This is a genomic window from Photobacterium lutimaris, from assembly GCF_003025555.1.
Lineage (GTDB): Bacteria > Pseudomonadota > Gammaproteobacteria > Enterobacterales > Vibrionaceae > Photobacterium > Photobacterium lutimaris.
Window position 1 is genome coordinate 1 of sequence record NZ_PYMH01000011.1, and the last position, 115,343, is coordinate 115,343.

The window sequence follows — 115,343 nt, forward strand, 5'->3', positions numbered from 1 at the left end:
AAACAAAGCATAAATAGTAAGACTTTGTTTGGCACACAGAATAGTGTGGAGCGGTAGTTCAGTTGGTTAGAATACCGGCCTGTCACGCCGGGGGTCGCGGGTTCGAGTCCCGTCCGCTCCGCCACTTATTAAGAAGCCTCGCTAGAAATAGCGGGGCTTTTTTGCATCTGACGGATAGGTTCGCCTTGCAGGCGAATGAGTCCCGCTGGAGCGCCAGCCCGGCCGCTCCGCCACTTTATTTACAAGGGTTCGCCCTTCGGTCGAATGAGTCCCGCTTGAACGCAAGCCCGGCCGTTCCGCCACTTATACTAAGCCCAAGCAGGACTAAGGCGTAAAGTCTCATTTCGGTGGGCTGTCTGGGGTTGGTACTCGCTGTCTTTTCCGATAACGGCTAAAATAGCCCTTTAGTTTAAACCCTCTTTGTAACAAAGGTATGGCCATGACAGCGCCCCAGAATGACACCTCCCACGTTGACAGCGACAAGCTTACCGAGATAGCCATCGCTTATTATCAGGATGGGGCAACGCAGGAAGAAATTTCCAAGATGTTCGGGATGTCGAGAGCCAAAGTCGGCCGCTTGCTCCGCCGTGCCAGGGATGAGGGAGTGGTAGAAATTACCGTGAAGTATCACCCTGTGTTCAGTGAGAAGCTGGAGCAGCAGCTGGTTGAGCGCTTCAACTTGAAGCGCGCGTTGATTGCCCTTGATCAGCCTGATGATGAAAGCCAGCGCCAGCAAGTGGCTAGCTTGGTATCGAGTTACCTGTCCTCGATATTGACCGATGATATGGTGGTGACCGTGGGGCAGGGGCGCAACATTGCCTCAATTGCGAGTCATGTGGGGGTGGTTCCCCACCGTAAGTGCCGCTTTGTTTCGGGTATTGGTGGTACCCATCGCTCAGGTAATGCGATTAATGCTGACCATATCTGCCGTTTGTTGGCAAAGAAGTACGATGGGATCAGTGAAACTCTCTATGCACCGGCTTACGTGGAAGATATTACGGTAAGGGAAGCCTTCATGAAAAATGGTACGGTGAAGGAGACCCTTGACCGCGCTCGCCGAGCTGATGTGGCCTTGGTCGGTGTCGGGGATATGAATGAAAACAGTCATATGGTTAAGCTTGGCTGGTTTACCCCGCAGGAAATTGTCGAGGCGAGGATCCGCAAAGGCGTGGTTGGCGATATAGCTGGCTACGACTTTTTCGATAGCCAAGGCCGACGTGCCGATACCATGATGAGCGACAGGGTGATTGGGCTCAGTATGGAGGAGCTCAGGCATATACCGACCGTGGTGGTAACGGCTGCGGAGAACAGCAAGGCGTTGGCTCTGCTCGGCGCATTGCGCTCTGGTGTTGTCGATGTGTTGGCAACCAGCGTCAGTAATGCCCTGACCATATTGAATTTGGATCAGCAAATGAAATAATGATCAAGCTGCCTGCGGGCAGCTTTTTTGTTGCTTGCTATGCTCAAAGGTATGTTGTTAAAAAAGTGACAAAAGGAGCAGGTAGGCATGAGGTGTTTTTTTGCCCTGTTGTTGGGGATGACATTGGGTATGCCGGTCGTTGCCAGTCCATGGGAAAAAGTGAAAGCACCGACATTGGGTCAGTCGGAGTCTATCGGTACTTACAATAATGGTTGTTTGGCTGGGGCTGAACCTCTGCCATTGGCGGGAGATGGCTATCAGGTGATGCGCTCCCAGCGGGGGCGGTTTTATGGTCATGAGTCGATGATCCGCTTCCTGCATGATCTGTCGAAGAGTGTCCATCAGCTAGAGCTTGGCCAATTGTTGGTCGGCGATATTGCGATGCCACGTGGCGGCCGTTTTTCGTCAGGCCATGCCAGTCACCAGACCGGGCTCGACGCGGATATTTGGCTCAAGCTCGGTGAGCGTCCGCTTAACGAGGCAGAGTTGATTGATGTCCAGCCGTTACCGATGGTGCACATCAAGCAGTACAAGATCAACAAGAAAAACTGGAGCGATAAGCAAGCGTTGATGGTGCAGTTGGCAGCCGCCGACAAGCGCGTCGCACGGATATTTGTCCATCCGGTGATCAAAGAGCAGTTATGCCAGCGGGAGTGGACCGACCGGGTATGGCTGCAAAAAGTCAGGCCGTGGTGGGGGCATTATTACCATTTCCATGTCCGGCTCCATTGCCCTGATGGTGACAGTAACTGCAAACCCCAATCTTCACCGCCGGCAGGAGATGGATGCGGCGCGGAGCTTGTTTCTTGGAAACCAAAGCCAAAGGGGAAGAAAGAAAAAGTCGCTAAGGTGAAGAAAAAACCTAAACCGAAGCTTGTCCCGCCGGCACAATGCTTGGCTTTACTGCGCACACCGGTTGAGACTAATTAGCCTGAATGCTGATACAAAAAAAAAGCGCCCTACGGCGCTTTTTTTGTTAAGCCAATCCCTGCAGGGTGACAAATTTCTCGAACAGAGCCTCGTCTGTTTCGACGTTGTCAGGATCGGTAATGATACAGTTGGTGATAGGACATACCGACTGGCAAGTTGGCTTGTCGTAGTGTCCTTTACACTCGGTGCATTTGTCCGGGTCGATTTCGTAGATTTCGGCCCCCATGACGATCGCCTCGTTTGGACACTCGGGATCACACATGTCACAGTTTATGCACTTTTTGGTGATCAATAACGCCATGGCGATTATTTACCGTCTTTAGGTGCGTGTGGGTTACGGGTGTTCTCACCTGAGTTTAGGTTACGCATTAGCAAACCGTACTCTAGATCCATGTCTTGCGGGACAGGGATGAACACGAAGTGGCCGTTACCTTTGGCATCGTCAATCACTTCAGACTTGCGGTTCTCCATCGCTTCAAGGGTGAAGATCACGTTGCCCTGCGGGGTCATGACTTCTAGGCTGTCACCAACGATGAATTTGTTCTTCACTTCGACTTCGGCCAAGTCACCACGGCGTTTGCCGGTGAATTCACCCACGAACTGTTGGCTGTCAGAAATTGAGTAGCCATAGTCATAGTTCTGGTAAGCATCGTGTGTGTGGCGGCGCAGGAAGCCTTCGGTGTAACCGCGGTGAGCCAGGCTCTCCAGGGTACCCATCAAGCTTTCGTCAAATGGCTTGCCGGCAACCGCGTCATCAATCGCTTTACGGTAAACCTGCGCAGTACGTGCACAGTAGTAGAATGATTTAGTACGGCCTTCGATTTTCAGTGAGTGAACACCCATCTTGGTCAAACGCTCAACGTGCTGGATCGCGCGCAGATCTTTCGAGTTCATGATGTAGGTGCCGTGCTCGTCTTCGAACGCTGCCATTTTTTCTTCTGGACGGTGCGCTTCACTTAACAGTACGACTTCGTCAGTAGGCTTGCCAAGACCAAGCGTATTGTCTGGGCGCTCTTCGGCTTCTTGTACTTGAACCGCGGCATTTTGTACTTCGACAATCTGACCGGCATCGTTTTCAGTAGCTTTCTCAGTCTTGTATTCCCAGCGGCAAGCATTGGTACACGTACCCTGGTTAGGGTCACGCTTGTTGATGTAGCCAGATAGCAAACAACGGCCAGAGTATGCCATGCATAGCGCGCCGTGAACGAAAATTTCCAGCTCGGTTTCCGGGCAGTGTTCACGGATCTCTTCGATTTCTTCTAGAGAAAGCTCACGAGAAAGGATGACACGCTCGACGCCTTGGGTTGACCAGAACTTCACCGTTGCCCAGTTAACAGCATTAGCCTGAACGGATAGGTGGATCGGCATCTCTGGGAAGTTTTCGCGAACCATCATGATAAGGCCAGGATCTGACATGATAAGTGCGTCAGGGCCCATTTCCACGATAGGTTTCAAATCGCGGATGAAGGTTTTCAGTTTGGAGTTATGTGGCTGAATGTTACATACCACGTAAAGCTTTTTGCCTTGAGCATGAGCTTCGTCGATACCGATTTTCAGGTTCTCGTGGTTGAACTCGTTGTTACGAACACGAAGGCTGTAACGTGGTTGGCCGGCATAGACAGCATCTGCACCATAGGCGAATGCGTAACGCATGTTCTTCAGGCTGCCCGCAGGCGATAACAATTCAGGTTTAAACATAGCTCTTATATTCCAGTGTCTGATTGCAAATCAGGCCGTATCGCAGGGGGATACGGAGTTGAGGCGGGATTTTACTGTGATCTACCCCTCAATAGCAATGCTAACCCTGTAAACAGGGGGAAGTATTCATTGTTTGCTGGTGTAAACAGGCAAGAAAAGAGAGAGCGTGACAAGCTGGAGGAAAGGTTAAGCACAGCAAAGGAAAAGGGTGGCACCAAGATGCTTAGTGCCACGATACTCAATACCGCCTGTTAGGCTTTGGCTTCAAGGCCGCCAAGCACTTCGAACAGGTTCGGTAGGAAAGCAGAAAATTCACCAGCCATCAGAGAAAGATCGGCATCAATACGCACAGCCATCTCGTCACGGTCGATGTCTTCATTTTGATCTTTCAGCTCGTCAGAGAACTTCAGGCGCTTTATCGACAGGTCGTCACCCAGGACGAAATCAATGCGGTCCTGCCAGTTGATAGACAACTTGGTCACCAGCTTATCGGCTTCGATGTGGGCCATGATTTCATCGCTCGACAAGTCCTGCTGCTTACAGCGGATCACTCCACCGTCTTCCAAAATTGCTTTTAGTTCGGCTTCCTCACCGATAGTGAAACCGTCTGGAGAAGTGTTTGAACGAACCCACTCGGTCATGGTCAGCTCTGCAGGCTTCTCTGGGGTTACCGGAATAACAGGCAGACTACCGATAGATTTACGCAGCAGTGCCAGCATATCCTCGGCTTTTTTGAAGCTACCTGCATCAACCAAGACATAGCCTTCTTTTGGCATAATCAGCGCGTAGGTTTGGCTCTTGCGGCTGAAGGCGCGAGGTAGCAGATCCATCACGATTTCATCTTTGATGGTGTCTTTTTCGCTTTTCTTCAGCTTGCGGCCTTGTTCAAGCTCTTGGGCTTCCACCTTCTCATTCAGTGTTTCTTTGATCACTGACGCTGGCAGCATTTTTTCTTCTTTTCGCGCACAAATCAGGATGTTGTCACCAATCACATGGGTGAACATATCGCCGTGCTTACCCAGAGCATGAACCCAACCAAATTTTTGCTGATCCTGGCTACCACAAGGGGTGAACCGGAATTCTTCAAGCTGCTTTTCCAGTTGGTCAGGATTGAGGTCGATCTCGCGGCTGAAGCGATAGGTAAGTACGTTTTTAAACCACATCATGGCTGTTACAAATCCTTGGTTGTGCATTTGGCTGTCAATCTTATTGCATTGGTTGGCTTTTGTCTTAAGTTTTCGTGCTCTGCTGCTTGGGCTAATCATAAAGTGCGGTACAATCTTGAACAGTTTTTCCAGAACGGCATATCGACAGCAATGAAGATCCTCCATACCTCCGATTGGCATCTGGGTCACCAGCTGCACGGCTACAACCGCGATTTTGAGCATCAGGCATTTCTTGACTGGTTGGCGCAAACCCTTGAGCAAGAGCAGGTCGATGCCCTGCTGGTTGCGGGTGATATTTTTGATACCGCCAACCCTCCGGCGAGTGCCTGGCGAATGCTGTACCGCTTCTTGGCACGGATGGCGAAAAGTATGCCAGCCTTGAACGTGGTGATGATTGGTGGCAACCACGACTCGCCAAGTAAACTCGATGCCCCGCATGAGCTACTTAAGGCGTTTGACTTACATATCGTGGGTGGTGTTCATCGCCTGCCTGATGGAGAGCTGGATACCGAGCGGATGCTGGTCCCGTTGACCAACAAGGCGGGTGAGCAAGCCGCGTGGGTGTTGGCGGTGCCTTTCTTGCGCAGTGCCGACCTTCGCACCGAAGAGTTGGATGAAGATGATGACCGCCTGATTAAAGGCGTCGAAACCCTGTATGGCGAGGTGAGCGATGCCGCACGTCGGTTACAGCAACCGGATCAAGCCTTGATCGGAATGGGTCACGCTTACATGGCATCGGGCAAATTGTCGGAGATGTCTGAACGCCGGGTACTCGGTGGTAACCAACATGCCTTGCCGGCCACTATTTTTGCCGACGATATTCACTATGTCGCGCTGGGGCATTTGCACCTGGCGCAGATGGTGACCAAACAGGACCACATTCGCTACAGCGGCTCGCCGTTACCGCTGTCGATGTCTGAACGCCGCTATAAGCACCAAGTCGTATTGGTTGACTTCGACGGTCAGCAGGTCACGTCAATTGAGCCGTTATTGATCCCCCGTGTGGTTGATATGCTCAAAGTGCCGGCTAAGCCTGCCTCGTTGGACGTGGTGTTGGCGGAACTTGAGGCGTTGGAAGTTGAAGACGTACCGCTTGAGCAGCAATCTTTCTTGGAAGTGCATGTGCTGCTTGATAAGCCTCAGGCGTTACTGCGTGAAAAAGTCATGCTGGCGATTGAAGGCAAAGCGGTACGCTTAGCCAAAATCACCCCGCACTATCAGCAGCAAGAGCAGCGGGATGGCTTGAACCACCGTCGTTTATCGGAGGTATCCCCTGAGCAAGTGTTTGCGCTGAGTTGGGCGAAAAAATATAACGGAGAGCCGGATGCGGCGATGGCAACGGCTTTTGAGCAGCTATTGATTCAGGTTGAGGATGAGGCGGGTAATGATCGTGATAGCGCGTCACGTGAGGGAGAAAAACAATGAAAATTCTAGCCTTACGTGGTGAAAACTTGGCGAGCCTGCAGAGCCATTTTGAGATTGATTTTGCGGGGGGACGGCTAGGTGAAGCTGGCCTGTTTGCCATTACCGGTAAAACCGGAGCCGGGAAATCGACCCTGCTTGATGCCATTTGCCTTGCCCTGTACGACCGTATACCCCGGTTGCAATCCAACAAGAAAAACGATGCCGAAATTGGCCGTGACGGTGACAGCAGCCGGATCAAAGCCAACGATGTGCGTAGCATTTTATCGCGCGGTAAAGCTGAGGCTTACACGGAAGTCGACTTTGTCGCCAATGACGGTAGCCATTGGCGGGCACATTGGCATGTCCGTCGTGCGCGGGGCCGGGCAGAAGGCCGCGTACAGGCTGCTGAGCAGTGGTTGGAAAATATTGATACCGGCCAACGTTTTGCAGGCAAAAAGCAAGAGCTTCAAGCCGAAATAGAGCGTTTGATTGGTTTGACCTTCGAGCAGTTTCGTCGTGCTGTCATGCTCCCGCAAGGAGAATTTGCGGCCTTCCTCAAAGCGGGCGCGGATGATCGTGCCGCTTTACTGGAGCGCATGACCGGAGGGGAAATTTACGGCCAACTCTCGGTTGCCGCGTATGAACGTGCCCGCGAAGAGAAGCTAGCCTTAACGCAGTTGCAAGACAAGCTGGGCGATATTGCGTTGCTCTCTGATGAAGAAAAGCATGCTTTGCTGAGCCAGGTGGCAACCTTGAAACAGCAGGTGGAGCGGCTCGATAGCCAGCTGCAAGCGTTCAAGCAGCATAAGCAGACATTGCAGACGGCGACCATGTTGGCGGCACGTGTCGAACAGGCGCAAAGCCAGTCTGCCGAAGCGAGCCAGCAAAAAGCCGAAGCGGCGCCACGTTATACGCAATTGACCCTGATTGAGCAGGTACAGCCCGCTCAGCGCGATTATTCATTGTTGAATCAAGCGCAGACACAGCTCAAAAAAGTCACTGATAGCTTAACGGCTGCGATAGCGGCATTGGCGACAAAAACCCAGGGCCATCAGATAGCTGAGCAGCAGATGGTGGCAGCGAGAAGTGCGCTCAAAGACGTGGAACAACAGTGGCAGGCTGTTGAGCCTAAGTTAAAAGATGCTGCCAAGTGGGACCAGAAAATATCGGGGTTACACGATCAGTGGCGTGAGCTCGACGGGCAATGCCAGCAGCATCGTCATACCCAGCAAGAACAGCAGCAGCTCGTGACGAAGCTGCAACACGCGCAACAGCGCTACCAGCAGCAAGTCGAACAGTTACAGGTCTATTTTACGCAGCATCCCGATGTAAAACGTTTGGCTGAGCAGGCCTCATCAGTCGAAGACAATGTGAAACGCTATCTTGCCGCGCACCGGACCAATGGTGATTTGCGTAAAGAGCAGCAACAGATCGGACATGAATTACAGGTTCATGCCCAGGCTAAAGTCACGCTGGATCAACAGGCTAAAGATCTGCAACAGCAGCTGCAGGCGTGCGAGGCACAACGCCAGAGTCTTGATGTCGTGGCCCTGGAAGTACAGCAGACCCAAGAGCGGGTACATTACGCAGACAAGCAACAGTGGCGTGATACCTTGCGCCAAGGCATCTCTGGTGCGAAAGAATGGCAATCGCTTCTGACTCAGCAAGGTAAGGCCCACAGGGAATGGCAAGACACCACCCAACGTGTTGCTGATGCTACGCAGCGTTTGGCTACCTTGGTACCACAGCTTGCAACCTTGTCGATACAGCACCAAGAAGCCGAAGGCATGCTGCAGCAAAGCCGTGCAGTGATGCAGCTTGACGACTACCGAGACGAATTAAAAGACGGCGAAGCCTGTCCATTGTGTGGCTCGCTTGAACACCCCTATGCCACCGACAATCCGGTGGTGGAAGGCCTGTTGCAGACCCAGCAAATGCGAGTGACAGAGTTAGCGGCGCAGAAGCAGGCAACGGAAGCACTCATTACCCAACTGCAGCAGCTTCAGACAACCGAGCAGCCTCGATTGTTAGCACTAGAAGCTGAGTGCCAGTCACTGGATCTGCAGATTGCGCAGCTCTACCAGCAATACGAGCCGGCCTTTGCCACCCTATGCCAGACCGTGGTTTCGGAGCAAACCGCTTCGGCGTTAACGGTTGAAGCGGATCTGGCTGAGTTGGCAGCGCTGCTGGAACAGTGGCAAGCGGATGTTGCACAGATGGATGTTGCCTTGAAGCAGCTGCAACAAGCCGGTGAAGATCGTCAGCGCCGTATTGATCAAGGGCGCCAGCTGGAGCGACAGTGGCAGCAGTTACAACAGGCCCAGAGCCAGCTTGCCGAACAGCTGCATGGCCATGTCCAAAAAACGACACAGTGGCAATCCCGCCAGCAGTCGCTAGAGCAGCAGCAAGCAACTCAAACGGAGATCTTGACGGCGCGCGCAGAGGCACTGAATGGCCAGTATGGTAATGATGCGTGGTTAGTGCAGCTGAAAAGTGTCGGGGAAGAAGCTTTCTTTACCCAGCTCCATACCCAGATCCAGCAGTTTTCGGCCAATCAAACCGCACTGGCTGAGGCAGAAAAACAGCTGGGGCTGTTGGCACCGCAACTGGCTGAAGCACAAACGGCGCTGCGTAATACGGAGCAGCGTAGTATCGAAATCACGGCGGCAATGACGTTGCTGACCAAGGAGAAAGCACAACTGTGGCAGCAACGTGTCGCCCTCATTGGCGAGCAGGATCTTCCGGCGGTTGAAAACCTGCATAAGCAGGCCATTCATAACCAGCAGCTAGCCTTGGATCATGCCCAGCAACAGCAGCGCCAATCGGGTGAAGCCATGGCGGCGGCAGATGCCGCCTTGAAAGCGATGCAACAACAGCATGGTGATGCCACGCAGGCGTTAATTGAGCAGCAAGCGCAGTGGACGCAATGGCTGACGCAGTTTGATCTGACCGATGAGGCACTGACAGCCTTACTGGCTCACAACGAAGGATGGCTAGCGCAAGAGCGTGAAGCCCTGAAGCAGCTGGAGCAAGCGCTGGCCGCGGCGAACACGGTATTGTCCGAGAGAGAGCTGGCTGTGGTCGAACATCACCCGGTGTTGGCTATCGCCCAGCAATGGCTGACTGCACATAGCATCGATATTGATGATTGCGGCATTCAACCAGATCAGAGTGACGTGGCAGAGCCTGTTGCCTCACCGATTGTTTCGGGGTGGGAAACGGAGAAGGCAGCGTTGGATGAGCAAATCTTCCAAGGCCGACAGCGTCTGGCGCAGGCTGAGCAAGCCGAGCAGCAGTCGGGGGCGCTGACCGAGCAACTCAAAGGCCAGCAAGCTACTACCGAGCTGTGGCTCCAGATGAATGAGCTGATCGGCTCGGCGACGGGCAATAAGTTTCGTACCTTGGCACAGGGGTTGACCCTGCAGCAACTGGTGGTGCTGGCCAATGAACATTTACATGATTTGGCACCGCGCTATGCCTTGCAACCTGTTCCGGGCAGCCCGTTGGCGCTCCAGGTAATTGACCATGATATGGGCGATGAAGTGCGTAGCGTGGAGTCGTTATCCGGCGGTGAAAGCTTCCTGGTGTCACTGGCTCTCGCACTGGCACTGGCGTCACTGGCGGCAGATACCCGCCAGCTTGGCTCGCTGTTTATTGATGAAGGGTTCGGTACCCTCGATCCTGATAGTCTGGAAATGGCACTGGCCTGCTTGGATGCCTTGCAGGCCGATGGGCGTCAGATCGGGGTTATTTCCCATGTCGGGACTCTGGTTGAACGTATTGGTGTACAGGTTGCTGTGGAGGCGCAAGGAGGAGGCCGGAGCCAGATCACAGTGAGGGGTTGATGCGTGGGCCGTTTGCTTATTGAACGTGAAGCAGTCCTAATCATGTTTTTTATCAATATGTTGCAGTTAGGTGCTACTAAGTGCTATATGACAGTATGATATACGTTCAGCTACGTATTTCTCCATGAAAGTCACAAAAGTGTCATACTAAACACACATAATGGCGCTCGAAAGACAGCAATTAATAGGTATTGACTACGATGGTAAGACGGATTCTTGTTGTAGAGGATGAAGCTCCAATTCGCGAGATGCTTTGCTTCGTTCTTGAGCAGAAGGGATATCAGGCTGTTGAAGCCGAAGATTATGACATGGCGCTTGAGAAACTGTGCGAACCTTATCCCGAGCTGATTTTGCTCGATTGGATGTTGCCAGGTGGTTCAGGAATTAATCTTATCAAGCACTTGAAGCGTGATGAAATGACTCGTCAGATCCCGGTTGTCATGTTGACAGCCCGTGGCGAGGAAGAAGATAAGGTACGTGGTCTGGAAGTAGGTGCGGATGATTACATCACCAAACCATTTTCACCCAAAGAGTTGATGGCACGCCTGAAGGCGGTAATGCGCCGCGTTTCACCGACATCTCTTGATGACGTGATTGACGTTCAGGGCCTGAAGCTTGACCCGGTATCCCACCGCGTGACCTCTAACGAACAGCCATTGGATATGGGGCCAACCGAGTTCAAGATGCTTCACTTCTTCATGACTCACCAAGAGCGTGTATACAGCCGCGAGCAGCTGCTGAACAACGTTTGGGGTACCAACGTGTATGTTGAAGACCGAACCGTTGATGTTCACATCCGTCGTTTGCGTAAGGCATTAGAGACTGGCGGTCACGATAAATTGGTTCAGACGGTGCGTGGAGCGGGTTACCGTTTCTCGACCCGAGTTTAGTTTTAGTCGTAACAATTAAGCAGGCGCACTGCGGGTAACGTGGTGACGGAGTTATAAATGGTAGAGCGGCTTTCGTGGAAAAAGTTAGTCTGGGAACTACTCTTTTTCTACTTGCCTTGGATCGCACTGGGGTGGGTATTTGGTTATATGCCCTGGTTTTTGCTGGTCGCAACATGGATCCAGTTGATTTGGCATTTTCATAATTTGCTGAAGATGTCCAACTGGTTATGGAAAGAGCGGAGTCTGACGCCTCCTTCGGGATCGGGCAGCTGGGAGCCTCTTTTCAATGGTATTTACCGTTTGCAGCAACGTAACCGGCGTCGTCGCAAAGAGCTGGCAACCTTGATCCGCCGCTTTAGAAACGGTGCGGAATCCCTTCCTGATGCTGTTGTTGTCTTTCGCAGCGAAGGGAACATTGTGTGGTGCAACAAGCTTGCCCAGCACCTGCTTGGTTTTCGTTGGCCGGATGATGCCGGCCAACCGATCAGTAACTTGCTCCGGAGCCCGGATTTCGTCCGTTACCTGAGCAAGCAATCTTTTGAGGTTCCGCTCGAAATTACATCGCCATTCAACTACGACCGTACTCTTGAACTACGGATCATGCACTACACCGAAGGGGAATACCTGATGGTGGTGCGGGATGTTTCTCAGGTGAAGCAGCTTGAAGGTATGCGCCGCAATTTCTTTGCTAACGTATCTCACGAGCTGAGAACACCAATGACCGTGCTACAAGGCTATCTGGAAATGTCGAAAGATCCAGACATGCTGGTGGGCCCGATGTGGGATAAAGCTCATGGGGTGATGACCGAGCAGCTGACCCGGATGAATTCCTTGGTTGAGCAGCTGTTGACCTTGTCGAAGATCGAGGCGGCACCGAACATCGAACTCGAAGAGACCATTGATGTTCCGGCAATGCTGGATGTATTGGAAAAAGAGGCCATTTCGCTCAGCGGCGGTAAAGAGCAGCTGTTTACCTTTGAAGTGGATCCTTCGCTCAAAGTCTTGGGTGATGAAGACCAACTGCGCAGTGCGATTTCCAACTTGGTCTACAATGCGGTTAAGCATACGCCGCCGGATGCGGAAGTGAAGGTGCGTTGGTTCCTGACGTCGGCAGGTCCGAGACTGGAAGTCACTGACCAAGGGCAGGGTATCGAGCCGCAGCATATACACCGTCTGACCGAGCGTTTCTACCGGGTTGATAAGGCACGGTCACGTGAAACCGGAGGAAGTGGATTAGGCTTGGCGATTGTTAAGCATGCCTTGAGCCACCATGATTCACACCTTGAGATCGAGAGTGAAGTGGATGTCGGCAGTACATTCGCATTTACTTTGCCACAGCGCTTGATTGCACACGCGGCATAAGTACAAAACACGCCGAATTGGCGGTGAAACATGATAAAGTATTCAGCGGCCTAAGGGCCGCTGTTGTCGTTTTATGGAGTTACAATAACCGAATGATTAACCGGATATGGCAAGCCATTAGCCGATGGCAGAAAATAGCAATCACTCTTGTTTTGTCTCTGTCTGCCCTTGTCGCAGCAGTCCCCGCTCATGCTGATCATAGCCCGTTGCCTCATTACGAAAAGGTGAAAGGGATCTCCGGTAATTTATCCTCGGTGGGTTCGGATACCTTTGCCAATTTGATGACCTACTGGTCGGAAGAATTCAAGCGCACCTATCCGAGTGTGAATATTCAGGTGCAGGCGGCAGGGTCGTCAACGGCACCGACTGCTTTGATTGAGGCAACCGCCCAGTTCGGGCCGATGAGCCGGCGGATGAAAGCGAGGGAAATCGCGGCCTTTGAACAGGAATACGGTTACAAGCCAACGGAGATCCGAGTTGCCATCGATGCGTTGGCAGTGTTTGTCAACGAGGATAATCCGTTGCAAGGACTCGACTTTACTCAACTTGATGCCATTTTTTCGCAAACCTTGCGCTGTGGCGGTAACCAATCGATCACCCGCTGGGGACAATTGGGGCTAACTGGCAGTTGGGAAACGCGGGGGATCCAGCTCTTCGGCCGAAACTCGGTCTCCGGCACCTATGGCTATTTCAAGCAAAAAGCCCTGTGCCAAGGGGACTTTCGCAATAACGTCAACGAGCAGCCGGGCTCGGCCTCGGTCGTACAGTCTGTATCGACATCGCTTAATTCTATCGGCTACTCAGGTGTGGGTTACCAGACCACCGGGATCCGTGCGCTACCCATCGCCCGCAAAGGGAGTGATTACATTGCCCCGACCATAGAGAACGCAGCCAGTGGCCGGTACCCATTAGCGCGTTATCTGTATGTCTATGTAAATAAACACCCAGAGCGGCCATTGCCGCCGCTTGAGAGTGAGTTTATTCGTTTTATTTTGTCGCACCAAGGTCAGGACTTGGTGAAGAAGGATGGTTATGTCCCCCTACCTGCCGAGGCCGTGCAGCAAACGCTGACTGAACTGGGGATGTAGTCGGTGTTTAATTGGGGCTAAGGTCTAACTCCCAACCTGCTTTACGCCAGTATTCCTGCTCTTGACGCAAGTCCGCCGCCAGTAAGCGGTTATTTTCTTCCCAACCCTCAGGAAGTGTCAGTTGCCACTTTTCCTTATCGGCATCGACCATAATCACCGGTAGTGGGTCATCACTGCGCTGGCCATTGAGAGCGACCGCTAACCGAAGGGTGCGGATCAGCGGGTAGAGGTGTTTACGCTTGTAAATGCTCAGCTCCGGCATTTCCTCTAGCTTTAAGCTCTTACGCTGGAAGCGGACCAACGTCGCCAGTACCGTTTGCTGCTCGAGGTTGAACCCCGGCATGGTACTGAAGCGCAGCAGGTAGGCGGAGTGGCGATGGAAGCCGGGATAACTGATGCTCAGGCCCACTTCGTGAAGTAATGCACCCCAACTGAGCAGGGTTGCCAATTCGACCTTGGTCAAGCCCGGTTGTGGTTCGACTTGATTGTAGAGCAGCTCGGCGGTTGTTTTGACCCGGTTGGCCTGGGCGATATCGACGTTATACTGTTTGGCCATAGACGTCGCGGTTCTTACCCTGATATCGCTATGGCGAAATCGCTCTTCCATTTCATACAGCAAGCCTTCTCGCAGGGCACCGTCTGAAAAAATCATCTCATCGATATTCAGCGAACTGAACACGGCATTGAGAATGGCGACCCCGGCAGCAAAGACCGGCTTGCGGTCATCGCTAAGGCCGACAAAATCAAGGTCATCTGAATTTTTGACTTTGAGGATGGCATCATAGAGCTGCTGCAGGCGCTTGGCGGTTATCACCCCATCGCTGTGTCCTTGGCCTATCAGCACTTCTCGGATCGCTTTGATGGTGCCCGAAGAGCCGATAGCTGTCTGCCAGCCTTTGCTGGTGTATTTGCTGGCGATGCTCTCGAGTTTTTGCTGGGCGGCAAGCTGTGCCGTTGCCATGTTCTTGCTGCTGATTTTACCTTTGGAAAAATAGTGCTTGTTGTAGCTGACACAGCCCATGTGTTTGCTATAGGCCAGCTGCGGTGTAAAGCCATCGCCAATGACCAGCTCGGTACTACCGCCCCCGATATCAACGATCAGCTTTTGTCCGCTGTCAGGCTGGGTGTGGGTAACACCCAGGTAAATCAGACGGGCTTCTTCAGTGCCGGGTATGATTTCTATCGGGTAGGGAATAAGGGCTTCGGCGCGCTTGAGAAAGACATGGGCGTTGTTCGCCTGGCGCAACGTGTACGTTGCGGCAATGCGAACATTTTCCGGTTCAAATCCTTGCAGGCGTTCAGCAAACATCGCCAAGCAATTCAAGCCACGTTGGATTGCGGCTTGATCGAGGTTTTGGTGCTCGTCCAGCCCGGAGGCCAGATGGACACGTTGTTTGTGACGGCTGATAATTTGTAGGCTTTGCCCTACGATGCGGGCAACCACCATATGGAAACTGTTCGAGCCAATATCTATCGCTGCGACTTCTCTTGGGCGTACAGGTTCTGTCATGTATTGCTTTCGCTCTTCATTTTTTTCTTAAGCTGTTTTTCTGATTGTTTGAGGTAGTCGTAGATCGCTAACTGGGAGCGGATCTTACGTTTATTACCTCTCGGAACGTATTTATTGGACATTTCTTTATCAATAATACGGGCCTTGACGGTATCAGAAAGCTGGATATCGAGTATGTCGATAATCTTTTCTTTCAGTTCCGGATCATAAATTGGGCAGCCAACCTCTATCCGGTTGTCGATGTTCCGTGTCATCCAGTCGGCAGAAGAAATGTATACATCATGCTCGCCGTTATTCTCAAAGACAACGACTCGTGGGTGCTCGAGGAAACGGTCGACGATACTGATCGCTGTGATGTTCTCGCTAATTCCCTTGATCCCCGGGATCAAAGTACACATGCCGCGGATAATGAGCTTGATTTTTACACCGGCATTACTGGCTTGGTAAAGCAGGTTAATCAGGCCTTTATCGACAAGGTTGTTCACCTTTAGTGTAATACCGGATGGTAAGTTTTGCTTGGCATGGGCAATTTCTCGGTCGATCGAGTCATAGAGACGCGAGCGGGAGTTGCGTGGTGAGACAATCAAGTGGTTGAATTTTACCGGCCGGTAGGGGTTCTGGATGTAGTTGAATACCATCCTGACTTCGTCGGTGATCTCCTTGCGGCAGGTCATCAGCGAGAAATCGGTATAGATCCGTGCTGTCTTCTCGTGGAAGTTACCGGTTCCGAGGTGGGCATAGCGCACCAGCTCATCACCTTCCTTGCGGGTTATCAGGCAAAGCTTGGAGTGGATCTTGAGTCCCGGCACGCCAAACAGCACCTGTACGCCGGCTTCAGTCAGGCGACGGGCCCACTCGATATTTGCTTCTTCGTCAAAACGGGCTTGGAGCTCGACCACGACCGTGACCTGTTTACCGTTGTTGGCGGCATCGATCATCGACTCGATGATCTGCGAGTTTTTGGCCACTCGGTAGATGTTGATTTTAATGCTGCGTACTTTCGGATCATAGGCGGCTTGGCGCACCAGTTCGGTCATATGGCCGAAGGTGTGGTACGGGTAGTAGAGCAGGATATCTTGCTTCTTGATCGCATCGAAGGCATTGCGGGCATGGATAAACTGGGTGCTTTCCAGTGGTGGCAGTTGTTTGTTCTCGAGGTAGTCCCGGCCAACATTCGGGAATCCAATGAAATCTTTGAAATTATGGTAGCGTCCGCCGGGGATGATACTGTCGTAGCTCGACACTTTCAGCAAGCTGCAGAGTACGTCGACCATGTCGGCAGGCATATCGCGCTGATAGACAAACCGGACCGGCATCGCGGTCAAGCGCTGGTCCAAACCTTCAGACATCTGTTCGAGCAGGCTATGCTCAACTTCCAGGTTCAGGTCGTACTCGGCATCGCGGGTCATCTTCATCGCATAGGCAGACAGTTCATCGTACTCGAACAGGCCACTGAAGATGTCATCAAGGCAGAAGCGGATGATGTTGTCGAGAAAGATGAGAGTTTTATGCCGCTTCCCCTTGGCTTCTGGGAGCTGGATAAAACGCGGTAATTGATCGGTTGGGATTTCAATCAGGGCGTAACGCTTGCTGTTGCCTTGACGCATTTCCACAGCCAGATACGAATATTCATCTTTGAGAAACTGCAGTAGATCGATGTCGTCGGTCAGCAAGATTGGGGTGACATGGGGCAAAATACGGCTGCGGAAATGCTTTCTTAGCCAGGTCTGCTGGTGGTCATCGAGTTGCTGCTCATTGACCAGAAAGATGTGGCGCCTTGCCATCTCGAGCAGGATTTCGTTATACAGGGTATCGAAATCCTGATTCAGCTTGAGCACCCGGCTTTGGATCTTACTCAAGAGATCCTTGGCCTGGTCATTACTGCCTTGCTCTTCGTTGATCAGGATACGGCGTTTGACATCCGCAAAGCGCACTTTATAGAACTCATCGGTATTGCTCGAGTAGATGCCGAGGAACCGGACCCGTTCAATCAGCGGCACAGACTTGTCCGCGGCTTCTTGCAGCACGCGTTCGTTAAAAGATAGCCAGCTCAGTTCTTTGTCGGTATAGAGTGGTTCTGCGCTCATTGTCATCCTACTTGCTAATGGGGCATGTGAGGGGTTAGTTCTCGTCGATATCTACGGTGAGATCATCGGCGATCTTCTCCAACTCTTCTTGGACGTAGTCAATACTCAAACTGCTAGGCAACTCCAGTTGGAAACGGGCAGAAAAGATCGGGTAGCCCCAGTTGGGGGCACTGTCAGAATGAGTTTTGAGTTTGTGAATATTTATTCCAAGTTGATTGAGCTTGGCCGTGACGTCTTTGACAATGCCTGAGCGGTCGTTACCCGTGACCAGCAGATGGTGCACAACGGATGTTGGCAGGGTCTTGCTCTCTTCTTCGACAACCTGGACCTGAAGGGCATCAAGCTGTTTGAGCGCATCGCTGAGCACGCCGACATATTGGTCGGCGACTTCGATTTGCAGGATGCCGGTAAACTGGCCGGCTAACTTGCTGAGGCTGCTTGAAAGCCAGTTGCCATGGTTTTGATAAACCGTGTCTGACAGCGTTTCTACCAGTCCAGGGCGATCTTGGCCGATAACAGTGATGATCAGATGCTTCATAACGATACCCTTATACCCAGAGGCGTCATTGCCTATTCTATATTGACTATTATGTGAGCATGTGAAGTGTGTGTCTAGGCCTGCAGACTGATCAAGATATTGAATTTTTTACGAAATCACAGAATTGAATAATAAATATTTTTTATTTCACTTTTATGTCATTTATGTCTATATGCCAGAGAGGGTGCCTTGTCATATAATTGTCATCTAAAGGAAATATTATTAGTAAGCGTGTAAATCTATTGAGGTAATGATGGCAAAGGCCGGTGCGATATTGATGGGAGAGAGTCCTGGCCGTAAGGTAAAAGATAAATTGGTGCGTTATGGTGTGACGGCCGGTGGGATCTTTGTTCTTGTTACCCTCATTCTGATTTTTTTCTACCTCCTTTATGTCATCCTGCCGATCTTCTCATCGGTCAAGGTGACCCCCCAGCAGCAATTTACCACCGCTTTTACCGATAAGACCGCTGATATCCGCCTCAGTGACAACAATGCATACCTGTTCCGTCTTGCTGCCAGCGGCTCACTCAGTGCGATAAGCTTTACCGGGGCTACTGCAGGAGAAATAGTGGGCACGCGTGCTCTTCTTGACGATGTGGCCAGTGTTGGCCACACCCTTCCCGCAGACAGGTTATACGCTTTGGGAGGAGAGGCTGGGGAGGTACTGCTCACCAAACCCTCTTTGACGGCGACCCAGGGTGATAACGCTCTGTCACTGGACTATCCATTCGGCCGTGAGCCGCTTCTGCTCGACCCTGAAGGCAAGCCGATTGTGAGTTTAGCGGCTTCAGTGCGTGGGCGGCGAGGGGTGATTATGGGGATCACCGCCGATGGCCGGGCTAGAGCGGCGTTATTTACTGAGACCAGTAATATGCTTGGAGGCGTTGGGGCTGATTGGCAATCCTCTTTCTTTGCGATCAGCGGACTACCAAGCAAGGTGAATGATATTGTCGTGACACCCGATGCCCGTACTGCCTATGTCCTCGCGGGTGATAAAGTATATGTTGTCGCGTTCGGCAGTTCGTCAGCCTGGGTGCGGGAGGTGGTTGAGGTTGAACCGACAGGCAGTCAGGCACAGCAACTGGCATTGCTCTCGGGCGCCAACTCCCTGCTTATCAGCCATGGTGACCAATCATTATCCCAGTGGTTTGAAACACGTAAAGACGGTAAGCGAACGCTGGTCAAAACCCGTGATTTTGTCGTTGGTGATAGCGCGGTAACCGCTTTGATCCCTGAATATACCCGCAAGGGCTTTTTTGCCCTGCAGCAGAACGGGCAATTATCAGCATTCTATACCACGGTAAAAGGGGCGATATACCGTGATCCGGTTTTTGCTGATGGCCTACCGCAGCAGATAGTGATTTCACCACGGGCAGATCGCTTGGTTGCGCTAAAGGACAATGATTGGCAGGTTTTTGATGTTGACAACCCCCACCCGGAAATTGGCATTGCGTCATTGTTGCAGAAGATTTGGTATGAGGGCTATCCGGAGCCTGATTATGTTTGGCAGTCGACATCTGCCAGTGATGAATTTGAACCCAAGCTAAGCTTGGTACCATTGATCTTTGGTACGCTGAAAGCCGCATTATATGGTTTGATGTTTGCCGTTCCGCTTGCGCTTTCTGGGGCGATCTATACCGCTTATTTTATGTCTTCACGCATGCGAGGCATCGTGAAGCCCACCGTGGAGTTGATGGAAGCGTTGCCGACCGTTATCCTCGGTTTTCTTGCCGGTATTTGGCTGGCACCGATAGTGGAATCCCATCTGGTCGGTATGGTTGCTTTGGTCGTGATGTTTCCGCTGGGTATGCTGTTGGCCGGTGTTGGTTGGTCTTTATTGCCGTACAGTTGGCGGAGTAGGGTCCCGAGTGGCTTTCATGTTCTCATACTGATGCCGGTGATCGTCTTGATAGCCTACGCCTGTTTTGATCTCAGTCCTTGGCTGGAGCAAATGTGGTTTGCTGGAGATGTCAGGGCATACCTGAGCGATGAATGGGGGATTGGCTACGATCAGCGCAATGCCTTGGTGGTTGGGATTGCAATGGGGATTGCGGTGGTACCGACCATTTTCTCCATTGCCGAAGACGCCATTTTTTCTGTTCCTGGCCATTTGACCAGCGGTTCATTGGCTCTGGGGGCGACGCACTGGCAGACTCTCACACGGGTGGTGCTGTTAACGGCCAGTCCGGGTATCTTCTCGGCCATTATGATGGGGCTAGGGCGAGCGATAGGTGAAACCATGATTGTGCTGATGGCCACCGGTAACACTCCGATCATGGATTGGAATATTCTTGAAGGTATGCGCACATTGTCTGCGACAATCGCCATTGAAATGCCGGAAAGCGAAGTCGGCAGTTCCCATTACCGGATAATGTTCTTGGCCGCTTTTGTGCTGTTCGTCTTTACGTTTATGTTTAATACCGTGGCTGAGTTAGTCCGCCAGCGCCTCCGTGAAAAATACAGCTCACTGTAATTTCTTGCTGAGTAGGCGCCGATGAATGATCTGGAAACATTACTAACAATGAATATCGAATTTAATGAATAGGTGGTTAAAATCAGGTGCACCTTGGATATGGTTAACCGCAGGCGCTGTTAGCCTGAGCTTGATCGTGGTGCTTGGCTTATTGCTATTGATTGGCTGGAAAGGACTTGGCTACTTCTGGCCTGCGCCTGTTTATCAATTTGAAATCGAGCAAAATGGTCATCAAAGTACGGTGATTGGTGAGGTCTATGAGCGTAAAACAGTCCCGGTTAAACAACTGACTGAGGCCGGTATCAATACCACAGGTTTTGATGGCGACCCTGTTTTCCGTTTCGTTATCAAAACCGGTAACCGGGATGTGCTGGGCAGTGATTTTGTAACCATACTGGGTCCGCATATTGTCAGCCAAGAGCCGGCAGCCGGTGTCGCCGTGATAGAGCGGCTGAAGAACGGTCGCTTCTATGGTTTTCCAATCCGGCTTATCGAAGATGGTGTAGAGATCCCGCTGGAAGAGCTTGAGCACAGCTTAGAGAAAGCAAATAGTGTCCGCGATTTAATTAGCCAGATTGAACAATCGGACCTGGTTGAATTGAACCAACAGTTTGAGCAGCTTAATGCCAAGGCTCTTCAGCATGAGGCTCCCTCGCAACTGATTGGTGAGCGGCAGTTGCTGGAGCAGCGGTTTGTCCACATTGAGCAACAACTTTTGACGCTACATCAGCAGCTCAGTCGTGACCGTTTGATTGTTCGGGAGATGACGGGGCAGGAAATAACGCTGCCGCTTGAGCAGATATTGGATCTCTGGTATCCCAATGACTTTACGACCGCAGGTAAACTTGGTCATTGGCTCAGTCAGCTTGGTCATTTTGTCAGTGATGATCCCCGAGAGGCCAATACCGAAGGTGGCGTATTCCCGGCGATTTTCGGCACCGTGTTCATGGTGTTGTTGATGAGTGTGATTGTGACACCGTTGGGGGTGATGGCGGCGGTCTACCTACATGAATATGCCGGAAAAAGTATTTTTACCAAGTTGATCAGGGTTGCCGTGATTAATCTTGCGGGGGTGCCATCGATTGTTTACGGTGTCTTCGGATTGGGCTTCTTTGTTTATATTGTCGGGGCACAAATCGATGACCTGTTCTTTGCTGATCAGTTACCTGCGCCGACATTTGGTACACCGGGCATTTTATGGTCGGCGTTGACCTTGGCCATTTTAACCCTGCCGGTAGTCATCGTCTCGACCGAAGAAGGCTTGGCCCGGATCCCTACCTCGATCCGCCATGGTTCTCTCGCGCTGGGCGCGACTCAGGCTGAAACCTTGTGGCGGACTGTGTTGCCAATGGCAAGCCCGGCGATTATGACCGGCTTGATCCTGGCGGTTGCCCGGGCAGCCGGTGAGGTTGCGCCTTTGATGCTGGTGGGGGTAGTGAAAATGGCACCGTCGTTACCGATCGACGGCCAATTCCCTTACCTGCATTTGGATCGAAAATTTATGCATCTCGGTTATCATATATATGATGTTGGTTTTCAGAGTCCGAATGTGGAAGCGGCACGACCGCTTGTGTATGCCACGTCATTTTTGTTGGTCACCGTTATTGTGGGATTGAACCTAACAGCCATTGGGATCCGTAACCACTTACGTGAAAAATTCCGCTCCTTGGAGCAATAGTGAGATTCAGGAAAGAGTATGTTTTCAATTAATTCCCCAATTGGCCTGTTTGAGCCTGTTGATTTGTCAGCGTTGCCGGAAGAGAAAACGGCGCTGTCAATCGAGGGGCTGGATCTCCATTACGGTGCCCATCAAGCCCTGTATGATATCAATATGCGCATTGCCAAAGGCCAGGTGACGGCATTTATCGGCCCGTCGGGCTGCGGTAAATCGACCCTGCTGCGTTGTATCAACCGAATGAACGAGCTGGTTGAAGGTTGCAAGGTTGACGGTAAGGTGATGCTGCATGGGCAAAATATCTATGATGGCAAAGTCGATGTTGCTTCGCTGCGCCGCCGAGTTGGTATGGTATTCCAGCGACCGAACCCATTCCCTAAATCTATCTACGAAAATGTGGTGTATGGTCTGAGGCTTCAGGGGATCAAGGATCGCCGGGTGCTCGATGATGCAGTGGAAAGCTCGCTCCGTGGTGCAGCCCTGTGGGACGAGGTTAAAGACCGCCTGCATGAAAATGCGTTTGGCCTTTCTGGTGGTCAGCAGCAGCGTTTGGTGATTGCCCGGGCGATAGCGATTGAGCCGGAGGTTCTATTGCTCGATGAGCCGACGTCGGCACTGGATCCGATATCAACGCTGACCATCGAAGAGCTGATTAACGATTTGAAAACCAAGTATACGGTGATCATCGTTACCCACAACATGCAGCAGGCCGCGCGGGTGTCCGATAACACCGCCTTTATGCACATGGGAGAGCTGGTGGAATACACCAGCACCAATGATATTTTTACCACCCCGAAAGAGAAACGTACCGAAGACTACATCACGGGTCGATACGGGTAAGGAGAGCGTAATGTTAGATAATTTGAGTCTTGGTCGTCATATTTCTGGTCAATTTAACGCTGAGCTAGAAAGCATTCGTACCCATGTCTTGGCAATGGGTGGCTTAGTCGAACAGCAACTGGCTGATGCGCTCAAGGCAATGCACAAGCAAGATATCGAACTGGCGCGTCGCGTTATCAAAGATGACCATAAGGTCAATGCGATGGAAGTCGCCATTGATGAAGCCTGTACCCGTATCATTGCCAAGCGTCAGCCGACGGCCAGTGATCTGCGTTTGGTGATTGCGATTATCAAGACGATCACCGATCTTGAGCGTATCGGTGATGTAGCCGAGAGCATTGCCAAGGTGGCACTGGAAAACTTCACCAACAAGCAATATAACTTGCTGGTCTCGCTGGAAGCCTTGGGGCAGAGCGCAGTGCGCATGCTGCACGAGGTGCTGGATGCCTTTGCCCGGATGGATGTCAAAGCGGCGATTGAAGTATATCAGGAAGATGACCGTATCGATCGTGAATATGAAGCGATTATTCGCCAGTTGATGACTTACATGATGGAAGATCCGCGCTCGATCCCGAATGTGTTGCAGGTGATGTGGTCAGCCCGTTCGATTGAGCGGGTGGGGGATCGCTGTCAGAACATCTGCGAATACATTATCTACTTCGTCAAAGGTAAGGATATCCGTCATACCAGCCAGGAAGAAATCGAAAATATTCTGAAGTAAAATTGTACCGTGGTTTGATTGGCTTGCCTTGCTGATATCAAGGCGAGCCCAAATAGCAGTAGAGTCAGAATCGGTAGTTTATTCCAAACCCGTAGCTACGGTAGTAATTGTCCTCACCAAACAAATCCGCTTTTTGGTAGTTGAAATAGCCGATAACATCGAGGTTGGCAGTGACTTCTCGCCCAGCCTCGAAACCATAAATACCCGTTGTGTCATGGTCGCGAACTTTATCCCCTTTTTTTCTCCGGCTTTCTTCCACCCGGCTCACCCCTATAACGGCTGCGACATAGACTGGCTGATGGTCGAGCGCCATAAAGTGGTATTTGGGCTTCAACCCGGCACTGTAGCTGTAGGTTTTGTAGTCGACCATAGTAAAGCGATCAAAAAAGATCCCATCACCTAACTCCATTGCGTTGAGTTCGATACCCAATGTTACCCTTGGGGTAACATCAACAGCATAGCCGGCAGTTAAACCATACTGGCCGGGAAGGGTTGATTTGCTGTAATCGGTAAACCCGAGTTTGAGCCCAACATATGGGCCTTCTACCGAGCTAGCAATAGCACCCGTGGATAGGAAAGTAGCAAGAAGTAATGCAATACGTGATTTCATCATGTTGGCTTTCTATGTTGGTGAACAAGAGGTGAGGGCGAACGGTTGAATAGGAATTAGAGCGCGTAGTTCGCACAGATAATCCTGCCATTCCGCTTCGATGGCAATAATATTAAATTGAACACCGTACACAATCTAATTACTTTGATTGATATCACTGATTAGCAGAGGTTATTGCGTGTTGGTCTCAAGGGTTAATTTTTTTATCAGGTCAAGTAACCATTGGGTTTGTTGGTCATTTTTTTTTGATTGGTGATAATAGCAAATAGTGGTGTGATCGATGGGAGAACCGTCAATGCGGGCTTTGATCTTGCGATAGTCAGGGTGATCATTCGGCACCATGATATCGAGGGTGGGAAATAAGAGATCAGACTGTTTTACCACTTGCAGGATCGACTCTGGTGAGCTGGAACGAAAACCGATGTTGGCACTAAGGTCATGTTGGGCATAGTACTGTTCTATATCGGTTAGCCGTTCATTCCGTTCAGGTACGATTAAGCAGGCCCATACCGCTTCTCGTGCATATTCATCAAGAATGCCGATTTCTGGTTTGGTGTACGGGTGTTCTCTTCGGGCGACAACAATTGGTTTACTGATGGGAATTGACTCGCGATGAAGCGCTTTGCTGGTATTGGCGATATCATAATTAAGAGCGATATGGGTATAGCCATTGAGCAACTCGTCAAACGTCGCCTCATTCCAGGTGAACACTTCGACTTGGCAGTTCGGGGCCTGCTGATGAATGGCAAGGTATAGTTTGCTACCCAAGGCATATATGTATTGGGGGGCCAGCGCAATGCGCAACTTGCCAGTGAGTTGTTGCGGGTCAAATTCCTGATTGGTGTTCACGGCCCGATAAAGCCCGTCAAGGGCTGGTGCTAATGCCTCACAGAGTTGTGTCGCATAGGGTGTCGGTGTTAGTCCCGTTCGGGTTTTGGTAAACAACTCATTATCGAAATGCAGTCGCAGTTTTTGCAGGGCATGGCTGACGGCGGGCTGGGTGACGAACAGGCGCTCTGCTGCCTTACGCAGGTTTTGCTCTTGGTCGATGACCAGCAGGGTCTTGATCAAGTTGAGATCGAGATTCGCGGATAAATCCTTGGCCATGAATGTAATTACTCCTTCATTTCTGACCGTAAACATAGTACCTGAACAATGGTGAAGGAAACACTGTTTTATTTTTGATGTCTATTCATCAGCAAACAAGTCGGGAACAAAGGTCTGATTTTCTTCCGGCACGCGGATGTAACCTTTTTTATTGACCTCCGGCAGCTCGATATCTGGGTAGTGGATATCCTGGTAGGGGATCTGGCTCAAGAGGTGGGAGATACAGTTGATCCTGGCTTTCTTTTTGGTATCGGCATCGACCACCCACCAAGGGCACTGCTTAGTATCGGTATAAGCGAACATCCGATCCTTGGCTGCTGAATAGGCGGCCCATTGACTGCGGGACTCCAAGTCCATCGGGCTGAATTTCCAACGCTTTATCGGGGTGTTGATGCGCTCGAGGAAGCGCTTTTCCTGTTCCTCGTCAGAGACCGAGAACCAGTATTTGAGCAAGATGATACCGGAGCGCTTGAGCATCCGCTCGAATTCGGGGCAGGAACGAAGAAACTCTTCATACTCATCATCGGTACAAAAACCCATCACATGCTCGACACCGGCCCGGTTGTACCAGCTGCGATCAAATAGCACCATTTCTCCTTCTGCCGGTAAATGGGCAACATAGCGTTGAAAGTACCACTGGGTGCGTTCTCTATCAGTGGGTTTAGCGAGAGCGACGATGCGGCTTATCCGCGGATTGAGCTTCTCGGTGATCCGTTTGATGACCCCGCCTTTCCCTGCGGCATCCCGCCCTTCGAAGACCACAACGACCTTAAGCCCTTCTTGCTTGATCCATTCCTGGAGTTTCACCAATTCAATTTGCAGTCGCTCTAATTCGGCGTCGTAATCACTTTTTTTAAGTTTTTTTTTCGGCGGGACAAAAGGCATAACGAGTCTCTACGTTGCTCTATTTGATAACAAAAGAGTAACTCGGAAACGACACTTTGACGAATAAGATACCTGATTGCTTGATGCGGCTTGCACTTTTAGGGCCGGTGGTTATACCCGCAGCGAGATCCCCAAGTAGCTTGATGTTACTTGGGGATCCGAGCTTAAAGCGCCTTTAGTGCCTCAATGACAGCGGCAATTTTCTCCGGTGCAGTGACCGGGATTGCGAAATCATCGACATCAGCATTGCCCATATGGGCTGAATTGGCATAGCTGCGCATCAGGGAAGGGCGGGTGGATTTACCCGATAAATGTACTTCACTGACACCGGATTGTTGGACAATTTGCGCGACATTGCCAGCATTGACCCCGGCCCCAGCCATAATCGCGACATGTTCACCACAGTACGTCACCATTTTGCGTAGCATGGGGATACCATCGAAGGCATTGGCCTCGAGTCCGGAAGTGAGTACGCGCTCGCAGTTATGCTTTATGATGATATCCAAGGCAGCCATCGGATCCAGGCACTGGTCTATTGCACGGTGGAAGGTCAGACCCATTCCGTTGGCTTGGCGACTGAGTTCTGCAAGGAAATCCTCATCAACGGTACTGTCGTTGTTAAGTGCACCGATCACCAGTCCGTCGAGTCCAGCCTGTTTTGCAAAATGGGCATCTGCCAGCATGATTTCCTTATCTTGGCTCGAGAACAAGAAGTCACCTTGGCGTGGGCGGATCATGGCATAAACGGGCACCTTGGCGTGTTTGGCGGCAAGGTGCATTAATCCAGCATTGGGCGTGAGTCCTCCTAATGCGAGTGAAGAGCAGAGTTCAATGCGGGTGGCACCGCCTTGTTGGGCAAGGAGGAGTGATTCAATGTTGTCGATACAAACTTCAATATGGTCAACGGTCATAACGGCGACTTTACAAAGGGTTGGGTGACAAGCAGTGTAGACGATATTGGGTTTTGAGACGATTGGTCAGATCAAAAATCGAATGGACGATGGACGATGGACGATGGACGATGAGATAGCCCAGATACAAAAAGGGCCCGGTGTGTCCGGGCCTCATTCTATTTTTGCCTATTGGCTGACTTTGGCTTTACGCTATTGCGTTTGTTGCCTTTCACACCGTGAGCGTGGTGTGAATGCTAAATTACTTAGCTAGGTCTGCAGTGTGCTCAGACAGGTAGTCAGCAACACCTTTTGGAGATGCGTCCATACCTGCTTTACCTTCTTCCCACTGTGCTGGGCAAACTTCACCGTTTTTCTGGTGGAAGTTTAGCGCGTCAACCATGCGTAGCATTTCATCGATGTTACGGCCTAGAGGTAGGTCGTTCACTACTTGGTGACGTACAAGACCGTCTTCGTCGATTAGGAAAGAACCACGGAAAGCAACGCCTGCTTCTGGGTGCTCAACGTCGTAAGCTTTACAGATTTCGTGCTTAACGTCAGCGATTAGTGGGTATTTAACTTGGCCGATACCGCCGTTCTCAACAGCAGTGTTACGCCATGCGTTGTGAGAGAACTGAGAGTCGATAGAAACACCGATTACTTCAACGCCTTTCGCTTGGAAGTCTTCAAAACGCTTGTCGAAAGCGATTAGTTCAGAAGGGCATACGAAAGTGAAGTCTAGTGGGTAGAAGAAAACAACCGCTTTCTTACCTTTAGTAAATTCTGCAAAGTTGAAGTTATCAACGATTTCGCCGTTACCTAGAACAGCTGCAGCAGTAAAATCTGGTGCTTGACGACCTACTAGTACCATTTTGGTGCTCCTAAAAATTCGTTTTGTCGCCTACCTTTCCGGTCGGCTCTCTGTTTGGACGAGACAAACTATAACGAAACTGGTAAATTCAAAAAAGCGGAATAAATAGATTGATGTAATCGAAATTTACGATGAACAAGTTTCCTTCTCTAAAACAATTGCACTATTTAGTGACTTTATTTGAAACCCGACACTTCGGTGAAGCGGCCAAGCGTTGCTTTGTCAGCCAGTCGACTTTGAGCTCTGGGGTGCAGAACCTCGAAGAGCTGATAGGTTGCCAGTTGATTGAAAGGGACAATAAGAATAAGTCTTTGGTCTTTACCTCGACCGGCGAAGATGTCATTGCTCGTAGCCGGGAGCTGCTAGCCAGGAGCCAAGATTTGATGGAGCTATCAAATTGCATGGGAGATGGTATGGAAGGCCAATTGCGGGTGGGATGTATCCCGACGATTGCGCCTTTCCTGCTGTGTGATTTGGTGCAGGAGGTAAACCGGTTACACCCAAACCTCAATTTGTTGTTACGTGAAGATACCACGACCAACTTGCTGGCTGCCCTGCGCAGCGGCGAGATGGATGTATTGATCTTGGCATTGCCGGTCGAAATTAAGGGCATGCATAGCCAAGTGGTCGGTCGTGATGCGTTCAAGATGGTCATCAGCCGCAATCAGGCCGAACAAGTCACCACTCCCTTACGCTATGCTGATTTACCCGACGAGTCGGTGTTCCTGCTCGAAAAAGAACATTGCTTGACTGACCATGCCGTTTCGGCCTGTAAACTCACGAGTAAAGAGAAGATCAACCCGTTCACCGCGACCAGCCTTCATACTCTGGTGCAAATGGTTGCCAATGGCTTGGGCACAACCTTTATTCCGCAGATGGCCATTGATCATGGCTTGCTGCATAACCAAAACCTGGTCGTGGTTGAACCTCCGGGCCAGGAAGCGTACCGTGAGATTGGTTTGGTATGGCGACCGACGTCCAGCCGGACTCGCACCTTCCATCAGCTTGCGGATATTGTTCAAGAATTACTGTAAGCACTTCATTCTGTCGTCATTTTTAGTGTAGAGCCGCAAGTTTTGCGGCTCCTTTGTCTTATTTCCCTTCTGTAAATTAAGTGCTTGGATAAAACCGCCTATCTCAGCACAAAATGCTAATTTCTTATTCCTCGCTGGTATTTTCCAATAATCCGATCTGATGAAACTGCCTTTAATTTGTAGGATTATTATGTTTCGCTCTAAAAATAAATGAAACATGTTGATTAAGGGTCTATGCTTGCTGTGTATAAAAAGTAGACTAAATAGTGCATTTAATGATTATTTTTTAAGCGCATAAGGGCTTTTGAAAAAATCACGTATGTTTGAAACGCAGATCGAGACAAGTGTTTGAATTATCGTTTTGTGTAATTTAATTACGTAAGTGGTTACGAAATGGCGGGAATTAAGATCCAGTGATGAAAACCGAATTTTTGCCTAAAATTTGTTTCAATTCAGTGTTTTGAGTTATTGCTCTACTTTTTGTAAGCTGTTGTTTTTTCAGGGCGTGAGTGAGCTATTACTAGCGAGCTCCAATTGCCATGTCTTGCAATTGGGCGTATGTTACGGCAACGTAAATAGGGCGTTAAGGTCAAGTTTGTTTGCGTGTAGACGAAAGCGTACTTGGTTTGGGTGGTGATTAAGTTACATTCGTAAGGGAGCGTGAGGAATGGAAAACGATATGTCTACTAACCATGAAGTGAAGCTATCGCTACAGACACCTTTATCGGCAGAGCAGGCTGAGATCCTCAATGATGAAGCGCTGGCCTTCTTAGAAGGGCTTGTACAGCGTTTTGCCGCAAGGGTTCCTGAGTTAATGGCGACCCGAGAGCATCGCCAGCTTGCCATTGATGCCGGCTGCCTACCTGACTTCCTGCCTGACACCGCTGAAATCAGAAACAGCGAGTGGACTGTGCAGAATATCCCGCAGGACTTACAGGACCGCCGCGTTGAGATCACAGGTCCTGTTGAGCGCAAGATGGTGATTAATGCGCTCAATGCCGATGTCAAAGTGTTCATGGCTGATTTTGAAGATTCTTTCGCACCGGCTTGGGGAGAGGTGCTCGCCGGGCAGCAAAACCTCAAAGATGCCATTAACGGCACGATTTCTTACACCAATCCCGAGTCAGGTAAGCAATACCAACTTAATGATGACCCCGCAGTGTTGATTTGCCGGGTGCGTGGTTTGCACTTACCTGAAAAACACCTGCTCTGGCAGGGGGAGCCCATTCCAGGCTGTTTGCTCGACTTTGCTCTGTATTTCTACCATAACTACCAGCAATTGCTGGAGAAAGGCAGTGGCCCTTACTTCTATATTCCTAAGTTGCAGGCCTATCAGGAAGCGGCGTGGTGGAGTGAGGTGTTTAGCTATACCGAAGATACCTTTGAGCTGCCCAGAGGGACTATCAAGGCGACGGTTCTGATTGAGACCTTGCCGGCGGTGTTTGAGATGGAGGAAATCCTCTACAGCCTCAAAGAACATATTGTCGGCCTGAACTGTGGTCGCTGGGATTATATCTTCAGCTATATCAAAACGCTGCGAAATCATCCTGACCGTATTTTACCTGATCGCCAAGTCGTGACGATGGAAAAACCTTTCCTCAATGCTTATTCACGCCTGCTGGTCAGAACCTGCCACCGACGTGGGGCATTTGCGATGGGGGGAATGGCTGCCTTTATTCCGTCCAAAGATCCTGAGCGCAATGACTGGGTACTCAACAAGATCCAAACCGATAAGTCACTGGAAGCCAACAATGGCCATGATGGGACTTGGGTTGCCCACCCAGGGCTTGCCGGCACCGCCAGAGCGGTTTTTGACGACGTGCTGGGAGCGCGTACTAACCAGCTTGATATCTCACGCAGCGAGGATGCCCCGATCACCGCCGATATGTTACTTGAGCCATGCCAAGGGGAGCGAACCGAAGAGGGGATGCGGCATAACATCCGTGTGGCTGTGCAATATATCGAGGCATGGATCTCCGGTAATGGCTGTGTGCCTATCTACGGCCTGATGGAAGATGCGGCCACCGCTGAAATTTCACGGGCTTCGATTTGGCAGTGGATCAAGCATGGTAAGTCGCTCAGCAACGGAAGTGTGGTAACTAAGGCCTTGTTTGAACAAATGCTTAGCGAAGAAATGCAAGTGCTTGAGCAGGAGCTTGGCTGTGAACATTTTCAACAGGGAAGGTACAAGGAGGCTGCGGTATTGATGTCACAGCTGACCACCAGTGATGAGCTGGTCAACTTCTTGACCTTGCCGGGCTATGAATATCTGCCATGAGCCTCTAGTACAGCTGTGAGTGTGCCGTGCATTAAAGAATGAGCAACACCTATTACCAACATCAAAAAGCCAATAACGAGAAAAGGCCCGTGATGGTCAATCCTAGCGGGCCGATAAGAAGTCAGTTTTGCCAATAACAAAATGTGATGCGGATTATCGCCAAATGAAACGAGGGACATCATTATGACATTGACTCGCCAGCAACAAATTGAAGCTTTGGAAAAGGACTGGGCGGAAAACCCACGTTGGAAGCATGTTAAGCGTACTTATACCGCAGAAGAGGTTATTAACCTACGCGGCTCTTTTGCCCCGGCTAATACCATCGCGCAGCGTGGTGCCGACAAACTGTGGGATCTGGTCAACGGTGACGCGAAAAAAGGGTACGTTAACTGTTTGGGCGCGCTGACCGGTGGTCAAGCGGTACAGCAGGCAAAAGCGGGTATCGAAGCGATTTACCTCTCAGGTTGGCAAGTTGCTGCCGATAATAATACGGCTTCAAGCATGTATCCTGATCAGTCACTGTATCCGGTGGATTCGGTACCGGCCGTTGTCAAACGTATCAACAACTCGTTCCGCCGTGCGGACCAAATTCAATGGTCAACCGGTAGTTCGCCAGAAGAAGGTATTGATTACTTCCTACCCATTGTCGCGGATGCTGAGGCTGGCTTCGGTGGTGTACTGAATGCCTATGAGCTAATGCGCAATATGATTGATGCCGGGGCGGCAGGTGTACACTTCGAAGATCAGCTCGCGTCTGTGAAGAAGTGTGGTCATATGGGCGGTAAGGTACTAGTACCAACTCAGGAAGCGGTACAGAAATTGGTTGCGGCACGTTTGGCAGCGGATGTGGCCGGAACGACAACCTTGGTCATTGCCCGTACTGATGCCAATGCCGCCGACTTGCTGACCTCAGACTGCGACCCATACGATAAAGACTTTATTATCGGTGAGCGCTCCCAAGAAGGCTTCTACCGCGTGCGTGCCGGTATTGATCAGGCGATTGCCCGTGGCCTTGCCTATGCACCCTATGCCGATCTGATTTGGTGTGAAACGGCCACCCCTTGCCTGGAAGAGGCACGTAAGTTTGCCGAGGCGATCCATGCCCAGTACCCAGATCAGCTACTTGCGTATAACTGCTCGCCTTCTTTCAACTGGGAGAAGAACCTGGATGCAGAAACCATTGCCAAGTTCCAGCAGGAACTATCGAACATGGGCTATAAATACCAGTTCATTACCCTAGCGGGTATCCACAACATGTGGTTCAACATGTTTGAATTGGCACACTCGTATGCTCAGGGTGAAGGTATGCGTCACTATGTTGAGAAAGTTCAGCGTCCAGAGTTTGAAGCGGCAGACAAAGGCTATACCTTTGTCGCTCACCAGCAGGAAGTGGGTACCGGCTACTTCGATAAGATGACCAATACTATCCAAGGTGGCAATTCATCGGTTACTGCCCTGACTGGCTCGACAGAAGAAGAGCAGTTTAAATAATCGATACACCTAAACCTCCTAGTAATTGTTACAACCTATTTTGATTTTTGAGCGCCTTAACGGCGCTCTTTTTTTATCCATACGGTTTGCTTTACCACGCGTACTTTAGCTTTCGGGTGAACTAACGGGTTGGTTGCGGTTGGGGTGGAAGTTTTTTGCTGCCTGTTCCACTTGCGGATAAATCGAGAAGAACTGTTGCTCCAGTTCATGGTAGTTAGCCATGAGGACGGGAGGGGTAAGGGCGAGCTGGTGGAGCCTAGGCCTGCGGCGGGCCATCCGGACCAGCGATACTTCCAGTGATTCGGTATGCCGGTATTGCAGTAGCCACTTTTGCTGCCACATCCGGTTCATGGTGAGGAGGTATTGTTCTGGCATGTTGTGCTGGTATAGCTCGACTTCTGCTCTGGCCTCGCGAACAAAGTCCTGCAGTGGCTGGTGGTGGAAGTGCAGCCAGTGACGGGCCAAGAAGTGGTCCCAGATCATATCGAGAGCGATACCGCTGACCCGGCGGGTATCAGGGCCAAACAGTTGTCGGCATTGACGCACTTCCGGCATGGCATCGATATAGCTGTCGACGAAACGGTGCAGCTTGATGCCATCTGCGATCTCTTGGTTGAACTGCCGATAGGGGTCACCCCTGATGAAATCGGCTAAAAGGTTACCCGCGAGATGGCTATTACATTGCTGGGCAAGGTGGAGGTGGGCCAGAAAGTTCATGCGTGGATAGGCGCTGCTGGGCTTTCTGGCGCAGTGCTTGGCTGATGTTTAGAAGGTGGATGTAGAGTCGTTTTCAATCGGCTCGACCTCTTCTTGTAGCTCCAGTAAATTAATGGCAATAGAGACGAAGTCGGTATCGGTGATGATCCCGACTAACTTATTGTGGTCGACAATGGGTAAACAGCCAATTTGGTGTTTCTGCATGTAGAGCGCGGCCTGTTTCAGCCCAGCTGTCGGATCGACACTTCTCAGGTTTCGGTGCATGGTTTGCTCGAGTGGAATATCCAGCGCTGAAATAAAGGTACTTTTGGATATCTGTTCAAGGCTCGACTCTTGGGCCGCAAGGACATCCCGCTGACTGACTAAGCCAATAAGTTGGTTATCTTTGTCGGTGATGGGAACATGATGGATATGATGCTTTGCCATTAGCCGCTTGGCATCGGCCAAGGTGTGCGATGCGGTCAGGGTATGGGGATGGGGTGTCATCATGTCGGAAACGGTAAACATAAAGCCTCCTCTATAACGGTGAGTTATTGTTGTTATTGCCCGCGTTGCAGGCTTTGTAACGTCCTTTTTAGCTCTCCTTATGACTGTAGCCAATCCTGGCTGCACGACCTATGACGCCAGTCAAAGAACTGGCAAGTTATTTGGCTGTTTCTCATTTGTTTCTCACAAGTTAAAAAAGAGATTGTGTCGTATACTCATTGAAATGATGCTGTAGAGGAATGAGTCAATGCGTAAGCTGCTGTTTATTTTGCTGTCTTGGGCGATGTGGTTTCCATTCTATGTTCATAGCGATGCTCCCGAACCACAAGCCAAAATCATTGGTGGAATCAAGTCAGGAACGAATGAGATACCTTGGCAGGCTTACCTTAATATGACCTTCGGTGAGGGAGCGAGCGAAAGGACGTTTATCTGCGGTGGGGTGGTGATCAGCACCGATGCGGTGTTGACCGCCGCCCATTGCATCCGTAATGGCAGCGAGACGGCCAAACCCGAGAATGTACGGGTGTGGGTTGGCATCACCAGTATATTCAGTGCTGGTTCAATGAATTCTGTGTCAGTGCGTGAAATTGTCCTCCACCCTAATTACAACTCATCTCGGTTTGCCAATGATATAGCCATCCTGAAACTGTCCAGCACATTGCCCGACGGTGCCTTACCAATCCGCCTCGCATCTGCGGATGAGCAGCAACGCGCCGATCAAGCCTTTGCCAATGGTTGGGTCTCCGATGGCGAACGCCAGCCTAACTTACTGGTGTCAGGTTGGGGGAGTACCGATGCCAATGATTCCAGCTCCGGGGCAACCCGGCTTCAGCAAACCGTGCTATCCGGGGTGCCAGATAACATCTGTAACTCTATGTGGGGGAGAAATATTAACAGTAGTGAAGCGGGTATCTTCCTCTGTGCTGGATCGGTATCGCCTACGCTCGGCAGAGACAGTTGCTTTGGCGACTCGGGTGGCCCCTTGGTATGGCAAGATCCGCTTGCCGCTGCCGATAGCGACTTTGGCCTGCGCTTGGTCGGGCTAGTCAGCTTTGGTGAAGGCTGTGCAGGACGGTTGCCCGGAGTTTACTCGGAAGTGGCAGGCCAAACGACTTGGTTAGAGGGCGAAATTGGCCCGGGTTTCCTTAATCAGGCGACACCGGAGTTTGATGTCGATCCCTTCACGGCCAATTACGATGGGGCCGGGGATGCCGTAGAAGGTGTCCAGTCGGTGGCCAGTGGTGGTGGCAATAGCAGTGGCGGTGGCGGCAATATCGGTATCGGTAGTTTGCTATTGCTGAGTGTTGTTATCGGGTTTCGCCGAGGTGTGGTGAGTTAGCTTTTACGCAGGATTCCTAGCGAACCCTATCAAGATGATCTTTGCTTGATATTGCAGTGTGGCAGCCTATACTAGCTGCCTGCTGTAATTTAGGGCCCTAATGATGCAAGTTTCTGATTTTGACTTTGACCTACCTGATGAGCTGATTGCTCGTTACCCGCAACCTCAGCGCACTGCTAGCCGCTTGCTACAGCTGACCGGCAATACTGGTGAGCTCGCACACAAAGGCTTCAAAGATGTACTGGATTTGGTCGAGCCGGGTGATTTGTTAGTGTTCAACAATACCCGTGTGATCCCGGCGCGTTTATTTGGTCGCAAAGCTTCTGGCGGTAAGATGGAAGTTTTGGTCGAGCGTATGTTGGATGACAAGAGTATTCTTGCCCATGTGCGTGCGTCAAAATCCCCCAAACCCGGTAATGAGTTGTTCCTTGGCGAGAATGATGAGTACCAGGCTGAAATGGTTGCCCGCCATGATGCATTGTTCGAAATTCGCTTTAACAGCGACAAGACGGTATTAGAAATCCTTGAGGAAGTCGGCCATATGCCACTTCCTCCTTACATTGACCGTCCTGACGAAGAAGCCGATAAAGAGCGCTACCAAACGGTATACAACGCCAAGCCGGGTGCTGTCGCGGCCCCAACGGCCGGCCTGCATTTTGACGACGAGTTGATGGCAGCCCTTAAGGCGAAAGGGGTGAACTTTGCTTTTGTTACCTTGCATGTTGGTGCTGGTACCTTCCAGCCGGTACGTGTTGACAATATCAACGACCACCACATGCATGCCGAGTATGTTGAAGTGCCAGAAGCGGTGGTTGCGGCGATTCATGCGACCAAAGCCAACGGCAAGCGCGTCATAGCAGTAGGCACGACATCGGTACGTTCTCTGGAAAGTGCAGCTCAGGATGCCAAGCAGAAAGGCACAGAGCTGAAGCCATTTTTCGGTGATACCGAAATCTTCATCTACCCGGGTTATGAATACCAACTGATTGATGTCCTGATCACCAACTTCCACTTGCCGGAATCCACCCTGATCATGCTGGTGAGTGCCTTTGCGGGTTATGACAACACCATGAATGCATACCGGCAAGCTGTTGAAAATAAATACCGTTTTTTCAGTTACGGTGATTCGATGTTCATTACTCGCAAAACCGCGTAATCGTACTTTTCATTGACTAAGTCAGTGTTACTTGAGGCTGCATTTGTTAAAATGCGGCCTTTGTACGTTTCATCTCTCGGCGAAAAGCCCAGACGATGACATCTTCTTCCACTACGCTATAGGGCGGAGTGGAACACCTGCCTTCTTAATTGGCGGGTATATTTAGGCAGGACTGGCGTGTGCCGGGTGTTGCCATTGTCGTGTCCCTAACCTTAGCGGGGTGGGGGCGTTTATGTCAGATTGTTTCTCTGGCTGTTGGAGGCTTTGTGAAATTTGAATTAGATAAAACCCTAGGGCGTGCCCGTCGTGGTCGTTTGCAGTTTGAGCGTGGTACGGTAGAAACACCGGCCTTCATGCCAGTGGGTACTTACGGTACCGTTAAGGGCATGACCCCGGAAGAAGTGGAAGAAACCGGCGCGCAAATCCTGCTGGGTAATACCTTCCACCTATGGCTGCGTCCTGGCCAAGAGGTCATGAAAATGCATGGTGACCTGCATGACTTTATGCAGTGGCAGGGGCCGATCCTGACGGATTCAGGCGGTTTCCAGGTATTCAGCTTGGGCGATATCCGTAAAATTACCGAGGAAGGTGTGCATTTCCGTAACCCGGTAAACGGTGACAAGATTTTCATGGACGCAGAAAAGTCGATGGAAATCCAGAAGGACCTAGGTTCTGACGTAGTTATGATCTTCGATGAGTGTACGCCATACCCGGCGACACACGACGAAGCGAAGAAGTCGATGGAGATGTCTCTACGCTGGGCACAGCGTAGCCGTAATCACTTTGACAAACTTGGTAACAAAAATGCACTGTTTGGTATCGTCCAAGGTGGTGTATATGAAGACTTGCGCGATGTTTCCGTTGAGGGCCTGACTAATATCGGCTTTGACGGTTATGCGGTAGGTGGTCTTGCTGTCGGCGAGCCGAAAGAAGACATGCACCGCGTGCTTGAGCACACGTGTCCGCAGCTACCTGAAGACAAGCCGCGTTACCTGATGGGTGTGGGTAAACCAGAAGACTTGGTTGAAGGTGTTCGCCGCGGTATCGACATGTTCGACTGCGTGATGCCGACGCGAAATGCCCGAAACGGCCACCTGTTTGTGACCGGAGGTGTGATCAAGATCCGTAATGCGAAACATAAAACGGATACAACCCCTCTCGATCCGCACTGTGACTGTTACACTTGTCGCAAGTATTCGAAGGCGTATCTGTACCATCTGGATAAATGTAATGAAATCTTGGGTGCGCGCCTTAACACAATCCACAATTTGCGTTACTACCAGCGTTTGATGGAAAGTATTCGTAGTGCGATTGAAGAAGATCGTTTCGATGTGTTTGTAGAAGAATTCTATGCACGTCGTAACCGTGAAGTTCCACCATTAAATGACAACAAATAATCGAGGACGTTAGTAAATGAGTCTGATCTCTCAAGCACACGCAGCAGCTGAAGGTGCACCACAGGGCGGCGGTATGCAGCTATTCATCATGCTTGGCCTTTTTGCCGTAATCTTCTACTTCATGATTTACCGCCCACAGGCGAAGCGTGTGAAAGAGCACAAAACCCTGATGTCTTCTATGGGCAAAGGTGATGAAGTACTTACCAGCGGTGGCCTTGTCGGTAAAATCGCCAAGGTATCTGAAGAAAACGACTACATTGTCATCGCGCTAAACGATACGACTGAAGTTACTATCAAGAAAGACTTTGTAACTGCAGTACTGCCAAAAGGCACAATGAAGTCTCTGTAAAACTTGCTTTGAAGGATCACTGCAGTGCTAAACCGTTATCCCTTGTGGAAGAACTTGATGGTGGTGTTTACACTGATCATCGGTTTGCTCTACGCACTTCCCAATGTATACGGTGAAGATCCAGCAATTCAAATCTCCGGGGCGCGTGGCGCCTCGGCAGATATGTCCACGCTGGATGCCGTCACCGAAGATTTAAAACAAAATCAACTCTCCTATAAATCAGTCGCTTTCGAAAACGGTACTGTCCTGGTCCGCTTTAACGACACTGATACTCAAATCAGTGCTCGCGATATTCTTAACGAACAGCTTGGCGATGACTTCGTTGTTGCCTTGAATCTTGCCGCTTCTACTCCTGACTGGCTTGAATCCATCGGCGCGAGCCCAATGAAACTGGGCCTTGACCTGCGTGGCGGTGTGCATTTCTTGATGGAAGTAGACATGGACGCAGCAATGGAAAAATTGCTGGGCCAGCAAGAAGAAACCTTCCGTACTGAATTGCGAGAGGCGAAAATTCGCTACCGCGCAATCAGCAAAACCGATGAGGCTGTCGAAGTTCGTCTGCGTAATGTAGAGCAGTTGGCAGAAGCCAAGCGTGAGCTACAGCGTCTTCATCCGGATATGTTGTTTACTGATACGACCAGTGGTTTCTTGCTAAGTGCGACATTCACCGATGCGCGGCTACAGGAAATCCGCAACTACGCGGTCGAGCAGAACATCACTATCCTGCGTAACCGTGTTAACGAACTGGGCGTGGCCGAACCATTGGTTCAGCGCCAGGGTGCCAACCGTATTGTGGTTGAGCTTCCGGGTGTTCAAGATACTGCCCGTGCCAAGGAGATCCTCGGTGCCACGGCAACCCTTGAGTTCCGCGAAGTAGATAACTCGGCTGACCTCGCGGCTGCGGCTTCTGGCCGTGTTCCTCCGGGTAGCGAAGTGAAGTTCACCCGTGATAACCGTCCCGTTGTGCTGAAAAAACGTGTGATCCTATCGGGCTCTCACATTACTGATGCCAGCTCAAGTGCCGATGAATATGGCCGTCCTCAGGTAAACATCTCGCTAGACAGCGAAGGTGGTAGCAAGATGACAGCCTTCTCGCGTAACAACGTGGGTAAGCTGATGGCGACTGTCTTTACTGAATATAAAGACAGTGGCGAGCGTGAAGAAAGTGGCAAGGTTATTCTGGAAAAACACGAAGAAGTGATTAACCAGGCAACTATCCAAACTGCGCTGGGCCGTAACTTCCGCATTACCGGTATCGACTCGCAAGCTGAAGCCCATAACTTGGCGCTACTGTTACGAGCTGGTGCACTGATTGCACCTATCTCAATTGTCGAAGAACGTACCATTGGTCCATCAATGGGTCAGCAGAACATCGACATGGGTATCCAGGCGATGATCTGGGGTATGGTCGCAGTTATGCTGTTCACCCTGATTTACTACCGCCGCTTTGGTCTGTTCGCCAACATGGCACTGTTGATGAACCTGGTGCTGATTATCGGTGTTATGTCGATGATCCCAGGTGCAACCATGACCCTGCCGGGTATTGCCGGTATTGTTCTGACAGTCGGTATGGCGGTTGATGCCAACGTACTGATCTTCGAACGTATCCGTGAAGAGCTTCGTGAGGGCCGTAGCCCGCAGCATGCGATTCAGCAGGGTTACTCGAATGCCTTCAGTACGATTGCCGATGCCAACATTACCACCCTGATCACCGCAATCATCTTGTTTGCAGTGGGTACCGGTGCGATTAAAGGTTTCGCCGTTACGTTATCAATTGGTATTTTGACTTCCATGTTCACGGCCATTGTCGGTACTCGTGCACTGGTTAACTTGGTTTACGGCGGTAAGCGCGTCGATAAACTGTCGATCTAAGGAGACGCTGACATGTTTCAGATAATGAAAGCGGATAAGGCGATCGACTTTATGCGCTGGTCGAAAGGGGCATTTGTCCTTTCGATTATTATGATTTTCGCAGCCATTGGTACAGTGACCACCCAAAAACTGAACTGGGGCTTGGATTTCACGGGTGGTACCCTGATTGAAGTGGGCTTCGAGCAGCCTGCTGATCTGGGCCTGATCCGTGAATCGCTGGAAGATGCGGGTTTTGGCGATGCCATCGTACAGAACTTCGGTACTGCACGGGATGTCATGGTTCGCCTTCAGCCGCGTGAAGATGCAAAAGGTGAGAAGCTGGGCAACCAGATCATCGATGCTCTGAAAGTGGGTACAGGTCAAGCTGTAGAAATGCGTCGAATCGAGTTTGTTGGCCCGAATGTGGGTGATGAACTGGCCGAGGCTGGTGGTCTGGCGATCTTGGTGTCGCTGATCTGTATCTTGCTATACGTATCTGTTCGTTTTGAGTGGCGTTTGGCGGCCGGTGCCGTATTGGCATTGGCTCACGATGTGATTATCACCATTGGTATCTTCTCGTTTACTCAGATCGAGATCGATTTGACTATCGTGGCAGCTTTGCTGACCGTTGTCGGTTACTCGCTCAACGATACCATTGTTGTCTTTGACCGGATCCGTGAGAACTTCCGTAAGATGCGCAAGGGTGACTCAATCGAGGTCATGAATAACTCGATTACTCAAACCCTGAGCCGTACTTTGATCACCTCGGCGACCACTTTGTTTGTGGTCATTGCGCTGTTCTTGAAAGGCGGCAGTATGATCCATGGTTTTGCCGCAGCCTTGCTGATCGGTATCACTGTCGGTACTTACTCATCCATTTACGTGGCTTCGGCACTGGCGCTGAAACTGGGTATTGCCCGTGAGCACTTGATGCCACCGCAAATCGACAAAGAAGGTGAAGAGTTTGATGCTATGCCTTAATGGCGGAGTCTTTACTCTTTGAAGGAATAAACGGAGCCGAAGGGCTCCGTTTTTGTTTAGAGTGGGGAAGAGCATATCGCTTTTCCTATTGGCTATTGGCCTTGACGTCTTTTTTGTCAGTTGATGAGCCTGGCATGGCGGCGTCTACGGCTTTGCCTGCAACACCCTCATCGGGCAAGGCATTGTTGACGGCGCCGGTGGCCGTGTCTTTAGCCGCTTCTTTTGGGGTGCAGCGGCCGCTAACCCCCACTGTCATCTTGGAAGCTGTACTTTTGGCTGCTTTCTCAGCAGTACAGTCGGGATCTGTTATTCCAGCGTGCAATGGCATAGCCCACACCATGCCGATCAAAAAGGGATAAACTAACTTCATTGACTTCTCCTTAGTGCACAGGAAAAGTGTAGTTGTTGAAAGATAAAAAAACGCCCCGGTGATTTTCATCACCGGGGCGTTTGATATTTTCCAGTTAGCGAGAATTACTTCGCTAGGGCTTCGCTACCGTGTTCACGGATTTTGCTTAGCAGTGGCTTAACTACGCGAGCGTTACCAGCAACAAGGTTGCCTGTAACCAGGTAGTTAGTGTTGCCAGTGAAGTCAGTACAGATAGCACCAGCTTCGCGAGCGATTAGTTCACCAGCGGCAATTTCCCAAGGCTTTAGGCCTAGGCGGAATACGCCGTCAACACGGCCTGCAGCGAGGTAACAAAGGTCTAGGGCTGCACAACCAGATTGGCGCATGTCGTCACAGTCAACGAAAAGAGCGCTCTGAATCTTGATGTAGCTTTCAGCGTGTTGCTTAGCAGCAAACGGTAGACCAGTTGCCAGCGTTGTGCCAGTAAGGTCGCGAGGCTGAGAAGCACGAAGACGTTGGCTATTTAGCTGTGCGCCTGAGCCACGAGTAGCAGTGAAAAGCTCGTTACGCATTGGATCGTAAACAGCTGCTACTTCAGTGCGGCCGCGCATACGTAGTGCAACAGAGATTGCATAGTGAGGGTAACCACGAACGAAGTTCTTGGTGCCATCCACTGGGTCAATGATCCATTGACATTCTTTGTCCTTGCCTTCAACCGTACCACTTTCTGCTGCAATGATGCAGTGCTCAGGGTAAGACTTACGGATAGTGTCGATAATGATAGCTTCTGCTTCGTTATCGATGTTGGTAACAACATCATTGCCTTTATTGGCAACTTCAATAGCTTGTGATTTTTCTAGAGACTTAATGACATGGTCACCTGCCTTTCGTGCAGCACGAATGGCAATATTCAGCATAGGATGCATAGGATCTTCCCAACGGATGTTAAAGAACTAAAAAGCGGCGGCGAGTATATCAGAGCTAGGGCAAAAGGGAAGTGGTTATTTTTTATTCGCGCAGTGGCTGTCAACCCAAGTGGTGCGATTTTATCCACTTACAGAACCTGCTTTGGTATAAAGTTTTTACATGTTTTCACCATTTTTAAAATCTCTGTGTTAAAATCTGTCGGTTCGATTGATAGAGTTGAAAGTTGCACCTCCTATGTTAGATAAAGTCAGTGTAGTTCTTGTGGGAACATCGCATCCCGGTAATATTGGTTCTGCGGCCAGAGCGATGAAAGTAATGGGTTTGACCAACCTGATTTTGGTTGATCCTGCTTGTGAGGTCGATGAGAAAACCTACGCGTTGGCAGCAGGTGCAGCCGATATTGTTGAACAAGCAAAAGTTGTCTCTACCCTTGATGAGGCTATTGCTGATTGTGGTTTGGTTATTGGATCCAGCGCACGCTCACGAACGCTCGAGTGGCCACAGTTAGACCCTCGCGAATGCGGTATCAAAACCATTGCTGAGGCACCCTCTCATAATGTGGCGATATTATTTGGTCGCGAGCGGACAGGGTTGACCAATGAAGAGCTGCAACGCTGTCATTGCCACGTCTATATTCCTGCCAACCCAGAGTACAGTTCGCTAAATCTAGCGATGGCGGTTCAAACGGTTAGCTATGAAGTGCGTATGGCGTATCTCGAGCAACAAAAACACGCCAATGACGGGCTGGTCGAAGAATACCCGCGTGCCGCAGAGCTAGAAATGTTCTACGAGCACCTTGAAAAAGTGGCCAAGCAAACCCAGTTTATCAACAAGAAGCACCCTGGCATGGTAATGGCGAAACTTCGTCGCTTATTTACCCGTGCTCGCCCTGAGTCCCAGGAGTTGAATATTCTGCGCGGTATCTTATCCTCGGTTGAAAAATCGCTCGAACATAAAGACAAATAGACACATTAACCTTATGGTTAAAAGCCTGACTAAAACAGTCAGGTAAATACTTGACCGTTTTAGTCAGGTATGCGACACTCCCTCTCATAGACAAACGTGGGTAGCGGTGTGTTATGAGATTGACATCAAAAGGAAGATACGCAGTCACAGCCATGTTAGACGTGGCTTTGCACTCTCAGGATGGTCCGGTTCCTCTCGCTGATATTTCCGAGCGACAGGGGATTTCGTTGTCCTATCTGGAACAGTTATTCTCTCGCTTGCGCAAAGCTGGCCTTGTTGCCAGTGTTCGTGGACCAGGTGGGGGGTATCGCCTCGGCGAAGATGCCAATGATATCGCTGTAGGTATGGTAATTGCTGCCGTCGATGAATCGGTAGATGCGACAAAGTGTCACGGTAAAGCTGATTGCCAAGGTGGTGTTCGCTGCCTGACACACACGCTATGGCGTGATTTAAGCTCCCGTATCAGCGGTTTTTTGAACAACATCACTCTTGGTGAGTTGATGCAAGACAATGACGTACAAGAAATATCTGACCGTCAGGATCAGGTTCTAACTAAGTCGTCATTTGGACATAAAAATACACACGATAGCACCGCAATCGGTGTCGATGTTCGCTCCTAGAGTCCAGACGTCCGTGTTTTCGGAGATGAAGATGAAACTGCCAATATATTTTGATTATTCCGCTACTTGCCCAGTAGATCCTCGCGTTGCAGAAAAAATGATGCAATGCATGACCATGGATGGAAACTTCGGTAACCCGGCTTCACGTTCTCACCGCTTCGGTTGGCAGGCTGAAGAGGCGGTTGATACCGCCCGTGAGCAAATTGCTGAACTGCTGAACGCCGATCCACGCGAAATCATATTTACTTCAGGTGCTACCGAGTCAGATAACCTGGCTATTAAAGGTGCAGCCCACTTCTACGGTAAGAAGGGCAAGCACGTGATCACCTGTAAGACTGAACACAAAGCAGTACTTGATCCATGTCGCCAGCTAGAGCGTGAAGGTTATGAGGTGACTTACCTTGAGCCGGAAGAAAACGGTCTGATTGACATGGCTAAGCTGCGTGACGCGATGCGTGAAGACACGGTATTGGTTTCAATCATGCACGTGAACAACGAGATCGGTGTTATTCAAGATATCGCCGCTATCGGTGAGCTATGCCGTGAGAAGAAAGTGATTTTCCACGTTGATGCTGCTCAGTCAGCAGGTAAGCTACCAATCGATGTTCAGGAAATGAAAATCGACCTGATCTCTTTGTCTGCACACAAAATTTACGGTCCTAAAGGTATTGGTGCTCTTTACGTTCGTCGTAAGCCACGTATCCGTTTGGAAGCACAAATGCACGGTGGCGGCCATGAGCGTGGATTCCGTTCTGGTACGCTAGCGACTCACCAAATTGTGGGTATGGGTGAAGCTTGCCACATTGCTAACGTAGAGATGGACAAAGATTACCAGCACGCACTTGCTTTGCGTGAACGCATGCTGAAAGGCCTTGAGGGGCTTGAAGCGATGACTATCAATGGTGATCTTGAGCAACGCTTACCGAACAACCTGAACATTAGTTTTGCATTCGTTGAAGGCGAATCACTACTGATGGCCCTGAAGGATCTTGCTGTTTCATCAGGTTCGGCGTGTACGTCAGCCAGCCTGGAGCCATCGTATGTTCTTCGTGCCCTAGGCCTGAACGATGAACTGGCACACAGCTCAATTCGCTTCTCTTTCGGTCGTTTCACGACGGAAGAAGAAGTAGACTACGCAGTTTCACAGATCCGCGGTGCGGTAGAGAAACTACGTGACATGTCTCCGCTTTGGGATATGTATAAAGAAGGTATTGACCTGGACACGGTCGAGTGGGCACACCACTAATCTTGCGGTCATCACGTATTCGAGGAAACTGTCATGGCATATAGTGAAAAAGTTATCGATCATTATGAGAACCCGCGTAACGTAGGCTCATTTGATAAAGGCGACAAAAACGTAGGTAGCGGCATGGTAGGGGCACCTGCCTGTGGCGACGTTATGAAACTTCAGATCAAAGTGACTGAAGAAGGTATCATCGAAGATGCCAAGTTCAAAACGTACGGCTGCGGTTCTGCGATTGCTTCAAGCTCACTGATCACTGAGTGGGTTAAGGGCAAGACACTGGACGAAGCTGCTAGCATCAAGAACTCTGCGATTGCTGAGGAGCTTGAGCTTCCACCTGTAAAAGTTCACTGCTCAATTCTTGCGGAAGACGCAATCAAGGCGGCAGTTAGTGATTACAAAAAGAAACACGAAGAACATTAATTTTCTAAGGGTTGTTGTATGGCCATAACGATTACTGAAGCGGCAGCGAGTCGCGTAGCTAGTTTCCTAGAAAACAGAGGAAAAGGCATCGGCCTACGGTTGGGTGTTCGGACTTCTGGTTGCTCGGGAATGGCCTATGTACTGGAATTTGTCGACCAGTTAGACGAAGGTGATCAGATCTTTGAAGATAAAGGGGTGAAGATCATCATTGATGCCAAGAGCATGGTGTATCTGGACGGCACTGAGTTGGACTTTGCCAAAGAAGGTCTAAACGAAGGCTTCCAGTTCAACAACCCGAATGTATCCAGCGAATGCGGCTGTGGTGAAAGCTTCAACGTATAATCGCTGAGCCAATTGGACCTGATTGCTGCCTTTTTGCAAGGGAGGATCAGGTTCAGTTATTTTAGACTCAGTCTTTACAGAAACTCACGCGATATGAATCATTTCGAACTCTTTGGGCTACCTTTTCAGTTCCAGCTGGACGGTAGCCTTCTTGCAACTCAGTTCCGCGAATTGCAACGTCATTTCCATCCAGACAAATTTGCTACGGCTTCCGAGCGTGACCGCTTGTTGTCTGTGCAGAAAGCCGCGCAGATCAACGATGCCTTCCAGATATTGAAAAACCCTATCTCCCGTGCCGAGTACATGTTGTCAGTCAACGGTGTTGATATCCGCGGTGAGAATAAAACGCTGCAGGATCCGACCTTTTTGATGCAACAAATGGAACTGCGTGAAGAGTTGGAAGAGATCCCTGAATCGAGTGATCCAGAAAGCGCGTTGTTTGACTTTGAGCAGCACGCCTCAACGCTCTACAAAGTGCAGTTGGCTGAGCTTGAACAATTACTTGTTGATGAACGCTGGGAAGTGGCGGCTGACGCCGTGCGCAAGCTAAAATTTATTGTTAAGCTGCGTGAAGAAGTCGAGCGCTTGGAAGATAGCCTGCTTGATTAATTTTTTCTGAGCCCGGTATAAACACCACAGGAACGAAAATGGCACTGTTACAGATTGCTGAACCCGGTCAAAGCGCTGCGCCGCACCAACATAAATTGGCGGTGGGTATTGATCTGGGGACTACTAACTCTCTCGTGGCTGCAGTACGCAGCGGCGTTCCGGAAACCCTGAAAGACGACCACGGCCGGGCGATTTTGCCATCGGCAGTTCACTACAGCGAAAGCGGCATTGTTGTCGGCCATGAAGCCCGTAACATTGCCCAGCAGGATCCGGTCAATAGCATCATTTCTGTTAAGCGTATGATGGGGCGCTCGCTGGCCGATATTCAAACGCGTTATCCGCATATGCCATACCAGTTCAGTGCAACCGATAACGGGTTGCCTCAGCTGATCACCCGTGGCGGTGATGTCAATCCTGTGCAAGTGTCAGCAGAAATTCTTAAGACGTTGAACCAGCGTGCGCAAGATACCCTCGGAGGGGATCTTGAAGGCGTAGTGATCACCGTTCCGGCCTATTTTGATGATGCTCAGCGTGCCGGTACCAAAGATGCAGCCAAACTGGCTAACCTTAATGTACTTCGTTTGCTCAATGAGCCAACAGCCGCTGCGATTGCCTATGGCCTTGATTCTGGTCAGGAAGGGGTGATTGCGGTTTACGACTTGGGCGGTGGCACGTTTGATATCTCCATCCTCCGTTTGTCTAAAGGTGTATTCGAAGTACTGGCAACCGGTGGTGATTCGGCTCTGGGTGGTGATGACTTTGATCACCTATTGGCGGATTGGCTAGCCGAGCAAGCCGGTATTACTGAACGTGATGCGATTGCACAGCGTAAACTGCAAGATGCGGCACAGGCAGCCAAAGAAGCGTTGTCTGATGCTGACGAGGTGTCGGTGGATGTGCTGGGCTGGCAGGGGAGCGTGACTCGTGCGCAGTTTGTCGCCATGATCCAACCACTGGTTAAAAAGACCTTGATATCATGCCGTCGCGCCTTGAAAGACGCCGACGTGACCGCTGATGAAGTGATTGAAACCGTCATGGTCGGTGGCTCGACACGGGTACCATTGGTGCGCGAAATGGTGGGGGGCTACTTCGGCAAAGAGCCACTGACATCGATTGACCCCGACCAAGTTGTGGCAATTGGTGCCGCGATTCAGGCTGATATCCTTGCAGGTAACAAGCCGGATGCTGATATGCTGCTGCTGGATGTGATCCCGCTGTCTCTGGGGATCGAAACCATGGGTGGCATGATTGAAAAGATCATTCCGCGCAACACCACGATTCCTGTTGCCCGAGCCCAGGAGTTCACCACTTTCAAAGACGGTCAAACCGCGATGTCAGTCCATGTGGTACAGGGTGAGCGAGAAATGGTCAGTGACTGTCGTTCTCTGGCGCGCTTTACCTTGCGCGGCATTCCGGCAATGGCGGCTGGTGCGGCCCACATCCGTGTGACCTATCAAGTCGATGCCGATGGTTTGCTATCGGTTACCGCAATGGAAAAGAGCAGTGGTGTACAGTCTTCAATCCAAGTTAAGCCGTCTTACGGCCTGACCGACGATGAAATCGCGACAATGATCCGCGATTCAATGACCTTTGCCCAGGACGATAAAGACGCCCGCGCCCTTGCCGAGCAGCAAGTGGAAGCGGATCGTGTTCTGGAAGGGTTGATTGCAGCGCTAGCTCAGGACGGGGATACCCTGCTGAGCAAAGAAGAGCGCGACGAGCTGGAAGCCGTCATGATGGAACTGGTTCAGCTGCGTCAGGGTACCGACCCGTACGCGATTGAAACTGGAATTAAGAAAACAGATAAGGCGAGTCAGGAGTTTGCATCGCGCCGGATGGATCAGTCTATCCGCCGGGCACTGGCTGGTCAGTCGATTGATGAGGTTTAGGCATGCCTAAAATTGTTGTATTACCCCATGATGAGCTTTGCCCGGAAGGGGCAGTGCTAGACGCGCAAGAAGGCGAAACTATCCTTGACGTGGCACTGCGCAACGGTATTGGCATTGAACATGCGTGTGAAAAGTCCTGTGCGTGTACCACGTGTCACTGCATTGTTCGTGAAGGTTTTGATTCACTGGATGAAAGTGACGAGCTAGAAGATGACATGCTGGATAAGGCATGGGGACTGGAGCCGGAATCGCGCTTGAGTTGTCAAGCCAAGGTCGCTGATGAGGATTTGGTGGTGGAGATCCCGAAATACACCCTGAATCTGGCATCGGAAAACCACTAAGATGATTTAGCCCAAGTAACGTGACGTTACTTGGAGATAAAAGCCCAGATGGTGAAAGCCGTCAGGGCTTTTTTTATGGCTATGGATTATTGTCTGTATTGGGCCGTTGGCTACACTAATAGGCTAGGGAGCATAAACTGGAGGAGAGAGTTATGGGCTTGAAATGGATTGATTCACGGGAGTTGGCTATCGAGCTGTCCGAGCAGCATCCGGATGTTGATCCGGTGACGCTCCGTTTTACCGACTTGAGGGAGTGGATCTTGGCATTGGAAGCATTTGATGATGATCCCGAACATTGTAGTGAGCGGGTGCTTGAAGCTGTGCAGATGTGCTGGATTGAAGAAGCGGATTAAGCCGCTTTTTCCTCTTCCTCTTCCTCTTCCTTTTTCCTGCCCGTTTGCCCGTTATGATCTTGCTCTGACTCTCGTTGTAAACAGCTTGTTTCTTGACTGCTTCCAAGGCACAGTAGGATAAATCCTGGGAATTGGCTAAATAGCATTATTTTCAACTACCACGCACTCCCTCGTTGGGGGGGCGCTGTCCGGAACGTGCTGAAATCGCTGTGAAACCCCTTGTAATGCTAAAATGTGCCCCAATAACATCTGTTATTGCGGGTAACGTCATTGTCATCTATTTGTTATCTAAATGCCTGCAGGATAATCTATTCAGGCGTTAGGCTCGGTCCTATCATATCCCGTTGCTCTGCTGAGTATGGCGGAGTAACAACAATCCAAGGAGTATTTCATGTCTGCCAAAATGAGTGTGCTACTGTCTGCGAAAGCCGCTGACGAAAAGTGGGGCAAAAATGCCCTGGTAACCTTCGAAGCTGACAGCGCAGTAGTTCACCTGACAGAAGAAAATGTGTTGCCGGCCATTCAGCGCGCTGGTCGCAAACTGGATGCACAAGGTATCAAGAACGTCGAGTTGGTCGGAGAAGGCTGGGATCTGGAGTGTATCTGGGCTTTTGTTCAGGGGCACCGCAATGCCAAGCCAGGTAATGAAGTAAGCTGGAACGGGTTGTCTGATACTGATGAAGCTGAGCTGCAGGCACGCTTAATGGCAACCAACTGGGTTCGCGATATTATCAACCAGTCGGCAGAAGTGGTTCGCCCTTCGCAATTGGCATCCCGCGCAGGGGAGCTGATCAAGTCATTGGCGCCAGAGCATGTTACTTACAAGATCATTAAGGGTAATGACCTACTGGATGAAGGCTGGAACGGTATCCATACCGTCGGCCGTGGTTCAGAGCGCTCACCAGCGATGCTACGCCTTGATTATAATCCGACCGGCAATGCTGATGCACCGGTGCACACGTGTGTCGTTGGTAAGGGGATCACGTTTGATTCCGGCGGCTACAGCATGAAGCCTTCAGCGGGTATGACAGCAATGAAAGCCGATATGGGTGGCTCGGCACTGGCTACAGGTGCGTTGGCACTGGCTATTGCCCGTGGTACCAACAAGCGTATCAAGCTGATCCTGTGCTGTGCGGAAAATATGGTTTCGGGCCGTGCCTTCAAGCTGGGTGACATCATTACCTACAAGAATGGTAAAACCGTTGAAGTACTTAACACGGATGCTGAAGGTCGTTTGGTCTTGGCGGACGGTTTGATCTACGCAAGCAGCCAGAACCCAGAACTGATCATTGATTGTGCCACCCTAACAGGTGCAGCGAAGAATGCACTGGGTAATGACTACCATGCGCTGTTTAGCTTCGATCATGGTTTGGCACAGAAAGCCTTGATGGCTGCCAGTGATGAAAACGAAGGGTTGTGGCCGCTACCGCTGGCCGAGCAACACCGTGGCATGATGCCATCGAATTTTGCTGACTTGAGCAATATCTCACAGGGTGATTTCATGCCGGGTGCTAGCACGGCAGCGGCTTTCCTGTCTTATTTCGTTGACGATTACCAAAATGGCTGGATGCACATTGATGCCAGCGGTACCTACCGTAAATCAGCCAATGACAAGTGGGCTGCAGGGGCTACGGGGATGGGGGTGCGTACCTTAGCAAATATTCTGTGCGACCACGAACAAGACTAAAATTATAACAATACCAAGCTGATTTTATCCGTTCGGTATACAGCTGCCGCCTAAGGGCGGCAGTCTTTTTCAGGAAGAAAGTATGTTGAAAATTTCACTTTCCTCAGCCTCGCACTCGGGAGTATGGGGAGACAAGGCACTGGTGGCGTATGAAACCGATGGTGCCGTTATTCATTTTTCTGGTGATTACCCGCTGCGCCGTATTCAGCAGGCGGCTCGTCAGTTGCAGTCGCAAGGGATCACCCAGGCCTGCTTAGACGGTGAAGGCTGGAGCTACGAGCGCCAATGGGCATTCTACTGTGGTTTTGCGACCCCCAAAACAGAAGTAAAACTGCGCTGGGCCTCCATCGATGAAGACGAGCTAGAGCTGCTCAACGCCCGCCGCCGCAGTGCTGATTGGGTGCGCAAGGTGGTCAATGCGACGCCGGAAGACATGTATCCGGAGAAGCTGGCGGATGAAGCCATATCCTTCTTGTCGTCGATTGCCGGTGAAGCCCTGTCCCATGAGGTTGTGGTGGGTGATGCTCTGGCCGAGCAAGGCTGGATTGGTACCCACAGTGTGGGTCGGGCCAGCAGCCGTCCGCCGGTGATGCTCACCGTGGATTTTAACCCGACAGGGGATGCCGATGCGCCGGTATCAGCCTGCTTAGTCGGTAAGGGGATCACCTTTGATTCGGGTGGCTACAGCATCAAGTCGAGTGCTGGTATGGTGACCATGAAATGCGACATGGGCGGTGCTGCCACGGTAACTGCGGCGTTGGGCTATGCGATCGAGCAAGGTTTGCGTCAACGTGTGAAGTTGATCCTGTGCTGTGCCGAAAACATGATTGCAGGAAACGCCTATAAGCTGGGGGATGTGTTAACGTACAAGAATGGTCAGACAGTAGAAATTGTGAATACTGATGCCGAAGGCCGCTTGGTTTTGGCTGATGGCTTGATTGCCGCGAGTGAAACCAAGGCGCCGTTGATTATTGATGCGGCGACCCTGACTGGTGCCGCTATGATGGCGGTCGGTACGGATTACAATGCGTTGTTTGGCTTGAACAAGGCGCTGGTGTTCAAAGCTCAGCAACTTTCTGACTTGGTCAATGAGCCGGCATGGCCACTGCCGCTGGAAGGCTGGCATCAGACCCACTGCCCGTCATATTATGCGGATACCGCCAATAGCCGTTCACAGAAAGGTGGTGGTATGGGTGGCGCATCGAATGCCGCAGCCTTTCTGTCGCGTTTTGTTGATACTGACAATTGCGGTTGGGTTCATTTTGACTTGGCGGCTTGCTTCCGAGACAGCGCAGACGCCCGCTGGGCGGCTGGTGCGACGGGAGTCGGGGTTGCCAACATTGCAGCTATGCTGCTTTAGCCGTAGATTTTAGCCTGAGGGGAAATATAATAATGACAATTGAAAGAACATTCTCAATCGTAAAACCAGATGCCGTTAAGCGTAATCTTATTGGTGCTATTTACAACCGAATCGAGAAGGCCGGGCTACGCGTGGTCGCTGCGAAAATGATCCGTATGGATGCCGACAAGGCGAAAGGTTTTTATGCCGAGCATGAAGGCAAGCCGTTTTTTGATGATTTGGTGGCCTTTATGACATCGGGACCGGTGATGGTTCAGGTGCTGGAAGGCGACAATGCCGTGGTGCGCTACCGTGAGCTGATGGGCAAGACCAACCCGGAAGAAGCGGCATGTGGTACCCTGCGTGCCGACTATGCGCTCAGCCTGCGTCATAACTCGGTACATGGTGCAGACAGCCCAGAGTCTGCTGCTCGTGAAATTGCTTACTTCTTTGCTGATGACGAGATGTGCTCTCGCGATTAAGCCGCCGTCTTGAGTAAAGAAACGGGAAGCCTTGGCTTCCCGTTTTTATTTGTCTGCCGGGCCCGGCCGAGTGAACAAGTGGAATCTCATAGCCAAAGCCTGTACAATTTCGCGCCTTATACCCAGGGGCTCAGGTAATCTTCGCTGAAATAGGCGCCTTGCAGTTACTCGGGTATAAAACCAAACTGACAACAGGTGGGCTATTTCATAGCGCATGACCACAGTTTAGGCTTAAAGGTCCTGTCGTATACCGTACACCGGTATACCCAAGGCACAGATAACGTCACGTAATTTAAAGAGGCAACAACCGATGACAACTGTTAAAACAAATCTGCTGGATTTTGATCGCAAGGGGCTGCGTAAGTATTTTGCCGATGAACTGGGTGAAAAAGCCTTCCGCGCCGATCAGATAATGAAGTGGATTTATCATTTCGGTTGTGATGATTTCGATCAGATGACGAACATCAACAAGAAATTGCGTGAAAAACTCAAGCGAGTAGCTGAAATCCGCGCTCCGTACGTTGCGGAAGCCCAGCACTCCAGCGACGGCACCATCAAGTGGGCGATGAAGGTCGGTGATCAGGACGTGGAAACGGTTTACATTCCTGATGAGGATCGTGCCACGCTGTGTGTGTCCTCTCAGGTAGGCTGTGCGCTGGAATGTAAATTCTGCTCAACGGCCCAGCAGGGCTTCAACCGTAACCTGCGCGTATCGGAAATTATTGGTCAGGTATGGCGGGCTGCCAAAGAGATCGGTATCGAGAAAGAAACGGGTCGTCGCCCTATCACCAACATTGTCATGATGGGGATGGGTGAACCGCTGCTTAACATGAAGAACCTGATCCCAGCACTTGAAATCATGCTTGATGATCTCGGTTTCGGCCTCTCTAAGCGTCGCGTGACAGTATCGACCTCAGGTGTTGTATCTGGCCTTGATCAGATGACGGGCACTATCGATGTCGCACTGGCGATTTCTTTGCACGCCCCAACCGATGAGCTGCGTTCGCAAATCATGCCAATCAATAATCGCTGGAATATTGAAGACTTCCTGGCATCGGTGCGTCGTTATATTGATTCATCGAATGCAAACCGTGGTCGTGTGACGGTGGAATACGTACTGCTTGATCATGTGAATGATGATATGGAACATGCACGTCAATTGGGTGTGTTATTGAAAGATACACCAGCCAAGGTGAACCTGATCCCATTCAATCCATATCCGGGCTCGCCGTACAAGAAACCGAGCAACTCCCGTATTGACCGCTTCATGAAAACGTTGATGGAGTACGACTTTACGGTAACCGTTCGTAAGACCCGTGGTGATGATATCGATGCGGCATGCGGACAATTGGTAGGTGATGTGATTGACCGCACGAAACGCACACAAGCTAAGGCTCAAAAAGCTGAACAAATCCCGGTAAAATCAGTCTAATAGACAATTACCTAGTCTGGGTGGATAAGACATCTACTTTGGCTGCGCATTAATACGGACATTAAGGTGGGAATGGAATGGTGCGATGGACGATGTACCTATTATTGTGTAGTTTTATGACCGGTTGTGTTACCGTCGATGACGCTGGCAATATCCCCCAGGGCATGAATAAGATCGAGGCTTCAGAAGCCAGAGTCACTCTTGGACTGGGGTATCTAGAACAAGGACAATGGCAGCGGGCGCGTGATAATTTTGAGCTCGCCCTACGCTATGCCCCGCGTTATTACCGGGCGCAAAATGCGATGGCTTATTACTACCAGCGGGTGGACGAACCGGAGTCTGCTGAAGCCATGTATCGCCAGGCGTTGAAAGATTCGCCAAAAAATGGCGATGTGAGAAACAACTATGGTGTATTCTTGTGTAGTCAGGGACGCTATGATGATGCGATCGATGAATTTGAGCGTGCCATCAAGCAACCATACTATTACCTGACTTCGGCCAGTTATGAAAATGCAGCATTGTGTCGCATGGAACAGGGTAACCAACCACAAGCACGGGGCTATTTTGAAAAGGCGCTGTCTTACGACCCTTACCGAGCGAGGTCGATGCTGAATCTGTCGAAGTTGGATATTGAGGCGCAGAACTTCAAAGAAGCCCGCGTTAGGCTGTTTAAATTTAACAAGAGATACGGGTATAAGGCCGACAGCCTGTGGTTGTTGATCCAGCTAGAGCAACTGGCTGGCTCTGATAGCCAAGCGGATAAATATGCTGGTATTCTCAAAGCCCAGTACCCTAACTCTCAGCAATATCAAAAATATCTAGCCAATGAATACTGAACAGAACGAAGAACGATCAACAGAAGATATCATTCTTCCAGGGGATATGCTGCGTCAGGCTCGAGAGAAGCTAGGCTATTCACAGAAGGACGTTGCAAGCCGATTGAGGCTCCGCCTCTCGGTTGTCAGCGATATCGAAGATAATCATTTTGAACAAGCGCAACTGGCCACATTTACCCGTGGTTATGTGCGTTCCTATGCCAAATTTGTCGGTCTTAACGAGGCTGATGTACTGGCCAAACTTGACCAGCAAGGCCACGCCCAGCCCCAAGAGCAGGAAATGCAGAGCTTTTCACGTCGCACCAAGCGTGAAGCGCACGATAGCCGTATCATGCGCTTGACCTGGGCCTTGGGTGCCTTGTTTGTCGGCTTGACCGGGATCTGGTGGTGGCAGAGCTTGCAGATGACACCTGAAGCAGAACTCACTGCCGCTCCTGCAGAGGTGCAGGCGCTGGATGAGGCGATTGCCAATGCTGGCAACGGCAGTAGTACAGCGGTGCTGACGGCAGTCACCGAACCGGGTTTGGACGATAGCGCCAGTGTAGTGAGCACAGTCGATGCAGAGCAACCTGTACAGCTACCAACGATCGAACCTGAACCTCAGGCCAGCTTCGAGGACAGCTTTACCGAGCCTCAAAAGTTGGCAGACACCGATGTAGACAGCGCTGACAGTTTGGCTGCCGAGCAGTTGAGCGATGTGGTCTCTGAAGAGGAAACCGTCGTCGCCAGTTCTGATCTTGAGCTGAGCTTTACTGGTGATTGTTGGATTGACATCCGTGATGCCAACGGCCGCCGCTTGGATACCGGTATCAAGAAAGCCGGCGATGTCCTGAAGCTAGACGGCAATGAGCCTTTCCGCGTGGTGCTAGGTGCACCGAGCGTAGTTACCATTAACTATAAAGGTAAACCTGTTGATCTTAGCAGGTACCCTGCAGGTAAAGTGGCGCGATTGAAACTGCCGCAGTAAAGAGTAGATGTAATGCATAACGAGTCTCCAATTAAACGCCGTCAGTCCACCCGTATCTATGTCGGTGATGTGCCAATCGGTGATGGCGCACCGATTGCGGTGCAGTCAATGACCAACACTCGCACCACCGATGTGGCCGCGACAGTTGCGCAGATCCAAGCATTGGAAAAGGTAGGCGCGGATATTGTCCGTGTTTCGGTGCCAACCATGGACGCGGCCGAGGCGTTTAAGCAAATCAAGCAGCAGGTGAATATCCCGCTAGTGGCTGATATTCACTTTGACTACCGTATCGCATTGAAAGTGGCCGAGTACGGTGTTGACTGTCTGCGTATCAACCCGGGTAATATCGGCCGTGAAGACCGTATCCGTGCGGTTGTAGACTGCGCCCGTGACAACAACATCCCAATTCGTATCGGGGTGAACGGTGGCTCACTGGAAAAAGATATTCAGCAGAAATACGGTGAGCCGACGCCAGATGCTTTGGTGGAATCAGCGATGCGCCATGTCGATATTCTGGATCGTCTTAACTTCGATCAATTCAAAGTCAGTGTGAAGGCGTCAGATGTCTTCTTGGCGGTAGACTCGTACCGCAAACTGGCCCAGCAGATCAGGCAGCCACTTCACTTGGGCATTACCGAGGCCGGTGGTGCACGTGCAGGTTCGGTGAAATCCGCCGTTGGCTTAGGCATGCTATTGGCTGAAGGGATCGGCGATACCCTGCGTGTTTCTTTGGCTGCCGATCCGGTTGAAGAGATCAAAGTTGGCTTTGATATCCTCAAATCCCTGCGTATCCGCTCTCGCGGCATTAATTTTATTGCCTGCCCAACGTGTTCACGCCAAGAGTTCGATGTAATTGGCACTGTGAACGAGCTGGAGCAGCGACTGGAAGATATCACAATACCTATGGATGTCTCCGTTATCGGTTGTGTGGTCAACGGCCCGGGTGAGGCAGAAGTGTCACACCTAGGTATTGCTGGCGGCAACCGCAAAAGTGCGTTTTATGAAGACGGCCTGCGCCAGAAAGAGCGTTTCGACAACGACAACGTGATTGAGCAGCTAGAAGCTAAAATACGTGCAAAAGCATCGATGCTGGATGCAGCAAACCGCATTGATGTGACAGAAAAATAACGAAATTGGCAAGAATCGCCCCGACTCGTGTTGGGGCGGTTCACTATTTGCGTTATAACCTATATATTCAACTCCATTCCCCATCGGTTAACGAGAATAAACGTGGCGAAACAAATTCAAGCAATTCGAGGCATGAACGACTGCCTTCCAACCCAGTCTCCACTTTGGCAGAAAGTGGAATCGACCATTAAACAAGTTGTAAGCGCATACGGTTACAGTGAAGTCCGTATGCCTATCGTCGAATCGACGCATTTGTTTAGTCGGGCAATCGGTGAAGTAACGGATGTTGTTGAAAAGGAAATGTATACGTTTGAGGACCGCAACGGCGATAGCCTGACTTTGCGTCCTGAAGGTACGGCTGGCTGTGTACGTGCCGGCATCCAGAATGGCCTGCTATACAACCAGGAACAGCGTCTGTGGTACACCGGCCCGATGTTCCGTCACGAGCGTCCTCAAAAAGGTCGCTACCGCCAGTTCCACCAGTGCGGTGTGGAAGTCTTTGGTCTAAATGGCCCGGATGTTGATGCAGAGCTCATTATGATGACTGCGCGTATGTGGCGTGAGCTGGGTATCGATAAGCACGTTCGCCTAGAGCTGAACTCTATCGGTTCGCTTGAAGCTCGTGCTGACTACCGTCAGGCATTGATTGCTTTCCTTGAGCAGCATATCGATATTTTGGATGAAGACTGCAAGCGTCGTATGCACACTAACCCGCTGCGCGTACTTGATACCAAGAACGCGGCCATTCAGGACGTGTTGGTTGATGCCCCTAAGTTGTCTGACTACCTTGATGACGAGTCAAAACAACATTTTGCCGGTTTGTGTGAACTATTGGACGTAGCTGGTATCGAATACCAAGTAAATGAACGTCTTGTACGTGGTTTGGATTACTATAACCGTACAGTATTTGAGTGGATCACCGAGAGTCTTGGTGCACAGGGTACTGTATGTGGCGGTGGTCGCTACGATGGCCTGGTTGAGCAACTTGGCGGTAAAGCGACACCGGCGGTTGGTTTTGCAATGGGTCTAGAGCGTCTGGTATTGATGATGGAAACCCTGGAGCTGACCGATGTACGTCGTCCGGTTGACGTGTACATGGTAACGGCAGGTGAAGGTACCATGATGGCAGGCATGAAGCTGGCTGAGAAGCTTCGCGAAGAAGTGACTGGCCTGCGTGTAATGAGCCATTTCGGTGGTGGTAACTTCAAGAAGCAATTCAAGCGTGCTGACAATGTCGGCGCAGCAGTAGCATTGGTACTGGGCGAAAACGAAATCGCCGAAAATACCGTGGTAGTTAAAGATCTTCGCGGCGGTGAGCAAACCACGATGGCGCAAGACGAAGTGGCAGCGAAGCTGGCCGAATTGATTTAAGAGAGGACAGGAAGTGGACGGCAATATCACAGAAGAACAACAAGTTGAACAGATAAAGGCTTGGTGGAAAGAAAACGGTAAAGCCGTTGTTCTCGGAACTGTGATTGGTTTGGGTGGTCTGTTTGGCTGGCGTTACTACCAGTCGGAAGTTCAGTCAGCCAAGGAGCAGGCATCCGATGCATATACCCAGGTGGTTAATCGCCTAGACAATGGTAATGAGTCAGCTGTTGCAGATGTACAGGCATTTATCGCAGCCCACGAAAGCAGCCAGTATTCAGTTTTGGCAGCCCTTCAACTGGCGAAAGCGCAGGTTGATAACGGTGACTTGGACGGTGCCGCCGAGCAGCTTAGCTGGGCGATTGCCAATACCAAGGATGTGGCAATTCTACCGATTGCACAAACCCGCCTGGCTCGTATTTATGCCGAGCAGGATTCTTTCGACAAGGCACTTTCAGAGTTGGATAAAGTGACGGCTGAAAGCTGGCAGGCCAAAGTGGCAGAGCTACGAGGTGATGTCCTGTTGCAAAAAGGTGAGGTTGAAGCGGCGCGTGAAGCTTATGTTAGCGCACAGCAGCTTGGTGCATCTCCGGCCTTGCAGATCAAGCTAGACGACTTGGCACAGTAAGGTAGAGCGTATGCAAAAGGTGTTGAAGCAAGCCGTTTCGGTCGCATTGGCTGTCGGTCTACTTGCGGGTTGTGCCAGCGAGGAAGACACAATCCAAATGGCACCGTTGCCAGTGGTTGAAAGCACATTTACTCCCGTTCAGGGATGGAGCAGCAAGGTAGGGGGTGGTGTTGGCCATTTCTTTTCCAAGCTGAGCCCGGTAGTCGGCTACGGTAAGGTGTTTGTTGCAGACCGTAATGGTTTGGTCAAAGCGCTGGATCCGGATACGGGCAATGAAATCTGGCAGCAGGATCTTGAAGGGAATATCTCCGCAAGATTGGCTGGTGGTATGACCTTGTCTTACGGCAGGGTGTTCATTGGCTCGGAAAATGCCGAGGTCATTGCGCTTGATGAAGCAACTGGCGAGATCGCTTGGCGTCAGACGGTAGAAGGCGAAGTGTTATCAAAGCCATTGGTCGATGAAGGCTTGGTGATCGTTAATACTAGCCGTGGTATCTTGCAGGCGCTGGATGCCGACAGTGGTGAAAGCCGCTGGCAGCTGGGTAGTGAAGTACCCACCTTGACTCTGCGCGGCGACAGTTCGCCAGTGTCTATTTCTGGTGGTGTATTCTGGGGACAGGCCAATGGTCGTTTAGCGGGAGCCTTAATAGGCAATGGTCAGATGCTGTGGCAACAGCCGATTGGTTCGCCAAAAGGCGGTACCGAGATTGACCGACTGGTTGATGTCGATGCTTCTCCTGTTATCGATGGAGAGCGCCTGCTAGCCCTTGGTTTCAATGGTAGTTTGGTATCGATTGATCTGCGTAGCGGTCAACCGGCATGGAAACGTAACTATTCCTCGGCCACTGACTTTGCTATCGACGGTAGTCAGCTATATTTGATCACAGACAAAGACCATGTTGTTGCGGTCGATACCCGCAGTGGCACGGAGTTGTGGTCGAATAATCAGCTTGAGTACCGTTTGCTCAGCGCCCCTGCGGTAATCGATGGTTACCTGGTTGTCGGGGATAGCGAAGGCTATTTGCACTGGCTCGATCCTTACAGCGGTGATTTTGTTGCTCAGCAGGAAACAGACGGTAGCGGTATTGCTGTGCCGCCAGTTCGGATGAGCGATGGTTATTTGGTGATCACCCGAGATGGTCGTATTAACAAAATGCAAATGCCGTAATTTGCCGTTATAATACGCACCATTATTATTCTCGGCTCCTGCTGTGGACACAGTCAGGAGCCGTTGTTGTTATATCCGTTCGCGATATTATTGTCGGATGAAGGTGCAGACCGCTGGTCTGGCTGGAGGCAAGAATGAATGGAAATATGTCATTATGACTATGAAAAGTAAGAGGTACTTATGATTCCTGTTGTTGCCCTTGTCGGGCGCCCAAACGTGGGTAAATCGACGTTATTTAACCGTCTTACCCGTACAAGGGATGCGCTGGTAGCTGACTTTCCTGGCCTAACAAGGGATCGTAAATACGGTAAGGCTGAGCTCGAAGAGCACGAATTTATTGTGATTGATACCGGCGGTATCGACGGAACTGAAGAAGGCGTCGAAACCAAAATGGCCGAGCAGTCACTGATGGCGATCGAAGAGGCCGATGTTGTCCTTTTCCTCGTGGATGGCCGTGCAGGCCTGACTTCGTCAGATGAAGCGATTGCCAAGCACCTGCGTAGCCGCGAAAAGCCGACTTTCTTGGTGGTAAACAAGATTGACGGGGTTGATGGAGACAGCGCTTGTGCTGAATTCTGGAAGCTGGGCATGAACGGCATGTACCAGATCGCTGCGGCGCAAAACCGTGGTGTGACGGCACTGATGGAGCGTGCTCTGGCACCGTTTGCCGACAGCCTGAATGCGACGGAAGATGAAGACAGCGATGAGGTGTTCATTGAAGATCTGACGTCGGTTGAAGATATCGAGAAAGCCAACCTTTCTGAGGCCGATGCGGAAGCGGCGTACAAACGCTTGCAAGAGCAGCCAATCAAGATGGCGATTATTGGCCGTCCGAATGTGGGTAAGTCGACTCTGACGAACCGTATTTTGGGTGAAGAGCGTGTTGTTGTGTACGATATGCCTGGTACAACCCGTGATTCGATTTATATTCCGATGGAACGCGAAGGGCAAGAGTATGTTCTAATTGATACGGCGGGGATCCGTCGTCGTAAGAACATGAATCAAGCGGTAGAAAAGTTCTCGGTGATCCAGACATTGAAAGCCGTGGAAGATGCTAACGTTGTGCTATTGGTTATCGATGCGCGCGAAAACATTTCCGATCAGGATCTGAGCCTGCTTGGTTTTGCCTTGAACGCCGGCCGTTCACTGGTTATTGCCGTGAATAAGTGGGATGGTTTGGATAACGAAGTCAAAGAGCGTGTGAAGTCTGAACTGGACCGCCGCTTGGGCTTTGTCGACTTTGCCCGTATTCACTTTATCTCGGCACTGCATGGTACCGGTGTTGGTCACCTTTACGAGTCTGTTCAGGAAGCCTACCAGTCAGCGACTAAGCGTATCAGCACCTCATTGTTGACCCGTATTATGCAAATGGCGCAGGACGATCACCAACCGCCAATGATCCGTGGTCGCCGTGTGAAGCTGAAATATGCCCACGCTGGGGGGTACAACCCACCGATTATTGTTATTCACGGTAACCAGGTGAATGAACTACCAGGCTCATACAAGCGTTACTTGATGAACTACTACCGCAAGTCGCTGGAAATGATGGGTACGCCGATTCGAATTCAGTTCCAGAGCAGCGAAAACCCGTTTGAAGCCAAGAAGCAAAAACTGACGATTTCTCAGGAGCGTCAGCGCAAGCGTCTGGCTACAGCCCTGAAGAACCGTGATCGCGACGGCGACAGTTAATGACTGCTGAGTAGCTCACTAGTTACTTGTTAAGCTCTATAGACAAACCCGGCCACTTGGTCGGGTTTTTTGTTATTATCGCTTTTCCATCCACCTGCAAGGATATCCACCATTGTGATCAGCGCAACCCATGTACTTTTTCCTGAGCGTATCTATCAATGTGAAGCAGAGGTACAACTGATAGTGGCGACCCCTGCTCCGGGTTGCTATGTTGTTACCGATCAGACACCTTTTCACCCGGTCAGCCATATTTGGCCTGATCACCCTGCCGATCGCGGTACTTTGGTACTCGAAGGGCAGGCGTATGACGTTGTCGATTGCCTTGTCGGTGCCGTGGAGTTGGATAGCGGTCAGCTGCATGTTGGCGCTGAGATTCCAGTGAAGCGAGATGAGCCTGGATGGGTGTTTGTGGTGGTTCACCAACTGGCTAGTACCGTGGATTTTCCCGCAGGCTGCCAGGTCATGCTCAATGTTGATGAGCAATATCAGTTAGCCCTGAGCCGTGGCCACAGCGGCGGTCATCTGTCGTCGCTCGCCCTGAATAAGGTGCTGCACCATGATTTCTGGCGCAAGGACGCCTCTCGCAAAGATGAGCTCGGTCACTATGACTTCCACAGCTATGCGCAGACAGAGAGCAGGGTAACAGAAGACTGCAGCACAGATACGTATCGTATTGGAAAAACTCTGCGTAAACGTGGCCTCAATGCGGCCGATATGCTGGCAGCGTTGCCCGCTATCACAGAGCAAATTAATCAGCAGCTCGCGCTGTGGTGCGAAGCGGGTTATCCGGTGGATATGCGTAGGGAAGGGGAGGCACTGACCGATTCCCGCTATTGGCGTTGTGATCTGGATGAAGGCCAAATGGTGGAAATCCCTTGTGGCGGTAGTCATGTTCGTTCACTAGCAGAATATGCGGCATTACGGGTAGAGTTCTGTATTGCCAGTGATCAAGAGCTGGTGATGATAACGTATAGTCAACCTGCGTGATCAACCGCCTGCACAGATAAAAAATCGCCTTTTGGCGATTTTTTTATATCTTTCATAATCTTAATCATTATCGCTAAGTAGCTTACGGTGATTGTGATCTTTTTTCTCTGATTTTCACTTATGCTTGATCAACTGGATTTTTATCGGAAGTTGTAGATTTAAATATCGTATAAAATTGAAATACAGCACATGTAACTTATGCTTTCGGGATGTGTATCGATAAATATTCTTTTGGTACCAGATCGCTGATCACCATGGCTTTTAGCGTTGATCACCGGTTTGAAGTACGATCAGGGTACGCAATATTGCCGTGGTAAGGCACATCATTGCAGATGCTGAGCCGGATCAAAGGCGCCGGCGGGTAAATTGCTTTATGATTGGGCGAGTCACCGTTAAGGAAAAGAAAATGAGCCAGAACATTTGTCCAAGTTGTCTCCAAGATCTCGAGTGGCAGGAAGGGAAGTACCATTGCGGGGGCTGTAGCATCGTGTATATCAAAAAAGCTTTTTGCCCTGATTGCGAGTCCGAACTTGAAAAGCTTCAGGCATGTGGGGCGGCGAGCTATTTTTGTAATCGTTGCAATGAGCTCAAATCCAAGTCGCGAGTCAGAATCCAATTCGATAAAGCGTAATACCAACTTGGATCATTCATTGAAATACAATGCCGCCAGGTACATCACCGGGCGGCATTTTTGATCGGGTGGTTTGAATTTACCAGCATACGGTGACAAAGCTGAGCGGCTTGTGGTGGCCTGTCTAACCCGTTGACTCAGCAACAATAGAATGGATTTCTCCGTCGGCGACAGTCGTCCGCAGGCTATCACCGTGCTTGACTTGCTCGGCGCTACGGATGACCTGCCCCTTCTGGTTGCGGGTAATAGAGTAGCCACGGCCTAGAGTTGCCAGTGGGCTGACGGTTTCCAGCTTTTCAGCCGCCATGGCGAGCTTATGGCTGGCATTGAGCAGGCGGCGATCCATCCCGTCCTGAAGCCGTTGCTGCAGGCGCTCAAGGCGGTTTTGCTGGGTTTGGACAATTTGCGCCGGCGAGTTGAGTGCTAGTTTGTAGTTGTTGCGGTCAATGTGCTGCTGGTGGCGGCTTAGGCGCTGTCTCATGGCCAGCTCCAGCTTGCTTGCCAATTCATCCAACTGCTGTTGCTGCTGGTTGAGGCGCACCTGCGGGTGCTGGCGATCGAGGCGGTGCTGCAGGCGGACAGTTTGTGCTTGCTTCGCGGATAGGTAATGACGCATTGCATGCTGAAGCTGCTGCGTTTTCTGGCTGATTTTCTGGGTTTGGAACCCCATGTCCCGGCTGATCAGCTCGGCGGCCGCGGATGGGGTCGGTGCACGGACATCCGCCACGAAATCCGCGATGGTGACATCGACTTCGTGACCGACGGCACTGACGATCGGGATTTGGCTGGCAGCAATGGTTCGCGCCACAATTTCCTCGTTGAAGGCCCACAGATCTTCCAGTGAGCCACCGCCCCGGCCGACAATCAGAATGTCACACTCACGGCGGGCGTTGGCACGACCAATGGCTTGGGCAATCGATATTGCTGCGCCTTCCCCTTGGACTATCGTTGGGTAAATGACCACCGGTAGACTTGGATCGCGGCGTTGAAGAACATTGAGGATATCGTGCAGCGCGGCGCCGGTCTTAGAGGTGATAACTCCCACTCGTTGTGGTTGCTCTGGCAGCGGTTGTTTGAGTGTCTGGGCGAACAGGCCTTCGGCGGCCAGGTTCATTTTCAGTTGTTCAAACTGCTGCTGCAGGCGACCATCACCTTCAGGCTGCATGCTCTCAATGATCAGCTGATAATCGCCACGCGGTTCGTAGAGCGACAAACGGGCCTTGACCAGTACCTGGGTGCCATTGGCTGGTTTGAAGGTCACACGACGGTTGCTGCCTTTGAACATGGCGCATTTGACTTGGGCGCGTGAGTCTTTGAGGGTGAAATACCAATGACCGGAAACGGGCATGGAGAGATTCGACAGCTCACCAACCAGCCAAACCACTCCCATTTCGTTTTCAAGGATTAAACGAACTTGGGCATTGAGGCTGGAAACGGTGTAGATACGGTCATTGGTCTGGTTCTGTTGAGCAAATAACGTCACAAGACAAGATACCTGTATTGGAAGGCTGGGGCGTGCGGCAGACGAGCGTCAGGACGAGGTGAACAAAGTCTGGGCAGATCTATGGACAGATCTTGGTCGTAAAATGCTTGCCGCAGCACCGGAAACTTAACCGAAATATACTACACATCAAGATGAATTTGTCAATTAAAAAAATAAAAAAAAGTCTAGCCAATCGATTGCATCCTCCGTATAATTCGTCCGCAATATTTTATCCTTCTTTAACCCTTTACTTGGTGTGAGATATTGCAATGTTACGAATCAAACAAGAAGCTTTGACTTTCGATGATGTCCTGCTGGTTCCAGCCCATTCTACCGTACTGCCTAACACTGCCGATCTGCGCACCCGCCTGACGAAAGACATTACGCTGAACATCCCTATGGTGTCTGCGTCAATGGATACCGTGACAGAAGGCCGCCTGGCAATTGCCCTTGCCCAGGAAGGCGGCATTGGCTTCATCCACAAGAACATGTCCATTGAGCAGCAAGCCAATGAAGTTCGTATGGTGAAAAAATTCGAAGCCGGCGTAGTTTCTGAGCCTGTTACTGTGAAGCCTTACAATACGATTGAAGACGTGAAGCGTCTGACAGTCGAAAACGGTTTTGCAGGCTACCCTGTTGTTTCTGACAACAACGAGCTGGTAGGTATTATTACTGGCCGTGATGTTCGTTTTGTTACCGACCTTTCAATGAAGGTTGAAGAAGTGATGACGCCAAAAGATAAACTGGCTTCTGCTAAAGAAGGCGCATCACGCGAAGAAGTCGAAGCTATCATGCAGCAGTACCGTGTTGAGAAAGTACTGCTAGTCAACGATGATTTTCAGCTTCGTGGCATGATCACCGCAAAAGATTTCCAGAAAGCTGAGCGTAAGCCCAATGCATGTAAAGACGAGCGTGGTCGTCTTCGCGTAGGTGCTGCTGTTGGTGCCGGTGCTGGTAACGAAGAGCGTGTTAAGGCGCTGGTTGAAGCAGGCGTTGATGTATTGCTTATTGACTCTTCACACGGTCACTCTGAAGGTGTACTTGCCCGTATCCGTGAAACACGCGAAGCGTTCCCTGAGCTACCAATTGTCGGTGGTAACGTTGCAACGGCTGAAGGTGCGCGAGCACTGATCGAAGCCGGTGTGAGCACGGTGAAAGTGGGTATCGGCCCTGGCTCTATCTGTACCACCCGTATTGTTACCGGTGTGGGCGTACCTCAGGTAACCGCGATTGCCGATGCCGTTGCGGTTGCTGACCAATACGACATCCCTGTGATTGCCGATGGCGGTATCCGCTTCTCTGGCGATATGTGTAAGGCGATTGCAGCTGGCGCATCTTGCGTGATGGTGGGTTCAATGTTCGCGGGAACAGAGGAAGCACCGGGTGAAGTTGAGCTGTACCAAGGCCGAGCTTACAAATCTTACCGTGGCATGGGGTCATTGGGTGCCATGTCTAAAGGGTCTTCTGACCGTTACTTCCAGACGGACAACGCGGCTGACAAGCTGGTTCCTGAAGGTATCGAAGGTCGTGTCGCTTACAAAGGCCACATGAAAGAAATCGTTCACCAGCAAATGGGCGGCCTGCGTTCAAGCATGGGCCTAACCGGTTCTGCGACTATCGAAGCGCTGCGTACCCAAGCCGAATTTGTTCGCATCTCTGGTGCCGGCTTGAATGAATCACATGTGCACGATGTAACGATTACTAAAGAAGCACCTAACTACCGTCTGGGTTAATTTTCATCAGCTGCATCAGCAACTGACGAAAACGTTTGCCTACGCGCGAAACTTGTATAAGATCGGGGGCGTTTTTATGCCCCCACCTTCCATTTATTTTTTGAGACAGCTCGAATGACCACGACCACAAATATTCATGACCAGCGTATCCTGATCCTGGACTTTGGTTCTCAGTACACCCAGCTTATTGCACGTCGTATCCGTGAAATTGGTGTTTATTGTGAACTATGGAGCTGGGACGTTGATGAAGCAGATATTCGCGACTTCAACCCTAACGGCATCATCCTTTCTGGTGGTCCTGAAAGTGTGACAGAAGAGGGTTCACCTCGTGCACCGCAGTATGTGTTCGAAGCCGGTGTTCCTGTATTCGGTGTTTGCTACGGTATGCAGACGATGGCCGAGCAGCTAGGTGGTAAAGTAGCGGGTTCTACTGAGCGTGAGTTTGGTTATGCGCAGGTTAAAGTGGTTGAGCCAACCGCTTTCTTCCAAAATATCGAAGATGCAATTGCTGAAGATGGTACTGCACTGCTAGATGTATGGATGAGCCACGGTGACAAAGTGGTCGAAATCCCGTCTGATTTCGTCAAGGTTGCGGAAACTGAAACGTGCCCATACGCGGCAATGGCAAACGTAGAGAAAAATTTCTACGGTGTACAGTTCCACCCAGAAGTAACCCACACTCGTCAGGGTATGCGCATTATCGAGAACTTTGTTCTGAACATCTGTGGCTGTGAGAAGCTATGGACGTCGGCGAACATTATTGATGATGCCGTTGCACGTATCAAAGAGCAGGTAGGTGACGACGAAGTGATCCTTGGCCTGTCGGGCGGTGTTGATTCATCTGTTGTTGCGATGCTTATCCACCGTGCGATCGGCGACAAGCTGACATGTGTGTTTGTCGACAACGGCCTGCTTCGCTTGAACGAAGGTGAGCAGGTAATGGAAATGTTTGGCGATCACTTCGGGCTGAAGATTGTACATGTCAAAGCTGAAGACCGTTTCCTTGAGGCACTCGCAGATGAGGCAGAGCCGGAAGCCAAGCGTAAGATTATCGGCCATGTATTTGTCGATGTCTTCGATGAGGAGTCGAAGAAGCTAGCAAATGCGAAGTGGTTGGCACAGGGCACGATCTACCCAGATGTTATCGAATCAGCCGCATCGAAAACCGGTAAAGCGCATGTTATCAAGTCGCACCACAACGTTGGTGGCCTGCCTGATGATATGGAAATGGGCTTGGTTGAGCCGCTAAAAGAGCTGTTCAAAGATGAAGTTCGTAAGATTGGTCTTGAGCTTGGCCTACCTTACAATATGCTTTACCGCCATCCGTTCCCAGGTCCTGGCCTAGGTGTACGTGTACTGGGTGAAGTGAAGAAAGAATACTGTGATTTGCTGCGCCGTGCTGATGCTATTTTCATCGAAGAGTTACACAAAGCGGATCTATACAACAAAGTCTCGCAGGCATTTACTGTGTTCCTACCTGTACGTTCTGTGGGTGTAATGGGCGATGGCCGTAAGTACGACTGGGTTGTGTCACTGCGTGCGGTAGAGACGATCGATTTCATGACCGCGCACTGGGCTCACCTGCCGTATGATTTCCTAGGCAAGGTTTCTAACCGTATCATCAACGAAGTTGACGGTATTTCTCGTGTTGTTTATGACATATCGGGCAAGCCACCAGCAACCATCGAGTGGGAATAATCCTCTCATTTTCGGCTTAGGTTGATTGAACAAGAAGAAGCACCCTCGGGTGCTTTTTTTTTTTGGCTAAACTGTATGGATGCCAAGCAAACTATCGCTCTTTTATGAAGGGGGTCTAACGGGAAGGTAGAGAGGAAATCATATTAATGAGCTTATTAATAGGAGAGGTATCTGCTTCTAAGCAATAGCAAGGCTGGTCTTGATTACTTAGGGGGCACTCAGGGATGGCATAAGGAAATATTGTAAATAAATGAGACTATTGTTGTGCCTTGTGGGTGGGCTTGTAGTGTGCTTGTTAGTATAATGTTTTTCATTAATATTTCATTACAATGTGGTATTGTGAATATTACCGAATACATGGTGGATCGTGCGTTTTTGTTTGAACTTTTCATTACAATTCGCCGCAAGCTTTTTCTTTGTAAGAAAAAACGGATTGATGGCGATACAACGACAATCTAACGCCGCAAATTTACAACATCACTAATGACCATGGAGTTCCCATGAGCAATCAAGCTGTCAACAAGACACCTAATGAGTCGCAGAGCGCGATGAATAAGTTTCTTAATTTTATTGAGCGTACAGGTAACAAGATCCCTGATCCTGCCTTGCTCTTCTTCTGGGGATTGATCCTTGTATGGGTTCTATCTGCAGTGTTCTCTCAGTTCGAATTTGGTTTAATTCACCCCGTTTCTGGCCAAGCAGTAGAAGTTAACAACCTACTGACCGGTGAGTCGTTTGCAAACTTCCTTGCAACAATGGTGACTAACTTCACCGGTTTTGCACCACTGGGTATTGTACTTGTAGCAATGCTGGGTGTGGGTGTTGCTGAGGCCTCTGGCTTTATCAATACTGGCCTGAAGAAGATGCTGAACGTTACACCGGCTAAATTCATCACGCCTGTGCTAATTTTGGTTGCAATCGTTTCGCACACTGCTGCCGATGCAGGTTACGTGCTGGTTATCCCTCTGGGTGGTATTATCTTCCACGCAGCAGGCCGCCACCCGCTAGCGGGTATTGCCGCGGCATTCGCGGGTGTATCAGGTGGTTTTGCGGCGAACTTTATTCCTTCAGGTATCGACCCTCTATTGGCTGGCTTCACGCAAGAAGCGGCACAAATTCTTGACCCTGAATATATTGTTAACCCGTTATCAAACCTATTCTTCACCGGTTTGTCTTCACTGCTTATCGTGAGCATTGGTTGGTACATCACTGACCGCATTATCGAGCCTCGTCTATCTCAGACGGCGATCGATGAAGATGCAGAAGAAGCACCGGATATGGGCTCTTTCACAGAGCTAGAAAGTAAAGCTTTCTCTCGTGCTGGCTGGGCGATGATGGCTGGTATTGCAGTACTGGTTGCCGCGCTGATCCCTGAGACATCACCGCTACGTAACCCTGCCGGTGAAATCACCGCGTTTAACGCACCGGTAATGCAATCTATTGTACCGCTTATCTTTATCTTGTTTGTGATCCCGGGTGTGGTATACGGCAAGGTTGCGGGTACGTTCAAAGCCAGTGACGATATTATCAAGTCAATGTCTGCCACGATGAGCAGCATGGGTAGCTTCATGGTTATGGCGTTCTTCATCGCTCAATTCCTTGTGGCCTTTACTCAATCTAACCTTGGTACGCTACTTGCGCTTTCTGGTGCTCAGCTTCTACAAGCGATGAACTTACCAGGCCAGGTGACCATTGTTGGTATGATCCTCCTAACGGCATTCGTTAACCTGTTGGTTGGTTCTGCTTCTGCGAAGTGGGCCCTGATTGGTCCTATCATGGTACCGATGCTAATGGCTGTGGGTATTTCTCCTGAGCTGACTCAGGCTGCATACCGTGTTGGTGACTCTGTATCTAACATCATTTCTCCAATGATGGTGTTCTTCCCGCTGGTTGTTGTTTACATGCAGCGCTACGTGAAGAGCTCAGGTATCGGCTCTCTGGCTTCAATGATGATGCCTTACTCGATTGCGATGTTGATTGGTTGGACTATCTTCCTACTTATCTACTGGGCAATTGGTATCCCGCTAGGTATCCAAGCACCTTATACTTACGGCATGTAATTTACTTGCTGAATAAAAAGCCCCGCTCAAAGCGGGGCTTTTTTTATGCAGGTAAACACAGGCTGGCCATTCCTTTACTGAATATGATGTTAGTGAAAAGTAGTCTGATATTGTTGATATTAATGAATCACTGTTGGTTGATTGTTAATGCTGATTTTGTTGTGATATCTGAAATTTAATTTTGTAAAATTTTCATGCTGTACTTATCTGGTGGTACGGGCTAGTTGGTTGCTTAACTTATCCTATGTGGTGCTTTATTCTGCTATAGCTCTAGATTGTGGTTTATTGGTTTGAAAGTGCTCTGGTTTAGTGGTTTTACTCAGGTGGGATGATTTGTTAATTTCTGACTAAAACACAACATTAAAACTCAATCGGTGTATTAAGGATGTACGACTATGAGTGAGACTATTTCGCCCCCACCTTCGCAGAAAGGCATTATCGCGTTCATCGAACGTGCTGGTAAAAAAATCCCTGATCCTGTCATTATTTTCATGTCACTATTTGTATTCTGTTTGGTGTTGACTGCCGCTATTGGAGGCTTGCAGTTTGACATTACAGGTGCAGATGGCGGTGCGGTGACCCACAGCGTCAAAAATATGATGGCAACGGAAAATATCCGTTGGATGTTTGATAATGCATTATTGACCAACTGGCTGTCATTTGGTGGCGGTGTCCTTGGTGTTATCTTGATCGTGATGCTAGGGGTCGGTATCGCGGAAAACTCTGGCTTGCTATCGACGGTGATAAAGAAAGTCGGCCTGCGAATTAATGACCGCTACCTACCGTTGTTGGTTGTTTTCCTCGGTATCATGAGCTCGATTGCAACGGATGCCGGTTACCTGATCCTGATCCCTCTTGCCGGTCTGCTTTATGCGGGCCTGGGTAAGAACCCACTTATTGGTATGGCTGCTGGTTTTGCTGGTGTATCGGCAGGTTTCAGTGCCAACCTGATCCCCGCGACGCCGGTTGACGTTATTCTGGGGGCCAATGCACGTATCTTTGCTGAATCTCAAGGGATCCCTTTTGAAAACGCGGCGGGTGAAGCGCTTAATCCTGCAACGATGCATTATTTCTTCATTTTTGCGTCAACCTTCCTTCTGGCTGGGCTAGGTGCTTGGGTAACGACGCGTTTTGTTGCTCCTCGCCTTGAGAAAATGTCTTACCAGTTGCCGGAAGACTTGAATTTAGATGACTTCAAGGTATCGGAGACAGAGAACAAGGGACTTCGTGCAGCGGGCTTGGGCCTGATTGTTGTGTTGGCTGCTGTGGTTGGCTTGGCAATGGGGCCTTTGGCGACGTACACCAACGAAGCGGGTCGTGAAGTGACCCCTTACCTTGATAATGTGATCTTGCTGATCGCTATGGTGTTTGCGGTTGTCGGTGTTTTCTTCGGCGTGGCAACTGGTAAGTTCAAGTCGCTGCAGGATGTCGTAAAGGCCATGGTGACGCAGATGAACACCATGGGCTATATCTTGGTGTTGACGTTCTTCTGTTATAACTTCTTGGCGCTACTTGGCTTCTCTGGCTTGGGTACCTATGTAACTTACCTTGGTGCAAGCTTCCTGAGTGCGCTGGGCTTGCAAGAGTTCCCAATCCTGCTGATCATCGGTTTTATCCTGACAACTGCGGTAATTAACCTGTTCGTGGGCGGCTTGACGTCGAAGTGGATGCTTCTCGGTCCGATCTTTGTCCCAATGCTGTACCAGGTCAACCCGAACATGACGCCGGATCTTGTAACCGCGGCTTACCGTGTTGCTGATTCATCAACCAACATCATTACGCCAATGATGAGTTATGCGGGGGTTATTCTCGCTTTCATGCGTAAGTACAAGCCTGAGCTATCGTTCGGTGATGTGATTGCGATGATGGTGCCTTATTCGGTTGCATTCCTGACTGTATGGACAACATTGTTGGTGGCTTTCTTTGCCTTCAACATCCCACTAGGCTTTTAATTGAGTCGCAAGAAAAGATAACTTACAGCAGATAAATAAAACCCCGCTTAGAGCGGGGTTTTTTATGTTTTCCGTTCATTGCAGACGATTGCTACAGAAGATACTGGGCATGGAAGCGCAGGTGATCATCGATAAAGCTGGCGATGAAATAGTAGCTATGGTCGTAGCCTTCCTGCATGCGCAGTTCGAGCGGGTAGTCCACGCTTTGGGCGGCTTCGGCAAGTGAATCGGGTTTCAACTGCTCCTCAAGGAAGCTGTCTTGAGTGCCTTGGTCAACCAATGCAGGCACCGGCTGCTGGTTGTGTTTGAGGAGTTCTGTGGTGTCGTATTGCAGCCAAGTGGTGCGGTCGTCACCAAGGTACCCCCCTAAGGCTTTTTCACCCCAAGGGCAATTAACCGGGTTGCTGATCGGGCTGAAGGCCGATACTGAGCTGTAGCGTGATGGGTTGCGCAGGGCAATCATCAAGGCGCCGTGTCCCCCCATAGAGTGGCCACTGATCGCCCTTTTGTCACTCACTGGGAAGTGCTCCTCGATCAAGGCTGGCAGCTCGTTCACTACATAATCATACATGCGGTAGTGGCGGTTCCACGGTGCTTGGGTTGCATTGACATAAAAGCCTGCCCCCAAGCCGAAGTCGTAGGCTCCTTCGGGATCATCCGCGACACCTTCACCACGCGGACTGGTATCCGGCGTCACAATGGCAATACCCAGTTCGGCCGCCAGGCGCTGGGCACCGGCTTTTTGCATGAAGTTCTCATCGCTACAGGTCAAGCCCGACAACCAGTAGAGCACCGGTACTTTTGTTCCCTGGGCGATGTGTGGCGGGAGGAAAATAGCAAAGCGCATGTCGCAGTTCAGCACCGCAGAGTGATGGGTGTATTGCTTGTGCCAGCCACCAAAGCTTTTGTTCCAGCTTACGTTTTCGATAGTCATTAGGATACTCTGTAGTTGCTAGGGCGGCTAGGCTCCTGCTGGAGCCTAGCCGGTAGCATTATTTGTCGTAGTGGATGACTGAGCGGATGCTCTTGCCTTCATGCATCAGGTCAAAGGCTTCGTTGATGGCATCCAGTCCCATGGTGTGGGTAATGAAATCATCCAGCTTAAATTCGCCCGCCATGTAGCGCTCAACAATCTCGGGTAGCTCTGAGCGGCCTTTTACACCACCGAACGCAGAACCACGCCATACTCGGCCTGTTACCAACTGGAACGGGCGGGTAGAGATTTCTTGGCCGGCACCAGCAACCCCGATGATCACCGATTCGCCCCAGCCTTTATGGCAGCACTCAAGGGCTGAGCGCATGACGTTGACGTTACCGATACATTCGAATGAGAAGTCCACACCACCATCGGTCATCTCGACGATCACTTCCTGGATAGGCTTATCGTAGTCGTTCGGGTTGATACAGTCTGTCGCGCCGAGTTCTTTTGCCAACGCGTATTTGCTCTCGTTGATATCAACACCGATGATACGGCTTGCACCGGACATCGTTGCACCGATGATCGCAGACAGACCGATCCCGCCAAGACCGAATATGGCAACGGTGTCCCCTTTTTGTACTTTGGCTGTTTTCAGAACGGCACCCATACCGGTTGTGACGCCACAGCCAAGCAGGCAGACTTCTTCCAATGGTGCTTCTTTGTTGACTTTCGCCAGTGAAATCTCAGGCAGTACCGTGTATTCAGAGAACGTCGAGCAGCCCATGTAGTGGTATATTGGCTGGCCATCCTTATAGAAACGGGTGGTACCGTCGGGCATCAAGCCTTTCCCTTGGGTTTCGCGGATCTGCTGGCATAGGTTAGTTTTGCCTGACTTACAGAACTTACACTCGCCGCATTCAGGGGTGTAAAGCGGAATAACATGGTCGCCGACTTCTACGCTTGTTACACCTTCCCCAACCATCTCAACAATACCGCCGCCTTCGTGGCCAAGGATTGCCGGGAAGATGCCTTCAGGATCATCACCTGACAGAGTGAAAGCATCAGTATGGCAAACACCGGTGGCGATAATACGTACCAATACTTCGCCTTTCTTTGGCAGCATCACGTCAACTTCTTCAACAGAAAGTGGCTGGTTTGGACCCCATGCGATGGCCGCCTTGGATTTGATAAATTGCTCAGACATTTCATTTCTCTCTTATGATCGTTGGGCGAAGCCCGTGTTGTTCCTACGGTTGCTATAACAGTAGGAGAGAATTTTTAACGATGGTGCAGAGATTGTGTGTTCTGCTGTTTCGTTGTGATGGGCTTAGTATATTTATTTCTTGTAAGATGATAATTACCCTATAATGCAAATAACTTTTTCTGATGTGTAATAATGGTGGGCTATGTTTTTGTGGGAAGGGGTCAGTGAGTTTGTCGCGGTAGCGGAAGCTGAGAGTTTCACGGCAGCGTCCAAGCAGCTCGGTATATCCACGGCCCAGGTCAGTCGCCAGGTCAGTGCGTTGGAAAATAGACTCAATACCAAATTGTTTTACCGTACAACCCGCAAGGTTTCGTTAACCGAAGAAGGCACCATTTATTATCAGCATTGCCGCCGCTTGATGGACGGGCTGGAAGAAGCCGAACGGGCGATCAGCGACCGGCGTGATGCCCCGCAGGGGAGCTTGAAACTCACAGCGCCGGTAACCTATGGTGAGCAATACATCATGCCGTTGGTGGTGGATTTTATGCAGTTGTATCCCGAAGTGGATGTGACAATGAATTTGACCAACCAGACGGTGGATTTGGTCGAGGGGGGATATGATCTGGCAATCCGCCTCGGCAAGCTCAGCAGCTCGACCATGATGGCTAAGCGCCTTGCCAGCCGCACCCAGTTTGTTTGTGCCTCCTCGTCTTATTTGGAGAAGTCCGGGGTGCCGCATTCGTTGTCCGAACTGCGCCATCATAATTGCTTGGTGGGCAATTATGATCACTGGCGTTTTCAAGAAGCGGGTAAAGAGCGCAGTGTCAGGGTTGATGGCACGTTGCATTGTGCCAGTGGCCATGCTCTGCGCGATGCGGCCTTGAAAGGGCTGGGGTTGGTTCAGTTACCTGATTACTACATCAGTGATGATATCGAGAAGGGGGATCTGGTTACGGTGTTAGATACATTCCGTGAGCCGGAAGAGGGGATCTGGGCGCTTTATCCCCATAACCGTCACTTATCGCCCAAGGTTCGTTTGCTGGTGGATTTTTTAGCCGAGTCGTTGTCATAGAGCCTGAACCCCGCTCTTTTGAGGCGAGGCAGCCCAAGTCTCGCATCCCACGGGCTTTTGGGTATAATCAGCGGCCTCAAGTAATCGCGAGTTAGAAGCCATTCATGACAGATCGATCCATGTCAAAGCCAGCTGGGGCCGAAACGGCTCCAGAATATAACGATGAAGATTTCATGCGCCGCGCCATGGAGCTAGCCGCCCGTGCCGAAGCCGTTGGTGAAGTGCCTGTCGGTGCTGTCGTGGTCTATCAGGGGCAGGTCGTCGGTGAGGGTTGGAATCGCTCCATTACCCAGCATGATGCCACAGCCCATGCCGAAATCATGGCGTTGCGCCAAGCAGGGCAAGTCGTACAGAATTACCGTCTGCTTGATGCCACCTTGTATGTGACGTTGGAGCCATGCCCGATGTGTGCAGGTGCCATGGTACACAGCCGGATTGGCAAGGTGGTGTTTGGTGCCCACGATCTGAAAACCGGTGCGGCAGGCAGTATCATGAACCTGCTCAGTTACGAGCAGGTCAATCACCATGTGGCCATTCAATCTGGGGTGCTGGCCGATGAGTGCCGTCAGCAGTTACAGGCTTTTTTCAAGCGCCGCCGGGCCGAGAAAAAGGCCGAAAAGAAAGCGCGTCAGCAAGCCCTGCAAAAGGCGGCAGATAACCCTTCCTGATCCCAGCACCGCCGGGGGAGGGGGGGGATTAATTGTTGGCTGTTTTGGTTGGTGTTGATACCTCGTTCGCAGCGGCTTCCTCATCGGCTGGAGGCTGCTGGGCAAGCGTAACCGTTGACGGGGTAATGGTATGCAGGCCATCAATCAATTCAATTTCATCAAGCTGTGGCTCTTGGCTATGGGTCTGCTCGTAGCCGATAATGCTTTGGTAGTAACGACGGATATTCTCCACATAATGTAGCGCCTCATCACCACGGGCATAGCCATAGCGGGTTTGTTTGTAGTACTTGCGCTGGCGCAGCAGCGGCAGGCGTTGCTTCACATCGCTCCAAGCGTCTGGATTGCCGCCCTGTGACAGGGTGAGGCGGCGGGCGTCCATCAAGTGACCGAAACCGACGTTATACGACGCCAGGGCAAACCACACTTTTTCATGCTCTTCGATACTGTCCGGGATCCGGTTGATCATTTTACGCAGGTAATCGGTACCGCCGCGGATACTCTGCTCCGGATCCAAACGGTTTTTGACCCCGACTGAGCGGGCTGTTGGCAGGGTCAGCATCATCATGCCGCGCACCCCTGTTGGTGAGACTGCGCGTGGGTTCCAGTGTGATTCCTGGTAGGACAGGGCAGCAATCAAGCGCCAGTCAAATTCGTTGGCATATTGCTTGAACAAGCCTTTCCATTTTGGCAACTTGCCTTCGACTGCACGCAGGAAGGCGCGGGTATCGACGTAATCGAACTTGTCGACGTGGCCGAGGTATTTTTCTTCCAGTTTGGCCAATTCACCGCTTTGTTGGATTTCACCAAAGAATTCGATCAGTAGGGCATACAGGCTGTCATCATTATTCTGGTTGACGAACCAAGCGATAGGTTCATCTTCGGTCAGTTCCAGAGCGGTAGTGACATCCGGCAAGATTCGTTGGTTCAAGGCGATATCGACCGAGTCAGCCAGGGTATAGTCGAGCTCGCCCACGGCGACTTGGCGAAGTAACTCGTCGCTGTCGATTTCTTCAAGCGATTGCCATGTCAGGGTTGGGTGATCTTGCTTGAGGGCTTGCAGGGTCTTCTCATGGCTAGAGCCGCTGACAACCGCCAGCGAACCTTTGTTTTCGGCAAGATCGACGATGCTGCGTGGGCGCCATTGGCCTTTTTTGTAGACCACTTTCTGACTGGCGTAGTAATACGCCGGTGCGGCACGAAAATTCGCCAGGCGCTCATCGGTCATGGTCAGGCCGGCGGCAAGGATATCGACATCACCGCGATCGAGGCTGGGAAACAGGCCGGAGAGGGTGAACATTGCCTTCATTTCCAGCTTCACGCCCAGTTTCTCGGCAAAGCGGCGGGCCAGTTCGTAATCCAACCCGGTAGGGCCTTCATTACCAATATAATAAGAGAGCTGGTTATTGAGCGTTCCGACACGCAGTACCCCTTCTTCGCGGATCCGTTCTAGTTCCGTGCGGGGCTCTTCCTGCCACAAGCAGCCATTGAGCATCAAGAGGCTCAATAGTAAGACAATGAATTGTTTATAACTTGGATTCGGTCGAAGAGTGCTCAACGATGTATGCTCTTGGTAAAAACAGGATGTCCTTTATACCAAAGCTCGTCCGATCCGCAAAATAATCACCGTCTTTTGACGACAGGTTTGCCGTAGTATGACGCAATTCTTAAACCCGAAATCGTAAAGAAATGTAATTAAGCCCGGCGGTTTCGTCGCACCTGTTATCGGTGTCACCGTTTAGCTCTGCCAGAGAGGCGACTGCCTATCAGCCCCGCCTGTCTGGGAACCCCGCAAATTGCTGCAAAAAGAACCATGATAGTTCTGCAGGGGCCGATATCTCCCTGTTTTTGGCACTGATTGAAAAAAAAACACGCAAACGGTTGCGTCAGGTGTTACGTCACAAAAAAATTTCCCTTATACTACGCCCCATCATGAGCTGGTCGCCTTAAACGGGTAATGGCAAATGAGGTGACATTGACGTAATTGTCCCGGTATCGGCCCGGGGGTTAGGCCAATATCACCTTTATTCAACTGCTAATCGAGAGACGTTCGCACATGGAAATTTTGCGTGGTTCACCCGCACTGTCTGAGTTTCGCGTTAATAAGCTACTAGAGCGTTGCCGTGAATTGGATCTGCCTGTGTCAGGTATTTATGCTGAGTTCATGCACTTTGCAGACTTGTCTGCGCCACTGAGTGCGGAAGAGCAAGAGAAGCTAACAAGCTTGCTGACTTACGGCCCTACGATTGCAGAGCACGAGCCGTCTGGCCTACTGCTGCTGGTTACCCCTCGTCCGGGAACAATCTCCCCATGGTCATCGAAGTCTACCGATATCGCCCATAACTGTGCCCTTGATCAAGTCAAGCGCCTGGAGCGTGGTACGGCCTATTATATCGACACCTCTGCCGAGCTATCTGCAGAACAAGAGGTGGTGCTGAAAGGCCTGATCCACGATCGCATGATGGACGTTGTTTTCACTGACTTTGATTCAGCAGTTGCCCTTTTCCAAGTTGCCGAACCTGCCCCTGTTGCTGATGTCGATCTCCTTTCAGGTGGCCGAAAAGCACTTGAAGAGGCAAACGTGACGCTAGGCCTTGCGCTTGCTGAAGACGAAATTGATTACTTATTAGAAAGCTTCGTGACGAAGCTTGAGCGCAACCCAACAGACATCGAACTGATGATGTTTGCCCAGGCGAACTCAGAGCACTGCCGCCACAAGATTTTCAACGCCGATTGGACTATCGATGGTGTGAAGCAAGAAAAGTCCTTGTTCAAGATGATCAAGAACACGTTCGAGACCACGCCGGACCACGTTCTGTCTGCCTACAAAGATAATGCCGCTGTCATGACGGGCTCTAAAGTGGGTCGTTTCTTCCCAGATCCTGAGACTCGCCAGTACAACTACCATAACGAAGATGCGCACATCCTGATGAAGGTGGAAACGCATAACCACCCAACGGCTATCTCGCCGTGGCCAGGGGCTTCTACCGGTTCTGGTGGTGAGATCCGTGATGAAGGCGCAACAGGTATTGGTGGTAAGCCAAAGGCTGGTCTTGTTGGTTTCACAACATCTAACCTACGCATTCCTGGCTTTGAACAGCCATGGGAAACCGACTTCGGTAAGCCGGGACGTATCGTTAACGCGCTAGACATTATGCTAGAAGGTCCACTGGGTGGCGCTGCGTTCAACAACGAATTTGGTCGTCCTAATCTGCTGGGCTACTTCCGTACCTACGAAGAAAAAGTGAACTCTCACGCCGGTGTTGAAGTACGTGGTTACCACAAGCCAATCATGATTGCTGGCGGTATGGGTAATATCCGTGACGAGCACGTGCAGAAGAAAGAGATCCCTGTCGGTGCAAGCCTAATCGTTCTGGGTGGTCCTGCGATGAACATCGGCCTTGGCGGTGGTGCAGCCTCGTCAATGGCATCTGGCCAGTCAGCGGAAGATTTAGACTTTGCTTCTGTGCAGCGTGAAAACCCAGAGATGGAGCGTCGTTGTCAGGAAGTGATCGACCGTTGTTGGCAGTTGGGTGATGATAACCCAATCGCATTCATCCACGATGTGGGCGCGGGCGGTATCTCTAACGCACTGCCTGAGCTTGTCGACGATGGCGAGCGCGGTGGTATCTTCCAGCTGCGTGACGTGCCAAACGATGAGCCGGGTATGAGCCCACTTGAGATTTGGTGTAATGAATCACAAGAGCGTTACGTGATGGCTGTTGCGCCAGAGCATATGGCAGCATTCGATGCTATCTGTCAGCGTGAACGTGCACCGTACGCCGTGGTTGGTGTTGCCACCGAAGAGCGTGATCTGAAACTTGAAGATTCACACTTCGACAATACGCCAATTGACATGCCAATGGACATCCTGTTGGGCAAAACGCCGAAGATGCACCGTGATGCAACGACGTTGAAAGTCGATAGCCCGGCGATTGTGCGCGATGGTATTGAAATCAACGAAGCGGCTGAACGCGTACTGCGCCTTCCTACCGTTGCTGAGAAAACATTCCTTATTACTATCGGTGACCGTACCGTAACGGGTCTTGTGGCTCGTGACCAGATGGTTGGTCCATGGCAGGTGCCGGTCGCCAACTGTGCGGTAACCGCGGCTAGCTACGATTCTTACCACGGCGAAGCAATGTCGATGGGTGAGCGTACGCCAGTTGCCCTGCTTGACTTTGGTGCGTCTGCACGCCTAGCTGTCGGTGAGTCGCTAACCAACATCGCCGCGACCGATATCGGCGATATCAAGCACATTAAACTGTCTGCCAACTGGATGTCCCCTGCGGGTCACCCAGGTGAGGATGCGGGTCTTTACGAAGCGGTTAAAGCGGTCGGTGAAGAGCTTTGTCCTGCATTGGGTCTGACTATCCCTGTGGGTAAAGACTCCATGTCAATGAAGACCAAGTGGGAAGAGAACGGCGAAAACAAAGAAGTGACATCGCCACTGTCTCTTGTGATCACAGCCTTTGGCCGTGTTGAAGATGTCCGTAAGACCGTAACGCCTCAGCTGCGCACTGACAAAGGTGACACATCACTGGTTCTGGTTGACCTGGGTAACGGTAAAAATCGTTTGGGTGCGACTGCACTGGCACAGGTTTACAAGCAGCTTGGCGACAAGCCAGCAGACGTTGATAACGCAGAGCAGCTGAAAGGCTTCTTTGATGCAATGCAAACACTGGTTCGTGATGACAAGCTGGTGGCTTACCACGATAAAGGCGATGGCGGTTTATTCGTCACGCTGGCAGAAATGGCATTTGCTGGTCACTGTGGTGTGAAAGCTGATATTGCTGAGCTGGGCGAAGACACGCTAGCGGCGCTGTTTAACGAAGAACTAGGTGCCGTTGTTCAGGTTAAGAATGACGACCTAGACACGGTGAAAGCGGTATTGGCAGCGAACGGTCTGGCGATATGTACTCACGTTATCGGTAGCGTAGAAGCGTCAGATAGCGTTGTGATCACCTCGGGTGATGCTGTGGTACTGGAACGCTCTCGTATCGAGCTACGTACTATCTGGGCGGAAACCACCCACAAGATGCAAGGCCTGCGTGACAACCCAGCCTGTGCTGACCAAGAGTTCGCAGCGAAGAAAGACAACACCGATCCAGGCCTTAACGCTAGCCTGAGCTTTGATATCAACGAAGATGTTGCCGCGCCGTTTATTGCCGGTGCGATGGTCAACACCGGCGCCAAGCCGAAGATGGCTATCCTGCGTGAGCAGGGTGTTAACTCTCATGTCGAGATGGCTGCAGCCTTTGACCGTGCTGGTTTTGAAGCGACGGATATCCACATGAGCGATATCCTGACAGGCCAAGCCGCACTGGATGAGTACCACGGCCTCGTGGCTTGTGGTGGCTTCTCTTACGGTGACGTACTGGGTGCCGGTGAAGGTTGGGCGAAGTCTATCTTATTCAACGCACAAGCTCGCGACCAGTTCCAGGCATTCTTCAACCGCGACAACACCTTCTCGCTAGGTGTGTGTAACGGCTGTCAGATGCTGTCGAACCTGAAAGAGCTGATCCCTGGTGCCGACCTGTGGCCGCGTTTCGTTCGCAACGAATCAGAACGTTTTGAAGCGCGCTTCAGCCTGGTTGAAGTCCAGAAGTCGGATTCTGTCTTCTTTGACGGTATGGCTGGCTCTCGTATGCCAATCGCAGTCTCTCACGGTGAAGGCCGTGTTGAGGTTCGCAATGCGGATCACCTAAGCGCCATCGAAGCATCAGGCACGGTAGCGGTGCGTTACGTTGATAACAACGGTCACCCAACGCAGCAGTACCCGAATAACCCGAATGGTTCACCGAATGCAATTACCGGTCTGACAACGCAAGATGGTCGTGTGACGATCATGATGCCTCACCCAGAGCGTGTTTTCCGTACGGTGGCTAACTCTTGGCACCCAGATGAGTGGAGCGAGAACAGCCCATGGATGCGCATGTTCCGCAATGCCCGAGTAAATATCGGCTAAGCTAATCGCTTAATATTGATGAAAAAAACCGCTCCCAGTGAGCGGTTTTTTATTACCTGTATCATTTTTGGGAAATAAAGTTAGTACTAAATACAAATGTATGATTAAGCTGAAGTTATCCATCTATTGGTGAGTCGGCCCTAGCCGGTGCAGGAGGTGCAATGATTTTCTTCGACCTTGATAATACCTTGCTCGATCATGATGGTGCGGAGCAAGACGCCATTCGCGACTTTGCTAAGCGCTATTGTGATGACATTATTGACTGTCCCGATGGTATCGAGACCATGTGGCGGGCTATCACCGATGAAAAGCGTCGGCAGTGGCGGGCAGGGGCACTTAATTTTGAAGGTTTGCGCCGGGCCAGGATCAGTGCATTATTTCGTCGACCGCTCAGTGAAGAGCAGGCCGACAGGCTGATTGCCGAGTACTATGAACACTACCGCCAATACTGGCGTCTGTTTCCCGATGTCTTACCGGCACTGGAAAAACTGCGTGACGTCGAACCGCTGGCCATTATCACCAATGGCTTCACCTATCATCAAGAAGCCAAGCTACAAGCTACAGGGATCCGTGAGTTTTTCTCGTACCTGGTGATCTCGGAGCAGGTCGGAGCCGCCAAGCCCGATCCGCGTATTTTCCAGCGCGCATTGAAACAAAGTGGTAAACAGGCTCATGAGTGCTGGTATATCGGCAACCACCCGCATAATGATGCCATGGCAGCCAGCCAGTTGGGCTTTAAGGCGGTATGGCTCAACCGGCAAAAGTTGGACACCAAAGTGTCAACCCGGGTAGTCAGAAGCCTTGATGGATTGGTCGATCTCGTTACCGTCCACTACTAGTTCATCTCGCGTTTACCGGGAACCTATTGTGAAACAGCGGTCTAAATTAAAGGAGGAAAATTAAACGATTAAATGGTTGAATAATTGTTGTGCTGGTTAAAATACCCGCATAAGATATGCGCTTATTTTTTCCCAGTCTGTCATTACCTCATGGAAGAGAGACAATAATGGATGTAACACGTCATGGACTGCGTTTGGCCACCAAGGGCCTCGCAGTACTTGTAATGATCTGCCTGGTAAGATATGCCGACAGTTTTGCCCTGATTTTCAGCTTAAATCAGGTCGGAATCGTACCAAGCTATATCGCTATCTTGGTTCTGCTTTCCGGTGTCGGTGCGATACTCGGTCTTAGTCGTGGAAATCGCTGGGGATTCATCCCGCTCTACTTTTTTATTCCCGCAATTACCATGTTCTTCAACTACAGCATGATCCCTTATTTGCCCCAGTTGTTTAGCCCTGAGTTTAGGGGAATAGCGATCTTTTTCCTTAATAGTAGCGTGCTACTTTTTTCTGTTCTGCTGTTGCTGAAAATGATGGACAATGATGTCATATTCTCGATAGAAAAATACTAAAACGCTGATCTTTCAGCATCAGGCTTTTGATATACTTCACTTAAATTAATTAGGTCGTTGGCAGATCCCTAACACACTCCTGCCAGCAGTACCTCGCTCAGCAAAGGATGATGAGAATGAAAAAAATTGAAGCCATTATCAAGCCGTTCAAGCTTGACGATGTCCGTGAAGCCCTAGCCGATGTAGGCATAACGGGTATGACCGTATCCGAAGTCAAAGGTTTCGGTCGCCAAAAAGGTCACACCGAGCTCTACCGTGGCGCTGAGTACATGGTCGACTTCTTACCAAAAGTAAAATTGGAAATCGTCGTGGCCGATGAAGTGGCCGAGCAATGCATCGACACCATCATCGAAACGGCACAAACCGGCAAGATCGGTGACGGTAAGATCTTCATGTTTGATGTTGAGCGTGTGGTGCGGATCAGGACCGGCGAAGAAGACGAGGACGCCATCTAAATTAAGATGATAGCTTCGTTATTTCGCTCAATAACTTTATCGGGAGTGCTCATTTATGCGTATAAACTCCGCGCTCCCTCTGCGTTCTTGAGCGAAATCCCTTCGCTTTCATCTCTATTCAACTTTGTTAGTATACGCTCCGCTTTCTCTTGTTAGAGATAAAGCATCTTCGTCTGAGATGATTTGACTGAGATAAGTTTCACTTTTCCTCTCTTTATACCAACCTACATAAATCCTTGATCAACTACTTATCCAGATTGGTATTAGAAGGGCTGTCAATTGGCATAAAAAAGTGAAAGCCATTGATAGACTTCCACTTCTTATCAAACTATTTGACCACTCTAGCTTGCTTGTGGCTTTAGTTCGCCACTGTAACGGCCCGGTTTGTGGTTCATAGCCAAAACCAAGTTCAGCACAAATGCGCCGACGATCGAGAACAGCAATACCATTGGGCTGACAAGGAAGAAGGAAGCGACCAGAATGGTGATATCAATTCCCATCTGCAGCTTGCCTGCTGACCATCCCATCTTTTCCTGCAGGAACAGTACCAGTACGTTAAAGCCACCCAGGCTGGTTTTGTGGCGGAATAGGATCAGCATACCCAGTCCCATCAACAAGCCACCAATCAATGCGCAGTACAGCGGTTCGAGACGGCTGATCTCCAGCACATGGTGCAGGTTATCAGTAATGATCGAAACCAGTCCGCCAGAAATAATACTGGTAATAGCAAAGCTCTTGCCCATTCTGAACCAGGCCATCAGGTAAAACGGACAGTTCATCATAAAGTACAGCTGGCCAAAAGACAGATCGACAAACTGGCTGACCAGAAGAGCCAGACCGGTTGTACCGCCGGTGAGGAGATCAGCTTGCTGGAGAAAGAAAACCCCTTGGGCAACGATGAAAGTACCGGTAAGAATAGCAATGATATTTTCTTTCAGTGAATGGTGGTTACGGCTCAAGACAACGCTCCTTTTGTTTAGACGCGTCATGATATCGACCATTGCTGGCAAGTGTGATAGCGCGAGGAAAATCTGTTGATCTTGAGGTGTACAAAAAAAATTACGCAATCGTAAAAAATTAATTTATAGCATGACTTGTAATGCAGGTATTTTGATTTTGGTTGTCTATGCCGAGGGAGTGAACAACTTGAAAACAATTCATACCAAAAATGAAATAAATACCAATAAAAAGTCACATTAGGGGTATCTGATTTAGATCAAATTCTGTAAAATACTGCTTTATCTACAGGCGAGACGAAAACGTTTGCGTCCCCGTGGCGCCTAGCTTTGCGGTTTTTCCGATCTTTGCCAATTTTGTGTGTTTACCGCCTCTTTGTCGGTGTAGCTATTAACTGGCTAGCAGAGACAAAAAGGACTGAAAACAATCCGAGTCAGGAGATACAGATGCTAAAGCGCGACATGAATATTGCCGATTATGATGCTGAACTATTTGCAGCGATTCAGGAAGAAACGGCGCGTCAGGAAGAGCACATCGAGTTGATTGCTTCTGAAAACTACACCAGTCCGCGCGTGATGCAAGCGCAAGGCTCCCAGCTAACCAACAAGTATGCTGAAGGTTACCCGGGTAAGCGTTACTACGGTGGTTGTGAGTTCGTTGATAAAGCCGAGCAGCTAGCGATTGACCGCGCCTGTGAGTTATTTGGTGCAGAGTATGCGAATGTCCAGCCTCACTCAGGCTCCCAGGCCAACAATGCCGTTTACATGGCGCTATTGAACGCTGGTGATACGGTGTTGGGTATGAGTCTGGCACACGGTGGCCACCTGACTCACGGCTCACCAGTCAACTTCTCGGGCAAGCTATACAACATTATCCCTTACGGCATTGATGAAGCTGGCCAGATTGATTACGCCGAAGTAGAAGCATTGGCGCTTGAGCACAAGCCAAAAATGATCATCGGTGGTTTCTCTGCCTACTCTCAGATTGTTGACTGGAAGCGCATGCGTGAAATCGCAGATAAAGTCGGCGCGTACTTCTTTGTTGATATGGCGCACGTTGCCGGTTTGATTGCTGCAGGCGTTTACCCGAACCCTGTGCCACATGCGCACGTTGTGTCAACAACGACGCACAAGACCCTAGCTGGTCCTCGTGGTGGCCTGATCCTGTCAAATGCGGGCGAAGACCTATACAAGAAGCTGAACTCTGCCGTATTCCCTGGCGGTCAGGGTGGTCCACTGATGCATGTGATTGCGGCAAAAGCGGTAGCCTTCAAAGAAGCGATGGAGCCTGAGTTCAAAGACTACCAGGCACGCGTGGTTGAAAATGCCAAGGCGATGGTGGGTGAATTTCTGGAGCGCGGTTACAAGATCGTCTCTGGCAGTACTGAGAACCACCTGTTCTTGGTTGACCTGATTGACAAAGGCATCACAGGTAAAGAAGCGGATGCGGCACTGGGCGCAGCGAATATTACTGTGAACAAAAACAGTGTACCGAATGACCCGCGTAGCCCGTTTGTTACCTCTGGTATCCGCGTGGGTACGCCAGCCATCACTCGCCGTGGCTTTACGGTTGAAGATGCCAAGCAATTGGCTAACTGGATGTGTGATGTGATGGATAACATCGACAACCCAGAAGTGATTGAAGCGACTAAAGCCAAGGTGCTGGAAATCTGTAAACGCCTACCTGTTTACGCGTAATAGCAACGCCGCTTGGCGACGGTAACCAAATATAAAAAGAGGGTCTGCAGGTTGCAGGCCCTTTTTTATGCCTTTTTCGATAGCATTTTCAGGAGAAATTTTTTGGTAATAGTCTCCCCCTGTTATTGAAATGGGTTACACTGGTGCGACGAAGTTGAGGAGGCAAGATGCATTGTCCTTTTTGTGGTGCCAATGACACCAAAGTAATAGATTCTCGATTGGTGGCCGATGGCCATCAGGTTCGTCGTCGTCGTCAGTGCCTAGCATGTAGCGAACGTTATACGACGTTTGAAACCGCTGAGTTGGTGATGCCGCGGGTGATCAAAACTAATGGCAACCGCGACCCGTTCAATGAAGAAAAAATGCGCGGTGGGATCCAGCGTGCGTTGGAAAAGCGTCCTGTCAGCGCCGATGATATCGAGCGTGCCATTAACACCATCAAATCGCGCCTGCGGGCGACCGGTGAGCGTGAAGTGCCATCGGAAATGATCGGTAATTTGGTGATGGAAGCGCTGAAAGAATTGGATAAAGTCGCTTATATCCGATTTGCTTCTGTTTACCGCAGTTTTGAAGACATTCGTGAGTTTGGTGAAGAAATCGCTAAACTAGAAAAATAATTGATGCCGGACGTGATGTGCCGGCTTTTCTAACCAATACTGAAGTCTCATGTTCTCATCTATCGACCATGCCATGATGCTACGTGCTATCACGTTGGCGAAGAACGGTCAGTACACTACCACCCCTAATCCCAATGTCGGCTGTGTGATCGCCCATGGCGATGAAATCGTCGGCGAAGGTTATCATTACCGTGCCGGTCAGCCCCACGCTGAAGTCTATGCCCTTCGTGCAGCGGGCGCAAAAGCCGCGGGGGCGACGGCCTATGTTACCTTGGAGCCTTGCTCCCACTACGGACGCACCCCGCCATGTGCCGAAGCGCTGGTTAAAGCCAGCGTGAAGCGGGTGGTTTGCGCCATGGTTGATCCCAATCCGAAAGTGGCGGGTCGTGGTATTACGATGCTGCAGCAAGCGGGTATCGAAGTACAAACAGGCTTGCTCGAGCAAGATGCTGAAGCGCTGAATCCCGGTTTTATTAAAGTCATGAAAACCGGTCTTCCGTATGTCCAACTGAAGTTGGCTGCCAGCCTTGATGGCCGTACCGCATTGGCTAATGGTGAAAGTAAATGGATCACCGGCCCTGCCGCAAGGGCGGATGTTCAGCGCTATCGCGCCAGAGCCGGCGCTATCTTGTCAACCAGTGCAACAGTGTTGGCTGATGATCCGTCGCTGAATGTGCGTTGGCAGGAGTTGGGAACGGAGGTGCAGTCAGCCTATCCGCAGGCAGAATTACGTCAGCCGGTTCGGGTGGTGATTGACAGCCTGAACCGAGTGACGCCCCAGCATCACTTGGTCGGTCTACCGGGCAAAACGGTACTGGCGAGAAAGCAGGCCGATACGCAATCATGGCCGCAAGATGTTGAACAACTGGTGATCAAAGAAGGCGAGGGTGTCGATCTTCCGGCCTTGATGGCTGTGTTGGCACAGAACAACATTCATCATATCTGGGTTGAAGCGGGGGCCAGCCTCGCGGGAGCTTTGCTGCAAGCTGGATTGGTCGATGAGCTGATCTTGTACCAAGCGCCCAAGTTGATGGGCAGCGATAGCCGCGGGTTGGTTGATCTCAACGGCCTGGTGTCGATGGATCAGGTTCCCGAGCTGAGCGTGACGGATGTGCGTATGGTCGGAGGGGATATTCGTATCTCTGCCCGTGTCCAAGCCCATATCCAAACAGATATACTCAATCAGACAAAGCATAAGGTTTGACATGTTTACTGGCATTATTGAAGCCGTGGGTACGATTACGGCCCTGACCCCTAAAGGCAAAGACATTTCTGTGACGGTGGACTCCGGCAAGCTAGACCTATCCGATGTAAAATTGGGTGATAGCATTGCAACCAACGGCGTGTGTTTGACTGTTGTTGCACTGACCGGATCAGGCTATGTGGCCGACTTGTCATTGGAAACATTAAAACGTACCGCATTTGTGGAATACCGTGCGGGACAGAAGGTTAATTTGGAAAAAGCCATGCTGCCGACCACACGTTTCGGTGGCCATATGGTGTCTGGTCATGTTGATGACGTGGCGGAAGTGATTGAGCGCAGCCAAACTGGCCGCGCGATTGAGTTTTGGCTCAAGGCTCCCGCCCATTTGGCGAAGTACATTTCTGAGAAGGGCTCGGTCTCTGTTGATGGGATCAGCCTGACGGTTAACGCTATCCGCGGTGATGAGTTCAAGCTAACGATCGTGCCGCACACGGCATCGGAAACCACCATGGAAGCGTTCACGCCGGGTCGCAAGATCAACCTGGAAGTGGATGTTATCGCCCGCTATTTGGAGCGCCTGATGTTGGGCGACAAGGCCGCGGAGCCAAAATCAGAAGTGTCTATGGATTTGCTGGCCCGCAGCGGGTTCCTTCGATAAACAGACAGAATATAAACAAGAATAAGGTAGCGATATGGCTCTAAGCAGTGCAAAGGAAATCATCGAAGATATCCGCCTCGGTAAGATGGTTATCCTGATGGATGACGAAGATCGTGAGAATGAAGGCGATCTGATCATTGCGGCGGAAAAAATCACGCCTGAAGCAATTAACTTTATGGCCCGTCATGGCCGTGGGTTGATCTGCTTGACCTTGACGAAATCCCGCTGTCAGCAACTGAAGTTGCCTTTGATGGTGCAGGATAACACCGAGCAATTCAGCACCAACTTCACCGTATCGATTGAAGCGGCAGAAGGGGTAACAACCGGTATTTCAGCTGCCGATCGCTCTGTGACGGTACAGGCTGCCGTTGCAGCCAATGCGTCGCCGGCCGATATCGTGATGCCTGGTCATATTTTCCCGCTGATGGCGCAAGAAGGTGGGGTATTGGCCCGTGCCGGCCACACTGAAGCTGGCTGTGATATTGCACGCCTAGCAGGTTTGGAGCCATCAAGTGTGATTGTCGAAATCCTCAACGAAGACGGCACCATGGCCCGTCGTCCGGATCTCGAGATCTTTGCCGAGCAGCACGGCCTGAAACTGGGTACGATTGCAGACCTTATTGAATACCGTAATAACAACGAAACCACCATCGAACGTGTCGCGCAGTGCACGCTGCCAACGGAGTTCGGTGAGTTTGAGATGATCACCTACCGTGACACCATCGATAACGAAGTCCACTATGCGTTGCAAAAAGGCGATGTGGTCGAAGGCGAGCCCACGTTAGTGCGTGTTCACCTGCAAGATACCTTCAAAGATATTCTTCACTCGGGGGCGACCCAGTGGACACTGCCATCGGCCATGAAGCGTATTGCTGAGGAAGGCGGGGTATTGGTGGTGCTAAGCAAGGCGGAAAGCCAAGAATCGATCATTACCAAAGTCCAAAATATGGCTGCTAAGGAAGAAGGTAAACCCGGCGTGAAGCTTAATCCGAAAGATCAGTCGCGCCAGGTGGGCGTGGGTTCGCAGATCTTGTCTGATTTAGGTGTGTCTAAAATGCGCCTACTGTCGTCCAGTACCCAGCGCTACCATTCGCTATCGGGCTTTGGCCTCGAAGCGGTTGAATACATTTGTGAATAATGAAGACGGGTAAGCTGCCCGTTATTCATCTAAACGCAGAACTCAAAAAATCATCCCAAACATTGCCGGTATGGGACGGGAACACGCTTGAATATGCCAATTGGTATAACGCATAAAGTGTGATAGACTCCCGCGGTTTCTCATACCGGAAATAGACATAGTCACAGGAAGGCCCATGAAGGTAATTGAAGGCGCCATCGCGGCACCAAACGCAAAAGTTGCTATCGTAATTGCACGCTTCAACAGCTTTATCAACGAAAGCCTGCTTTCAGGTGCGCTAGACGCTCTGAAACGTCAGGGTCAAGTCAGTGAAGACAACATCACTGTTGTTCGCTGCCCAGGAGCATACGAACTACCACTTGTTGCTCAGCAAGTTGCTAAAAGCGATCGTTACGATGCTATTGTTGCGCTTGGCTCTGTGATCCGTGGCGGAACGCCACATTTTGATTATGTTGCCGGTGAGTGTAACAAAGGTCTGGCTCAGATTGCTCTAGAGTATAATACTCCAGTTGCATTCGGTGTTCTGACTGTAGATTCTATCGAACAAGCCATTGAGCGTGCCGGTACCAAGGCTGGTAATAAAGGGGCAGAGGCTGCACTAAGCGCGCTTGAAATGGTTAATGTCCTGTCCCAAATCGAATCCTAATGGGGGTTGCTGTGAAACCAGCCGCACGTCGTAACGCACGTCACTTTGCTGTACAAGCAATTTATTCTTGGCAAATTACCAAAGGTAATGTTGCCGATATTGAACAATATTTCCTTTCTGGTGACAACTTCGAAGAAGAAGAACATCAGGCTGAAGCTCCGGCGCTAGCTGCACCTCATACAGATGTTGCTTACTTCCGTGATCTACTGACCGGTGTTGTTCTTAACTATCAGGAACTGGACAGCAAGATGCGTCCATATCTGTCACGTCCTTTACAGGATCTTGACCAGATGGAACTGGCGCTACTTCGTCTTGCTATGTACGAGATGATCAAGCGTGATGACGTACCATACAAAGTCGTGATTAACGAAGCTATCGAGCTGGCAAAAGCCTTCGGTGCTGAAGATAGCCACAAGTTTGTCAATGGTGTGCTAGATAAAGCCGCGCCATCACTTCGCAAGAAGTAATCACGTAGTAATTATCAAAGGCCAGCAATGCTGGCCTTTTTTCTATCTATCAAAAGAAGAATATGGCAAACGAATTTGATCTGATAGCCCGGTACTTCGAACACCAGGCCGTGAAACGAAAAGATGTGCCGCTGGCAATCGGTGACGATTGCGCCCTGCTGGAGGTACCGGAAGGCAGCCAGCTGGCGGTAAGCACCGATTCCTTGGTTGCAGGGACTCACTTTTTGCCAGATGCTGATCCGTCATGGGTTGCCCACAAGGCACTTGCCTCTAACCTCAGCGATCTGGCAGCCATGGGGGCGACGCCTGCTTGGGTATCGCTGGCGTTGACCATGCCACAGCCGGATGAAGCTTGGCTGGCAGGGTTTTGCGAGGGTTTTTTTGCCTTGGCGGAATATTACAATGTCCAGCTGGTGGGGGGGGATACGACCAAAGGCCCGCTGAGTATTACTTTGACGGTGCATGGGTTTATCCCCAAAGGAAAGGCCCTGACCCGCAGTGGTGCCCGCTCTGGTGACTGGATTTACGTAACGGGTAATCTTGGTGACAGTGCTGCAGGGCTGGCGCTGCTGCTTGGCCAGAAAACGGTCGATAACCCCGTATTGGCGGCGACCTTGCGTGAGCGACACCATAAGGCTGAACCGCGTATTTTGGCCGGTCAAGCATTGCGGGGCCTCGCCTCGGCTGCGCTGGATATTTCGGATGGCCTGATCAGTGATCTTGGGCATATCCTGAAACGATCTGGGGTGGCAGCTGAAATTGACGTTGATAAACTACCGCTGTCGCCAGAGCTTATCGCATTCGAACCCGAACGTGATGCCGCACTGCAGCTGGCTTTGGCGAGCGGTGAAGAATATGAGCTGTGCTTCACTGTACCGGAGCAGAACAGGGGCGCGGTCGACACGGCTTTGGCTCGCAGCGGTGTAAGGGCAACCTGTATTGGCCAGTTGCGGCCGGGACAAGGTATCAGCTTGGTTCGCGAGCGCCAGCCGCTGAGCTGGACACTGCACGGATATGATCATTTTGCGGAGTAAATTGTGGCAAACCCAAAAGATAAAATTAACCTGAAAAACCCATGGCACTTCTTGGCTACCGGCTTTGGTAGCGGGCTTTCCCCTGTCATTCCGGGCACGATGGGCACTGTGGCAGCGATCCCGCTGTATTTGTTGATGGTGCAATTACCCTTTACGGCCTATCTTGTGATCACCGTGGCAGCCGCGATTATCGGTATCACCATTTGCCAAAAAACCTCTGATGATATGGGTGTCCATGACCATGGCAGTATCGTCTGGGATGAATTTGTTGGATTCTGGATCACCATGGCGATTGCCCCGGTGGTGAGCTGGCAGTGGGTGCTGGCGGGCTTTGTCTTGTTCCGTTTCTTCGATATGGTCAAGCCGTGGCCGATCAGCTGGCTGGACAAACACGTTCACGGTGGCTTGGGGATCATGGTTGACGATATTCTGGCCGGCTTTATGGCAATGATTGCCCTTTGGGGCTTGGGCCATTGGCTGGGCTGGTAATCTGACGCCCCCGACGTTGCTATTGAAACCGCGCTTTTGCGCGGTTTTTTTATTTCTAATTCAATAGACTAAGCTTTAATAGGCTAGAGGCTAGAGGCTAGAGGCTAGAGGCTAGAGGCTAGAGGCTAGAGGCTAGAGGCTAGAGGCTAGAGATAGGGAGATTAGCGGTTGAGTGTACTGAATCGGGTTTATTGGCTTGTTGGGCTTATGTTGTTGTCACCGGTCTGTTTGGCCCAGGTATATCCTTCTACTGGGACGGCGTGGGTGTTGCCCGGCAGCTGGCAAGAGACGATAGTTGACGGTAGCCCAGTAACCGCCGAGCAATTGAAAATGTGGGAAAGCCAGCATGCCGATGTGGTGTTTGGCAGCATGCAGGATGTTGAGATTAACCGCCGGATGAATGCAATGGGATACATGTATGCCCAGAAGTTTGATTGCCGCCCGGGTAAGCAGGAGGCTTGGCTGAGTCGGAAAGCCTTGAGCTTAGGCATAGATGTGGAAGATGGGTACCTGCATTTTGCCGAAGATACTCAACTGGCAATGAATAAGCCCAATAAGGGCTTGGACTATTTGCTCGAGGGACGCCCTTATCACTTATTGTTGATCCGCAACGGTCAATTTTCGACGGCTCGTTTGCCGATTAAGCTCGAGCCAGATGATAGATTGGTGATGTTTGCTTCTTACCCGTTTGAGCGATTGTCGGTCAAGGCGGGTGGGTTACCGAACATTGCCCGGCACGTGACCGATAAGGAAGGAAATGTCGGAAAATGGCGGCCGCTTGATGTGGAGTGGCACATACTGTCTGGGGATGATTGGGCGATCAGATATGAAGGGCAGCTGCAACTGGAGCAACCATGGCACAGTGCCCTGCCTTGGTATCAAGGGCGTCAGCTAAACACCGGCGAACCGGGACTCGGTGCTGGGTTGCGGGTATGGATGCTAGAGCTCGCCTGGCGACAGCCCACGCAAGTGGAATCATTAGCAATAACGCCATGGCTTGAGGTGCGTAAGCAACGTATATTGATTCCGGGTTGGGATCCTGCCAATGATGTAAATGGTGATGGCTATGTTAATCACCGCGAGTACTCATCCAGAACCAATCGACAGGCATCAGCGCGCTTTCGCCATCAGGCCAGGCTCATTCCGGCAGGTTATATGTGGCCCGGGACATGCTGGTACCGGGTTAACTTCCTCGATAATGCTTTCAATAAACTGCATGCCCAGTGGTATCAAGAAGACTGGCAACAGCAAGGGCTCTCCGGCGCGTATAACGATGATATGGCGAAGTTACTGGGTGACAATCAGTTCACGGTCATATCGGGTGGAGAGGTTCGAGAGCTTGCCATGATCGTGGGGACTAAACAGGCAGAGTTTGAGTATGCCAAGCAGCTTGCCCGTTTCCTCAAACAAGTTAAAACGTTAACCGGGACACAGTGGCTGGCCGCCAATATTTCCGAGCTTAATCTTTGGCACTATGCACCATGGCCGCCAGAACTCAGGGAGGTGATTGATGTCTGGTTGCGTGAGCACTACCTGACCCCAGCTATTGGGCTCGACCGCCTACAGCGCTATTGGGATAATTTTGCGCTCGCGAGCCAACAGGACAAGAGCTTGATCATGGCTTCCACCAAAGGAGGGCGGAGCCAGTATTCACCGTCGGACCCTGCGGCATGGCAGCAGGATATCGAAACCGGGCTGGCGCAGTATTACCTCTTCAATGTGCCCGGGCTGACTTATTACCATAGCTGGAACCAGAGCTACCGCTATGGCAGTGGCAATACCAAGCTGAGCAACTGGTACCAGGCTGGTATTGCCAAGAACGTTGCTTATCAACCCACGGCAATGCTCGAGGTCGATATTGGGTTGCCTGAGTCCGCTCCAGTTGGTACTGAACGAGTCATCTTCGACAATCAAGGCGAGCAGGCAAACTCAGCGGCAACAGAAATCGGCGGTATTCCGCTGCAGCCTTCCGGGTGGTATTGGCTTCAGCGCAGTGGCTGGTTTGGTGGTTTTCCCGCTCAAGGTGTCATTGCGCGCCGCTACAGTAAGGGGCTCGTCCTTTATCGCGGCGCGAGAGAGCGTAATCAGGCTGAATTTTTCTCTGTGCTACCGTTGGAGGTCGATCTTGACGGCAACTACCAACAGGTGAATATTGATGGCAGCTTGGGGCCGGAAGTGAACCAGGTCTCGCTGGCAGGGTATCAGGGGATGGTGTTGAAAAGGGCCCGTGAGAAGAATGAGTAATTAAAAAAGGCTCAAAAAGCGCCCCAAGTAACCGTCGTTGCTTGGGGCGCAGAGTTTTTTGTTCTGATTAGCGCGTGGAGGCCTAATCGATGTAAGCACGGATCTGTTTTTCGAGACCCGGGCCGTCGATCTCCAGCATGGCGTGAAGCTCGGCTTGTGTGCCTTGTTCGATAAAGCGATCAGGGAGGCCAAGGTTCAATACCGGCTTGAGTACTTTTTGTTTCATCAAGAACTCATTGACACCGCTACCGGCACCGCCAGCAATCGCATTTTCTTCAACCGTTACCAACACATCATGGTTGGCGGCCAGCTCGAGGATTAGCGCTTCATCAAGTGGCTTCACAAATCGCATATCGGCAACAGTCGCATTGAGGTTCTCTGCGGCTTCCAGCGCATAGCTCAGCATGGTGCCGAAGCTAAGGATGGCGACGCTATCCCCTTCGCGGCGAACCATCCCCTTACCAATAGGCAAGGCGGTCATTTCACGCTCTGGCGCGATACCCGTACCACTGCCGCGAGGATAGCGAACCGCACTCGGACCTTGGTGTATGTGACCGGTGTAGAGCATCTGGCGGCACTCGTTTTCATCACTCGGGGCCATGATCACCATATTCGGAATACAGCGCATGAAGCTGATGTCGAAGGCTCCCTGGTGGGTTTGGCCGTCAGCACCCACAAGCCCACCGCGGTCGATGGCAAACATCACCGGCAGATCCATAATCGCGATATCGTGGATCAGCTGGTCGTAGCCACGCTGCAGGAAGGTCGAGTAAATCGCTACCACTGGGTGGTAACCACCAATCGCCATACCGGTTGCCAGTGTCACAGCATGCTGCTCGGCAATTGCCACATCAAAGTATTGAGATGGATACTCTTTGGAGAAGCGCACCATGCCAGAGCCTTCACGCATAGCAGGCGTGATAGCCATTAGCTTTTCATCCTGCTCGGCCATGTCGCACAGCCAGTCGCCGAAGACATTGGAGAAGGTCGGTTGGCTTTTTGCTTTCGGGATCGGGTTCTGGCTCAGATCAAACTTAGGTACTGCGTGGTAGTTGATCGGATCTGCTTCGGCAGGGGCATAGCCTTTGCCTTTTTTGGTCATAATGTGCAGGAACTGCGGCCCATTTAGGTTACGCATGTTCTTGAGGGTCTTGACCAACTCCTCGACATCATGGCCGTCAATGGGACCGATGTAGTTGAAGCCCAGTTCTTCGAACATGGTTCCCGGAACCACCATGCCTTTGAGATGCTCTTCGGCACGCTTGACCAATTCTTTGATTGGTGGCGCACCAGACAGGACTTTCTTACCGCCTTCGCGGATAGTGGCGTAGAGATTGCCAGACAGCAAACGCGCCAAGTGATTATTCAGGGCACCGACATTTTCCGAGATCGACATTTCGTTGTCGTTCAGGATCACCAGCATGTCCGAGTGGACATCACCGGCATGGTTCATGGCTTCGAAAGCCATGCCTGCGGTAATGGCACCGTCACCAATGACGCTGACGACCTTACGGCCTAGACCTTCTTTTTCAGACGCGATGGCCATACCCAGTCCGGCACTGATCGAGGTCGATGAGTGACCGACGGACAGTACATCGTACTCGCTCTCTTCACGCCATGGGAATGGGTGCACCCCACCTTTCTGGCGGATGGTTGGCATCTGGTCGCGACGTCCGGTCAGGATCTTGTGCGGGTAAGCCTGGTGGCCCACATCCCAAATCAGGTGATCGAACGGCGTATTGTATACATAATGCAGCGCGACGGTTAACTCGACAGCACCCAATCCAGAGGCAAAGTGGCCACTGCTCTGGCTGACTGAATTTAGTAGGTAGGTGCGTAGCTCGTCGCACACTGCCGGCAGGCTTTCTGCGGGCAGTAGGCGTAACTCATCTGGGGTGTTGGCCAACGCCAAATGAGGGTATTTCGAAATATCCAGTGTCATAACATTCACGGCGCTTTGCTGTTTTTAGTTATTGCGCTCGATGACGTATCGGGCAAAAACTTCTAATTGTTCTGTATTGTAAGGTATTGCACTCAATGCGTGTAGTGCCTGTTGGTACAGTTGCTGAGCTTTTGCCTTGGCGCCATCCAACCCGAGAAGAGCAGGATAGGTACTTTTTTCCAGCTCGATGTCTGAACCTTGTGGTTTGCCCAAGGTCTCAGTATCACTTATTACGTCTAGAATATCGTCTTGGACTTGAAACGCCAAACCAATTGCATCGGCATAGGCATTAAGTTGAGGTAAAACGGCAACGCCTTTTTCCCCAGCAGCGAGTGCACCGAGGCGAACTGCACAGCGGATCAATGCCCCGGTTTTGTGGCGATGGATGGTTTCGAGTTGCTCAATGCCGACATGCTTGCCTTCGGCATCAAGGTCAAGGGCTTGGCCCATGCACATGCCTTGGGCACCAGAGGCCTTGGCCAGTTCGCTGATCATTGCCACTCGGTTGGTATCGCCATTGGTACTCAGTGGCCCTGAGGCGAGAATATCAAACGCCAGGGTTTGCAGCGCATCACCGGCCAGAATGGCTGTCGCTTCATCAAAAGCGATATGGCAGGTCGGTTGACCGCGGCGCAGGTTATCGTCATCCATCGCGGGGAGATCATCGTGGATCAATGAATAAGCATGGATGCATTCAATGGCCGCAGCAGGGGTATCGAGATCGGCAATGTCGGCCCCGAGCATCTCACCCGTGACATAGGTAAGAAATGGCCGGGCGCGCTTGCCTCCTAGAAGGGTGCCGTGTTCCATCGCCTTGATCAGCGGTAGACCAGCAAAGGGCTGGGCATCAATCCACAGGCTAAGTTGCTGGTTACTGCGCGCTTGATAAAACTGAAGTGATTGCGACAGTGATGGCGTGTTATTCATTGTTTGCATCAAATTTGGTCAGGGGGGCGTCGTCATCTGCCTGAAGCAGTATTTCAACGCGCTGTTCGGCTTGGGTCAGTTTCTGCTGGCTGGTACGGGCAAGGGCTATCCCGCGTTCGAATTTTTTCAGCGCATCTTCGAGCGCAATGTCACCGGATTCCAACTCATTGACGATAGCGTCTAGTTCATCCAGTGCGGCTTCAAAGGCCATATTTTCAGGTTTTTTGGCTGCCATAATGGTGTCGCTTCTTATCTAAGTGCTCGAAAAATAGCGTAGAGCGTAATCTGGGTCAAATTATCTCACAGTAATCTGTGTCGCAAGCAGGATTTTTCTTTTTTTCTCTTTTCAAGGCTAAACCTAAGCAGCAAAGTGCCGATAATAAGTTTCAGCAATAAAAACTGATGGTGTTAGCTTCATACTGAGGTCACCTGAAGCACGAATAATGAACGAATGCAGCCCTTTTGGCATTGCGGCTTTGAAAGGTCACAAGGGGCTAGATACAATGTACCGTTCAATATTGATTCACAAGTGCAACGAACTGGAGACTACCACGTGGATTTGGCGACCCTTATAGGATTAATTGGGGCATTTGCCTTTGTCATTATGGCCATGGTGCTAGGTGGCAGCTTTGGCATGTTCGTTGACACCCAGTCGATTCTGATTGTTTTGTGTGGTTCGTTGTTTGTAGCCTTGATGCAATACAGCGTTGGCCAATTTTTGGGTGCCACCAAGATTGCCGTTAAGGCATTCATGTTCAAGAACGACAACCCGGAAGATCTGATTGCCAAAATTGTCGAGATGGCCGATGCCGCCCGTAAAGGGGGGTTTCTCGCGCTTGAAGAGATGGAAGTGGATAACAGCTTCCTGCGCAAAGGTGTCGATTTGCTGGTGGATGGGCATGATGCCGATGTGGTTAGGGCGACGCTGCAAAAAGACATTGCCTTGACCAACGAGCGTCATGAGCAGGGGATCAGTATCTTTAAGGCACTTGGCGATGTTGCCCCGGCGATGGGGATGATTGGTACCCTGATTGGTCTGGTGGCCATGCTGTCTAATATGGATGACCCTAAATCCATTGGCCCCGCGATGGCGGTCGCTCTATTGACAACGCTGTACGGTGCTATCATGGCCAACATGGTAATGCTGCCAATTGCAGCCAAGTTGGGCCTTCGTAAAGATGAAGAAAAACTCAATCGCCGTCTGATCCTCGATGGAGTATTGGCAATTCAGGATGGTCAGAACCCCCGGGTTATCGACAGCTACCTGAAAAACTATCTCAATGAGAAAAAACGTACCATTAACGTTGACGATTAAGAGGGGCTGATGGAAGAAGAACATAAATGTCCCCCTCCGGGTCTGCCACAGTGGATGGGCACCTTTGCCGACTTGATGTCGCTGCTGATGTGTTTCTTTGTTCTGTTGTTGTCATTCTCAGAAATGGATGTGCTGAAATTCAAGCAGATTGCTGGCTCGATGAAATTCGCCTTTGGGGTACAAAATATGCTGGAAGTGAAAGACATTCCCAAAGGGACCAGTGTGATCGCCCAGGAGTTTCGCCCTGGTCGGCCAGAGCCAACGCCCATTGAGGTGATCATGCAGCAGACCATTGACATGACCCAGCGGACGTTGGATTTTCATGAAGGTGATTCAGATCGTGCCGGAGGCACCAAGCGAGACGCCGGAAAGATGACGGGGGGACAGAGTGCTGAAGTGGCAACTGAGCAAAACCAGAATAACGAATCGGAAATGTCGGAAGCCCAAGAGCAGTTGCTGGATGTGCTCAAGCAGGCACTGAATCGCGAAATAGATGAAGGGGCCATCGAAGTGGAGAACCTTGGTCAGCAAGTGGTGATCCGGATTAAGGAAAAAGGGGCCTTCCCTGAAGGATCGGCCTTCCTGCAACCTAAATTTCGCCCGTTGATCCGTCAGGTTGCTGATTTGGTGAAAGATGTTCCCGGGGGGATCAGAATCAGTGGCCATACTGACAACCAGAAACTGGACTCCGAGCTCTACCGCTCCAACTGGGATTTATCGGCGCAACGTGCAGTGTCGGTGGCTCAGGAAATGGAGCAGGTTGAAGGGTTTGATCCCCAGCGCCTGCGTGTGGTTGGGCTGGCGGGTACCCAGCCTCTGAATGAGAATGCTACACCGGAAGAGCGCAAAGCCAATCGGCGGGTAGACATTTCGATCATGCAGGGTGAGCCGCATTACAGCGAGGAAATCTCTTCCCGTCCCGTGCAATAGTGCTCCATTCGTTTGCTATTTTTCAGGCTGGCTCTTAATGGGAGCCGGCCTTTGTTTTATGAGGTTCAAGCAACTGTCTAACGACAAATGAAAATATGCCTACACTATATCTAAGCACCTTGAAGTTACTTAGATATATAATATCCTTGTTTCAGCAACAGCCTGCTTGCTGTATAATCCGCGCCTTTCAGCCTTTTTGGTATTGTTTGGCCCAGTGTAGCGAAGCGTGTTATGAAATTTATTGTTAAACCCCATCCTGAGATTTTCGTAAAGAGTGAATCGGTACGTAAGCGTTTTACCAGAATCTTAGAATGTAACATTCGCATTATCCTTCAGCGTTCATGTGAGTCTATTGCGGTGATCAATCGCCGCAGCCATATTGAAGTGGTGCCAAAAGACGACAGCCAGCGTGAAGCGATACTGACGGTCTTGACCCAGACTCCGGGTATCCACCATGTGCTGGAAGTTAAGCAAACTGACTTCACCGATTTGCACGACATCTACGAGCAGACTCTCGCGCATGTTGGTAACACTCTAGAAGGCAAAACCTTCTGTGTTCGTGCCAAACGTACCGGTAAGCATGATTTTACCTCGATCGAGCTTGAGCGTTATGTGGGCGGTGGACTCAACCAGGCTGTTGAGTCGGCGTCGGTGAAGCTAAAGAACCCGGATATAACTGTCCGTGTCGAAGTACAAAATGAAAAGCTGAACCAGATCCTTGCTCGCCACAAAGGCTTGGGTGGTTTCCCGCTTGGCACTCAGGAAGACGTATTGAGTTTGATTTCTGGTGGCTTTGACTCAGGTGTTTCAAGTTATCTTCACATCAAGCGCGGCAGTAAAGTGCATTACTGTTTCTTCAACTTGGGCGGCCCAGCTCATGAAATCGGCGTAAAGCAGGTTTCTCACTTCTTGTGGAAGAAGTATGGCTCATCCGCTAAAGTGAAGTTTATCGCGATCGACTTCGAGCCTGTTGTTGGCGAAATCCTTGAAAACATTGATGACGGCCAGATGGGCGTCGTGCTTAAACGTATGTTTATGCGTGCTGCGGGTATGGTTGCCGAGCGTTTCGGTATTCAAGCATTGGTGACCGGTGAAGCACTGGGTCAGGTATCGAGCCAGACCCTGACGAACCTGCGCCATATTGATAACGTGACCGATACGCTGATCCTGCGTCCATTGATCAACTGGGACAAAGAAGACATCATTGATGTTGCCCGTAAGATCGGTACCGAAGACTTTGCCAAGACCATGCCGGAATTTTGTGGTGTGATTTCCAAGAGTCCGACGGTGAAAGCGGTACTGCATAAACTGGAAACTGAGGAAGCGAAGTTCGATTACACTGTTCTAGACCGAGTGGTTTCCGAGGCGCGTGTGATTGATATTCGAGATATTGAGAAAGAAAGCCAGAAGCAAGCACCGGAAATCGAACTGGTAGACCAGATCGAAACGGATGCCGTGGTACTGGATATCCGTAGCCCAGATGAAGAGGACGAGAGCCCGCTTGAGCTCGACAACGTCGATGTGAAGCACCTTCCGTTCTACAAACTGGCGACCCAGTTCGGTGATCTACCGCAGGATAAAACTTACCTGCTGTACTGTGATCGTGGTGTAATGAGCCGCTTGCAGGCGCTATACCTGAAAGAGAACGGTTTTGACAATGTGAAGGTCTATCGTCCGTAAAGGCAGGCCCTAGGATAAGACGAGCCTGGAACCTAGTTTCTCGAAAGAGCGTACATTCTAGGAACGAGGATCTAGAAACTCGAACCTTAAAAACGAGAGCTAAGGCTCTCGTTTTTTTATGTCTGTCGTTTTATACCTTGCTTATTTCCTTGGCAAAACGGTGTAGTGCATGTTCGGCCACACCACCATCGGCTCGGCGACCTCGGCCGATTTTTCCTTGCCGGCAAGATGGTTGATGATCTCAAATGCAAATTCCATTGCGGTGCCCGGCCCTTGGCTGGTCAGCAGGCGGTTGTTGACATCATACACCACTCGCTTGGTGCGCAGTCGCTCTGTTGGAATACGGTCGTGGAAGCTAGGGTGCGATGTCATCAGGGCGTCGGGGTAGAGCTGGTGGTGTTCAAGTACCACCGCTGGTGCGGCACAAATAGCGGCAACTAACTTGCCATCGTATTTGTGCTGTTTAACAAACTCAACCAGCAGCGGGCTGTCGCGGAAGCATTCTGCCCCGCCAAGCCCACCCGGAAGTACCACGCAATCAAACGGTTCATCGGCAATATTGACCAAGGCCGTATCGGCAACCAGTTTGATCCCTCGCGAGCCTTCCATGATCAACGCCCCGTCGGAGGCTGCGCTGGCCGTTGTTACCGAAAAATTGGCGCGAACCAACATGTCGACAGTTGTAATGGCTTCTATCTCTTCCGTTCCCGGTGCAATGCATACTGCGACCTTGATCGGGTTCGGGCTGGTGCTGTCATTGGTCATGGTATTTTCCCTCCAATTCTTTTATAGCTTGCCACAGGCGATGGTTGTGGGGCACGTCAATGTTGTGTGCTGCCGCCCGGGCAATGAGATACCCGCTAATATAGTCGATTTCTGTCTGCCTTTGATGGCAAACATCCTGATTCATGGAAGAATAATTACTGGCTGTTGCATTTATCACCGTATCAACCAGCTGTCTTAGCGCTGAAGCGGTAACCGGGTATCCCTCTGCGGACATGACCTCGGCGACTTCTTGGCAAATTGCCGTCAGCTCTGTATCAAATTCTGCCCGAGCTAGATCGCCATTCTTGCAATTGTGGAGGGCTGTCAGTGGGTTGATGGCGCAATTGATAGCCAGCTTGCGCCATAGCGGTTGGTTGATATCTTCCTGCCATTGGCAAGGGGGCAAGACATCATTAAATATCTGGCCGAGTTGTTGGTACGGGTTAGCATGAGGGGTAAGGCTCCCCAGCAATGTGGGGCCAATCCCGGTATGGCACACTTCTTTTTCATTTGGGCGGAACGCGGCCTGGGCTGTTGTCGCGTAAATAATCGGGTTATCGGGCAGCAGGTTCAATACGGTCTGCTGGCTTCCCATACCGTTGTGCATGACCACAACGGCGGTCTCGGGAGACAGGTACGGTCTGATGGCCTCAATAGCCCCCTCGACCTGAAAGGCTTTAACTGTGATCAATACCAACTGACTGTGGGTCAGTAAAGCGGGCTGGTTGGCCTCAAAATGAAAGGTCCTTGCTTGTTGGGACTCAGGATGAATGGGTGACTGTGTTGTATTCATTTCTGATAATTGGATGGCCAGTCGCTGGCTATTATCACGCGTCCAGAAGTGGACTTGATGTTTATTGACGAGTTTACAGCCCCATAGCCTGCCAACGGCACCAGCTCCGATAATGGTAATGTTCACAACTTGCTTCCGTGTAGAGTGGATGACGATGACGAGATAATAACACCGTTAAAGCGGGGAAGAAGAGATTTAGTCCGCTCTTCCCTGAGCGGTTTAAGATGCGGCTTTAGAATTTATAGGTGACAGAAAAATAATGACTAATACCGGTAGACTCGAAGCCACTGCTATCTTCTATTAGGTAGACATCGTGATAGAGTTTGAAGCCATAACCGACGGCATAGCGGTCAGAATGCCAGTAGAAGCCATTGAACATCACCCCACCATGGTTGGCTTGTGGATTACCCTTGAAGGTGTCATCGGCCGCAAACTGGTAATCAATGTACCCTTGGTAGGCAATGAAACTGTCATTGGCGAAGGTGTAAAAGGGTTTGAACCAGTTAGTTGATAACTGCAAGCCGTTCCAGTCTTTGTTATTGATATCATAAAGCCCATAAAGGTTAAGGCCGACCTTGCCAAACCAAGGGACCTGGACGTCAGACCCTATCCCCCAGAAGGAGTTGTTGACCGGGGGGAAAGCACTTTCTTTGCCATAGCCTCCGTCCCAGTTAAAGAGCGTTGCGATATAGAATTCCTGAAACGGCCCGATAGAAAGGTCTCTTTTGGTCATGGCATCGAGTGATACGCGGGGAGCAAATTTCATGAATATCTTTGGTTGTTCAAATTTATCGCTGGCATCGTGATTGGTTAAATCGAAGACATCGACGTAACCGTAGAGATCAAAAATGCCAGAGCGGCCACCAAATTCCATTTCCAAGTAATCATGACCGGAGCGTGCATCGGGTGAGCGAGGGAGTTCCTCGAGGGCATACATAAGATTGAATTGAAGCCATTTATAATCGTTTTTATGGATATCATCTGAATAATCGACAGCAAAGCTGACAGTTGGCAGCATCACTGCTGCGCTGATACTTAAAGCGGTCAGGGTTTTATACATGATAGTGTCTCGCTAGCCATTTGCCATTGCCTGTGGGCACTGAAGGCCATGTAGTCTGGCGTAGTCCAGTGCTCATTAAAGGCTAGCGGAATAGTGCATGCCTGGTGCGTTGTCTTGTAACTGCGGCAAGGATCTTGCGTATGAAAATCTTAATGCTGGAAAAATGTGCCAGAAATGAACAACAAAGGTGGGGTGTCTCGAAAGTAATTTCTATCTTAGATTTGAGAGGGGGGGGCTGGCCACTGTACCAGAAATAAAAAAGCACCCGAAGGTGCTTTTTTCTGTCAACTACGAGAGCTGCAACTTAGAACTTGTAAGTTACGCTGAAGTAGTGACCAACGCCGCTAGTTTTACCAGCGAAGCCGCCATCTTTCAGGCCGTATACATCTTTATACGCTTTCAGGCCGTAACCCACTGCGTAGCGGTCAGAGTGCCAGTAGATACCGTTGAACATCGCACCGCCGTTAGACGTGCTTAATCCTGGTACATCATCGTTCATACCGAATTGGTAATCAATGTAACCCTGGTAAGAGATGAATGAACCGTTGTCTAGGAAGTAGAATGGCTTGAACCAGTTAGTCGAGATCTGGTAACCGTTCCAGTCTTTTGCATTTGAATCGTAAGTACCGTATAGGTTTAGGCCGATTTTGCCCAACCATGGCACCATTACGTCAGAACCCAGACCGATTTTCTGAGAGTTAACACCAGACATACCGCCCCACTCCATAACAGTTGCTAGGTATAGCTCCTGTACTGGACCGAAAGACAGGTCTTTGCCTGTAACAGCGTCAAGAGACATACGCGGTGCGAACTTCATGAAGATCTTTTCTGCGTCAGCTTTGTCGCTGCCTGGATCACTAGTTAGGTTGAATACGTCAACGTAACCGTATAGATCGAAGATGCCCGAACGACCGCCGAATTCCATTTCTAGGTAATCGTGAGTAGATTCGCCTGGTAGTTCGTCAACTGCCATCATCAGGTTGAACTGAGACCAGCTGTAGTCGTTTTTGTGGATGTCGTCAGAGTAGTCTGCCGCATTTACTGCTGGAACAGCAGAAGCAGCTAGAACGCTTAGTGCTACTAGTGATTTACGCATGGGGTGAACTCTCGCTAATTGTGTTTTAAGACCGGACTTTTGACTGCCCGTGTTCTGTTGCCGGAGAGTTTATTGTTTTATGTCACCTTTGTGAATGTAACGATTGCGCAATCCTTTGCTAATTGTGATCTTGATCGACTGTAATCGATTACAACTCAAGAGAAAAGTGATCTTTAGCGTGTTTTTTGTGCATTTGATGGTAATTTTTCTGAACTAAGTGTGAGGAGGGTGCTCTAAGCGCGGTTTTGTCATCTAAATTCGGGGTGAAAGGCGTAGAAAATAAAAAAGGAAGTATTCCAGCTCAACAGAATACTTCCTTTAGATGCAATTGGGTCACGAAAGAGAGCGTAATTATGTTGCTAGCTGCTCTCGGTCGTCAGGTTTTCACTGTGTTTATTTACAATATAAATCAGGCCAAGTACCGGCAGACCGATGATGGCGGTGGTGAGGAAGAAGATATTGTATCCGTACATGTCGACATACAAGCCAGAGAAACCAGCAATGAACTTCGGGAACAGCAACATGATGGAGCTAAATAACGCATACTGTGTGGCCGAGAAAGCCACATTGGTTAGGCTCGACATAAAGGTAATGAAAGCGGCGGTAGCAATACCGGCACTGAGGTTATCGAGAGAGATCACCAACGTCAGCATCGGTAAGCTGTTTCCGATATAGCTGAAAACCATGAAGGCCAAATTGGTGAGAGCGGCGAGCACGGCACCCAAGGCAAGAATGCGCATGGTGGAATACTTGCTGACCAAAATCCCGCCAAGGCCTGCCCCCAGCAGGGTCATGATTACACCATAGATTTTCGACACCGAGGCCACCTCGGTTTTGGTAAAGCCCATATCGACGTAGAAGGCATTGGCCATCACACCCATGACGACATCGGAAATCCGATAGCAACCGATCAGGGCAAGAATGAGCAGGGCTTGTTTACCGTAGCGGTCGAAGAAATCTTTAAATGGCATCACGGCAGCGGCATAGAACCAGGCTATGAGTTTTGCCTTACGCGGAGAAGTCCCTTTGGCTATTAGGCTTTGGCGGAACTCTTTCTCGATATTATCGACGGCTGAGCTATCGACAGTTGGCTCATGAATGCAGAGCGCCGTGATAAGACCGACCGACATCAGGCTTGCCATAATGAAATAGGCATACTTCCAGCCTTCAGGATCGTAGCCGGTATTCGAGCCAAACCAAGCGGCAAATGCCAGTGCGCCGGCACCTGCCATGATCATTGCGAGGCGATAACCGGTCATGTAGGCAGCAGCCAGCGCCGCTTGCAATCGCTCGGAAGCTAATTCGATACGGTAAGCATCAATGACGATGTCTTGCGACGCTGATGAAAAGGCCACGATGACGGCAAAAATGGCCAGTTGAACCAAGTCGCCTTGCGGGTTGCTGATTGCCATTCCCATCAGGGAGCCAATGATCAGTAGCTGTGAGAAAATCATCCAGCCTCGACGTCGCCCTAGCAGTGATGACAAGATCGGAATAGGAAAACGGTCAATGAGAGGGGACCAGATCCATTTAAAGCCGTAGGCCAGCGCCACCCAGCTGAAAAAGCCGATATCGGTACGGCTTACATCGGCTTCGCGGAGCCAGAAAGACAAGGTACCAAACACCAGCAGCAAGGGGAGGCCGGAAGAAAAGCCCAGCGCCAGCATGATCAGGACTTTTTTCTCTAGGTAAACTCGCCAGCCAAGTTTTTCGTTTTCAATCGATTGCTCCATGGATCCCTCAGGTCTTTCTGAAATTAGCAGCCAGTAGTATATACAGGTATACCTGCAAGCTACCGAGTAATTAAGTAAAAATACAGTAAAAGGTGGTGGCAAAGTATGAAACTTGTATAACTCTGAAACAAGGCTGGTTGAGACGGCGGGAAAGGGGGGGGCAGGAAGGGGGGGATTACGGACGGATCCCCTGCATTTTTTCCTGTCGCTCACCGATCCCGAGCAGAAACTGTGCCGCCGATGACACTTTGTATTGCAAGAAGTTGTTGCCCAGCAATTCATGCTCTTCCAACGATTCCAGTAAATGGACTAAGTACCAGTAGGTAGACTCGTAGTGACCGTCAGGGGAGCCGGAAGGGACAGAGAGCTTCCACCATTCATGAAGGTGTTCGGTGAGGGTGGTTTTCATGGCGTCGTAATTGACGTCGCCATTGATGGTCCCCAAGGCACTGAGGGCAATCGCTGGGGCGTAGTCGGCAATATGCTGGCTGATTAATTCAGTAGGAGCATGTGTGGAAGAGACAAGTTTGAGCATAGCTGTCACCTGATCACAAGCTAATGATCAGGTGACATTAGCTTGTGTCTAATTTTTAATAATTTTGACACTTTCAATAACTATAGGCTGCTCAGGAACATCTTTCATACCCATAGAGCGGATAGTTGTAGTGGGAATTTCCGTCATTTTTTCAATTACTGGGAACCCGCTCACAACTTTGCCAAATACCGCATAACCCGGACGGCTGCCTTGTGCATCCAAGAACGTATTATTTTGGTAATTGATATAAAACTGGCGAGTTGCCGAGTCCGGATCTTGAGTACGAGCCATTGCGACCGTGGCTTTGGCATTACTCAGGCCATTGGTGGATTCATTATTGATCGGCTCATAGCTTGAACGACGCTTGAGATCTTTGTCGAAACCACCGCCTTGGGCCATGAATCCCGGGATCACTCGATGGAAAATCGTTCCTTCATAGCTGCCATCGGCCACATATCGAAGGAAGTTTTCGCTCGAAACAGGGGCTTTTTGTTGCTCGAGCTCAATAACAAACTCACCCAGGTTGGTCGTTACCGCAACTTGGGTCGCAGCACTGACAGGTAATGCCAAGCAAAATAATAGGGTCGCTAACAAACGGCGCATTATAGGTTCTCCTGTATATAAGCGTTCAACTCTGGATCAGCATAGATGTCTTTAAGCACGGCAGTGATCAAATTGTTCATTGCTTGCTCCATATCCTGTACCGAAGCACTCATCGCGCCATTGCGGGCCGATTTGCCTGAGTAACGCTTGACGAATTTTCCTTTTGGCGTTTCCACAACCAGCTGGAGTTGCAACTTGCTGCTCAGATCATGGCTCACTACGCTGTGCTTGACGTTGACCATTGCCTCTAGGATATCAAGGCGCAATGTTCCCTGGCTGTCTTTGGCAATGGTATAGCCCTGGGCCGTCAACTGGCGTGATAGCGCATCTTCCAGCGTGGTGCGGAGGTTTTCGTTGCTGTGCAGGGGCTGGACATTTTCACGGCCACTGTCGACAACCGCGATGAACTGGGCAGTACGAAGGTCACGGCTGTCGAGATTCATGCTCTTGCCTTGTACCAGAGGCTGCGAGGCAATCACTGGCTCCGGGCTGATAGACAGCTGAGGCTCAGACGGGGTAGAACAGGCTGTCAGGGCAAGCACGGAGGCAGCAACAAGAAGCTTCTTCATAGTCATTCTATCCTTGGGTATAGGCGGGGGCTGCGCAAGCTCCCCGTAAAAAGTGATATTGTAATTTACTTATCTGATTGATAAACGACAAATTTGTTATTTTGAGCAATGACGGTGACATTGCCAAATAAACGCTTGAGTTTTCCACCGTATCCGAGATGGCGGTTACCAATCACTATCAGCTTGCCGCCACCACGGAGCACGTGCTTGGCGTCACAAAACATTTGCCAGGCAATATGGTCGGTAATCGCGGCCTGCTGGTGGAAGGGCGGGTTGCACAAGACGAGATCAGCGCTTTGGGCCGGAAAGTTGTCCAGGCAGTTGTTTACCGTCGCTGTCAGTTGGGATGGGGTCTCAAGGTTTGCCTCTGCGTTCATGCGGGCAGACGCTGCGGCCATATAGCTCTCATCGACACACACTACATTTGCCTGTGGGTTAAGGCGAGCAGCCTTGATGCCAATCACGCCATTGCCACAACCAAGATCGATGATGTCTTGATATTGGCTGCCACTAGGGATGTGTTCAAGCAGCAGGCGGGCACCGATATCCAAGCTATCGCTGGAAAATACATTGGCGTGGTTGCTCAATGTGATGCCATGCTCAGGGACATCCCATTGCTGCGGAGCTGGCAGGGGTTGAGCAAGTTCTGGGTTGGCCTGGCAGAAAATCAACCGGGCTTTTTTGACCGCCAATGAGGTTTTGGTTTCACCGAGGTGCTTGTCGAACAGCTTCAAGGTCGAGGAATGGATATCTCTTGCCTTGGCGGCCGCAATCACCTTACAGTCAGCAGGTAGCAACTGGCAAAGCTGCTGCAGTTGCCATACCAGTAAACGGTTGTTCTTGGGGAGCTTCATCAATACCAATTGTGGGTTTTGTGGTAACTCCGCCAGGCCGTCGATGATGTTTACCTCAGGCAGCTGATTCTCTGCCAGGTTGGCCTTACAGCCTTGTGCTGAGATGAACGAATCAGTGACGGTTGTGACTTTACCGTCGTTGGCAAACCAGCAGCTAAGCGCCCCGAAGCTATCGTTCAGGATCAGGATTGGACGTGCTGGGTCGAGGGGGATATCAGCCTCTTTAACGTGGTTGATCAGGTACTCGTCTGCTGCGTCCCATGCCTGCAGGGTGTCGTTGTTCCTTGCTGGGTATCGCTGCAGGCGCAGCGTACGCGCATGAAGGGTTAGCTCTGGTTTCATTAACGGTTACTTTACGGTATGTTTACTCATTGGTTGGTATTTTCGCAAAACCAGCCACCACTGAAAACCTATTTTGTATCTCTACGGCACATAAGTTGTCGCCAGTAGTGCTGATATTCCCCTAGGAGAAGGTACACAATGATCCAAGAACGTATAAAAGAGAAACTACAGAACGCGTTCTCGCCCCTTCATCTTGAGGTGATCAATGAGAGTTACATGCACAATGTACCGGAAGGCTCAGAGAGCCATTTCAAGGTTATTGTCGTCAGCGAGCAGTTCGAAGGGATGCGTCTTATCGGCCGTCATCGCGCGGTGAACACCGCTTTGGCTGATGAGTTAGCCAACCATATTCATGCTCTAGCGATCCACACTTACACCGAAAATGAATGGCAGAGCCAGCAGGATGGGGCACCAGCATCACCATCATGCCGTGGTGGTAGTAAGCTAGGCTGACTGCCAGCTGAACTAGCGAGGAAACCGCAATGATTGCGGTTTTTTTTTAGACTGAAGTTTGAGACTTGGCGCATCATTTCTTCAATCAATTTCGTACTATTGCCGAGATACCGCCTATTATACCCAAGCAGCGTGGTGTTACTTGGTATATTGGCTTAGTTTCGTCCTAGCGATGACCGATTGGGCCTGTCACTTTGCTTATGGTGTCTATAATTGGGTCTGTCAGTTTGCGAAGCAATAGGTTGCCTCTATAAATAAAACGAAAAACAAATGGCAAAGCAACATGGTGCAAGCTAAACCGGTCTGTGAACCCGGCCTTGACGAAATTTAGGGTGCTTACCCGATTTTGTGGTGGCAATTGTTATACCACGACGTGGTTTTTGGCATCCGCAATGTTAACAGTGATTAACATTGCGACATATTTGAAACATATAATAATGGGGCATTTTGCCCCATTGTTGTGACTGTATTGTAATTGTTGGTTTTTTATTAAGTTACTTATGATGATGCGATAAAAATGATAAATCCTTAGGATTGTCACTTTTGTGTGTTAGTTCAAAATAATTACCCAACAATGATATTGCGTTTAAAGAGTTAGTCGTTTTTCAGTCCGATTAGCGCTGTTTGTCATGGTAAAATCCAACGAAATAGTGCTAAAATTCCGGCCTCAAAATTACTCGCCACTCAAAGTGTGATGAGTAAGTGAATAGGATGTTGCGTTGCTGGTTGCGGATCAAGCCAGCTTCGGACGAAGGAAAGTCGTGTCTAAATTGCGCAATAGAAAATTTTTTTCCCGTTAATGTAGTGCAAGTGCGTATGATTACAATAAAGAAGGGTCTGGATATCCCAATTTCAGGGACTCCTACCCAGGCGATAAATGATGGCAAGGCCATCACACGTGTCGCCTTGCTTGGCGAAGAATATGTTGGTATGCGTCCTACAATGCATATCCGCGTAGGGGATGTAGTGAAAAAAGGTCAGGTTCTTTTTGAAGACAAGAAGAATCCAGGCGTTAAGTTCACTGCTCCAGCCAGCGGCAAGGTTGCAGAAATCAATCGTGGTGCAAAGCGTGTTCTACAATCCGTAGTGATTGATGTAGAAGGCGACGAGCAGGTTACATTCAACAGCTATGAAGCTGGTCAGATTGCTCAACTTGAGCGTTCTGTACTGGTCGATCAGCTGGTTGAGTCTGGTATGTGGACAGCGCTTCGTACGCGTCCGTTCAGCAAGGTCCCTGCGATCGATGCTGAAACTCAGGCTATCTTTGTAACGGCTATTGACACCAATCCTCTAGCAGCTAACCCAGAAGTTGTTATCAACGAGCAAAACGATGCCTTTACTGCAGGTTTGACAGTATTGTCTCGCCTAACAAGCGGTAAAGTATTGGTTTGTAAGTCTGGTGCAAGTCTACCTCGCTGCAGTGAAGCCAATGTGGAAGAGCATGTATTCAACGGTCCGCACCCTGCGGGTCTAGTGGGTACTCACATCCACACGTTGTTCGGTGCAAGTATCGCGAACGTGGCATGGCACATCAACTATCAGGACGTTATTGCATTCGGTCAATTGTTCCTGACTGGTGAGCTATTCACTGATCGCGTGGTATCTCTGGCTGGTCCTGTTGTTAACAACCCTCGTCTAGTTCGTACTCAAATTGGTGCGTCTATCGAGCAGATCACAGACTCTGAAATGATGCCAGGCGAAGTGCGCATTCTTTCTGGTTCTGTGCTGAACGGTGTTAATGCTTCGGGCCCTCATGCTTACCTAGGTCGTTACCACCTACAGATTTCAGCCCTTCGCGAAGGCCGTGAAAAAGAATTCTTGGGCTGGATTGCACCAGGTAAAAACAAATTCTCAGTAACTCGCTCTTTCCTAAGCCAGTTCTTCCCGGGTCAGCTATTCAATATGACTACGACGACGAACGGTTCTGAGCGTGCGATGGTGCCAATCGGTAACTACGAAAAAGTAATGCCGCTTGATATCGAGCCGACTCTGCTTCTTCGTGACCTATGTGCAGGTGACGTTGACAGTGCTCAGCAGCTAGGTGCACTTGAGCTGGATGAAGAAGATCTAGCACTATGTACGTTCGTATGCCCAGGTAAGTATGAATTTGGTCCTATGCTACGTCAGTGCCTGGACACAATTGAGAAGGAAGGGTAATTCATGAGTCTCAAGAATTTACTCGAGCAGGTTGAACACCATTTCGAGCCAGGTGGTAAGCACGAGAAGTGGTTTGCGCTTTACGAAGCGTTTGCAACTTTGATGTACACGCCAGGCCAGGTAACGCGCACAAGCGCACACGTTCGCGACAGCGTTGATCTAAAACGCATCATGATCATGGTGTGGTTTGCGGTCTTCCCAGCTATGTTCTGGGGTATGTACAACACTGGCCACCAGGCTATCACTGCGCTTAACCACATGTATGTGGGTGAGCAGCTAGCAACGCTTGTTGCCGGTGACTGGCACTACTGGCTGACAGAAATGCTAGGCGGCACCATGTCAGCAGACGCTGGCTGGGGTAGCAAAATGCTACTGGGTGCGACCTACTTCCTACCAATTTATGCCGTGGTATTCGCTGTAGGTGGTTTCTGGGAAGTTCTTTTCTGTATGGTGCGTAAGCACGAAGTTAACGAAGGTTTCTTTGTAACTTCTATTCTTTTCGCACTGATCGTACCGCCAACACTACCACTATGGCAGGCAGCACTGGGTATTACCTTCGGTGTTGTCGTTGCTAAAGAAATCTTTGGTGGTACTGGTCGTAACTTCCTTAACCCTGCATTGGCAGGTCGTGCGTTCCTATTCTTCGCATACCCAGCTCAGATCTCTGGTGATCTAGTGTGGACTGCGGCAGATGGCTTCTCTGGTGCAACAGCACTAAGCCAGTGGGCAAACGGCGGTCAGGCTGCAGTTCTTAACACGGTAACTGGCGATGCTGTAAGCTGGATGGACGCGTTCATCGGCCGTATCCCAGGTTCTATCGGTGAAGTGTCAACCCTAGCTATCATCCTTGGTGGCGCAATGATCGTGTTCATGGGTATTGCTTCATGGCGCATCATCGCGGGTACGTTGATCGGTATGATCGCGACAGCGACGCTATTCAACATTATTGGTTCTGATACTAACGCAATGTTCAGCATGCCATGGCACTGGCACCTAGTTCTAGGTGGTTTTGCATTCGGTATGATGTTCATGGCAACCGACCCAGTGTCTGCTGCATTTACCAACAAAGGTAAGTGGTGGTATGGCGCACTAATCGGTGCAATGGCTGTTATGGTTCGTGTGGTTAACCCTGCGTACCCAGAAGGTATGATGCTAGCAATTCTATTTGCTAACCTATTCGCACCTCTATTTGACAACCTTGTAGTTCAGGGCAATATCAAGCGGAGACTAGCTCGTCATGTCAAGTAATAACGATAGCATTAAAAAGACGCTAATTGTTGTTATCGCACTGAGCCTAGTGTGCTCAATCGTGGTATCAGCAGCGGCGGTTGCTCTGCGTCCACTGCAGCAGAAGAATGCGGTGCTTGATGTTCAGCGCAATATCCTTTCAGTAGCGGGCCTTCTTCAAGACGGTACCAATGTTACTGAAGCGTATGACCAGTTCATCGAACCTAAGCTTGTTGACCTAGAAACCGGTGAATTCGTCAAGCAAACTGAAGACGGTGCGACTGCATCTGATTACAGCCAGCGTAACGCTGCGAAAGATCCTGCTCAGTCTATTCGCCTATCGGGTGACCAAGATCTAGCGAAGATCATTCGTCGTGCAAACGTGGCGACTGTTTACCTAGTGAAAGATGCGAACGATAACATCGAGAAGCTGATCCTGCCGGTACACGGTGGTGGTCTGTGGTCAATGATGTACGCATTTATCGCAGTAGAAACTGACGGTAACACGCTTGCGGGTATCACTTACTACGAGCAGGGTGAAACGCCTGGACTTGGTGGTGAGATCGAGAACCCGAGCTGGCGTGCACAGTTCGTTGGTAAAGAATTGTTCGATAGCAACAGCAAGCCAGCTATCCGTGTCGTTAAAGGTGGTGCACCTGAAGGCGATATCCACGGTGTAGATGGTCTGTCTGGCGCAACCCTAACAGCAAATGGTGTTCAGCACACCTTCGACTTCTGGTTGGGTGATATGGGCTTTGGTCCATTCCTAGCTAAAGTTCGTGAAGGAGGCCTAAACAATGGCTGATACTAAAGAAATGAAGAAGATTCTGTTTGCGCCGTTTCTCGACAACAACCCGATCGCGCTTCAGATTCTTGGTGTTTGTTCTGCGCTGGCAGTAACAACCAAACTAGAGACAGCATTCGTAATGACCCTTGCGGTAACGTTCGTTTGTGCGTTCTCTAACTTGTTCGTATCTCTGATCCGTAACCACATTCCTAACAGTGTACGTATCATCGTGCAGATGGCGATCATCGCCTCGTTGGTAATCGTTGTTGACCAGGTACTGAAAGCATTTGTTTACGATATCTCTAAGCAGC

The 115,343-nt window shown here is 50.5% G+C and carries 102 protein-coding genes and 1 tRNA gene (1 of these 103 running past the window's edge); 71 read left to right on the forward strand and 32 right to left on the reverse strand.

From position 1 onward, the window contains the following. Positions 1–47 precede the first annotated feature (47 nt). From C9I99_RS19400 to mepA, 3 genes are all read left to right on the forward strand, one after another. Positions 48–124, forward strand: a tRNA-Asp gene (locus C9I99_RS19400). Between the two features lie 315 nt (positions 125–439). Continuing rightward, a complete protein-coding gene (locus tag C9I99_RS19405; RefSeq protein ID WP_107350491.1) occupies positions 440–1,420 on the forward strand; it encodes a sugar-binding transcriptional regulator in 981 nt (326 codons plus the stop codon). A gap of 87 nt (positions 1,421–1,507) precedes the next feature. After that, positions 1,508–2,350 (forward strand): penicillin-insensitive murein endopeptidase, encoded by an 843-nt coding sequence (mepA, locus tag C9I99_RS19410; RefSeq protein WP_107350492.1) that lies wholly within the window; start codon positions 1,508–1,510, stop codon positions 2,348–2,350. 46 nt (positions 2,351–2,396) lie between these two features. Here the strand turns inward: mepA and C9I99_RS19415 are convergent, their stop codons facing one another. The 3 genes from C9I99_RS19415 to rdgC form a co-directional block, all read right to left on the reverse strand. Next, positions 2,397–2,651, reverse strand: coding sequence for a YfhL family 4Fe-4S dicluster ferredoxin (locus C9I99_RS19415; RefSeq protein WP_107350493.1), 255 nt, complete (start codon positions 2,649–2,651; stop codon positions 2,397–2,399). A 5-nt stretch (positions 2,652–2,656) separates the two neighbouring features. Beyond that, positions 2,657–4,048, reverse strand: coding sequence for a prephenate-dependent tRNA uridine(34) hydroxylase TrhP (gene trhP / locus C9I99_RS19420; protein ID WP_107350494.1), 1,392 nt, complete (start codon positions 4,046–4,048; stop codon positions 2,657–2,659). A gap of 251 nt (positions 4,049–4,299) precedes the next feature. After that, positions 4,300–5,211, reverse strand: a complete 912-nt coding sequence (gene rdgC / locus C9I99_RS19430; RefSeq protein ID WP_208113437.1) for a recombination-associated protein RdgC — start codon at positions 5,209–5,211, stop codon at positions 4,300–4,302. A 153-nt stretch (positions 5,212–5,364) separates the two neighbouring features. Here rdgC and C9I99_RS19435 point away from each other — a divergent pair, with 153 nt between their 5' ends. The 5 genes from C9I99_RS19435 (at position 5,365) to C9I99_RS19455 (ending at position 13,803) form a co-directional block, all read left to right on the forward strand. After that, positions 5,365–6,639 carry an exonuclease SbcCD subunit D C-terminal domain-containing protein gene (locus C9I99_RS19435; protein WP_107350496.1) on the forward strand — a complete coding sequence of 425 codons (1,275 nt, stop codon included), beginning with the start codon at positions 5,365–5,367 and terminating at the stop codon, positions 6,637–6,639. After that, on the forward strand, positions 6,636–10,463 hold the full coding sequence (locus C9I99_RS19440; protein WP_107350497.1) for an AAA family ATPase: 3,828 nt from the start codon (positions 6,636–6,638) through the stop codon (positions 10,461–10,463). The genes C9I99_RS19435 and C9I99_RS19440 overlap by 4 nt, the downstream gene beginning before the upstream one ends. 200 nt (positions 10,464–10,663) lie before the next feature. Then, positions 10,664–11,353: a phosphate regulon transcriptional regulator PhoB gene (phoB, locus tag C9I99_RS19445; protein ID WP_107350498.1), complete on the forward strand. Its 690-nt coding sequence runs from the start codon at positions 10,664–10,666 to the stop codon at positions 11,351–11,353. 57 nt (positions 11,354–11,410) lie between these two features. Then, a complete protein-coding gene (gene phoR / locus C9I99_RS19450; protein ID WP_107350499.1) occupies positions 11,411–12,715 on the forward strand; it encodes a phosphate regulon sensor histidine kinase PhoR in 1,305 nt (434 codons plus the stop codon). A gap of 92 nt (positions 12,716–12,807) precedes the next feature. After that, a complete protein-coding gene (locus tag C9I99_RS19455) occupies positions 12,808–13,803 on the forward strand; it encodes a PstS family phosphate ABC transporter substrate-binding protein (protein WP_107350500.1) in 996 nt (331 codons plus the stop codon). Positions 13,804–13,810: 7 nt separating this feature from the next. On the opposite strand, the gene ppx is transcribed toward C9I99_RS19455, so the two are convergent. From ppx to C9I99_RS19470, 3 genes are read right to left on the reverse strand one after another with little or no spacing between them, the layout of a single operon-like run. Then, entirely contained in the window at positions 13,811–15,313 is a 1,503-nt protein-coding gene (gene ppx, locus C9I99_RS19460) for an exopolyphosphatase (protein WP_107350501.1), read from the reverse strand. Continuing rightward, on the reverse strand, positions 15,310–17,400 hold the full coding sequence (ppk1, locus tag C9I99_RS19465; RefSeq protein ID WP_107350502.1) for a polyphosphate kinase 1: 2,091 nt from the start codon (positions 17,398–17,400) through the stop codon (positions 15,310–15,312). The genes ppx and ppk1 overlap by 4 nt, the downstream gene beginning before the upstream one ends. Positions 17,401–17,434: 34 nt before the next feature. After that, on the reverse strand, positions 17,435–17,938 hold the full coding sequence (locus C9I99_RS19470; RefSeq protein ID WP_107350503.1) for a glycine cleavage system transcriptional repressor: 504 nt from the start codon (positions 17,936–17,938) through the stop codon (positions 17,435–17,437). A gap of 253 nt (positions 17,939–18,191) precedes the next feature. Between C9I99_RS19470 and C9I99_RS19475 the strand changes: the two genes are divergently transcribed. The 4 genes from C9I99_RS19475 to phoU all read left to right on the forward strand — a co-directional run bounded on the left by C9I99_RS19475 (position 18,192) and on the right by phoU (position 23,647). Continuing rightward, positions 18,192–20,411: an ABC transporter permease subunit gene (locus C9I99_RS19475; RefSeq protein ID WP_107350639.1), complete on the forward strand. Its 2,220-nt coding sequence runs from the start codon at positions 18,192–18,194 to the stop codon at positions 20,409–20,411. 64 nt (positions 20,412–20,475) lie between these two features. After that, on the forward strand, positions 20,476–22,089 hold the full coding sequence (gene pstA / locus C9I99_RS19480) for a phosphate ABC transporter permease PstA (protein ID WP_107350504.1): 1,614 nt from the start codon (positions 20,476–20,478) through the stop codon (positions 22,087–22,089). Between the two features lie 18 nt (positions 22,090–22,107). Further along, complete coding sequence (gene pstB, locus C9I99_RS19485; RefSeq protein ID WP_107350505.1) at positions 22,108–22,926, forward strand: phosphate ABC transporter ATP-binding protein PstB; 819 nt, start codon at positions 22,108–22,110, stop codon at positions 22,924–22,926. Between the two features lie 10 nt (positions 22,927–22,936). Continuing rightward, entirely contained in the window at positions 22,937–23,647 is a 711-nt protein-coding gene (gene phoU, locus C9I99_RS19490; protein WP_107350506.1) for a phosphate signaling complex protein PhoU, read from the forward strand. A 64-nt stretch (positions 23,648–23,711) separates the two neighbouring features. Here phoU and C9I99_RS19495 read toward each other — a convergent pair whose 3' ends face one another. From C9I99_RS19495 to C9I99_RS19515, 5 genes are all read right to left on the reverse strand, one after another. Further along, positions 23,712–24,260 carry an outer membrane beta-barrel protein gene (locus tag C9I99_RS19495; RefSeq protein WP_107350507.1) on the reverse strand — a complete coding sequence of 183 codons (549 nt, stop codon included), beginning with the start codon at positions 24,258–24,260 and terminating at the stop codon, positions 23,712–23,714. A gap of 168 nt (positions 24,261–24,428) precedes the next feature. Continuing rightward, entirely contained in the window at positions 24,429–25,364 is a 936-nt protein-coding gene (locus tag C9I99_RS19500; protein ID WP_166645479.1) for a LysR family transcriptional regulator, read from the reverse strand. 81 nt (positions 25,365–25,445) lie between these two features. Further along, positions 25,446–26,249 (reverse strand): polyphosphate kinase 2, encoded by an 804-nt coding sequence (gene ppk2, locus C9I99_RS19505; protein ID WP_107350509.1) that lies wholly within the window; start codon positions 26,247–26,249, stop codon positions 25,446–25,448. A gap of 164 nt (positions 26,250–26,413) precedes the next feature. After that, positions 26,414–27,160: a copper homeostasis protein CutC gene (locus C9I99_RS19510; RefSeq protein WP_107350510.1), complete on the reverse strand. Its 747-nt coding sequence runs from the start codon at positions 27,158–27,160 to the stop codon at positions 26,414–26,416. Between the two features lie 241 nt (positions 27,161–27,401). After that, entirely contained in the window at positions 27,402–28,010 is a 609-nt protein-coding gene (locus tag C9I99_RS19515; protein WP_036817749.1) for a peroxiredoxin C, read from the reverse strand. A 131-nt stretch (positions 28,011–28,141) separates the two neighbouring features. Between C9I99_RS19515 and C9I99_RS19520 the strand changes: the two genes are divergently transcribed. From C9I99_RS19520 to aceA, 3 genes are all read left to right on the forward strand, one after another. Further along, on the forward strand, positions 28,142–29,044 hold the full coding sequence (locus C9I99_RS19520) for a hydrogen peroxide-inducible genes activator (protein ID WP_107350511.1): 903 nt from the start codon (positions 28,142–28,144) through the stop codon (positions 29,042–29,044). Between the two features lie 679 nt (positions 29,045–29,723). Beyond that, positions 29,724–31,322, forward strand: coding sequence for a malate synthase A (gene aceB, locus C9I99_RS19530; protein WP_107350640.1), 1,599 nt, complete (start codon positions 29,724–29,726; stop codon positions 31,320–31,322). Between the two features lie 183 nt (positions 31,323–31,505). Continuing rightward, a complete protein-coding gene (aceA, locus tag C9I99_RS19535) occupies positions 31,506–32,813 on the forward strand; it encodes an isocitrate lyase (protein WP_107350513.1) in 1,308 nt (435 codons plus the stop codon). Between the two features lie 105 nt (positions 32,814–32,918). Here the strand turns inward: aceA and C9I99_RS19540 are convergent, their stop codons facing one another. Together C9I99_RS19540 and C9I99_RS19545 are read right to left on the reverse strand one after the other, a co-directional pair. Beyond that, the gene (locus tag C9I99_RS19540) at positions 32,919–33,530 is read right to left on the reverse strand and encodes an acyl carrier protein phosphodiesterase (RefSeq protein WP_107350514.1); all 612 of its coding nucleotides are present in this window, start codon (positions 33,528–33,530) and stop codon (positions 32,919–32,921) included. Between the two features lie 48 nt (positions 33,531–33,578). Next, complete coding sequence (locus tag C9I99_RS19545) at positions 33,579–34,037, reverse strand: CBS domain-containing protein (protein ID WP_107350515.1); 459 nt, start codon at positions 34,035–34,037, stop codon at positions 33,579–33,581. Positions 34,038–34,263: 226 nt separating this feature from the next. Here C9I99_RS19545 and C9I99_RS19550 point away from each other — a divergent pair, with 226 nt between their 5' ends. The 6 genes from C9I99_RS19550 (at position 34,264) to secF (ending at position 41,089) form a co-directional block, all read left to right on the forward strand. Further along, the gene (locus C9I99_RS19550) at positions 34,264–35,355 is read left to right on the forward strand and encodes a S1 family peptidase (protein ID WP_107350516.1); all 1,092 of its coding nucleotides are present in this window, start codon (positions 34,264–34,266) and stop codon (positions 35,353–35,355) included. 103 nt (positions 35,356–35,458) lie between these two features. Further along, positions 35,459–36,511, forward strand: a complete 1,053-nt coding sequence (gene queA / locus C9I99_RS19555; RefSeq protein ID WP_107350517.1) for a tRNA preQ1(34) S-adenosylmethionine ribosyltransferase-isomerase QueA — start codon at positions 35,459–35,461, stop codon at positions 36,509–36,511. A 266-nt stretch (positions 36,512–36,777) separates the two neighbouring features. After that, entirely contained in the window at positions 36,778–37,908 is a 1,131-nt protein-coding gene (gene tgt, locus C9I99_RS19560; protein WP_107350641.1) for a tRNA guanosine(34) transglycosylase Tgt, read from the forward strand. A gap of 16 nt (positions 37,909–37,924) precedes the next feature. Continuing rightward, positions 37,925–38,257: a preprotein translocase subunit YajC gene (gene yajC / locus C9I99_RS19565; protein ID WP_107350518.1), complete on the forward strand. Its 333-nt coding sequence runs from the start codon at positions 37,925–37,927 to the stop codon at positions 38,255–38,257. Positions 38,258–38,281: 24 nt separating this feature from the next. After that, positions 38,282–40,129, forward strand: coding sequence for a protein translocase subunit SecD (gene secD, locus C9I99_RS19570; protein ID WP_107350519.1), 1,848 nt, complete (start codon positions 38,282–38,284; stop codon positions 40,127–40,129). A gap of 12 nt (positions 40,130–40,141) precedes the next feature. Beyond that, the gene (secF, locus tag C9I99_RS19575) at positions 40,142–41,089 is read left to right on the forward strand and encodes a protein translocase subunit SecF (RefSeq protein ID WP_107350520.1); all 948 of its coding nucleotides are present in this window, start codon (positions 40,142–40,144) and stop codon (positions 41,087–41,089) included. An 85-nt stretch (positions 41,090–41,174) separates the two neighbouring features. Here the strand turns inward: secF and C9I99_RS19580 are convergent, their stop codons facing one another. Together C9I99_RS19580 and suhB are read right to left on the reverse strand one after the other, a co-directional pair. Next, a complete protein-coding gene (locus tag C9I99_RS19580; RefSeq protein WP_107350521.1) occupies positions 41,175–41,459 on the reverse strand; it encodes a hypothetical protein in 285 nt (94 codons plus the stop codon). Positions 41,460–41,563: 104 nt separating this feature from the next. After that, positions 41,564–42,364, reverse strand: coding sequence for an inositol-1-monophosphatase (gene suhB, locus C9I99_RS19585; protein ID WP_107350522.1), 801 nt, complete (start codon positions 42,362–42,364; stop codon positions 41,564–41,566). A 235-nt stretch (positions 42,365–42,599) separates the two neighbouring features. On the opposite strand from suhB, the gene trmJ reads away from it, so the two are divergent. The 22 genes from trmJ (at position 42,600) to C9I99_RS19700 (ending at position 63,493) form a co-directional block, all read left to right on the forward strand. Continuing rightward, a complete protein-coding gene (gene trmJ, locus C9I99_RS19595) occupies positions 42,600–43,331 on the forward strand; it encodes a tRNA (cytosine(32)/uridine(32)-2'-O)-methyltransferase TrmJ (protein ID WP_107350524.1) in 732 nt (243 codons plus the stop codon). A 113-nt stretch (positions 43,332–43,444) separates the two neighbouring features. Continuing rightward, on the forward strand, positions 43,445–43,951 hold the full coding sequence (gene iscR / locus C9I99_RS19600; protein ID WP_107350525.1) for a Fe-S cluster assembly transcriptional regulator IscR: 507 nt from the start codon (positions 43,445–43,447) through the stop codon (positions 43,949–43,951). A gap of 31 nt (positions 43,952–43,982) precedes the next feature. Next, positions 43,983–45,197 carry an IscS subfamily cysteine desulfurase gene (locus C9I99_RS19605; protein ID WP_107350526.1) on the forward strand — a complete coding sequence of 405 codons (1,215 nt, stop codon included), beginning with the start codon at positions 43,983–43,985 and terminating at the stop codon, positions 45,195–45,197. Positions 45,198–45,230: 33 nt separating this feature from the next. Further along, on the forward strand, positions 45,231–45,617 hold the full coding sequence (gene iscU / locus C9I99_RS19610; protein WP_107350527.1) for a Fe-S cluster assembly scaffold IscU: 387 nt from the start codon (positions 45,231–45,233) through the stop codon (positions 45,615–45,617). 18 nt (positions 45,618–45,635) lie between these two features. Next, entirely contained in the window at positions 45,636–45,959 is a 324-nt protein-coding gene (iscA, locus tag C9I99_RS19615; RefSeq protein ID WP_107350528.1) for an iron-sulfur cluster assembly protein IscA, read from the forward strand. 93 nt (positions 45,960–46,052) lie between these two features. Further along, positions 46,053–46,568, forward strand: coding sequence for a co-chaperone HscB (hscB, locus tag C9I99_RS19620; RefSeq protein ID WP_107350529.1), 516 nt, complete (start codon positions 46,053–46,055; stop codon positions 46,566–46,568). 38 nt (positions 46,569–46,606) lie between these two features. Then, positions 46,607–48,457 (forward strand): Fe-S protein assembly chaperone HscA, encoded by a 1,851-nt coding sequence (hscA, locus tag C9I99_RS19625; protein WP_107350530.1) that lies wholly within the window; start codon positions 46,607–46,609, stop codon positions 48,455–48,457. 2 nt (positions 48,458–48,459) lie between these two features. After that, positions 48,460–48,798: an ISC system 2Fe-2S type ferredoxin gene (fdx, locus tag C9I99_RS19630; protein ID WP_107350531.1), complete on the forward strand. Its 339-nt coding sequence runs from the start codon at positions 48,460–48,462 to the stop codon at positions 48,796–48,798. Positions 48,799–48,950: 152 nt separating this feature from the next. Continuing rightward, entirely contained in the window at positions 48,951–49,151 is a 201-nt protein-coding gene (iscX, locus tag C9I99_RS19635; RefSeq protein WP_107350532.1) for a Fe-S cluster assembly protein IscX, read from the forward strand. 391 nt (positions 49,152–49,542) lie between these two features. Then, entirely contained in the window at positions 49,543–50,838 is a 1,296-nt protein-coding gene (pepB, locus tag C9I99_RS19640) for an aminopeptidase PepB (protein ID WP_107350533.1), read from the forward strand. A gap of 82 nt (positions 50,839–50,920) precedes the next feature. Then, the gene (pepB, locus tag C9I99_RS19645) at positions 50,921–52,198 is read left to right on the forward strand and encodes an aminopeptidase PepB (RefSeq protein WP_107350534.1); all 1,278 of its coding nucleotides are present in this window, start codon (positions 50,921–50,923) and stop codon (positions 52,196–52,198) included. A gap of 32 nt (positions 52,199–52,230) precedes the next feature. Continuing rightward, the gene (gene ndk / locus C9I99_RS19650) at positions 52,231–52,659 is read left to right on the forward strand and encodes a nucleoside-diphosphate kinase (protein ID WP_107350535.1); all 429 of its coding nucleotides are present in this window, start codon (positions 52,231–52,233) and stop codon (positions 52,657–52,659) included. A gap of 310 nt (positions 52,660–52,969) precedes the next feature. Beyond that, the gene (rlmN, locus tag C9I99_RS19655; protein WP_107350536.1) at positions 52,970–54,091 is read left to right on the forward strand and encodes a dual-specificity RNA methyltransferase RlmN; all 1,122 of its coding nucleotides are present in this window, start codon (positions 52,970–52,972) and stop codon (positions 54,089–54,091) included. Positions 54,092–54,168: 77 nt separating this feature from the next. Then, a complete protein-coding gene (gene pilW / locus C9I99_RS19660; protein WP_107350537.1) occupies positions 54,169–54,927 on the forward strand; it encodes a type IV pilus biogenesis/stability protein PilW in 759 nt (252 codons plus the stop codon). Further along, a complete protein-coding gene (rodZ, locus tag C9I99_RS19665) occupies positions 54,917–55,894 on the forward strand; it encodes a cytoskeleton protein RodZ (protein ID WP_107350538.1) in 978 nt (325 codons plus the stop codon). The genes pilW and rodZ overlap by 11 nt, the downstream gene beginning before the upstream one ends. 12 nt (positions 55,895–55,906) lie before the next feature. Continuing rightward, the gene (gene ispG, locus C9I99_RS19670; protein WP_107350539.1) at positions 55,907–57,022 is read left to right on the forward strand and encodes a flavodoxin-dependent (E)-4-hydroxy-3-methylbut-2-enyl-diphosphate synthase; all 1,116 of its coding nucleotides are present in this window, start codon (positions 55,907–55,909) and stop codon (positions 57,020–57,022) included. Between the two features lie 102 nt (positions 57,023–57,124). Further along, positions 57,125–58,393, forward strand: a complete 1,269-nt coding sequence (gene hisS / locus C9I99_RS19675; protein ID WP_107350540.1) for a histidine--tRNA ligase — start codon at positions 57,125–57,127, stop codon at positions 58,391–58,393. 13 nt (positions 58,394–58,406) lie between these two features. Further along, a complete protein-coding gene (locus tag C9I99_RS19680) occupies positions 58,407–59,018 on the forward strand; it encodes a YfgM family protein (RefSeq protein WP_107350541.1) in 612 nt (203 codons plus the stop codon). 10 nt (positions 59,019–59,028) lie between these two features. Beyond that, positions 59,029–60,186 carry an outer membrane protein assembly factor BamB gene (bamB, locus tag C9I99_RS19685; RefSeq protein WP_107350542.1) on the forward strand — a complete coding sequence of 386 codons (1,158 nt, stop codon included), beginning with the start codon at positions 59,029–59,031 and terminating at the stop codon, positions 60,184–60,186. Between the two features lie 180 nt (positions 60,187–60,366). Next, positions 60,367–61,875: a ribosome biogenesis GTPase Der gene (gene der, locus C9I99_RS19690; RefSeq protein WP_107350543.1), complete on the forward strand. Its 1,509-nt coding sequence runs from the start codon at positions 60,367–60,369 to the stop codon at positions 61,873–61,875. A gap of 111 nt (positions 61,876–61,986) precedes the next feature. Further along, the gene (locus tag C9I99_RS19695) at positions 61,987–62,862 is read left to right on the forward strand and encodes an alanyl-tRNA editing protein (protein WP_208113438.1); all 876 of its coding nucleotides are present in this window, start codon (positions 61,987–61,989) and stop codon (positions 62,860–62,862) included. Between the two features lie 406 nt (positions 62,863–63,268). Beyond that, complete coding sequence (locus C9I99_RS19700; RefSeq protein ID WP_107350544.1) at positions 63,269–63,493, forward strand: zinc ribbon domain-containing protein; 225 nt, start codon at positions 63,269–63,271, stop codon at positions 63,491–63,493. Between the two features lie 124 nt (positions 63,494–63,617). Here the strand turns inward: C9I99_RS19700 and xseA are convergent, their stop codons facing one another. Continuing rightward, the gene (gene xseA / locus C9I99_RS19705; protein ID WP_107350545.1) at positions 63,618–64,976 is read right to left on the reverse strand and encodes an exodeoxyribonuclease VII large subunit; all 1,359 of its coding nucleotides are present in this window, start codon (positions 64,974–64,976) and stop codon (positions 63,618–63,620) included. 269 nt (positions 64,977–65,245) lie between these two features. On the opposite strand from xseA, the gene guaB reads away from it, so the two are divergent. The 4 genes from guaB to C9I99_RS19725 all read left to right on the forward strand — a co-directional run bounded on the left by guaB (position 65,246) and on the right by C9I99_RS19725 (position 72,419). Further along, a complete protein-coding gene (gene guaB, locus C9I99_RS19710; RefSeq protein ID WP_107350546.1) occupies positions 65,246–66,709 on the forward strand; it encodes an IMP dehydrogenase in 1,464 nt (487 codons plus the stop codon). Between the two features lie 114 nt (positions 66,710–66,823). Further along, positions 66,824–68,407 (forward strand): glutamine-hydrolyzing GMP synthase, encoded by a 1,584-nt coding sequence (gene guaA, locus C9I99_RS19715; RefSeq protein ID WP_107350547.1) that lies wholly within the window; start codon positions 66,824–66,826, stop codon positions 68,405–68,407. Positions 68,408–68,907: 500 nt separating this feature from the next. Continuing rightward, the gene (locus tag C9I99_RS19720) at positions 68,908–70,467 is read left to right on the forward strand and encodes an AbgT family transporter (protein ID WP_107350548.1); all 1,560 of its coding nucleotides are present in this window, start codon (positions 68,908–68,910) and stop codon (positions 70,465–70,467) included. A gap of 395 nt (positions 70,468–70,862) precedes the next feature. Then, positions 70,863–72,419 (forward strand): AbgT family transporter, encoded by a 1,557-nt coding sequence (locus C9I99_RS19725; protein ID WP_107350549.1) that lies wholly within the window; start codon positions 70,863–70,865, stop codon positions 72,417–72,419. A 91-nt stretch (positions 72,420–72,510) separates the two neighbouring features. Here the strand turns inward: C9I99_RS19725 and fghA are convergent, their stop codons facing one another. Beyond that, positions 72,511–73,353: an S-formylglutathione hydrolase gene (gene fghA / locus C9I99_RS19730; RefSeq protein ID WP_107350550.1), complete on the reverse strand. Its 843-nt coding sequence runs from the start codon at positions 73,351–73,353 to the stop codon at positions 72,511–72,513. A 58-nt stretch (positions 73,354–73,411) separates the two neighbouring features. After that, positions 73,412–74,542 carry an S-(hydroxymethyl)glutathione dehydrogenase/class III alcohol dehydrogenase gene (locus C9I99_RS19735; RefSeq protein ID WP_107350551.1) on the reverse strand — a complete coding sequence of 377 codons (1,131 nt, stop codon included), beginning with the start codon at positions 74,540–74,542 and terminating at the stop codon, positions 73,412–73,414. 202 nt (positions 74,543–74,744) lie between these two features. On the opposite strand from C9I99_RS19735, the gene C9I99_RS19740 reads away from it, so the two are divergent. Next, entirely contained in the window at positions 74,745–75,614 is an 870-nt protein-coding gene (locus tag C9I99_RS19740) for a LysR substrate-binding domain-containing protein (RefSeq protein ID WP_107350552.1), read from the forward strand. Between the two features lie 104 nt (positions 75,615–75,718). Further along, positions 75,719–76,282: a tRNA adenosine(34) deaminase TadA gene (gene tadA, locus C9I99_RS19745; RefSeq protein WP_420849254.1), complete on the forward strand. Its 564-nt coding sequence runs from the start codon at positions 75,719–75,721 to the stop codon at positions 76,280–76,282. Between the two features lie 28 nt (positions 76,283–76,310). On the opposite strand, the gene mltF is transcribed toward tadA, so the two are convergent. Then, positions 76,311–77,774 carry a membrane-bound lytic murein transglycosylase MltF gene (gene mltF, locus C9I99_RS19750; protein WP_243734654.1) on the reverse strand — a complete coding sequence of 488 codons (1,464 nt, stop codon included), beginning with the start codon at positions 77,772–77,774 and terminating at the stop codon, positions 76,311–76,313. 561 nt (positions 77,775–78,335) lie between these two features. Between mltF and purL the strand changes: the two genes are divergently transcribed. From purL to glnB, 4 genes are all read left to right on the forward strand, one after another. Beyond that, positions 78,336–82,247, forward strand: a complete 3,912-nt coding sequence (gene purL, locus C9I99_RS19755) for a phosphoribosylformylglycinamidine synthase (RefSeq protein ID WP_107350554.1) — start codon at positions 78,336–78,338, stop codon at positions 82,245–82,247. Positions 82,248–82,408: 161 nt separating this feature from the next. Beyond that, on the forward strand, positions 82,409–83,086 hold the full coding sequence (locus C9I99_RS19760) for an HAD family hydrolase (RefSeq protein ID WP_107350555.1): 678 nt from the start codon (positions 82,409–82,411) through the stop codon (positions 83,084–83,086). Between the two features lie 167 nt (positions 83,087–83,253). Beyond that, positions 83,254–83,658 carry a hypothetical protein gene (locus C9I99_RS19765; protein ID WP_107350556.1) on the forward strand — a complete coding sequence of 135 codons (405 nt, stop codon included), beginning with the start codon at positions 83,254–83,256 and terminating at the stop codon, positions 83,656–83,658. Positions 83,659–83,774: 116 nt separating this feature from the next. Beyond that, complete coding sequence (gene glnB, locus C9I99_RS19770) at positions 83,775–84,113, forward strand: nitrogen regulatory protein P-II (protein WP_036818686.1); 339 nt, start codon at positions 83,775–83,777, stop codon at positions 84,111–84,113. Between the two features lie 341 nt (positions 84,114–84,454). Here glnB and C9I99_RS19775 read toward each other — a convergent pair whose 3' ends face one another. After that, on the reverse strand, positions 84,455–85,072 hold the full coding sequence (locus C9I99_RS19775; protein WP_420849255.1) for a YitT family protein: 618 nt from the start codon (positions 85,070–85,072) through the stop codon (positions 84,455–84,457). A gap of 444 nt (positions 85,073–85,516) precedes the next feature. Here C9I99_RS19775 and glyA point away from each other — a divergent pair, with 444 nt between their 5' ends. The 10 genes from glyA to C9I99_RS19825 all read left to right on the forward strand — a co-directional run bounded on the left by glyA (position 85,517) and on the right by C9I99_RS19825 (position 95,264). Further along, positions 85,517–86,767 carry a serine hydroxymethyltransferase gene (glyA, locus tag C9I99_RS19780; RefSeq protein ID WP_107350557.1) on the forward strand — a complete coding sequence of 417 codons (1,251 nt, stop codon included), beginning with the start codon at positions 85,517–85,519 and terminating at the stop codon, positions 86,765–86,767. Positions 86,768–86,934: 167 nt separating this feature from the next. After that, on the forward strand, positions 86,935–87,384 hold the full coding sequence (gene nrdR / locus C9I99_RS19785; protein ID WP_107350558.1) for a transcriptional regulator NrdR: 450 nt from the start codon (positions 86,935–86,937) through the stop codon (positions 87,382–87,384). 49 nt (positions 87,385–87,433) lie between these two features. Beyond that, the gene (gene ribD / locus C9I99_RS19790) at positions 87,434–88,588 is read left to right on the forward strand and encodes a bifunctional diaminohydroxyphosphoribosylaminopyrimidine deaminase/5-amino-6-(5-phosphoribosylamino)uracil reductase RibD (RefSeq protein ID WP_107350559.1); all 1,155 of its coding nucleotides are present in this window, start codon (positions 87,434–87,436) and stop codon (positions 88,586–88,588) included. A gap of 1 nt (position 88,589) precedes the next feature. After that, on the forward strand, positions 88,590–89,246 hold the full coding sequence (locus C9I99_RS19795; RefSeq protein ID WP_107350560.1) for a riboflavin synthase: 657 nt from the start codon (positions 88,590–88,592) through the stop codon (positions 89,244–89,246). Between the two features lie 34 nt (positions 89,247–89,280). Next, positions 89,281–90,384 (forward strand): bifunctional 3,4-dihydroxy-2-butanone-4-phosphate synthase/GTP cyclohydrolase II, encoded by a 1,104-nt coding sequence (gene ribBA / locus C9I99_RS19800; RefSeq protein WP_107350561.1) that lies wholly within the window; start codon positions 89,281–89,283, stop codon positions 90,382–90,384. A gap of 175 nt (positions 90,385–90,559) precedes the next feature. Then, positions 90,560–91,030 carry a 6,7-dimethyl-8-ribityllumazine synthase gene (gene ribH / locus C9I99_RS19805; RefSeq protein ID WP_006646664.1) on the forward strand — a complete coding sequence of 157 codons (471 nt, stop codon included), beginning with the start codon at positions 90,560–90,562 and terminating at the stop codon, positions 91,028–91,030. Continuing rightward, on the forward strand, positions 91,030–91,497 hold the full coding sequence (gene nusB, locus C9I99_RS19810) for a transcription antitermination factor NusB (protein ID WP_107350562.1): 468 nt from the start codon (positions 91,030–91,032) through the stop codon (positions 91,495–91,497). Before ribH ends, nusB begins: the two co-directional genes overlap by 1 nt. Positions 91,498–91,559: 62 nt before the next feature. Further along, positions 91,560–92,531 (forward strand): thiamine-phosphate kinase, encoded by a 972-nt coding sequence (gene thiL, locus C9I99_RS19815; protein WP_107350563.1) that lies wholly within the window; start codon positions 91,560–91,562, stop codon positions 92,529–92,531. A 3-nt stretch (positions 92,532–92,534) separates the two neighbouring features. Next, positions 92,535–93,020, forward strand: coding sequence for a phosphatidylglycerophosphatase A (gene pgpA / locus C9I99_RS19820; RefSeq protein ID WP_107350564.1), 486 nt, complete (start codon positions 92,535–92,537; stop codon positions 93,018–93,020). Positions 93,021–93,188: 168 nt separating this feature from the next. Continuing rightward, complete coding sequence (locus C9I99_RS19825; protein WP_243734655.1) at positions 93,189–95,264, forward strand: hypothetical protein; 2,076 nt, start codon at positions 93,189–93,191, stop codon at positions 95,262–95,264. Between the two features lie 82 nt (positions 95,265–95,346). Here the strand turns inward: C9I99_RS19825 and dxs are convergent, their stop codons facing one another. The 3 genes from dxs to xseB are packed head-to-tail and all read right to left on the reverse strand — an operon-like array spanning position 95,347 to position 98,368. Next, positions 95,347–97,206 carry a 1-deoxy-D-xylulose-5-phosphate synthase gene (gene dxs / locus C9I99_RS19830; RefSeq protein WP_107350565.1) on the reverse strand — a complete coding sequence of 620 codons (1,860 nt, stop codon included), beginning with the start codon at positions 97,204–97,206 and terminating at the stop codon, positions 95,347–95,349. A 24-nt stretch (positions 97,207–97,230) separates the two neighbouring features. Further along, complete coding sequence (gene ispA, locus C9I99_RS19835) at positions 97,231–98,133, reverse strand: (2E,6E)-farnesyl diphosphate synthase (RefSeq protein WP_107350566.1); 903 nt, start codon at positions 98,131–98,133, stop codon at positions 97,231–97,233. Beyond that, positions 98,126–98,368, reverse strand: coding sequence for an exodeoxyribonuclease VII small subunit (gene xseB, locus C9I99_RS19840; RefSeq protein ID WP_107350567.1), 243 nt, complete (start codon positions 98,366–98,368; stop codon positions 98,126–98,128). The genes ispA and xseB overlap by 8 nt, the downstream gene beginning before the upstream one ends. A 318-nt stretch (positions 98,369–98,686) precedes the next feature. On the opposite strand from xseB, the gene pomA reads away from it, so the two are divergent. From pomA to thiI, 3 genes are all read left to right on the forward strand, one after another. Next, the gene (gene pomA, locus C9I99_RS19845) at positions 98,687–99,448 is read left to right on the forward strand and encodes a flagellar motor protein PomA (RefSeq protein ID WP_107350568.1); all 762 of its coding nucleotides are present in this window, start codon (positions 98,687–98,689) and stop codon (positions 99,446–99,448) included. A gap of 9 nt (positions 99,449–99,457) precedes the next feature. Beyond that, on the forward strand, positions 99,458–100,378 hold the full coding sequence (locus C9I99_RS19850) for a flagellar motor protein MotB (RefSeq protein WP_208113435.1): 921 nt from the start codon (positions 99,458–99,460) through the stop codon (positions 100,376–100,378). A gap of 231 nt (positions 100,379–100,609) precedes the next feature. Further along, positions 100,610–102,058, forward strand: coding sequence for a tRNA uracil 4-sulfurtransferase ThiI (gene thiI, locus C9I99_RS19855; protein ID WP_107350570.1), 1,449 nt, complete (start codon positions 100,610–100,612; stop codon positions 102,056–102,058). A gap of 141 nt (positions 102,059–102,199) precedes the next feature. Here thiI and yajL read toward each other — a convergent pair whose 3' ends face one another. The 9 genes from yajL to C9I99_RS19900 form a co-directional block, all read right to left on the reverse strand. Then, positions 102,200–102,823: a protein deglycase YajL gene (gene yajL, locus C9I99_RS19860; RefSeq protein WP_107350571.1), complete on the reverse strand. Its 624-nt coding sequence runs from the start codon at positions 102,821–102,823 to the stop codon at positions 102,200–102,202. Next, a complete protein-coding gene (gene panE, locus C9I99_RS19865) occupies positions 102,813–103,742 on the reverse strand; it encodes a 2-dehydropantoate 2-reductase (RefSeq protein ID WP_107350572.1) in 930 nt (309 codons plus the stop codon). The genes yajL and panE overlap by 11 nt, the downstream gene beginning before the upstream one ends. A 106-nt stretch (positions 103,743–103,848) precedes the next feature. Beyond that, the gene (locus C9I99_RS19870; RefSeq protein ID WP_107350573.1) at positions 103,849–104,676 is read right to left on the reverse strand and encodes a nucleoside-specific channel-forming Tsx family protein; all 828 of its coding nucleotides are present in this window, start codon (positions 104,674–104,676) and stop codon (positions 103,849–103,851) included. Positions 104,677–104,980: 304 nt separating this feature from the next. Then, a complete protein-coding gene (locus C9I99_RS19875; RefSeq protein WP_107350574.1) occupies positions 104,981–105,772 on the reverse strand; it encodes a nucleoside-specific channel-forming Tsx family protein in 792 nt (263 codons plus the stop codon). 359 nt (positions 105,773–106,131) lie between these two features. Then, a complete protein-coding gene (locus C9I99_RS19880) occupies positions 106,132–107,505 on the reverse strand; it encodes an AmpG family muropeptide MFS transporter (RefSeq protein WP_107350575.1) in 1,374 nt (457 codons plus the stop codon). A 175-nt stretch (positions 107,506–107,680) separates the two neighbouring features. After that, on the reverse strand, positions 107,681–108,040 hold the full coding sequence (locus C9I99_RS19885) for a hypothetical protein (RefSeq protein ID WP_107350576.1): 360 nt from the start codon (positions 108,038–108,040) through the stop codon (positions 107,681–107,683). 48 nt (positions 108,041–108,088) lie between these two features. Next, the gene (locus C9I99_RS19890; RefSeq protein WP_107350577.1) at positions 108,089–108,643 is read right to left on the reverse strand and encodes a peptidylprolyl isomerase; all 555 of its coding nucleotides are present in this window, start codon (positions 108,641–108,643) and stop codon (positions 108,089–108,091) included. Next, positions 108,643–109,212 carry a YajG family lipoprotein gene (locus tag C9I99_RS19895; RefSeq protein ID WP_107350578.1) on the reverse strand — a complete coding sequence of 190 codons (570 nt, stop codon included), beginning with the start codon at positions 109,210–109,212 and terminating at the stop codon, positions 108,643–108,645. The genes C9I99_RS19890 and C9I99_RS19895 overlap by 1 nt, the downstream gene beginning before the upstream one ends. Positions 109,213–109,277: 65 nt before the next feature. Then, positions 109,278–110,408, reverse strand: a complete 1,131-nt coding sequence (locus tag C9I99_RS19900; protein ID WP_107350579.1) for a methyltransferase — start codon at positions 110,406–110,408, stop codon at positions 109,278–109,280. 138 nt (positions 110,409–110,546) lie between these two features. Here C9I99_RS19900 and bolA point away from each other — a divergent pair, with 138 nt between their 5' ends. The 5 genes from bolA to C9I99_RS19925 all read left to right on the forward strand — a co-directional run. Beyond that, positions 110,547–110,861: a transcriptional regulator BolA gene (bolA, locus tag C9I99_RS19905; RefSeq protein WP_107350580.1), complete on the forward strand. Its 315-nt coding sequence runs from the start codon at positions 110,547–110,549 to the stop codon at positions 110,859–110,861. 816 nt (positions 110,862–111,677) lie between these two features. Continuing rightward, a complete protein-coding gene (locus C9I99_RS19910; protein WP_107350581.1) occupies positions 111,678–113,018 on the forward strand; it encodes a Na(+)-translocating NADH-quinone reductase subunit A in 1,341 nt (446 codons plus the stop codon). Between the two features lie 3 nt (positions 113,019–113,021). Beyond that, positions 113,022–114,266, forward strand: coding sequence for an NADH:ubiquinone reductase (Na(+)-transporting) subunit B (locus C9I99_RS19915; RefSeq protein ID WP_107350582.1), 1,245 nt, complete (start codon positions 113,022–113,024; stop codon positions 114,264–114,266). After that, entirely contained in the window at positions 114,256–115,050 is a 795-nt protein-coding gene (locus C9I99_RS19920) for a Na(+)-translocating NADH-quinone reductase subunit C (protein WP_107350583.1), read from the forward strand. Before C9I99_RS19915 ends, C9I99_RS19920 begins: the two co-directional genes overlap by 11 nt. Beyond that, positions 115,043–115,343 carry the 5' portion of an NADH:ubiquinone reductase (Na(+)-transporting) subunit D gene (locus tag C9I99_RS19925; protein WP_107350584.1) on the forward strand. The gene runs 332 nt beyond the window's last position, so 301 of the gene's 633 nt are visible here — the first part of the coding sequence; it begins with the start codon at positions 115,043–115,045; the stop codon falls past the right edge of the window. The genes C9I99_RS19920 and C9I99_RS19925 overlap by 8 nt, the downstream gene beginning before the upstream one ends.

Excerpts from the sequence above, each read along its gene's own strand:
- C9I99_RS19405 (WP_107350491.1), top strand. The coding sequence starts at position 440 with ATGACAGCGCCCCAGAATGACACCTCCCACGTTGACAGCGACAAGCTT.
- mepA (WP_107350492.1), top strand. The coding sequence starts at position 1,508 with ATGAGGTGTTTTTTTGCCCTGTTGTTGGGGATGACATTGGGTATGCCG.
- C9I99_RS19415 (WP_107350493.1), bottom strand. The coding sequence starts at position 2,651 with ATGGCGTTATTGATCACCAAAAAGTGCATAAACTGTGACATGTGTGAT.
- trhP (WP_107350494.1), bottom strand. The coding sequence starts at position 4,048 with ATGTTTAAACCTGAATTGTTATCGCCTGCGGGCAGCCTGAAGAACATG.
- rdgC (WP_208113437.1), bottom strand. The coding sequence starts at position 5,211 with ATGTGGTTTAAAAACGTACTTACCTATCGCTTCAGCCGCGAGATCGAC.
- C9I99_RS19435 (WP_107350496.1), top strand. The coding sequence starts at position 5,365 with ATGAAGATCCTCCATACCTCCGATTGGCATCTGGGTCACCAGCTGCAC.
- C9I99_RS19440 (WP_107350497.1), top strand. The coding sequence starts at position 6,636 with ATGAAAATTCTAGCCTTACGTGGTGAAAACTTGGCGAGCCTGCAGAGC.
- phoB (WP_107350498.1), top strand. The coding sequence starts at position 10,664 with ATGGTAAGACGGATTCTTGTTGTAGAGGATGAAGCTCCAATTCGCGAG.
- phoR (WP_107350499.1), top strand. The coding sequence starts at position 11,411 with ATGGTAGAGCGGCTTTCGTGGAAAAAGTTAGTCTGGGAACTACTCTTT.
- C9I99_RS19455 (WP_107350500.1), top strand. The coding sequence starts at position 12,808 with ATGATTAACCGGATATGGCAAGCCATTAGCCGATGGCAGAAAATAGCA.
- ppx (WP_107350501.1), bottom strand. The coding sequence starts at position 15,313 with ATGACAGAACCTGTACGCCCAAGAGAAGTCGCAGCGATAGATATTGGC.
- ppk1 (WP_107350502.1), bottom strand. The coding sequence starts at position 17,400 with ATGAGCGCAGAACCACTCTATACCGACAAAGAACTGAGCTGGCTATCT.
- C9I99_RS19470 (WP_107350503.1), bottom strand. The coding sequence starts at position 17,938 with ATGAAGCATCTGATCATCACTGTTATCGGCCAAGATCGCCCTGGACTG.
- C9I99_RS19475 (WP_107350639.1), top strand. The coding sequence starts at position 18,192 with ATGGCAAAGGCCGGTGCGATATTGATGGGAGAGAGTCCTGGCCGTAAG.
- pstA (WP_107350504.1), top strand. The coding sequence starts at position 20,476 with ATGAATAGGTGGTTAAAATCAGGTGCACCTTGGATATGGTTAACCGCA.
- pstB (WP_107350505.1), top strand. The coding sequence starts at position 22,108 with ATGTTTTCAATTAATTCCCCAATTGGCCTGTTTGAGCCTGTTGATTTG.
- phoU (WP_107350506.1), top strand. The coding sequence starts at position 22,937 with ATGTTAGATAATTTGAGTCTTGGTCGTCATATTTCTGGTCAATTTAAC.
- C9I99_RS19495 (WP_107350507.1), bottom strand. The coding sequence starts at position 24,260 with ATGATGAAATCACGTATTGCATTACTTCTTGCTACTTTCCTATCCACG.
- C9I99_RS19500 (WP_166645479.1), bottom strand. The coding sequence starts at position 25,364 with ATGGCCAAGGATTTATCCGCGAATCTCGATCTCAACTTGATCAAGACC.
- ppk2 (WP_107350509.1), bottom strand. The coding sequence starts at position 26,249 with ATGCCTTTTGTCCCGCCGAAAAAAAAACTTAAAAAAAGTGATTACGAC.
- C9I99_RS19510 (WP_107350510.1), bottom strand. The coding sequence starts at position 27,160 with ATGACCGTTGACCATATTGAAGTTTGTATCGACAACATTGAATCACTC.
- C9I99_RS19515 (WP_036817749.1), bottom strand. The coding sequence starts at position 28,010 with ATGGTACTAGTAGGTCGTCAAGCACCAGATTTTACTGCTGCAGCTGTT.
- C9I99_RS19520 (WP_107350511.1), top strand. The coding sequence starts at position 28,142 with ATGAACAAGTTTCCTTCTCTAAAACAATTGCACTATTTAGTGACTTTA.
- aceB (WP_107350640.1), top strand. The coding sequence starts at position 29,724 with ATGTCTACTAACCATGAAGTGAAGCTATCGCTACAGACACCTTTATCG.
- aceA (WP_107350513.1), top strand. The coding sequence starts at position 31,506 with ATGACATTGACTCGCCAGCAACAAATTGAAGCTTTGGAAAAGGACTGG.
- C9I99_RS19540 (WP_107350514.1), bottom strand. The coding sequence starts at position 33,530 with ATGAACTTTCTGGCCCACCTCCACCTTGCCCAGCAATGTAATAGCCAT.
- C9I99_RS19545 (WP_107350515.1), bottom strand. The coding sequence starts at position 34,037 with ATGTTTACCGTTTCCGACATGATGACACCCCATCCCCATACCCTGACC.
- C9I99_RS19550 (WP_107350516.1), top strand. The coding sequence starts at position 34,264 with ATGCGTAAGCTGCTGTTTATTTTGCTGTCTTGGGCGATGTGGTTTCCA.
- queA (WP_107350517.1), top strand. The coding sequence starts at position 35,459 with ATGCAAGTTTCTGATTTTGACTTTGACCTACCTGATGAGCTGATTGCT.
- yajC (WP_107350518.1), top strand. The coding sequence starts at position 37,925 with ATGAGTCTGATCTCTCAAGCACACGCAGCAGCTGAAGGTGCACCACAG.
- secF (WP_107350520.1), top strand. The coding sequence starts at position 40,142 with ATGTTTCAGATAATGAAAGCGGATAAGGCGATCGACTTTATGCGCTGG.
- C9I99_RS19580 (WP_107350521.1), bottom strand. The coding sequence starts at position 41,459 with ATGAAGTTAGTTTATCCCTTTTTGATCGGCATGGTGTGGGCTATGCCA.
- suhB (WP_107350522.1), bottom strand. The coding sequence starts at position 42,364 with ATGCATCCTATGCTGAATATTGCCATTCGTGCTGCACGAAAGGCAGGT.
- trmJ (WP_107350524.1), top strand. The coding sequence starts at position 42,600 with ATGTTAGATAAAGTCAGTGTAGTTCTTGTGGGAACATCGCATCCCGGT.
- iscR (WP_107350525.1), top strand. The coding sequence starts at position 43,445 with ATGAGATTGACATCAAAAGGAAGATACGCAGTCACAGCCATGTTAGAC.
- C9I99_RS19605 (WP_107350526.1), top strand. The coding sequence starts at position 43,983 with ATGAAACTGCCAATATATTTTGATTATTCCGCTACTTGCCCAGTAGAT.
- iscU (WP_107350527.1), top strand. The coding sequence starts at position 45,231 with ATGGCATATAGTGAAAAAGTTATCGATCATTATGAGAACCCGCGTAAC.
- iscA (WP_107350528.1), top strand. The coding sequence starts at position 45,636 with ATGGCCATAACGATTACTGAAGCGGCAGCGAGTCGCGTAGCTAGTTTC.
- hscB (WP_107350529.1), top strand. The coding sequence starts at position 46,053 with ATGAATCATTTCGAACTCTTTGGGCTACCTTTTCAGTTCCAGCTGGAC.
- hscA (WP_107350530.1), top strand. The coding sequence starts at position 46,607 with ATGGCACTGTTACAGATTGCTGAACCCGGTCAAAGCGCTGCGCCGCAC.
- fdx (WP_107350531.1), top strand. The coding sequence starts at position 48,460 with ATGCCTAAAATTGTTGTATTACCCCATGATGAGCTTTGCCCGGAAGGG.
- iscX (WP_107350532.1), top strand. The coding sequence starts at position 48,951 with ATGGGCTTGAAATGGATTGATTCACGGGAGTTGGCTATCGAGCTGTCC.
- pepB (WP_107350533.1), top strand. The coding sequence starts at position 49,543 with ATGTCTGCCAAAATGAGTGTGCTACTGTCTGCGAAAGCCGCTGACGAA.
- pepB (WP_107350534.1), top strand. The coding sequence starts at position 50,921 with ATGTTGAAAATTTCACTTTCCTCAGCCTCGCACTCGGGAGTATGGGGA.
- ndk (WP_107350535.1), top strand. The coding sequence starts at position 52,231 with ATGACAATTGAAAGAACATTCTCAATCGTAAAACCAGATGCCGTTAAG.
- rlmN (WP_107350536.1), top strand. The coding sequence starts at position 52,970 with ATGACAACTGTTAAAACAAATCTGCTGGATTTTGATCGCAAGGGGCTG.
- pilW (WP_107350537.1), top strand. The coding sequence starts at position 54,169 with ATGGTGCGATGGACGATGTACCTATTATTGTGTAGTTTTATGACCGGT.
- rodZ (WP_107350538.1), top strand. The coding sequence starts at position 54,917 with ATGAATACTGAACAGAACGAAGAACGATCAACAGAAGATATCATTCTT.
- ispG (WP_107350539.1), top strand. The coding sequence starts at position 55,907 with ATGCATAACGAGTCTCCAATTAAACGCCGTCAGTCCACCCGTATCTAT.
- bamB (WP_107350542.1), top strand. The coding sequence starts at position 59,029 with ATGCAAAAGGTGTTGAAGCAAGCCGTTTCGGTCGCATTGGCTGTCGGT.
- der (WP_107350543.1), top strand. The coding sequence starts at position 60,367 with ATGATTCCTGTTGTTGCCCTTGTCGGGCGCCCAAACGTGGGTAAATCG.
- C9I99_RS19700 (WP_107350544.1), top strand. The coding sequence starts at position 63,269 with ATGAGCCAGAACATTTGTCCAAGTTGTCTCCAAGATCTCGAGTGGCAG.
- guaB (WP_107350546.1), top strand. The coding sequence starts at position 65,246 with ATGTTACGAATCAAACAAGAAGCTTTGACTTTCGATGATGTCCTGCTG.
- guaA (WP_107350547.1), top strand. The coding sequence starts at position 66,824 with ATGACCACGACCACAAATATTCATGACCAGCGTATCCTGATCCTGGAC.
- C9I99_RS19720 (WP_107350548.1), top strand. The coding sequence starts at position 68,908 with ATGAGCAATCAAGCTGTCAACAAGACACCTAATGAGTCGCAGAGCGCG.
- C9I99_RS19725 (WP_107350549.1), top strand. The coding sequence starts at position 70,863 with ATGAGTGAGACTATTTCGCCCCCACCTTCGCAGAAAGGCATTATCGCG.
- fghA (WP_107350550.1), bottom strand. The coding sequence starts at position 73,353 with ATGACTATCGAAAACGTAAGCTGGAACAAAAGCTTTGGTGGCTGGCAC.
- C9I99_RS19735 (WP_107350551.1), bottom strand. The coding sequence starts at position 74,542 with ATGTCTGAGCAATTTATCAAATCCAAGGCGGCCATCGCATGGGGTCCA.
- C9I99_RS19740 (WP_107350552.1), top strand. The coding sequence starts at position 74,745 with ATGTTTTTGTGGGAAGGGGTCAGTGAGTTTGTCGCGGTAGCGGAAGCT.
- tadA (WP_420849254.1), top strand. The coding sequence starts at position 75,719 with ATGACAGATCGATCCATGTCAAAGCCAGCTGGGGCCGAAACGGCTCCA.
- mltF (WP_243734654.1), bottom strand. The coding sequence starts at position 77,774 with ATGCTCAATGGCTGCTTGTGGCAGGAAGAGCCCCGCACGGAACTAGAA.
- purL (WP_107350554.1), top strand. The coding sequence starts at position 78,336 with ATGGAAATTTTGCGTGGTTCACCCGCACTGTCTGAGTTTCGCGTTAAT.
- C9I99_RS19760 (WP_107350555.1), top strand. The coding sequence starts at position 82,409 with ATGATTTTCTTCGACCTTGATAATACCTTGCTCGATCATGATGGTGCG.
- C9I99_RS19765 (WP_107350556.1), top strand. The coding sequence starts at position 83,254 with ATGGATGTAACACGTCATGGACTGCGTTTGGCCACCAAGGGCCTCGCA.
- glnB (WP_036818686.1), top strand. The coding sequence starts at position 83,775 with ATGAAAAAAATTGAAGCCATTATCAAGCCGTTCAAGCTTGACGATGTC.
- glyA (WP_107350557.1), top strand. The coding sequence starts at position 85,517 with ATGCTAAAGCGCGACATGAATATTGCCGATTATGATGCTGAACTATTT.
- nrdR (WP_107350558.1), top strand. The coding sequence starts at position 86,935 with ATGCATTGTCCTTTTTGTGGTGCCAATGACACCAAAGTAATAGATTCT.
- ribD (WP_107350559.1), top strand. The coding sequence starts at position 87,434 with ATGTTCTCATCTATCGACCATGCCATGATGCTACGTGCTATCACGTTG.
- C9I99_RS19795 (WP_107350560.1), top strand. The coding sequence starts at position 88,590 with ATGTTTACTGGCATTATTGAAGCCGTGGGTACGATTACGGCCCTGACC.
- ribBA (WP_107350561.1), top strand. The coding sequence starts at position 89,281 with ATGGCTCTAAGCAGTGCAAAGGAAATCATCGAAGATATCCGCCTCGGT.
- ribH (WP_006646664.1), top strand. The coding sequence starts at position 90,560 with ATGAAGGTAATTGAAGGCGCCATCGCGGCACCAAACGCAAAAGTTGCT.
- nusB (WP_107350562.1), top strand. The coding sequence starts at position 91,030 with ATGGGGGTTGCTGTGAAACCAGCCGCACGTCGTAACGCACGTCACTTT.
- thiL (WP_107350563.1), top strand. The coding sequence starts at position 91,560 with ATGGCAAACGAATTTGATCTGATAGCCCGGTACTTCGAACACCAGGCC.
- dxs (WP_107350565.1), bottom strand. The coding sequence starts at position 97,206 with ATGACACTGGATATTTCGAAATACCCTCATTTGGCGTTGGCCAACACC.
- ispA (WP_107350566.1), bottom strand. The coding sequence starts at position 98,133 with ATGAATAACACGCCATCACTGTCGCAATCACTTCAGTTTTATCAAGCG.
- xseB (WP_107350567.1), bottom strand. The coding sequence starts at position 98,368 with ATGGCAGCCAAAAAACCTGAAAATATGGCCTTTGAAGCCGCACTGGAT.
- C9I99_RS19850 (WP_208113435.1), top strand. The coding sequence starts at position 99,458 with ATGGAAGAAGAACATAAATGTCCCCCTCCGGGTCTGCCACAGTGGATG.
- thiI (WP_107350570.1), top strand. The coding sequence starts at position 100,610 with ATGAAATTTATTGTTAAACCCCATCCTGAGATTTTCGTAAAGAGTGAA.
- yajL (WP_107350571.1), bottom strand. The coding sequence starts at position 102,823 with ATGACCAATGACAGCACCAGCCCGAACCCGATCAAGGTCGCAGTATGC.
- C9I99_RS19870 (WP_107350573.1), bottom strand. The coding sequence starts at position 104,676 with ATGTATAAAACCCTGACCGCTTTAAGTATCAGCGCAGCAGTGATGCTG.
- C9I99_RS19875 (WP_107350574.1), bottom strand. The coding sequence starts at position 105,772 with ATGCGTAAATCACTAGTAGCACTAAGCGTTCTAGCTGCTTCTGCTGTT.
- C9I99_RS19880 (WP_107350575.1), bottom strand. The coding sequence starts at position 107,505 with ATGGAGCAATCGATTGAAAACGAAAAACTTGGCTGGCGAGTTTACCTA.
- C9I99_RS19885 (WP_107350576.1), bottom strand. The coding sequence starts at position 108,040 with ATGCTCAAACTTGTCTCTTCCACACATGCTCCTACTGAATTAATCAGC.
- C9I99_RS19890 (WP_107350577.1), bottom strand. The coding sequence starts at position 108,643 with ATGCGCCGTTTGTTAGCGACCCTATTATTTTGCTTGGCATTACCTGTC.
- C9I99_RS19895 (WP_107350578.1), bottom strand. The coding sequence starts at position 109,212 with ATGAAGAAGCTTCTTGTTGCTGCCTCCGTGCTTGCCCTGACAGCCTGT.
- C9I99_RS19900 (WP_107350579.1), bottom strand. The coding sequence starts at position 110,408 with ATGAAACCAGAGCTAACCCTTCATGCGCGTACGCTGCGCCTGCAGCGA.
- bolA (WP_107350580.1), top strand. The coding sequence starts at position 110,547 with ATGATCCAAGAACGTATAAAAGAGAAACTACAGAACGCGTTCTCGCCC.
- C9I99_RS19910 (WP_107350581.1), top strand. The coding sequence starts at position 111,678 with ATGATTACAATAAAGAAGGGTCTGGATATCCCAATTTCAGGGACTCCT.
- C9I99_RS19915 (WP_107350582.1), top strand. The coding sequence starts at position 113,022 with ATGAGTCTCAAGAATTTACTCGAGCAGGTTGAACACCATTTCGAGCCA.
- C9I99_RS19920 (WP_107350583.1), top strand. The coding sequence starts at position 114,256 with ATGTCAAGTAATAACGATAGCATTAAAAAGACGCTAATTGTTGTTATC.